We start from the raw sequence: 115,343 nt of genomic DNA on the forward strand, positions 1-115,343 counted from the left end.
TACACGGATAATCTTCATTTCTTTTCCAAATTGACGTTCTACCTGTGACATAGAAATACCCGCTGCAATGGAAACAATCAACTGTTTTTTTGATACTTCTTTTCGAATTTCTTTAATAACATCTTCGTACATCTGCGGTTTTATAGAAAGTACAACGATATCCGCTTTTGCTGCTTCACAGTTATTTCCTGTTGTTACAATTCCAAATTTTTCTCTAACTGCATTCATTTTTTCCGGAGTTGGACCGGAAGCAATGATCTCTTCCTTTTCAAATACTTTCTGATTTAAAATCCCAGTGATCATAGCCTGCGCCATATTTCCACATCCGATAAAACCTAACTTCATACTGCAATCCTCCTGTCTGTCAATCATCCAGTTTCTTTAGTAATTCTTCAAAATATTTCGGAAGCGGTACTTCAAATTCCATATATTCTTTCGTTCGTGGATGTACAAATCCAAGAACTTTAGCATGAAGGCACTGTCCTTCCAAATGATACTTTGATTTCTTCGGTCCATATACCCCGTCCCCCAAAAGAGGATGACGAATGGATGCCATATGCACACGAATCTGATGAGTTCGTCCGGTCTCCAGACGACACTCGATATAAGTAAAGCCTTTTTTAAGACGTTTCAATACTTTATAATGAGTGACTGCATGTTTTCCTCCGGGCACAACTGCCATTTTCTTACGATCCTTTAAGCTCCTTGCAATTGGAGCATTAATGGTTCCTTCGTCTTCTTTTAAGTTATCATAAACAATCGCATGATAACGTCTTGTAATGGAATGTTCTGCAAGCTGGGCCGCAATACTCTGGTGCGCCATATCATTTTTGCATACAATTAAAATGCCTGTTGTATCTTTATCAATTCGATGTACAATTCCAGGACGCAAAACCCCATTAATACCAGAAAGATCATCTTTACAATGATACATCAATCCATTTACAAGTGTTCCGCTAAAATGTCCAGCCGCCGGATGTACTACCATCCCCTTCGGTTTATTAATCAAAATAACATCTGAATCTTCATAAACAATATCTAGATCCATTTTTTCCGGTACAATAGAAAGGACTTCTGGTGCTGGAATCTCCAGCACAATCTCATCCCCTTCTTTGCATTTATAATTACTTTTTTCCTGTTTTCCATTGACCTTTGCCAATCCTTGCTTACATAATTTCTGCAGATAGCTTCTTGTATGGTCCAAAAATACCTGTGAAAGAAGTACATCCATTCTCTTTCCACTTTGCTCTCGTGAAACGATGATTTTCTCGTCACTCATTTACTTCTTCTCCTTTTTCCACTGCAAAAAGCTAAGCTCATCTTCTTTATAATAGAAAAGAATTAAGATAAGCAGTAAAACGACAGTTACTGTAACATAAATATCAGCTATATTAAAAACCGGAAAATTAATTGCTTTAAAATAGCAGAAATCTATAACATATCCTCGTGTAATACGGTCGATAAAATTTCCAATAGCTCCCGCCATTAAAAACATATAACAGATCCTAAGTGGTACATACCGCCTGGTATCCGGTAATTGCAAATAGAACCATGTAACAGCCACTAACACCAAAATCGTAAGAATGAAAAAAATAATTTGACGATTTTGTAAGATTCCAAATGCAGCGCCCCTGTTTTCTAAATAATAAAATTCAAAAATATTTTTTACAATTATAATAGGATCCTGATTTTTCAATTGAGAAAGTGCCCATACTTTTGATAATTGATCAAGAATAATAAATAAAATAATACCACTAAAAATTTTCCAATGTTTTTTCCACATGATTTTAGTCCCATTTTCTTAATACATCCAGCATTTCCTCATCAGTTACACTACGATCAATATAGGCTTCTCCAATTTTACGAAGAAGAATAAATTTAATTTGATTTCCTTCCATCTTCTTATCGGATTTACTTGCCTTTATAATGTCTTGTGGACCAATTTCATCTAATGGCTTCCATAAATGAAATTCACCAAAAATTTGTTTGATTTCTTCCACTTCTTTTTCAGAAAGATTTCCCTTTTTCTGAGAAAGCATCGCTGCCAGCTGACATCCAATACCAACACATTCTCCGTGAAGCCACTGAAAATCTTTTAATTTTTCAATCGCATGGCCCAGTGTATGTCCAAAATTAAGCTGTGCACGCTCACCTTGTTCTTTAGGATCTCTTTCTACGACACCACCTTTAATCTGACAACTTTGGTAAATCATTTCTCTTAAAGTTTCATGATCTCTATCTTTAATTTTTTCTACATGAGCTCGGATCCATTCATAATAGTCTTTATCTTTGATTAAACCATGTTTAATCACCTCACCCATACCAGAAAAATAATCTCTTTCTGTCAGAGTCTTCAAAGTCGATGTATTGATATAAACTAATTTTGGCTGATGGAAAGCACCAACCATATTTTTATACTGCATAAAATCTACACCAGTTTTTCCACCAATACTACTGTCTACCTGAGATAAAAGTGTTGTTGGAACTTGTACAAACTCAATTCCTCTTAAATAAGTTGCTGCAGCAAATCCTGTCATATCACCGACAACGCCGCCTCCAAGAGCAATCAAAAGATCCTTTCTATCAAAATGATTTTCAATTAAATGCTCATAAAGTCCCTCGATCGTTTTTAACTGTTTATGTTCTTCACCAGCTTCAAAACTAAAAGAAATCGTTTTTACTGCCTTTTCTGAAATTCTCTCATAGACTTCTCTTAGATAGATTGGTGCCACATGACTTTCTGTGACAATGCATACTTTTCGTTTTTCAAGATTTAAAAATTCCATCTCACGGATTAAATTTTCAAAAGAGTCCGTTAAATAAATATCATATGCCTTTTTTCCGTCTGTCTTAATTTCCATTCTGTTTTTTATTTTTATCTGGTCCATACAGTTCTTCCTGTCCTTTTTTTTCTACTGCTTTTTTATGGTTTTCTTCGGATGGAATCTGAAATTCCAATTCATAAACCGGATTTCTAAGTACATCTAATTGACTGTTAATAAATTCAAGCATTCTTGTCTTATAACTGCAATAATCGGATTCCAATTTACGGATCAATTGCTTATAACCATCAATTTCTGCTTTATGTTTGGCTTTTGTTGTAGCAAATTCTTTTTGCTCTTTCACCCACATTTTTTCTACTTCTTCTTTTGCATCATTGACTAATTTTTCTGCTTTTCTTGTGGCATTTGTTTCCATATTTCTTGCTTCTTTATTTGCCACTCTTAAAGTCTCTTCAGAAGTTTTTTCTGCAAGAACTAAGGCTCTCTTTAAAGACCCTTCCATTTCTTTATAATGTGCTAAACTCTCCGTCATAGATGCAACTTGTTCTCTTAACTCATCGTTGGACTTATATAATGTCTCATAGTTTTTTGCCAAATCCTCCAGAAGCTCATCTACATCAACACTCTTATAACCAAAACCTTTTCTTAACTCTTTTCCCAATATTTCTACAGGTGTAATCATATTTCCCCTCCTAACACAAAATTTCTAATACAACGAACTGTCTTCCTTTTTTGGATTGTTTCCCCAAGGTTCCAACAAGAAATTTCCCATATCCACGTACTGATACTGCATCTCCTGTCTCAACTTTATGATCGCCCCCAATCAGCAGTTTCCCATTCACAAAAACCTTCTGTCCTTTTAATAAAAGAACACTGTTTTTTCTCGATAATCCAAAAGCCAGAGAAATCACAGAATCCAGACGCATAGAAGACACAAATCCTTCTTTTTTCTGAAATTTTTGTGTAAACTTGACTTCTTCTGATAAGATTTTTGTTACCTGTACCTGCGTATGACGAACTTTTACAAGCTCTTTTTCTAAAACCTCTGCAATGTGTTCAAAGCAGAAAACATATGCTGTTTTTTTATCAACAAGAATATCACCGATCTGATGGCGCTCTATTCCAAGATGCATCAAAGCTCCCAGATAATCTCTGTGGGTCAGCAATTCTGCAAACTTATCAAAAACAGGTGAGATTCTTACACAAACCAGTGGAATCTCACCCTTATAACCAAACATCTCTTCAGAACCAAAAATAACAATAGCTCTTGTAAAATATTCATGTCCACCTTCTAGATGTGAGTCCACAAATGTCAGATCTTTCTGCACTTCTTTATAAATACTTTGTTCATATTCATTCAGAAAATGAGTATATGTATAAATATTTTGTGTATATGCCTTCTGTGACAGCTCAAGCAGTCGTTTTTTTAATAATTCCTCCTCTTTCATATTAAATTACTTTAACTGTGGAGAAATCGTATTACCATTCATAATTTCATTTTTCAAATCTCCACTTACCTCAATACTATCTGGTGCCGCAATAAAAATATTACTTGATACTGCCTGTAAAGATCCATTGATCGCATAAGTGGCACCACCAATAAAATCAATACTTCTTTGTGCAATGGTAAGTTCTGCACCTTCTAAATTTATAACAACCGTTCTTCCTTCTTTTAGAAGGTCTGCAGCAGTCTGAGCCTCTGCAAAGTCCTGAGGTTTGATAACATAGACTTCCACACCTCTTCCATTCATTGAAACCACCTTACTGCTTCCTGTACTTGTAAATTTACGTTTCTTCGCCTCCCGGCTGGATTCAAAAGGCTGACTTAATACTGGTGCTGCTTCTTCATCTTCATCCTGTTCATCAGATTCTTTCTTCTTAAAACGAGAAAACAGACCATTTGCGTCTTTTCCTTCTTCTGCATCCTCATTATACTCTTCATCATACTCTTCATCTTCTGTAAGTTTCATGAAGTTCAATAATTTGTCAACAGTACCTTTCATTTCTTTTCCTCCACTAAATACTATAATTCCTCTCACCGAAGATTCCCGTACCGACACGAACCATCGTAGCACCTTCTTCTACTGCTACTTCATAGTCGTTCGTCATTCCCATTGAGAGTATACTCATATCTACATTATCAAAGTTTTTGTTATTAATGTCAACAGATAATTGTTTCATCGCTTTAAAATACTTTCTGTTATCTTCTGGATTATCTACAAAAGGTGCAATCTGCATCAGCCCTTTAATTTTTACATGCTCAAGCTTTGATACTTCTAAGATCATTTCTTCTACATCTTTCGGATCCATACCAAATTTACTATCTTCATGCGCAAAATTTACTTGTAATAAAATTGGCACTTCTCTAATATTGCGTTTTGCTGCCTCCTTATCAATCTGTTTTGCCAAATGAACAGAATCGACTGAATGAATCAGAGCTACCTTATCCACAATATATTTTACTTTATTCGTCTGTAAATGTCCGATCAAATGCCAACGTACTGGCCAACTAATTCTTTCATATTTATCTTTCAGTTCTTGAACCTTGTTTTCTCCAAAATCCATAACTTTATTTTTTCGCAATTCTTCAATCATTTCTAGAGGCTTTGTTTTACTAACTGCAATAATCGTAACCTCTCTTGGATCACGACCTACCTTTTTACATGCATTTTCTACATTTTTCTTTACATTCAAATATTGATCGATTAACATATGTCCCACTTTCCTTTCCTATCTGCAGATTAATAAATAACCTGATTTTCTTTGATCGCACTGCTATCCAATACAATAAAATCATACAGATTGATTCCATCCTTTGTATCATCTCTAATAATTGTATAATCATCTTTTTTAGCAATCGGTTCAATCAGACGAAATTGTGTATATCCATGATTGGTATAAAATACACCTTCCAGAGATTCCGTTTTCTCCATTAAATAGGTAGCACCTGACTTCATAGATTGCAAAACAACTTTTTGTCCAACTTCTTCCGGATCCAGATAACAATATTCTTTTGTTTGTTTACAAATTTTATAATTTTTCTTTTCAATGGTTACATTTCCATCACTATCGATTTTTCTCACCCGGAATTCATTTTCTCCATTTTCTTGCTTACATAGATACTCAACCGGAACACGGTAAAATTTCTTCTTTGTAATTGCAGAATTTGGAATTTTTAATCCCCGATAAGAGGTCAGGCTAACATCAAGATCCAAATATCGTTCATCGATATAACGGATCATATAATCATTTAGTGAAAGATAACCAAGATAATCATCTCCTTTTTTCTCTACATTCAAAGATGCCTGTGTTTTTTGCTGATCGGACATAAATTTTATATAAACCTTTTCATTTCCACGAAGCAGATCATACTGTTCTTTCTTAAGCGGAATAACAATTGTCCACTTCTCACCTTTTGCAATTCGACAGACAACTGCATTTTTCTTTACTTTATCGGAAGAATTATATTTTACCATATGATACTGCTCCTGATCAAAATCGGCAGAAGTAATATCTTTCTTTCCTTTTTTATCAAAATTGTCGGAATAAAAAGTAATTACACCGCTTTGCGGACTTTTTTCAATATAAAAAGAATCCTGTCCAAGTTTTTTACGCATCTGATCAATGACATTTTTTTTGGCATTTTCATTTAAACTTAACACCACATTTTTCAAGTCATATTTCAAATCGTATACTTTAGAAAATTTTGTATCACTGTAATCAGCTTGATAGTCTTTTATTTTTTGTTGAATTCCAGCGTCATCCGCCGCTCTTTTCTCGCTTTTCTTCTTTTGAGCTTGTTTCACAAGCGCTTCTTGTACTTTCCCATTTTTATCTAAAACAAAAAGAGTTCCTGATTTCTTTATTCTTTTGCCTTCTTCTACATAATATGTGATATAGCCACTTTCTTTTGCCTTTAATAACTTTTCATCTCTCAATGCAATTCCGGTAAATGAAAATGTATTATTAATCCTATCTTCTGTCACTTTGTAAACACTTAATTTCTTTTTTCCAAGAAATGTAATAACATTGATGATTACATAAATCAAGAGCACCAGAAAGATGATCATTCCGATGTTCCACCGGATTTTTTCCTTCTTTTTTCTCCGCATCTATCTAATCCTCCATCGATGTAATGCTGCTCCATTAAGATAATCACATTTACATCCCTGCTGATAACCATTTCCCTCCATTTTTTCTTCAAACAAATCTCTAAGCTTCCACCAGCTAACTCCCCAATTTGAAAAACTTGCATCTTCTTTTGGTACACGGCTAAATAATCTTTCAATGACCATATCTTTTCTTACATAACAAACAAATGTTACCAGACGTTTTATATATTCTTCTTTTGAACATAGCGTTATTTTACCATGTTCATATTCTTCATACAACCTGGATCCTTTTGGAATATATAGAGAATGTAGCTTCACAATCTGAACTGGAAGCGCCGACAAAATTTTTGCTGTTTCTATACAATCCTCCAGATCATCACCTGGAAGGTTCAAAATAATATGCGTGCAGATTTCAAAACCATATGGTGCTGTCATAAGAACTGCATTTATGTACTCTGCTAGTGTATGCCCTCTCCCAATGTTCTTTAACGTATGATAATTCACTGTTTGAAGCCCATATTCTAAAGTGATTTTGAGATGATAAGCATCTGCAATCTTTTTTATAGCCTCCAAATAATCCTCTGTAATACAATCTGGTCTTGTTGAAATGGAAATTCCTACGATATCTTCCGTTTGTGCAGCTTCCAAAAGATACGAATGAAATTGCTCCAGTGGAAGAAATGTATTCGTATAATTCTGAAAATATGCGATAAATTTTTTTGCATGGTACTTCTTTTTAATTTTTTCTTTTGTCTTTTCCAGTTGTTCTCTTACAGGTATCTGCGCATCCATTGCCTCAAATCCAGTACCTGCACCACCACAAAAACTACATCCATCACCATCCATACGATTTGGACATGTCACTGGAAGATTTACCGGAAGTTTATAGACTTTTTCTCCATAAATCTCCTTTAAATGACTGCTGTATGTACGATATCGTTCCATCTTTCTCTCCCCGTTGTACTATTTTTTGTTTTCGTTTGTCAACATATCTGTCATCGAATTATATAAAGCAGGTTTTCCCTGAGCTTTTAACATAACAGAGATAAATTCTTCTCCATTTTTATTTTTTGTAAGAATAATAAGGCAAGACCCTGCCTGTGTTGTTGTTCCTGTTTTTCCACCAATCATAAAAACCTGATGTGGCAAATTGAAATCTCCTGTAAGATATTCATTTGTTGCTGCCATATCATAGGTCTTCATTTTTCCTTTTGCATCTTTATATTCAATATAACTATTAGCTTTTCCTGCAATATTGAAATATTCATTATGTTTTGTAAGCTCTTTAAAAATTAAATAAAGATCATAAGCTGTTGTGTAATGATTGTTCAAATGGAGTCCATTTGGATTCGCAAAATGCGTATGTGTAGCTCCAAGTTCTTTTGCTCTTTCATTCATCATGGAAACAAAATTTTTCACAGAACCACCAACGGCCTCTGCTAATGCTACCGCTGCATCATTGGCAGACATAATAATTAATCCATTTAAAAGAGATTCTACTGTAATCTTATCTCCTTTTTTCAAATGCAGTGCTACCGCTGCTGAGTCTTTAAAAGTAATATCATGTTTAATTGTTACAACATCATTTAATTTCAAGTGTTCCAATGTAAGAAGTGCTGTCATTGTTTTTGTTGTACTTGCAGGATAAGCTTTATCAAAAACATGCTGACTTACCAATACTTTATTTGTCGTATTATTTACAAGAAGCGCCTCTTTTACATTATTATATATTATATGATCTGCTTCCTTTTTAGAAACGACACCAACCTGAGAAGCCTTGGACTTCCATCGATCAGATATTGTCTTTTCTTTTATTTGATATTCCGCTTTTTTATAATGTGCTTCATAAGTTGTATCAAGATTTAAAAGCTGGCATCCTGGAAGTACTGCCAGCATCATTGACATACAAATACAGATGATTTTTTTCTTCATTTTATATTCTTTCTGTAAAAAAAGACCGTCATCTGACAGTCTATTTATACATATTCCTCCAATCTAAATCGCCTCTGTCAAGTGCAAGAATCAATACCTCTGCTGTCGGCAGGTTTGTTGCGCATGGAATATTATATTTATCACAAAGGCTTAAAATGTTATAAAAATCAGGAGTGCGTTTCTGATTTGACGGATCCTGAAGAAAGATGAGCATATCAATCTCATTGTTTGAGATCTTTGATCCCATCTGTTGCATCCCACCAAAATGTCCAATCAAAAGTTTATGAATTTTCAGATTGGTCACTTCTTCAATCACTCTGCCAGTTGTGTTGGTAGCATAAATATCATGTTTTCTCAAAATATCCTGATACGCAATGCAAAGGTTTTGCATCAGATTTTTTTTGCCATCGTGGGCAACTAATCCTATATTCATAGAAACACCTCCTAATATCTTTTTCCTTGCAGATTAATATTTAATAACAATCCTATTCCTATCGATGCCGATAGCACCGAACTTAATCCATAACTAATGAATGGAAGAGGAAGTCCTGTATTTGGTGTAGTTCCTGTCGCAACACCAATATTGATAAAAGACTGGAATCCCATATAAGCAGCAATTCCTGTCGCAACATAAGTTCCAAGCAAGCTATCTGCTTTTCTCGCTACTTGAATACACTGAACTACTAAAAGCATTAATACCGCCATTACAACAACACATCCAACAAATCCAAATTCTTCCCCAACAACCGAGAAAATAAAGTCTGTCTGTCTCTCTGACACCAGGTTTACATCACTGGCTGATACATTCGAAATAGTATTGCTTCCAAATCCTTTTCCAAACAATCCTCCAGATCCAATTGCCATTACAGAATTATTTGTCTGCAACGCAGTAGAATCTGCATAATTTTCTGGGTGCAGAAATGTCATAATTCTAGCAACCTGATGTGGTTTTAAGAGAATCTGTCCTGGGGTTTGTACATACCATAAAAAGATAACCATCAACGGAATTCCAATGATTAATACACGAACAATCAATTTGGAATCAAGTCCCGCTACAAACATCATCGCAATGACAATAAAGCAAATGTCAAGTGTTGTAGAAAGATTAGGCTGTTGCAGGATCATATAAAGTGGCGGCGCACAGCAAATAGCCAATTTCCCAAGTGTTTTTGGCTCATTTAAATCATTTTCATGTTTTACAAGGAACACAGCTATTACAATAATCATAATAATTTTTGTAAGTTCTGATGGCTGAAATGTTCCAAGCGGTCCAAGAGAAAACCATCTTTTTGCATTATTTACATCTTTTCCAAATAATTTTACACCAATCAATAAAATCATATTTAAGATGTATAATGGAACCGCATTTTGTGTAAAAATACGAAAATCAATAACAGAGACAATGGCCATGACACAAAAGCCCATAACCAAGCCCATTCCCTGTTTTACAACAAACGATGGATTTGCACTGTGAATAAATACAAGTCCCATCATACTAAGCACCAGTACATTTAATATTAACTTGAAATTATAATTTTTCAGTCGGTAATTTCGTAACATTTTTTACTCCATGTTATTTCTTCAGTTCACGAATCGGAATATTGGCATATAATGCTGGACCTTCCGATTCATCATGATTTTGTGTAATCTGAATATCTAATCCATCAGAGTCAATTTCCATATATTTGGAAATTACTTTGATAATATCATTTTTAATCAGTTCCATTGTCTCTGGCGAACAATTCGATCGATCTGAAACTAATAAAAGCTTTAAACGATCCTTAGCTACCTCTCCAGAACTTTTCTTTTTAAAAAAGCCGTCAAAAACTCCCATAAACTTCTGCCTCCCTATTTCTTAAATACATTGGCAAGCTTTTGGAAAAATGTTGGTCCTGTAATCTCCATAAATGGTACATTTTCTCCCATAATACGACGACAAATGTTGCTATAAGCTTTTCCTGCCGGTGTATCACTTCCAACCAAAGGTTCTCCCTGGTTCGTTGAAATGACAATATTTTCGTCATCCGGTACCACTCCAATCAGATCAATGGCCAGAATATCCAAAACGTCCTCTTTTGAAAGCATATCTCCACGATTCACCATGTCCATACGAATCCGGTTGATCACAAGATCAATTTTATGTATTTCACTTGCTTCCAATAACCCAATAATACGATCTGCATCACGAATTGCTGAAACTTCTGGTGTTGTGACAATCAACGCATGATCTGCTCCAGAAATAGCATTCTGAAATCCTTGTTCAATTCCTGCCGGACAATCCAAAATTACATAATCAAAATCTTGTCTCAAATCATCTACCAATTTTTTCATCTGTTCTGGATTAACAGATGTTTTATCTCTTGTCTGCGCGGATGGAAGAAGAAATAGATTGGGATATTTTTTATCTTTAATCAACGCCTGTTTTAATCTGCAATTTCCTTCTACCACATCAACAAGATTATATACAATTCTGTTTTCCAGGCCCATAACTACATCTAGATTACGTAATCCGATATCTGTATCAATCAGTACTACTTTTTTCCCTTCTTTTGCTAGTCCTGTTCCTACATTAGCTGTTGTCGTTGTTTTTCCAACACCACCTTTTCCAGATGTAATTACAATTACTTCACTCATTTTATTTCCTCCATTTCCTATCCTATATGGTAATTTCATTCAAAAGTGCTCTTGAAATCGGTTCGATATAAACATTTCCATTTTCTACAAAAGCGATCTGTGCTTCCATCTGCTGTATATCACTTCTCCCTTTCGTATTTTTTTTCTTTTTCTTGTCTTTTTCATCATCAGAACATCTTGCAATATGATCACCAATTCTTATTTGCATCGGCTGCATATCCAATGCTGCAATAAAAGATCGATCATCACCACAAGCTCCCGCAAACACAAAACCTTTGGCACACCCAAGAACAACAATATTGCCTTTGGCCTTCACTGTAGCACCCGGATTTACATCTCCAACAACAACAACACTGCCATCAGATTCAAGGCTTTGTCCTGATCGCAGAGTTCCTCTATAAAAATGTCCAGAACCCGCTTTCATTTCCAAATATCGCCCATTTAGAAAATCTTCTTTTGGATGGAGCCGTTGTTCTACTGCTCTGCGAAAAGACGTATCGACCAAATCTTCGCCTTCCATAACATAGGCAATGGTTAAGGAACTGTTTTCTGAAATAATCTTCAGCAATTCTTCCACCTGTTCACTGGTTAGTTTTCTTCCTTCAATCTTTAATGCAATCTGTTTTTGAGTATTAAAGAAGGCTTTTGCCTGACGAAACTTTTCTCCTATGATCTCTTTCAAATCCGAAAAGTCTATTTCCGGATCCATAACAATCGTTAAGCCAAAATCATTCCCCTTTAATAAAACCGGATTTCTCATATGATTCCTCACTCTCTGTTAATCTCCAGCTGCCTGTGATCCTGCTTCTTTTGCAGTCTTATCTTTCTCAAGTTTTGTTTTTTCTTTTTCATTTGCAAAATAATATTTGTATACATCTTTTGCAGTTGCAGCTGCATTAGATGAAGTATAACCATATGGTATGACCGTAGTTACGGAAATTTCCGGTTTCGTATACGGTCCATAGGAAATAAATAATGCATGGTTCGGACGACTCTTATCTTCCTGTGCCGTTCCTGTTTTTCCAGCAATCTGATAACTTACTCCCTGGAAAAGACTGCTGACAGAACTATTGCTTCCAGTAATAACTCTACGCATTCCAGACTGAACAGCATCCCAATACTGTTTTTTATAATTTAACTGTCTTCTCTTCTTAACTTTATATTCTTTGACTGTTTTTCCATTTGTATCCGTAACTTTATTTAAAATACTAAGGTCAAAGACAGTTCCTCGATTGGATAATGTCGTTACATAATTTGAAATCTGAACAGGTGTAAAACTATTACGTCCCTGTCCAATTGCTGAACGTACGGATGTCTCATCGGATACCTGTGGGGCTGATTCCCCAAGTTCCACTCCAGACTTTTTATTTAATCCAAGCTGTGTTGCGTATTTTTTCAGGTATTTTAACCCTTCCTCACTATTATAAGTTCCAGATTTATTTCCTAAACGATATCCTACCTCATAAAAGAAATAATTACAAGATGCCTCAATCGCACCAGACACATTTAAACTTCCATGACTACTTGGATATTTCCAACATTTCGCCGGTGGTGTAATCTTATCATACAGTCCAGTACAATCAATGCTTGTACTCGTTGTAATCACCCCTTCATTCAAACCTGCAAGTGCAGACAATGGTTTAAAAGTAGAACCTGGCGCTGTCTTATGATACAGTGCTTGATTATAAAGCGGTGTAGAAGAAGACGTTGCAAGCTGTCTATAATATCCGCTATCTGTTCCACTTGATAAACGATTGGTATCATATCCAGGATAACTAACCAGTGCTTTTATTTTCCCTGTCTTTGAATCCGTAATTACAATCGATCCGGAACAAGGATCCAAACCAAGCTGGGCAGGAGTAATTTCCAGTTTTTTCAGCTTATTATAAATAAAATTATAACTGTTTAAAGCTCCTGATTTTAGACTATTATAATCGCTATCTCCTTTTTTCTTTAAAACACCCTGTTCATAAAGGAGAAGGCACACTTCTCTTCCAGTTAACTTTCCAGTATTGATCTTTTGTTCACATACGGTTGTATCGAAATCATCCGCTTCAAGCATTGCATTTTCAAGATAAGAAACAAGTGCCTTCATAACTTCCTCTGTATTATTATACTTATTATTCACATTCAGATTCGAAATATCAATCCATTCTTTATTAATTGCATAACGTAAGAACTGTCCAAGGCCAATTTTCTCACTCTTCCACTGCTGATAAGTTTTATCTTCTGTATCAATAGAACTTGAAAGCAATACCTTATTTTTTACAAGTAACTTATAAACATAATCTGCATAAGCTTGTTTTTCATCACTTTCTTTTTTATAAGGCTTTTTGCTGTTCAATAACATATCTTTGATCATAGAAATAGCTGAATCATCCAACTTCTGAATCTTTTTATACATCTTCTTTTCATAAGCTGTAGCATCATTTCCATTTAAATTTTCCAAATCAATGACACCGTTTCCAATCAGAGCATAATAAGCACTTTTGATTGGTATCATAATATGCTCTCTATCACTTCCTTTGGAATCAGATGTCGTTAACTTTGAAAGAACAATACCTGCAATCTTTTTTTCTAAAAGTTTGTAAACATATTCTTGAAGACGACTATCAATCGAAAGCGTTACATTATTTCCTGTTCCTGCTTTTACTGTCTTCGTCGTTTTCACAATCTTTCCAATATTATTTACAATCAAAGTCTGACTTCCGCTATCTCCATGTAAATAGCTTTCCAACTGTTTTTCCACACCAGCTTTTCCAACCGTCTCATCACTAGAATAATAATCTTTGTCTGATTCCTTCTTTCCTTTATTATAAGTCTCTAATTCGTCACTATTAATTGTTCCTGTATATCCAACAACATGAGACAATGCCTCACTTTTATTGTAAACACGAATAGACTTTGTACTAATATCAATTCCAGGAAGTTCACTGCTTCGCTCTTCTAATTCCGCAATACTCTTACTACTGATTCCATTTGCAATCGTAACTTTCATATACTGTGAATAACGACTTAGGAAAGCACTATAGCGTACTGACATAATTTTAAGTGCATCTTCCTTTGAGTATTTCTTATCAATATCAAACATTTTTCCAGTTCCAGCAGAACCCATTGTTCCATCTCTTAAATACTCAAAAACCTGTTCTGCCGTGGCATTCAACTGCTGGTTTCTTAATTTTTTCTCTGCACTTGTAAGATCCGATGTATCACTTCCAATTCCGAAAACATCCCTTTTAAATTTCTTCAATCGTGATCCAGTTTCTGTAAAACGGAATTTACCACTTCCTGTAATTTCAATTGGAATATCATTAATAAAAGTATCTCCGTTTCTCTCAAGGATTTGTACAACTTCATGAATTACCTTATTCTTTTCGTAGCTTTCGGACGTTTTATTTTTTGTTGCTAATGTTTTAAATTCATTATCATTCTGAAAGGTCACTGTATAAACAAGCTTATTATAAGCCAACAGTTTTCCATTACAATCATAAATGTTTCCTCTTGTCCCTGATGTTTTTACTGTCTTTTGTACCTTATATGTAAAATCTTTCTTATGTGATTCTCCCTGAACAATTTCCAAAATAAACACACGACAGATTAATACGCAAAAAAGAATGCCAAACAACACGGTTAAAGCAAGCAATCTGTTTTCCAGTAATTTTTCTACTCTCTGATAAAATTTCCGTAACACTAGAACATACTCCTTTTTTCACCATCGCTGATCCTTAGATCGATCGCCAACAGTATTTTATATAAAATCAATGCCACAATTCCTGTATAAACAGCTTCTGGTATCATGATATGGATCAGATAACTGATAAAATGAAATCTTCCTCTTAATACAAAGAAGAAAAAGAACATAACAAAGCTGTAAATAAGAGAATTTCCTGCTAATAATCCAATTGGAAGCAAAATATCATCTTCATAAAAGCGCGCATGAAACCATCCATTAGCATATCCAAAAAATAGATATAATAATGCATACTGTCCCATTACACTTCCTGAAAAAATGTCAATCAGCAAGCCACAAAAAAATCCAATAACAATTCCTGTTTTTTTCCCGCGAATAAATCCCATCGTTACTGTAAGAATGAGAAGAATGTTTGGAACAACATCCGCAAGGCTCAGGAACTCAAATACACTTGTCTGCAAAAGAAAACAAACGATTACAGCCAGAATATAAAATATGATTCTCTTTATACTCATGCAACCACCTTCTATTCTTTCGTATTCGTATCAAGATTTTCTGTTTTTTTGATATCAGTAATAACCAAAACTTCTTTTAAATGTTTGAAATCTACAACTGGAGTTACCCTTGCTGTTTTTGTAAGCTTTGTAGAATCCATCTTGATATTAGAAACCTTCCCAATAGTAATTCCTTCATTGAATTTAGAACTTACATTAGATGTAACAATTTCATCTCCATTTTTTACCTTGGCATCTTTATCAATATAAACAACATCCAAATAACCATCTTCGATGGTATCAAGGCTTCCTTTTACAATACAGTAAGAATCTGAAGTTTTTAAGAACATGGCACTCACCATACTTGTGTCATTGATAATTGTACGCACCTTTGCTGAATTGGCCGTTACATCATAAACAATTCCCACCAATCCATCATCCGCAATGACGTTCATATCCTTTTTAATGCCATCTTTGCTTCCTTTATCAATGGAAAAAATTTCAAACCAATTACTGGAACCTTTACTTATAACTCTGGCTCCCACTGTATGATATTTCTCATATTTCTTTTTCAGTTTCAACAAACCTTGAAGACGATCTAATTCCACCTGATCTTGCTTTAACAGACGGTTCTGCATTCTCATTGCATTTAACTTTTCATTCAGAAGTTTGTTCTCTGTTCTTAGTTCTTTTTTTGTCTTTGTTTCCTCATTCCAGGAAAAGGCCGCATTTCCAACCGTATTAATTCCTTTTTGCATTGGCGAAAGAACGAAGGTAAATGCACTTTTTACCGGTGTCAGAACGCTGCCTGCAAACACACTGACTCCAATCAAGATCGCACAAATCACAATAAAGATTGCAAGATAATGATTAGAATTTATTTTTTTCCTCTGCAACTTCATAAATCATCCTCGTTTCATTGTTTCATTTTTACAATATCCATTATTTTCATATGATTTTTATTCTCTCTGTCATTTTTTGTCTTCTGTCTTTTTTTATATAATCTGTTCTTCCCGAAAACTGACGTATGCATGATCACCGATAATAATATGATCTGATAACGGAATCCCAACCAACTCTCCAGCTTCCTTCATTCTCCTAGTCGTTAAAATATCCTGCCGGCTTGGCGTTGGATCTCCCGATGGATGGTTATGTATCATAATGACAGATACAGCCTCACAGCGCAAAGCTTCCACAAACAATTCCCTCGGAGATGCCACTGTTTGATTAACAGTTCCAACAGAAACTTTTAATTCCTTAATGACTTTATTTTTCCCATTAAAAAAAATTAATATCATCTCTTCCCTGTTTAAATGACGCATTCCTTCCATATAATAGTCTGCAATCGATTTTGGTGAATGAAAACTTAATTTTTTTTCTGCCTTTGTTGCTGCCAATCTTTTAGAAAGTTCCACAATACATAAAATTTGAATTGCTTTCACATTTCCAATTCCAGAAATTTTTCTAAGTTCCTCTATTGACAAATGACAAATACCAAGTAAACCCTGATAATATGGATGCAATGCGAAAATTTCTCTGGAAAGTTCCACTGCCGTCTTATCTTTTGTCCCATTTCTTAAGACCACAGCCAAAAGTTCTGCATCAGATAAATGTCCGGGCCCATATATCTCACACTTTTCATAAGGTCGTTCTAAAGCTGGAATTTCTTTGATCGTCTGATGTTTTTTTGTCATAATGATTCCTTTCCGGACCAGAATAATTTTCCAGACAGGAAACAAAAATATTTCTCTCAAAGTTATCTTACCATAACTTCTTTATGATGTATAGAAAACAACCCTTTGTTTTCCTTAAATTTTTCTTATATTCCTTCCTGCTTTTTTTATTATTTAAATTTCAAGAAGTCCTTTTTCAACCATTCTCTGAAGAGACATGACAATCCCATATTTTGCATGTGGATAGGTTAACCCTCCCTGAAAATATACAGCATATGGTTCTTTCATCGGTCCGTCAGCACTTAATTCAATCGAAGCTCCAGAGACAAACGTACCAGCCGCCATAATTACATCACTGTCATATCCTGGCATATCCCAAGGTTCCGGTGTTACATAACTATCTACTGGTGATGCTTTTTGAATTCCTTCACAAAAAGCAATCAGTTTCTTTGGATCCTTCAGCTCAACTGCTTGTATAATATCGTGACGTTCTTCTCTCCCATCAGGGACAACTTTAAATCCGAGATTTTCATATAAATTTGCAGCAAAAACAGCTCCTTTTAAAGCCGCATTTACAACCGTTGGTGCCATAAAAAGTCCTTGAATAAATTGTCGATTTACCCCAAGCGTTGCTCCAACTTCTTTTCCAAGTCCTGGTGTTGTGAGACGATAAGCACATTGTTCAATCAAATCATGTTTTCCACAAATATATCCTCCAATTGGTGCCAATCCTCCGCCAGGATTCTTAATCAACGATCCAACGACCATATCGGCTCCAACATCTGATGGTTCTTTTGTTTCCACAAACTCTCCATAGCAATTATCTACCATAACAATCCAGTTTGGATTTAATTTTTTTACAAATGCAATTGCCTGTCCAATCTGATCAACAGATAATGTCGGCCTTGTCGCATAACCTTTGGAACGTTGAATATGAATGAGTTTTGTATGTTCATTTGCTGCTTTTTTAATTCCTTCGTAATCAAAACTTCCATCAGAAAGTAAATCAACTTGTGCATAAGTAATTCCATACTCGGCAAGTGATCCTTTTGATGGACGAATTCCGATCACCTCTTCCAGAGTATCATAAGGTTTTCCAGAAATTGCAAGAATTTCATCCCCTGGTCTTAAATTAGCACTTAAAGCTAAACCAAGTGCGTGCGTTCCACAAGTGATCTGTGGACGTACCAGAGCATCTTCCGTATGAAAAACATCAGCATACACTGCTTCGATTGCCTCACGCCCAATATCATTATAGCCATATCCCGTTGTTCCACTAAGATGTGCCTCTGCAATCTTATGTGTCTGCATCGCTTTTAAAACTTTCAGCTGATTAAATTCTGCTATCTGATCAAATTTCTGAAATCGATCAGATAATCCTTCCTCGATTTTTTTTGAAAAATTATATACTTTTTCATCGACTCCTAGCGATTTATAATATTCTTTTAAACTATCCATTCCATATGCCTTTCTGTTTTAGTATTTCCAACATGTATGTCAAAATTTCTGTTTCTGTTTTAAATTCAGACTTATCAATAAAAATGGTATCTTTTTCCCTTCGAAACCATGTGAGCTGTCTTTTTGCAAAATGTCTGGTATCTTTCTTTATCTGTTCTGTCATTTCTTCCATCGAACACCCTCCATTCAGATAATCAAACACTTCTTTATAGCCAATTCCCTGCATGGATACCATAGATTTTTCATATCCTTCTTTTTTTAATTGCCGCACTTCATCAACCAAACCTTGCTCTATCATAAGATCCACTCTCTTATTGATTCGGTCATAAAGAACTTCTCTTTGATTCGTTAAAACAAAATATGCCGACTGATATGGAGATTCTCTCTGACTTTCTTTTTCATTATGTTCAGAAATTGGATATCCATTCTGATGATAAAACTCTAAAGCACGAATTACTCGTTTCACATTATTACAATGAATTTTCTGCGCAGAAACTGGATCAATTTCCTTCAACATTTCATGAAGTTTCTCTTTCCCATCTTTTTTTCCTATTTCCTGAAGGAATGTGCGATATTGCTTATCTCCTTCTTCTTTTGTAAAATCAATATCATAAAGCAATCCCTGAATATAAAAACCAGTACCTCCAACAATTAAAGGAATTTTTCCTCTGTCATAAATTTCTTTCAAGGCTTTTTTTGCCATCTCCTGAAATTTTGCAATATGAAATTCTTCCGATGGATCGAGTTCATCTACCAGATAATGTCGGATTCCCTGCATCTCTTGTGATGTAATCTTAGCAGTTCCAATATCCATTTTTTTATAAACCTGCATGGAATCTGCAGATATGATTTCTCCATCTATCGCTTTGGCAAGTCCAATCGATAATTCTGTCTTCCCAACCGCAGTTGGTCCTGTTAATATGATCATTGGTTTCATCTTAAAATCCTTTCGGCATCAACTCTGATAATCGATAACTTTCATATCCATTGGCACTTTGACAAATCACTTTCATATCCGGGCCGAATTCATGAAGTACCTGTCGGCAAATTCCACACGGATATACGGTATCTTCCCCGCTAGATGCAATCGCAATTACCTCAAATTCTCTTTCTCCACTACTGATGGCTTTTACAGCGGCACATCGTTCCGCACAAATTGCAGCTCCATAAGAGGAATTTTCCACATTACATCCTGTAAATACTTTCCCGTTTTTTGTCTGCAGTGCTGCCCCTACCTTAAAATTTGAATACGGAGCATATGCTGCTTCTTTTGCTTTGTCTGCAAGTTCTAATAATTTTTGATCTTCCATAACAAACAAGCCTCCTAAACAATTCTCTTAAATTTCTTCTCTATTTCATATTTACTCATTTTAATAATCGTTGGTCTCCCATGCGGACATTGATATGGATTCTCAAGCTCCATTAACTGATCTAGTAAATGCTCCACTTCCGGCAAAGAAATTTTTTGATTGCCCTTAATCGACATTTTACATGCCATTGTTGCAATTTTGTCCGTAATAATGTCAACATTTGCCTTTGGACTTTCTCTGCTTACACAATCCAGCAGTTCAATAAATAAATCTTCTTCTCCAATTCCATAAAGATTTGCCGGGACCTGACGAATACAAAATTCATTTCCTCCAAAAGCTTCAATTGTAAAACCAAGCCCTGCAAAAATGTCCGCATAATTTCTTAAAACTTCTGCTTCTGACATAGATACCGTAATAACAAGCGGCGGTTCCAATCCCTGACTATAAATTTCCTTCTTTTTAAAATCCCGCATCAGCTTTTCATAATTTACTTTTTCATGCGCTGCATGTTGATCCATAATAAACAATTCGTCTTCATATTCAATCAGCCAATACGTGCGAAATAGCTGTCCAATCACTTTTCTTCCTGGTTTTGCTTTTTCCTCTAAAACAGAAGTTTCATTTAATGTCATTTGATGCGGCTTTTCTTCTTCCTTTTCAATAGAAGGAAACGATTTCTTTTTTATATCATAATTAAGACCTGCATAAACTGAGCTGCTTTTTTGTTCTTCTCGTCTTCGATTTCTTTCAAACGGCTCCGGCATTTTCTTTTTCTCAAGTTTTACATCTGATACCAAACCTGATTTTGTCAACATTTCTTTTGGTACTTCTTTTCGATTTTGTCCTTCCCGTTTCTTCTCTTTATCTGACTGTACCTGCGGGATTAAATCCCTGGTAAGCAAAACCTCCCGAATTTTTGTAGCAAGAAGTTCATACAATTCATTTCCATTTTCAAAACGAATTTCCATTTTGGTTGGATGCACATTAATATCAAGAAGGTCCGGACGAATTTCCATATTCAAACAAATGAATGGATATTTATGAGTCATTGTAAAAGTTTTATAAGCCTCTTCAATCGCACGATAAATTAATGGGCTCTTAATATATCTTCCATTAATAAAATAACTTTCATAGTTACGATTTCCTCTGGAAATATGAGGTTTTCCGACAAACCCATAAACTTTTATATTATCTGTTTCTGCCTCAAGCTCAATTAGCGCAGATGCTACATCTCTTCCATAAATATGATAAATAATATCTTTTAGATTTCCATTTCCCGAGGTATAAATTCTATTCCGATTATTGTGAATAAATTTAAATGATATTTCTGGATGACTTAATGCCATATGAACCATAACCTGTTCTACATAACTAGCCTCTGTAGTTGCACTTTTTAAAAACTTTCTCCTGGCTGGTGTATTATAGAAAATATTTTTTACAAGAAAAGTAGTTCCATCCGGTGCACCGATTTCTGAAAACTCCTCTTCTTCTCCACCACTAATTTTATAGGAAGTTCCACTAAATCCACCTGCCGTTTTTGTCACCAATTCCACCTGAGCTACGGCTCCAATACTGGAAAGTGCCTCTCCACGAAATCCAAGAGAAGATACCGACATTAGATCCTCAACTGTTCGTATTTTACTTGTTGCATGTCTTAAAAATGCTGTTTTAACCTGATCTTTCGGTATTCCAGATCCATTATCTGTTACGCGAATCAAAGTCATTCCACCATCTTTGATTTCTACTGTAACAGCATTCGCATTCGCATCAATAGCATTTTCTACCAGTTCCTTGACAACAGAAGCTGGTCGTTCTATCACTTCTCCCGCTGCAATATTATCAATGGTTTTCTGATCTAATAACTTTATCTGTGCCATAAATTATTCCTCTTTTTTTAAGCGATCCTGCAAAACATAAAGATAATTTAGCGCCTCAAGCGGTGTCATTTGTGAAAGATCTTTTTCCCTTAATTCCGCCATAAATGGATGTTCCATTGTTGGCTCATCACTTTGTTGAAATAGAGAAAGCTGTTCTACTTCGCCATATGGAACAATCTGTTTTGCTTTGGAAGCAATATCATGATCACTTAACTCTCTTGCAATTTCTTTTGCTCTTTGAATCACGCTTTCCGGTACTCCTGCAAGCTTCGCAACCTGCACTCCATAACTTTTATCTGCTCCACCTTTAATGATTTTCCGCAAAAAGACAATATCATCTCCCTGCTCTTTAACTGCAATACAGTAATTGTTTACACTATCAATTTTTCCTTCCAATTCTGTCAACTCATGATAATGTGTCGCAAACAATGTCTTAGCGCCCAGCAATTTTGGATTGCTAATATATTCAACAACTGCCCATGCAATCGAAAGGCCATCATAAGTACTGGTTCCTCTTCCAATCTCATCTAAGATCAAGAGGCTATTCTTTGTGGCATTACGTAAAATATTCGCAACCTCACTCATTTCTACCATAAAAGTACTTTGTCCAGATGCTAGATCATCTGATGCTCCAACTCTTGTAAAAATCCTATCTACAATTCCAATATTCGCTTTTGTCGCCGGAACAAAGGAACCTACCTGTGCCATCAAAACAATCAATGCAGCTTGTCTCATATATGTTGATTTTCCTGCCATATTGGGGCCAGTGATAATCGCAAGCCGATTTTTTTTCTGATCAAGATATGTATCATTTGCAATAAACATATCATTTGGTATCATCTGCTCTACAACTGGATGCCTTCCATCTTTAATATCAATTGTTCCTCTGATATTTAATTTAGGACGAACATAATGATTTCGTTCTGCTACGTAAGCCAAAGATGCTAACGCATCAGTCTGAGCAATAACATGTGCAGTTTTAGCAATTCGTTCCATCTGTGTTGCAAGAGTTTCTCGAATTGTGACAAATGTTTCATATTCTAACGCATACAGTCGATCTTCTGAACCAAGAATTGTATCCGCTAATTGATTTAATTCTTCTGTCGTATATCGTTCAGAATTAGCAAGTGTTTGCTTACGAATATAATGTTCTGGTACCAAATCTTTATAGGAATTCGTTACATCCAGATAATAACCAAATACTTTATTAAACTTTACTTTCAAATTTTTGATTCCAGTTGCCTGTCGTTCTCTTTCCTCAAGCTCCATCAGCCACTGTTTACCTTCTGTTTTGGCACGTTTCAGATGATCAATATCTTCCTTGAAACCTTCTTTAATGATACCACCTTCTTTAATCGCAAGAGGAGGCTCCTCAACAATTGCATCTTCTAAAAGCTGATAAAGATCGCAAAGAGGATCTAAATCTTCCTGAAGTCTCATAAGAAGTGGATCTTTGCATTCTTTCAAAATGGTTTTAATCGGCGGCAGCCACTGCAAAGATATTTTAAACGCAATCAAATCCCTTGGATTTGCTGTTTTATAGCTTACTTTTGTCATTAAACGTTCCAAATCATAGATTGGATTTAAATATTCTCTTAATTCTTCACGAACAATTGCCTGTTTTGTTAAAGAATCAAGTGCATCATAACGTTCTTCAATCTTTTTTTTATCTACTAGCGGCTGCTCCAGCATATTTCGAAGCATCCTGGCACCCATTGCTGTTTTTGTCTTATCAAGTACCCATAAAAGAGAACCTTTTTTTTGTTTGTCACGCAAGGTTTCACAAAGTTCCAGGTTTCTTCGACTGGAACTGTCAATGATCATAAATTCACTTGTTTCATAAGCTGTAATATGCATCAGATGATCCAGAGAACTCTTTTGTGTCTCATGAAGATATCCAAGAAGAGCACCCGTCGCAATGACTCCCAGTGGATAGTCTGCAAGTCCAAGACCTTCTATATTTCCAACTTTAAACTGTTGTTTAATGCGCTCTATCGCTTGTTCTTCATCAAAATAATAATGATCAATGCCTGAAATCACAACTGACATTTTATCTCTTAGATAATCAATATCGATGCCACTAATAAAAAATGCATCATTACAAATAATTTCTGCTGGTGTAAATTTAAAAATCTCATCCTGTACTTTTGATAGACGATCCATAGAAGTTGTACGGAAATCTCCTGTTGTAATATCAACAAGAGATATTCCATAACTCCCATCATTGCAAAAAATACACATCAGATAGTTATTTTTTTCATCGTCAAGACTCTGTTGCGAAATATTAGTTCCAGGCGTTACAATTCTTACAATCTCACGTTTTACAATACCTTTTGCCTGACTTGGATCTTCGACCTGTTCACAAATTCCAACTTTATAGCCCTTTTCTACAAGCTTATTTAAATAAGAATCTGCCGCATGGTAAGGAATCCCGCACATTGGGGCCCTCTCTTCCAATCCGCAATTTTTCCCTGTTAATGTTATTTCCAGTTCTTTGGATGCAAGCAATGCATCATCAAAAAACATCTCGTAAAAATCTCCAAGACGATAAAATAAAATACAATCTTTATTTTCTTCTTTGATTTTCATATATTGCTGCATCATTGGTGTTAGTTTACCCATTGACTTGCTCTCCCATATAATAAAAACCTTTTTCTTCTACAAGTTTTACATCTGCCATTGTTCCAATTTGTTCTTTACATCCTTTAAAATGAACCAGAAGATTGTTTTCCAGTCTTCCTGTTACCATACCTTCTTCATGTGTATTTACTTCTTCAATTAAAACTCGTTCTATCTGTCCAACTTTTTTCTTACAATTTTGTTCAGATGTTTCCTTTAAAACTGCAAGAAGACGATCAAAACGATCCTTGATCACATCTTTGTCAACTTGATTTTCCATAGAAGCTGCAGGTGTTCCTGTACGTTTTGAATAAATATAAGTATACGCACTATCAAATCCAACTTTTCTTACAACATCCAATGTTTCTTCAAAATCTTCTTCTGTCTCTCCAGGAAAACCAACAATAATATCTGTTGTAAAAGAAACTCCTGGAATTCGTTCTTTGATTTTCTTTGCAAGTTCCAAATACTGTTCTTTTGTATAATGACGATTCATCGCTTTTAACAGTCTTGTACTTCCAGACTGCATTGGCAAATGCATATGACTACATACTTTTTTCGAATGTGCCATCACATCAATCAAATCATCGGAAAGATCTTTTGGATGTGGAGTCATAAAACGAATCCTTTCAAGTCCAGGTACTTTTTCTACTTCTCTTAAAAGATCTGCAAAACTCATTGGCTCTTCCAATGTCTTTCCATAAGAATTAACATTTTGTCCAAGCAGCATAACCTCTTTCACACCCTCTGATACAACCTGTGTTACTTCCTTTATAATATCTTCCGGTTTTCTGCTTCTTTCTCTTCCCCTTACATAAGGTACAATACAATAACTGCAGAAATTATTGCATCCATACATAATATTGACTCCACATTTAAATGAAAATTTGCGGTCACTTGGAAGATCTTCTACAATTTCATTTGTATCCTTCCATATATCAACAATCATGCTTCCAGAATCTACTCTTGCTTTTAGAAGTTGAGCTAGTTTAAAAATATTATAAGTTCCAAATACAATATCTACAAAGCGATAACTTTTCTGTATTTTTTCAATTACATGCGGTTCCTGCATCATACATCCACATAATCCAATCATCATATGCGGGTTGCGTTCCTTCATCTTTTTTACTTGTCCAAGATGTCCATATAGTTTTGTATTTGCATTTTCACGAACGGTACAAGTATTAAATAAAAGAAGGTCTGCTTCTTCTGTATCCACTTCCTGATACCCGATGGTTTCTAAGATTCCGAGAAGTTTTTCTGAATCTTTTTCATTCATCTGACACCCAAAGGTTGTGCAATGACAAGTCAGAGGCCTTCCAAGCTCCTGTGACTTTTTTGCAACCCATGATTTCATCTGTTCCATATAATCATATTGTCTTTGTGACTCTGTTTTTAACTGTTCCATATCTATTAATCTCCTAATAAATCTCAAAATTGCATTAAGTTTAATTATAACGTGAGTTTTGCCTAACATCAAGGAGAAGGATAAACTTTTCCATAAAGTTTCATAAAAATATAGAACAAAAATCGCCAGCCTTTTCAATGACTGACGATTTCTCTTCTTCCCTATAAATATTGCTTTACAAAATTCAGTGCTGACTCTATAACCTTATCCATATCATAATACTTATATTCTCCAAGACGTCCACCGAATAATACTTTTTCTTCTTTTTCTCCAAGTTCTTTATATCTTTCATAAAGAGTACTGTTTTTCTCATCATTGACTGGATAGTATGGTTCCATTCCGTCTTCCCACTCCGCAGGATATTCTCTTGTAACAACTGTTTTTTCCTGTGTTCCAAACGCGAAATGCTTATGTTCAATCTTTCTTGTAAACGGAGTTTCACTATCCGTGTAGTTCATAACTGCTACACCCTGATGATTATATTCATTCAATAACTCATGTTCAAAATGAAGGCTTCGATATTCCAGTTTTCCATAGCAGTAATCAAAATAAGCATCGATTGTTCCTGTATATACAACATGATCTGCCATACTAGTATATTTTTCCTTATCAGATAAGAAATCTGTTTCAAGAATAACATCACATCCATCATACAGTTTTTCAATCAGTTCATTATATCCACCTTTTGGAATTCCCTGATGCGGATCATTAAAATAGTTATTATCATAAATATAACGAACTGGAATTCGTTTAATAATAGAAGCTGGAAGGTCTTTGCATTCTCTTCCCCACTGTTTCATTGTATAACCCTTGATCAGTTTTTCATATACATCTGTTCCTACAAGACTGATTGCCTGTTCTTCTAAGTTTTCAGGATCTTTCTTTATCACACTTTTTTGTTCTTCAATAATCTTTCTTGCTTCTTCCGGAGTTGAAATATTCCACATTTTACTAAATGTATTCATATTAAACGGAAGATTATAAATTTCTCCATGATAATTTGCTACCGGCGAATTAATATAATGATTAAATTCAACCAAATCTGTTACATAATCCCAAACTTCTTCATTGCTTGTATGAAAAATATGGGCTCCATATTCATGTACCATGATTCCTTCTACTTCTTTGCAGTAAATATTCCCACCAAGAACATCTCTTTTTTCAATAACCAGGCACTTCTTTCCCCTTTTTGCCGCTTCATGTGCTACAACACCATTAAATAATCCTGCTCCTACCAACAGATAATCATAATGTTTTTCCATTCTTTTCTCCATTCTATACTCTACATGTTTTTCATTTATTATACAAAATATAAAAAAAAATAACAATCTTTTCTACGATTATTTCAATTTCACAATTTGATAGTCAAATGCTTCGATCTGCGCTTCTATTTCCGTTGCAGATAAATAATCCATCAGTTTTTGGTGCACCTCATGCGGAATTCCCTCTTCTCTTGTTTTAAGGTCAAATTTTATTGTTTCCTTTTGATTCGTTGGATTTATTAGCATGAGAAATGCTTTATTTTCTGCTTTTTCTCCAAAAACATCTTTTTTTCCAACAATAAAGCGTACCATGGCTAATATATTCTCATTTACTGCAAAATAAAGCGCATACCCCGTTTGCAATGCTCTTTCTCGCTTCCTGATGCCCGTTAAAAATAATAATTCTTCATAAATTTCTTTGTTATTTTCATAAAAAGTTCCCCGATTAAACGGATCCATAAATCCATGCATCCCATATTCATCTCCATAATAAATGGATGGGATTCCAGGGACAAAAAACTGCATTGCCATAGCCAGTCTGGATAAACGTCCACCTCTTTTATCCATCTCACTTGTTATAACATATTCTATCTGTTTTTCTCTCGATGGCAGTGTCTCATTCATTCCAGATGCAAATGTCGTACGAATTCTTGGAATATCATGAGAAGATAATAAATTCATGACTGCATAATAAAAAGGTTTTGGATAATTACATTGCTGTCCTAAAAGAAATTCCTGCATTGCATAAGCATTTTGACTTCCAAGAAGATAATTTACTACATGAACTTTAAATGGATAATTCATCGTACTATCCATGCCATTTCCAAGAGCATATTTTCTTTTCACTCCATAACTTTCTTTTGTCGTAACATCTTCCCACACTTCCCCAATTAAAGCATAATCTTTTTCTTGGGCTTTTAATTCTTTTCGCATCTCAAAAATAAATTCATCTGGCAATTCATCTGCAACATCCAGGCGGAAACCAAATGCTCCAAGAGAAATCCAATGCTTGATTACAGAATCCCTTCCATTAATAATAAAATTTATAAACTTAAGATTCATCTCATTGACTTCTGGCAATGATTGAAATCCCCACCAACTATCATAATTTCCATCTTGATCAAACGTATACCAATCATAATAAGGAGATTGCGGTCCTTGCCAAGCCCCTTTTTCTGGATAATTTCCTTTTTTATTAAAATACACACTGTCATCCCCCGTATGAGAATAAACCCCATCAAGAATGACCCTCATTCCTCTTTCCTTGGCTAATTTACAAAGACGCTCAAAATCTTCATTGGTTCCGAGAAATGGATCCACTTTTTTATAATCTGATGTATTATAACGATGATTAGATGCAGCTTCTCCAATTGGATTCAAATAAATACATGTAACCCCAAGCTTTTTTAAATCATCAAGCTTTGAAATAATTCCTTCAAGATCGCCTCCAAAATAATCACATGGATCATAAAATTCATGTCCAGGCAACGGCCCAAACAATGGACGTTCTTCCCAATCTTCATGAATATATACGGTTCTTCCCATATTTTTATGATATTCTTCTCCACGTTTTAAATTTTTTTGATTTCCCTGACAGAAACGGTCTGGAAAAATTTGATACATAATTCCTTTTGGCATCCATCTTGGAGTATCAAATCCATTTTCATATACAGTAATCTGAAAACTGAAAGGATTTTCACTAACTACTATTCCTTCCCCCTGGCTCTGTCCAGGCCTGGCTCCATAATAATAATTATGATCTCCCTCCCAGATTCGAAAATAATACCATACAACACAACATTTTTCAGGCATACAAATGGTTTGCTCAAACAAATCTTTTTTCTGTTTCATTTTATATTCCCTGTGAAAATCTTCTGCGTAAAACACAATTTCCACATGGGATGTTTTTTCCGGCAGACCAAAAAGGCGAAGTATTACCTCTTCGCCTTTTTCTACTGCACCGACCGGAGTTCTATATTTTTCAATTGACGCATTATGAATCATAGTCTCATCTCTAACTTTTTCTTATTTTATAGTTGAAAGTTTCCAAATTTTATCGTTATACTCTGCGACCGTACGATCTGAAGAGAAAAATCCAGATTTTGCGGTATTAACAATTGCCTTTTGTATCCATTCATCATAGTGATTGACATAAGTATTATAAACTTTATCATAAGTTTCGATATACGAAGGCAAATCATACAATACAAAATACTGATCTGGCTGTCCATATTCCCCAAACAACAAAGATTGATAGATATCTGAATATTTTTGTTTTCCAATTTTTGGAAGTTCTCCATCAATCAGGCAATTGCAAATATCTCTTATCTTCGGATTTTTTTCAAATACCGTTCCTGGATTATATGTATGATAACGTTTCATATTGCCAACTTCTTCCACAGATGCACCAAAAATAAAAATATTTTCTGCTCCTACCTGTTCAAATATTTCTACATTTGCCCCATCCATCGTACCAATCGTTAAGGCTCCATTCATCATAAATTTCATATTTCCAGTTCCGGATGCCTCCATGCCTGCAGTCGATATCTGTTCACTAATATCTGCAGCCGGAATCAAATTCTCTGCTACAGAAACCGAATAGTTTTCTACAAATACGACTTGAATTTTTTCCCGAATCACAGGATCGGCATCTATCATATCTTTCACCGAATGAATCAACCGAATGATATCTTTTGCTCTGGCATATCCAGGAGCTGCTTTTGCTGCAAAAATAAAAGTAATTGGTGTTGATAAATAATCCGGCTGTTTTTTTAACTGCTGATACAAATAGATGATATGCAGACATTTCATTAGCTGGCGTTTATATTCATGCATACGCTTACACTGCACATCAAAAATAGAATCTGTATTTATTACAATCCCCTGTTTTTTCTTAATATATTTTGCAAATCTTTTTTTATTTTGTTGCTTGATTTGCTGATATTTATGTTGGAAAGATACATCATTTTTAAATAAAAGAATTTGCTCAAAAATTCTATAATCTTTTAAAACATCTCCTGTTGTATGATCCTTAATTAACTGGCATAGTTGTGGATTTGCCAAAGCCATCCACCTTCTATGAGTAATTCCATTTGTGATTGCTATATATTTTTGTGGGTATAAATTGTAAGAATCATGAAATAATTGCTGTTTTAAAATATCACCATGCAATTGAGAAACTCCATTCACTCGATGACACACAGCAATACATAGATTTGCCATACGAACCTGATTATTTCCTATCATCGACATTTTTGATATTTTTTCATGATGCTCCCCATAATAAATTCGAAGCTTATCGCAATATTTTTCATTCATAACACAGATAATTTGATAAATGCGTGGAAGTAATAACTTAAACATATTTTCATCCCAACATTCCAACGCTTCTGTCATAATGGTATGATTCGTATAATTAAAAATTTTTCTTACAATTGCATAAGCTTCTTCCCAGCCAAATCCTTCTTCATCCATAAGAATTCTCATTAATTCTGGAACTGCAAGTGTTGGATGTGTGTCATTGATCTGTACGGTAACATAATCTGATAAAGTATGAAGGTCTCCCTTCTTTTCTTTGTGATGTTTTACCATCAACTGCATCGTTGCAGACGCTAAGAAATAAAATTGTTTTAATCTAAGCATTTTCCCTTGCATATGATCATCTGCCGGATAAAGAACTTTCGATATTACTTCGGCAAAAGCTTGATCAGCCATTGCTTTATCATAGATTCCTTCGTTAAAAGAATGAAGATCAAATCGCTGTTTGCTTCTAGCTGACCATAATCGCAAAGTTGCCGGTGTATCGCTTTTATATCCGATCACCGGCATATCATATGGTACTGCAACTACCGTATTATAATCTTTATGAATAATTTTTAAACCTTTTTCTGTCCAGTGTTCTTCAATGTACCCATTAAAATGTACTTCTACACTTAATTCTGGACGCTCTACTTCCCATATATTTCCCTCACGCAACCAGTCATCTTCCATTTCCACCTGCATGCCATCCATAATTTTTTGCTTAAACAATCCAAATTCATAACGAATACCACATCCAATGACAGGGAAATTCAACGTAGCCATGGAATCAAGGAAACAGGCGGCAAGCCGCCCAAGTCCCCCATTTCCAAGTCCTGCATCTGTTTCCTCTTCAACGATTTCATCAAAATCAATTCCAAGTTTCCACAGAGCCTGCCTGTAATCTTTATACATTTCCATATTGATCAGATTGTTGGAAAGGGCCCTACCCATCAGGAACTCTGCTGACATATAATACAGCTTTTTTACTCCTTGTGCACCTGATTTTTTACGGCTTTCTGCCCACTTCGTCATAATATCATCACGAATGCATCCTGCTGTTGCTTTATAAATTTCATCATTTGCAGCTTCTTCTAAAGTCGTTCCTAATGTGTTAATCAGCTTATGCTCAATTTTGGCAGCAATTTGTTTTACCCGATCGCCGCTAATGATTGTTCCCATTCCCTCTCCTTTCCGGTCATACTATAAAATACTTCGATACAGTTCCATATAAGTATGTGCTGATTTTGCAAAGCTGTTATCTGATTCCATTGCACGCATAATCAGTCCATGTTTCCTCTTTGGACTATGTAATGTTGTTAATGCATAACGGATCGCATGAAGCATTTCATGCGCATTATAATTGGCAAATGAGAATCCATTTCCTGTGTCCTCATATTCATTGTAGCTTTGTACAGTATCTTTTAATCCACCTGTTTCACGTACAATCGGTAATGTACCATAACGCAATGCAATCATCTGTGAAATACCGCATGGTTCAAATTTTGACGGCATTAAGAACAAATCACTTCCTGCATAGATCTGATGTGCCACTTCATTATCATAAGCAATATAAGAACATACTCTTCCTTTATATTTCTGTTCCATATAACGGAAAAATTCTTCATATTCATGATCACCAGTTCCAAGGACAACAAAAGCAACATCTTCTGTACACATGATTTCATCCAGCATATATTTTACAAGATCAAGACCCTTTTGTTCTGTCAATCTTGTTACCATACCAATAATTGGAACGCCTGGAGTAATAGAAAGTCCAAGTCGTTTGATTAATTCCATTTTATCTTTCTTTTTGCCAGAAAGATCTTCTTTACTGAAATGATATGGAATCAATGGATCTGTCTGTGGATCAAATTCTTCCATATTCATTCCATTTAAAATTCCCCATGTATCATTTGCTCTTGCATTTAAAATTCCTTCCTGACGATATGCAAAAGCCGGATTACGGATTTCTCCTGCATAAGTAGGGCTTACTGTACTCAAACGGTCCGCAAATACAAGGGCTGCTTTCATAAAGCTTGCACATTCATAATTATGCATAAATTCTGGTGTATCATAACGTGCATCAATTCCAAGCCACTGCTGGAACTGATCAAATCCATACTCACCCTGATACATCATATTATGAATCGTAAAGATTGTTTTTGCACGTCCAACTTCCCAATGTCCATACTGTGTTCTTAATAAAAGAGGAATTAATCCCGTTTGCCAATCGTTGCAATGAATAATATCTGGAATAAATCCAATTCTTCCAAGAGATTCAATGACCGCGCGGCAGAAGAAGGCATACTGCTCTCCTTCTGCAACACCACCGCGGTAAACGGCATCTCCAAAGAAACTTTCATTATCAATCAGATAATATGTAACTTCATTGTAGACAAGTTCCTCTACACCTACATAGGCCTCACCGCCATTAAATGCAATATAAAAATCTGCAAGATGTCTTGTCTGTGATGCATATTTCCACTTCATCTGACTATGAAATGGCATCATAACTCTCGTATCTGCCCCAATTTTATTTAATTCTTTTGGTAGTGTTCCGATAACATCGGCTAGTCCTCCTAATTTTACAAAGGGTGCACATTCAGCTGCTGTCATCAGGATTCTGATATCATTACTCATTAATACTAGCTCCTTTCGGAATGAAAACCGGATGGTTTGATGATCCTGACAAACGAGCATTTGAATAAACTTTTACATGACGATCCATAATCGTATGATCAATATCTGCACCTTTTGCAATGAATCCTTCTGCCATAACGATAGAATTTTTCACGGTAGCGCCTTCTGCAATCTGAGATCCACGGAAGATAATCGAATTTTCTACCTTTCCGTCAATTTCACATCCACTACAAATTAAGCTGTTACTTACCTCTGCATTTGGTCCATATTTTGCAGGTGCTCCATCTGCAGTTCTTGTATAAATCTTTCTCTTTCCTAAGAATAATTCTTTATACACATCATGCTTGATCATATCCATATTGATATTGTAGTAAGCTTCAATTGATGTAATACATCCTACATATCCTTTAAATTCATATCCTTGAATATGAAGGCGATTGAAGTTTGGAACAATAACATCAAAGAAAAAGTGTTTCTTATTATGAGAGATTGCTTCCTGAATAAAGTCAATCAGAAGAGTTTTTTTCATAATATAAACATCCATACTCTTCTTATTTGAGCGATGTCTGGATTCTGCATAACACATATCAGTTACACGTCCAGTCTCATCTGTTTTCATGTAAACTCCATCCTGGTCAATATTTGTTTCATCATTACTGTTATCAAAATACATCAAAGAAATATCTGCCCCTGATTTGATATGTTTCTTAAGCATATCATTGAAATCTGCGTTGAATACAACATAAGAACGTCCCAAAAGAACATATTCTTCTTTTGCACTCTTTAAGAAATCAACCGTTCCGCGAAGCCCATCCATAACACTTGCGTATTCTCCAGATGGAGAAGAACCTGTGATATATGGAGGGAAAATATATAATCCTCCACGTTTTCTATTCAATCCCCAATCTTTTCCGGAACCAACATGTCCAAGCAAGGAATTATAATTTCTTCTTGTCAAAATTCCAATATTTTTAATTCCAGCATTCACCATATTACTTAACAGGAAATCTACAGTACGGTAACGTCCGCCTACTGGAACTGCCGATAAACTTCTTTTGCGTACCAAATCCTGTAATCTTCTATTTTCTTCTCCTGCATTGATAATGCCTAACATCCGATTATCCATATTTCAATCCTCCTAATGTAAGATGGTGTCTGGGTAGATCATTGCACCGTCTTCAACAACTGCATTTTCAAGAGCAACACTATGATATCCAATAACGGTTACCGATTTTCCTTCTCCAATCGTACATCCCTGTTCAATTACAACTTCTTCGTCAATTAAAGCCTTATCAATTGTACAGTCTTTTCGGATCACCGTATCTTTCATAATCACACTGTTTCTTACCACGCTTCCTTTTCCGATTTTAACACCAGAATGGATGACGCAATTTTCCACATCACCTTCAATATAGCATCCATCAGCAAGAATACAATTCTTTACAGATGCACCTTCTGCAACAAAATGTGGTGGAAGTGAGAATGTTCTTGTATAGATTTTCATTTTTTCATCATTCAGATTCAGCTGAGGATTCTCATCAAGCAATTCCATATTTGCTTCCCATAAGCTGTCGATGGTTCCTACATCTCTCCAATATCCGTCGAAAGAATATGCATACATTTTCTTTCCTTCTTCCAGCATACGAGGAATGATATTCTTTCCAAAATCATGTTCAGATTCTGGATCATTTGCATCATCAATCAAATATTGGCGAATCAATTTCCAATTGAAAATATAAATTCCCATAGATGCTTTTGTACTCTTTGGATGTGCTGGTTTTTCCTCAAATTCATAAATTCTTCCATCATCATCTGTATTCATAATTCCAAAACGCTTTGCTTCTTCCAGCGTAACATTTAATACAGAAATTGTACAATCTGCTTGTTTTTCTTTGTGATAAGCCAGCATTTTCTGATAATCCATACAGCAGATTTGGTCTCCAGACAAAACAATGATGTAGTCTGGATCAAAATTATCAACGAAATTAATATTCTGATAGATTGCATCTGCTGTTCCTTTAAACCAGTTTCCTGTTTCCCCACGTACATAAGGAGGCAGTACATAAGCTCCACCGGTCATACTGTCCAGATCCCATGATCCACCAGTTCCTATGTAAGAATTCAATTCCAATGGTTCGTACTGTGTAAGAACACCTACCGTATCAATACCAGAATTGGCACAGTTTGATAATGGAAAGTCAATAATTTTATATTTACCACCATATGAAACTGCCGGTTTTGCTTTTTTCTGAGTTAATGCGAATAATCTGCTTCCCTGCCCTCCAGCAAGCAGCATCGCAACAATTTCCTTTTTGTTAATCATAACTCTTTTTCCTCCTTGATTCAGATCTAACTCACTTTCTTTTATTTTTTAGCGTTTCTGTTTCTATTTTTTCTCCTTTTCTTCTGTTTTTTTATTTGCTTTTATTACAGTTGTTTCAGCTTTTGTTTGCGTAGTTTTTTCTTCCTTCTTTTCAGTTTTTACTGTTGATTTCTTCTCAGTTTTTACTGCTTTATCTGCTACTGTTTTTTTTGCTGAATTTTCTACTGCTTTTTTCTGAGTTTTTGCTGCTGATTTCTTTTCTGTCTTTGCCGGCTGTTTTGTCTCTTTTTTTGTAGTCGTGGCTTTCTTCTCAGTTTTTTCTGTAACGTTTTTTGCTTCGAGTTTTTCCGACTCTACTGCTTTTTCAATTTTTTCTGGAGCTGGTTTTACCCCGATTTTCTTTGCCTCTGGTTTTGCTGTAATTTTCTTTGCTTCCGGTTTTACCCCGATTTTTTCCGGTTCGGCCTTCTTTGTAATTTTAGCCGGTTCTGCTTTTTTCTCAATCTTTTCCGGTGCTTTCTTCTTTTCTACAGTTTCTTTTTTTGTCGTCTTTGCTGATGTTTTTGTCGCAGCAGCTTTTTTTGTTGTTTTCTTTTCTGCTGCTTTCTTCTCTGCTGTTTTACGTGTTGTTCTCTTCTTTGGCGCCTCTTCTTCCAACTTGTAATATACAACACTTAATGGCTTCAATGAGATATTTGCAATATTTTTATAAGTGCCTTTTCCATCTTCATTGACAACTTTTACTCTCTTTGTCTTTGCTTTTTCTTCGCTGACATCTCCATCTCCGCCAAAATCAAGTTCACTACTATCTAAAATTTTTGTAAGTTTTGCTTTTCCTGGAAGCGGAATTTCATATTGATCCCATTCCATTGGCGTGAAATTACAAATACACAATAGTTCCTCTTGTTTTTTACCACGTTTTTTCTTTCCTTTTCTTATGAAAGCAACTACGCTGTGGTCTGCATCTCTTTGCAAGCACCACTCAAATCCTGCGGGATCTGTATCCAATTCATAAAGTGCTGGCTGCTCTTTATAAATTGCATTTAATTTTGCAACATATTCATGGAAAGAATGATGCATCTCAAAATCATCAATCAAGAACCAATCTAATTGCTGTGTATCTCTCCACTCAACAAACTGTGCAAACTCTCCACCCATAAAAAGAAGTTTCTTTCCAGGATGTGCATAAGTAAATCCATACAAAGCACGAAGAGCTGCAAATTTTTCTTCATAGGCTCCATACATTTTATTAATCATAGAACCTTTTCCATGTACCACTTCATCATGAGAATACGGAAGTATATAGTTTTCACTATATGCATAATCCATAGAAAATACAATTGCACCATGATTATCTTTGCGGTAAAGCGGATCAAGTTCCATATAATATAAAGAATCATGCATGTATCCCATATTCCATTTATAGACAAATCCGAGTCCATCTGGATCGTCAATATCACTTGTAACTTTCGGGAATGCAGTTGACTCTTCTGCAATTGTCAGGAATCCTTCATGTTCAGAACGAAGTGCTTTATTTAAGTTTTTCAAGAAATCAATGGACTCATAATTAATGTTCGTTCCATCTTCATTCGGAACGTATTCTCCTTCTTTCTTTCCAAAATCAAGATACAGCATAGCACTAACTGCATCGATGCGAATACCATCAATATGATAAATATCAGCAAAGAACATAGCACTTGATACGAGGAAGCTCTGAACTTCCGGCTTTCCATAGTTAAATAATAATGTTCCCCAGTCTGGCTGACTTCCCTTTCTAGGATCTTCATGATCATAAATATGTGTTCCATCAAACATTGCCAGACCATGTTCATCTCTTGGAAAATGAGCTGGTACCCAGTCAAGAATTACACCAATTCCTGCTTTATGTAACTCATTAACCATATAGTTAAAATCTTCCGGTGTTCCATATCGCGCGGTTACTCCGTAATATCCGGTTACCTGATATCCCCAAGATAAATCATACGGATATTCCGTAATCGGCATCAATTCTACATGGGTATATCCCATTTTCTGAAGATAAGGAATCAGCATATCTGCGATTTCACGATATGTATAAAATTCCCTGTCTTCTCCTTCCGGCATTCTCCATGTCCCAAGATGGATCTCATAAATAGACATTGGCTGATCCAGCGCCTGTTTTTTCTTTCTCTGATTAATAAATCTTTTATCTGCCCATTTAAAATCATCGAAATCCCATATTTTTGAGGCTGTCGCTGGTCTGCATTCTGAATAAAATGCAAATGGATCACTTTTATAACGGCATTTTCCATCATATCCTTCGACATAATATTTATATAAGTCACCCTTCTTAAGCCCTGCTATCTCGATTGTATATATTCCATCTTTATTACCCTCCATAGGATGAGCTAATGGATTCCAGAAGTTGAAATCTCCTACTACACTTACTGATTTTGCATTAGGAGCCCAAACCGTAAAACGGTATGTTTTTGTTTCTTTCTGGTAATGACACCCAAAGGTTAAATATGCTTTTTGCGCTTTTCCTGTTTGAAACAAATACAAATCTTCACGATTGATAGCTTCTTTCATAATTATAAGTTCCTCCTTCTCGTTGTTGTTGTCATCATTTTTCTTTTCTGATGTCAATTTTGAAAAACAATATCTGCCTTCTGAGAGAATGTGCTTCCATCTGTTTTTATTTATCCAGAACTTTTCCCTTCAAATAAAAAAAGCGCAGATGAAACCATCCCAATATTCTTGTAAAATGGCTCATTTACGCTTCTTAGTTATATCAAATGTAACGCGATGTATAGCAAAGAACGTGACATGTTGTCCGCTTACAAGACACTCATATTTTTTCTATCGTTTTCATATCTTTACTATACCAAATTTCAGAAGAAAATTCAACAAATTGCACAAATTTAAATACATTTAACATAATCTATTTTGCACAAATTCTTCTCTTTAAAAAACTGATTTTGAATTTCTGATCTGAGGGTCATAGCCCGCATCTTTTAGTGCTTTAATAATCTTATCTTTATGTTCTGTTCCAAAGGCTTCCATTGTAATTGTAAGTTCTACAGCACTATTTCTATTAATACTTACAAACTGATTATGTTCCAGTTTTACAATATTACCCTGAGCATCTGCAATCACCTGAGAAACTCTTGTTAATTCTCCTGGTTTATCTGGAAGGAATACTGACAGTGTGAAAATACGATCTCTCATGATCAGTCCATGCTGTACAAGAGATGCAATCGTAATAACATCCATATTTCCTCCGCTGATAATAGAAACAACTTTTTTGTTTTTTACATTCAGATGTTTTAATGCTGCGATTGTCAGAAGTCCTGAATTTTCTGCAAGCATTTTATGATTTTCCAAAAGATCAAGGAAGCAAGGAATTAATTCTTCATCCTCAACGGTAATGACATCATCCAGATTTTTCTGAACATAAGGAAAAATAATTTTTCCAGGTGTCTGTACAGCTGTACCATCTGCGATCGTGTTCACATGATCACAAGAAACAACCTTTCCAGCTTTTAAAGATGCCTTCATACAAGCAGCCCCTGCTGGTTCCACGCCAATGACCTTCACTTTTGGATTTAAAAGTTTTGCAAGTGTAGAAACTCCTGTTGCCAGTCCGCCTCCTCCGATTGGTACAAGAATGTAATCAACCGTCGGAAGTTCTTTGAAAATATCCATAGCAATGGTTCCCTGTCCAGTTGCAACTGTCGGATCATCAAATGGATGTACAAAAGTATACCCGTGTTTTGCAGCTAAGTCAAGTGCGTGGTCACACGCTTCATCATAAACATCTCCATGAAGAATCACCTTAGCTCCAAGTGCTTTTGTACGATTTACTTTTAATAATGGAGTAGTTGTTGGCATAACGATGGTCGCCTTTACTCCCTGTCTTGCTGCTGCCAGCGCTACACCCTGTGCATGGTTTCCTGCAGATGCTGTAATCAGCCCTTTTTTCTTTTCTTCTTCTGTTAAAGTACTAATCTTAAAATATGCCCCACGAATTTTATAAGCTCCTGTAAGCTGCATATTTTCTGGTTTTAAGTAAACCTGATTTCCTGTCTGATCAGAAAAATAATCACTTTTGATCAGTTTTGTTGGCAGAACAACTTCCTGCACTTTGTCGTACGCTTTTTCAAAGTCTTTTAATGTTAACATTTACTCTTCTCCTCTTTCGAATAACGCATTCACGAACACATCAGAATCAAATCTTTGAAGATCATTTACCTGTTCGCCAATCCCTATATATTTTACTGGAATTCCCAGTTCAGATTGAATTGCGATTGCAATTCCTCCCTTTGCAGTTCCATCCAGTTTTGTAAGAATAATTCCAGAAATATCTGTCGCTTCTTTAAACTGTTTCGCCTGCGCAAGCGCGTTCTGTCCAGTTGTACCATCCAGAACAATCAGCGTCTCAAGATAAGCTTCGCTGTATTCTTTTTGAATGATGCGGTTGATTTTACTCAATTCATTCATCAAATTCTTTTTATTATGAAGACGTCCTGCCGTATCACAAAGCAGGATATCAACATCTCTCGCTTTTGCAGCAGCAACGGCATCATACACAACTGCTGCAGGATCTGCTCCTTCTTCCTGGCAGATAATATCAACACCGGCACGGTTTGCCCATTCTTTTAACTGTTCGATTGCCCCTGCACGGAAAGTATCTGCAGCAGCAAGCAAAACCTTCTTTCCTTGTCCTTTTAAAATAGCTGCAAGCTTTCCAACAGATGTTGTTTTTCCTACACCATTGACACCTATGACTAGAACTACGCTCTTCTTATTTTGATACTCATAAGCGTTTTCGTCAAGCTTCATTTGCTCTTTTATGGAATCAATAAGAAGTTGTCTGCATTCTTCTGGTTCTTTGATTCTTTGTTCTTTTACTTTTCCCTTTAATTTTTCAATGATATTCATGGTTGTATCAATTCCCATATCACTCATAATCATGATTTCTTCTAATTCCTCATAAAAATCATCATCAATTCCAGAAAAACCGCTAAAAATCGAATCAAATCCTGCCGCAATATTATTTCTTGTTTTTGTTAAGCCTTGAGCAAGTCGTCCAAAAAATCCTTTTTTCTCACCCATACTTTTTTCCTCCTTATTCATCTAAATCATTTTCTATTAAATTTACAGAAACTTGTGTGGATACTCCTTTTTCCTGCATTGTAATACCATAAAGGATATCAGCTGCCATCATGGTTCCTCTTCGATGGGTAATGACAATAAACTGTGTATCCTTTGTAAGCTTATGAAGGTAATTTGCAAACCTTGCAACATTAGAATCATCAAGTGCCGCTTCAATCTCATCCAGAAGACAAAATGGTGATGGCTTAAGATTTTGAATTGCAAATAAAAGTGCAATCGCCGTTAATGCTTTTTCTCCTCCAGAAAGCTGCATCATGTTTTGTAGTTTTTTTCCTGGTGGTTGTGCAATAATTCGAATTCCACTCTCCAAAATATCATCTTGAGTCAGTTCAAGCTTTGCCACTCCACCGCCAAATAACTCCACAAAAACATTTTGAAACATTTTTTGAATCTCACAAAACTTCTCACGAAATTGCTTTCTCATTGCTTCTTCCATCTCACGCATCAAACTACTTAAATGTTTTTCTGCTTTTACAATATCTTGCTGCTGTTCCGAAAGAAATTCATAACGTTTTGCAATTTCACGATATTCTTCCACTGCATGAACATTGACCGGACCAAGTTCTCGAATCTTTCCTTTCAATTCTGTAATCGTTTCTTTTACCAAAGAAAGACTTTCCTCCCTCTGCCCTTTCCATTGTTCTTTTACCTGATGATAAGTAAGCTCATAAGTTTCCCACATATAATCAAGAAGTTCTTTTTGTCGTTCTTGTTTCTTTTCAAGAATGCTATTAAGACGGTAAATTTCTTTATCAAATCCATTCGCACATTCCATACTCTCTTCCCGTTTTAAGACCGCTTTTTTATATTGTTCAGAAACTTTTTGTGATTTTTCTTTTAAAGAAATAAGCTTTTCAGCCCGCTTTTTATTTTCTAAATCAATCTGTTGTATTGTCTTTGTCAAATCAAAAATTTTCTCTTTGATCTCTTGAACCGTCTGATCGATATTTCCTGCACTTTTTTGATTATGCTTTAAATCATTTGACAATTTTTTGTACTCTTGATAGATTCTTTCATAATTATCCCTTGTAAATGCAAGTTTTTGTTTGAATTGTTCGGACTTTATATTTTCTTCACTAATCTGTCTTGTTTGAACTTCCACATTTCTTTTTGCAGTTTCAAGATCCAGTCCTACCTGTGAAATCTGTTCCTTATCTTTTTGATTTATAATCTCAAGATCTAATTTTTGATCCCGCAAATTTAAAACATCTTCTTTAACTGTTTTCTTTTCTTCCGCTAAATGCTGTGCCTGTTTAATAAGAGAATTTCTTCGAATTTTTAAATTTTCTTTCTGCTCTTTTAAAGATTCCAACGACATCTGTGACCTATTGAGATTTAATAGGACCTCCTGATACATCCCGTTTAATCTTACCACAGAATCTTGGTATTCTTTGACTTTTTTTGTATTTTCTTCTTTTTGTTGCTGTATTTTTCGAACGTTTTTTTGAAATTTAGCTGTTTTCTCTTCCAGTTCTTTCATTTCTCGGCTTCTTCCAAGTAAATTGCTCTTATTTTTAAAAGCTCCTCCGGACATAGACCCTCCACGATTAAGAGAATCTCCATCCATTGTAACAATACGAATCGTATGATGATATTTGTTTGCAATCATAATTCCATTTTCCATATGATCTACAACAAGGATTTGTCCAAGAAGAGACGCAAACAATCCTTCATACATAGGATCATAAGAAATAAGTTCATTGGCAATTCCCACAACACCAGCTTCTTTCAACGCTTCCGGTTTTGAAAAAGGTCGTCCTTTCACAGCATCCAATGGCAGAAATGTAACTCTTCCATATCGATTCTGCCTTAAATACTCTATCATTTGTTTTGCTGTATATTGCGTATCCGTTACAATGTTTTGAATACTTCCACCAAGTGCTGTTTCAATTGCAGATTCATATATCTGATCTACTTTCATAATGTCTGCAACTGCTCCAATAATTCCAGAAACACGACTTTTTTGTTCCATTACTTTTTTTATTCCAAAACCGTAGCCATCATAACGTTCTGCCATATTACGCAAAGTTTCATAATTAGACTGCATTCTATGGTATTTTTCCATAGACATAGACATCTGACGTTCTATTTCCTGGCCTTCCAATAAAAGTTTTGCCGAAATTGCACGAGCATTTTGAATTTGTCCCTCTAAATACTGTTTTTCTTTTTTATATTGTTGTGTTTGTTTATGAAATTCTAGTTCTTTTTGCTGCTTTTCATCTTCTTCTTTTTTTAGTACATCTTCTTGACTTTCAAGATTTTTCATTTGCATATCCAGCTGTTCTTCTACTGTTTGAAAACGCTCTAATCTTCCTGCAACTTTAAGCTGGCTGTTATTATAGTCCTGTATTTTTTGCCTTAACAAAGAAAGTTTCTGTTCAAGTTTTTCTACTTCTTGCTGATACGAATGTATTGTTTTTTCCTGTTTTAAAATTCTTTGCTTTGCATTCTTATATTTTTCTTCAACTTTTGATGCTTCGTCTTCCAGAGCTTTCATCTGAATATCTTTTTCAGACATTTCTTGTTCCAAACGTTCTTTATTGGACTGATAATGCTCTTCTCTTGTTTTTTCTGTATGGATCTGCTCTTTCAGAACTTCAATTTCACCCTTTTGTTTTTGTATAGAAATTTTTCCTTCTGAAATTTTTCCAGTAACCTCCGTAATCTCGCATTCCAACATATTAAGATGTTTTTCTTCTTCCTCATGTTCTGCAGAAGCTTTTTGCATCTGTTCTTTTGCTTCTCTCATTTCACGCTCAGCAATTGCTATCTTTTGCTCCATCTGTTGAATCTCTTGAATCATCCGACGGTTTTCCAAAAGAAATAATGCAATATCTTTTTCTTTTAATTGTTCTTTATAACTCAAATATTTTTTTGCCTTTTCCGCCTGAAATTTTAAAGGTGTTACCTGACGTTCAAGCTCTGCTAAAATATCATTCACACGAACAAGATTTTCACGTTCTGCTTCCAGAGATTTTTGTGTTTGTTCTTTATTTTTCTTATATTTTACGATTCCTGCTGCTTCATCAAATAATTCTCTTCGATCTTCCGGTCTCCCATTTAAGATCTGATCGATCTGTCCTTGCCCAATGATGGAATATCCTTCCTTCCCAACACCAGTATCAAGGAACAAATCTACAATATCCTTTCTTCTGCACGGACTTCCATTGATCAAATATTCACTTTCCCCGGAGCGATAGACCCTTCTTGCAACGGTTACTTCCTCAAATTGTATTGGAAGACTCTGATCACTATTATCCATCGTAATCGCAACGTAAGCTGATCCCATAGGTTTTCGAAGCTGTGTCCCGGAGAAAATAACATCTTCCATCCTGGATCCTCTCAGCTGCCTGGCACTTTGCTCTCCAAGCACCCACCTCACTGCATCTGCTACATTACTTTTTCCACTTCCATTCGGGCCAACAATTCCCGTAATTCCATGATGAAACTCAAAAACCATTTTATGAGCGAAAGATTTAAAACCATTGATCTCAATATTTTTTAAATACATGTCGTTCCCCTGTTTTATAAAAGCAAATATTATCTGCCTTTATTCACTGTCTATTTTTTTGTCTTTTTCTGTGTCATTTTCTTAATTGCCTGGTAAGCAGCATGCTGCTGTGCAGTTTTTTTACTTCTTCCTTTTCCCATTCCGATGACTTTATCTCCAAGGCGTGCTTCCACCGTAAATTCTTTCTGATGATCCGGTCCTTCCTCCTTAATCAAAACATAACTTAATGTCTCACTGCCTTCTCCCTGGACAATTTCCTGCAAATGCGTTTTCGCGTCAAAAAATAAAACTTTGTTTTCCACATCTTTGAGCAAATGAATTTTAATAAATTCTCTTGCTGCATCCAGCCCTTGATCTAAATAAATTGCTCCAATAACTGCTTCAAATGCATCCGAAAGAATGGAATCCCTTTCTCTTCCTCCTGTCATGTCCTCTCCTTTGCTCAAAAGAACATAATTTCCAAGAGAAATATCTCTAGCACAAATTGCAAGCGTTGGTTCACACACGAGACTAGCTCGAAGTTTTGTAAGTTTTCCTTCTGGCTCTCTGTTATATGTTTTATATAAATAATCACTTGTTACCAATTCAAGTACTGCATCTCCAAGAAACTCCAGTCTTTCGTTATTCTGTTCTTTTGTCATCTTTCTTTCGTTAGCATAAGAACTATGAATCAGCGCATGTTCCAGAAGTTTCGTATCTTGAAAAGTAATTCCTATGATTTTCTGAAATTCTTCTATTTTTTCTTTTCTCATTTTTTACGCTTCCTCTTTTTTCAAAATTTCTTCCTTAATTCTCTCATTAATTTTCTGTTTTGTGAACGTAATACACTGAATCAGTGCATTTTTTGTTTCCTTTGCCGTTGCAGAACCATGAATTTTCACAACAAGACCATTTAATCCAAGAAGTGGTGCTCCGCCATATTCTGAAGCATCGAATTTTTTTAATGTCTTTTTCAATGCCGGCTTTACAAGAAGTGCCCCAATTTTGCTTCTTAACGTGCTCATCATTCCTTCTTTGATCTGACTGACAAGAACTCCGCTCAATCCTTCTTCCAATTTCAAAATTACATTTCCGGCGAATGCATCACAGACAACAACATCTGCATCACCATACGGAATATTTCTTGCTTCAATGCTTCCTGTATAGTTAATGGTCTTACATTCCTTTAAAAGAGGTGCTGTATTTTTTACAAGTTGGTTTCCCTTTGCTTCTTCCAAGCCAACATTAACAAGTGCAACCTTTGGCGATTTGATCCCAATGACATCTTCCATATAAATTGATCCCATCTGTGCAAATTGCAACAGATATTCTGGTTTGGCATCCATATTCGCTCCGGCATCGATTAATAACATAACCCCTTTTGCTGTTGGCATCACTGTACCAAGAGGTGCTCGTTTGATTCCTTTGATGCGTCCGACAATAAACTGACCGCCTACAAGAACCGCTCCCGAGCTTCCAGCAGAAACAAATGCATCTGCAGTCTGATCTTTTACCATTTTCATTGCAACTACCATGGAAGAATCTTTCTTCTTACGAATCGCTTCAACAGGTGATTCGTCACAAGAAATCTCTTCTTCTGCATTTACTACCTCGATCTGCTGATCACTGTACTGATATTTTTTTAATTCTTCATGGATTCTCGATGCTTTCCCTACAAGAAAAACTTTCATATCTTTTCGTTCATTCACTGCATCGACAGCACCTTTTACAATTTCACCAGGTGCATGATCTCCTCCCATAGCATCCAGTGCAACTTTTATCATTTCTTTCATGAAAAAACTCCTTTCGTTTTCTCCCCATAATAAGCTAAAAGCGCCACACGCCTAAACCTTTTGTAAAAGTCTAAACGCATGGCGCCTATAAAACCGACATGTGCGTCAGGCACTTGTCCTATTCAGCGTGTGCTGAAACGATTTCTTTTTTATTATAAGATCCGCAGGCTTTGCACACTCTGTGAGGCATCATAAGAGCACCACATTTGCTGCATTTTACAAGTGTTGGAGCAGTCATCTTCCAGTTTGCTCTACGTCTGTTTCTTCTTCCTTTGGATGATTTATTCTTTGGACAAATTGACATTTGTTTACACCTCCTTAAAATTCTTAAAAATATCCTGAATGGCTGCCATACGAGGGTCTGCCACCGTACGATCGCAGCCACACTCTTTCTCATTCAGATTCGCCCCGCATACCGGACAAAGTCCTTTGCAGTCTTCTCTGCATAAAACTTTTGATGGAAGCTGCGGAACAACTTCATCGAAGATTAATGCATCAAGGTCCAATACCTTATCTTCGATACAGGAAAGTATATCTTCCTCTTCTGACGGATTAGAGAAATCTACTTCCTGACAAAAATCAATGTCGACAGAATACAATACTTCCGATAAACACCGATCACACGGAATTGCAAGAATTACTTCTGTATCGAATGCAATAGATATCACATTCTTTCCTTCATTCTTTAAAATAACCGGAAATTTGTCTTTTTTACGGATAGGATATGACACACCTTTTAGTTTTATCTCATCCATATCAATCCATGCTTCCACGGTTTCCGTATAGTTTTTTGTTGAAATTATTTTTGATAATTGGATCTTCATACTATCTCCTAAAAAATCATACTGTACCATTATACGAATGCGACCACGGTTTGTCAAGGAGTTTCCCTTACTTTTTTATTTTACAAGTGCAACGGTATCTCTTGCGATCATTAATTCTTCATTTGTTGGTACACAAAGTAATGTTACTTTAGAATCATCTGTTGAAATAACTGCATTTTCTCCATGTACATCATTTTTCTGATCATCAAGTTTCGTTCCAAGATATCCAAGATATTCACAGATAGCTTTACGTGTAATATCATCATTTTCACCAAGACCTGCTGTAAATGCGATTGCATCGACACCATTCATGGCTGCTGTATAAGCTCCGATATATTTTGCAACACGATATGCATATGCATCCAGAGCTGCTGCTGCAACTCTATTTCCTTCTGCTCTTGCTGCTTTTACATCACGGAAATCAGAAGATACACCAGATAATCCAAGAACTCCAGACTCTTTATTTAAAATATTTAATACTTCAGATGCTGTCTTATTTTCTTTGTTTGCAATGAATTCAATAATGGCAGGATCAAGATCTCCGGAACGTGTTCCCATGATCAATCCTTCCAGCGGAGTTAATCCCATAGATGTATCTACAGATTTTCCTCCCTGAACAGCTGTTACGCTGGCACCATTTCCAAGATGACATACGATGATTTTAAGATCTTTAATATCTTTTCCTAACATTTTTGCAGCTTCCATGGAAACAAACTGATGAGATGTTCCGTGGAATCCATAACGGCGAATACCGTCTTCATCATAATATTTTCTTGGAATTCCGTATAAATAAGCTTTTTCAGGCATTGTCTGATGGAAGGCAGTATCAAAAACAGCTACCATTGGAAGACCTGGCATTAATTCCTGACATGCACGAACACCAATCAATCCTGCAGGGTTATGAAGAGGTGCGAATACGCTGCATTCTTCTACTTCTTTAATCACATCATCTGTGATCAGACATGATTTTGTGAATTTTTCTCCACCATGCACGATACGATGTCCAACTGCACCGATTTCATCAAGGCTTTCTACCACACCATTTTCTTTATCTGTCAACTGATCTAAAACAATTCCGATTGCTGTTTTATGATCTGGCATTGCAGGATTTGATTTAATTTTATCTTTTCCTGCTGGCTGATGTGTTAAAGCACCGTCGATTCCGATTCTTTCACATAATCCTTTTGCCAGAACTCCTTCTGTTTCTGAATCAATTAACTGATATTTTAATGATGAGCTTCCACAGTTGATAACTAAAACTTTCATTTGGTTCTCCTTTTCCTTCCTTCTTTTTTTACTTTTCTGCTTCTAAAGCTGCTGCCTGTACACATGTAATTGCTACTGCACCAACGATATCTGATGCTACACATCCTCTAGATAAGTCATTGACTGGTTTTGCAATTCCCTGTGTGATTGGTCCGTAAGCCTGTGCTCCACCAAGTCTCTGTACAAGTTTGTATCCGATATTACCAGCATCAAGGTCTGGGAATACTAAAACATTTGCCTGTCCAGCGACTTCACTTCTTGGTGCTTTTGTAGCTGCTACTTCTGGCACAATTGCTGCATCTAGCTGTAATTCTCCGCAGATCAGATACTGTGGGTATTTTTCTTTTGCGATTGTTGTTGCTTCTACAACTTTTGTTACATCTGCATGTTTTGCACTTCCACATGTAGAATGAGATAACATGGCAACTCTAGGAGTTGCTCCGATCAACTGCTCAAATGTTTTTGCAGAACTTGCTGCGATTGCTGCCAGCTGTTCTGGATTTGGATTCTGGTTCAATCCACAGTCAGCAAATACGAAACATCCATTTTCTCCCATGTCTCTTGCCTTTGTATCCATCAGCATAAATGCAGAAACGATTTCTGTATTTGGTGCTGTTTTTACAACCTGAAGTGCTGCACGAAGTACGTTAGCAGAAGAATTGATTGCTCCGGCTACCATTCCGTCTGCATCTCCTACACGTACCATAGTTGCTCCAAAGAATAATGGATTTGACAGAAGAATCTCTTTTGCATCTTCTGGAAGTAATCCTTTGCTCTTTCTTGCTTCACATAAAGATTCGATGTATGTATTTAGATGTTCACATTCTGCCGGGTTAACAAAAGAAGCGCTTGAAATATCAAGTCCTTTGGCTCTTTCAAGAATTTCTTCTTTTTTACCTACCAGGATTACATCGGCAAGTTCTTCTTTTAAAACTTCCTCTGCTGCTGTTAATGTTCTCATGTCTGTTGTCTCTGGCAGTACGACGGTTTTCTTATTCGCTTTTGCCTTTTTCTTAATCTCATCAATAACACTCATTTGCGTTGCTCCTTTCAACTTTCCACAAAGATGAATTTAATCCTGTTAAATTATACATCATCAGTAGTTTGTATACAACATATGGATTTGTATTTTTCGCTGTACACAAGGCTTTTTTAAGAACCTATATCCATGGTTCTCTCTTTTGCCAAACTATATTCATTCTACATTTTTTTGTATCCCATGACAAGATGTTGAGGCTCTATTTTTCATTTTTTGTGCAGTTTTACTTTTTTCTTATTCTCGTTTATAATACTTTTACTATAAACAGATTGGAGATTTCTATGAAAACAGCAGCAATTATTTGTGAATACAATCCTTTTCATAACGGCCATGCCTATCAAATTGAGAAAACACGAGAAAAAACAGGTGCTAATATTATTCTTGCATTAATGAGTGGAAATTATGTCCAAAGGGGAACCCCTGCCTTAATGGAAAAACAATTGCGTACGAAAGCTGCCCTTTCTTGTGGTGCTGATATTGTTATAGAACTACCTTTATGGTTTGCATGTAATTCTGCACCTTATTTTGCAAGCGGTGCTATCTCTCTCTTAAATTCCCTTGGAATTGTTGACTTTCTCTCCTTTGGAAGTGAATGTGAAAATCTTTCTGACTTAAAGAATCTGACAGATTTTCTTGTAACCAACGAAAAGGATCTTTCCGATCTTACCGCACATTATGTAAAAGATGGTCATTCTTATCCAAAAGCAAGAGAACTAGCCCTTTTTGATCTTTGCGGTCATAATCACTGGCTAAATTTAATCCGCGAACCAAACAATCTTCTTGGAATCGAATATTTAAAGGCTTTGAGAAAAACCAATAGTCATATAGTTCCTGTTTCTATCCCAAGAAAATCCTCCAGCCACCACCAGCAAAAATTACAACATAATTCCTCTTTTTCATCGGCAAGCGCTATACGAAATGTTATTGAACAATCAAAGGATCTTTCTGATATCACGCCTTCCATTCCAGAACCATGTATCTCTTTGATGTATCAACATTTCCAGAAAGACTTTCCTGTAACACTCAATGATTTCTCTGGTTTTTTAAAATTTCAGGCACTTCACCTCGATCAGATCACTGATTTTTGGGAAATTTCTTCAGATTTCCAGGATATCTTTCAGAAACATTTATGTCCTGAAAAAAACATTACGCAGCTAATCCATACGATGAAAAGTAAAAATCTTACATGGAGTCGAATCAGTCGAAACCTTATGCATATTCTTCTTGGCATGAAAAATATGCATCGTGATTTCATCTTGAGTCACAATGAAAAACTTTATTATCAGATTCTTGGTTTTCGGAAAGAATCTTCTCATGTGATCGCGCAATTAAAACGACATGCAACGATCCCTATGGTACGTCACTGCCGTGCATTCAAAGACCCTTTATCTCCTTATCAAGAAGAACTTCTTTGCATAGAACAAAGGGCAAATCAGATTTATCATATTGTTCTAGGGGAAAAATTTCATATTTCATGGAAAGATCAACAGATTATCGTCTAGTTTTTTCTAATAATTCATAAACTAAAAAAAGAACGATCTGGAGAATTTTTATGAAAAAACTACCTTTCAAACTTTCCCTATTTTTTTGTGGAATTTTTTTGTTATTTTTCCCGCATCTTTGTATTCAGGGCGCACGTGACGGACTTCTTCTGTGGTCCGGCACAATCGTCCCAACACTACTTCCATTTTTTCTACTAACCGGATTAATGAATAAATATGATGCTCTTTCCCTCGTTTCCATATTTTTTTATCCGGTTTATAAAAAATTTTCTAAATTAAATCCGGACCTTGCATCTACATTAGTTCTTGGATTTGTCTGTGGATGTCCTCTTGGCGCAAAGATCGTCAGTGATCTTGTTTTATGTGGCTCTTACACAAAAAAAGAAGGTCAATGCCTTCTTGTTGTTTGTAATAATATCAGTCCAATGTTTACGGTTGGTTATACATTATATCTCATCCTTCATGACCAGACCAATCCTTTTTCTTTCTTTTTCTGTCTTTACCTTCCTAATATTATTTATTTTTTATATTATATTTTTCGATTTTATAAAAAAGATTTTTTTTGCTGTCATCACAAAGAAAAAAATTCCTTTTTCTCAGCAAAATCTTTAGATCATATTATTTTTGACAGCCTCCATTCCATCTTTATGATTGGAATTTATATTATGATCTTTTCTATCGGATCACAACTTCTTGCCTCTTTGCCGTCAATCCCAATCATTACCAATGGGTTAAAATCATGTATGGAAATTACAACCGGACTTTCTTTCCTTAGTTCCATGGAAATAAAACTTTCCATAAAAGCAGCATTTGCTTGTATGATCAGCTCCATAGGGGGGCTATGCGGCATAGCACAGACCGCTGATATTATAAAAGAAAGCCGGCTATCCATTCATTCTTATATTATTTGGAAATTTATTTTTTCTATTTGCAGCTTTTTTCTTGGATTACTCATCCTTTGAAAGAAAATCTTCTACAGTTCTTGTCTTTGGCTGATGAAGAGATACCCCTGATAACTGATCTTCAATTTCCTGAGTATTGGTCTGAATCGATTCCAGATCTGATTCCAACGTATCTATCAGCTGTCCAAAGACACTTTGTTGTGCTTCTTTAACGCTGGATACATAACCTTGAATATCCTCCATGATCTCCCTTGTATATTGCAGTGCCCCAATGCGAACTTGATCGGCCTCTTGATTAGCACTCCTTATAATTTCATCTGCCTGTTTTCTTGCTCCATTTTCAATCTCATCTGCACGCATTTTCGCCATCTCAACAATTTCATTTTGGTCAATCAAAGCGCCCGCCTCTGAAGCAGCCTGATTCACAATATTTTGTGCTTTCATTCTAGCATCTTCCAGCATAGCTTCTTTGTTTAAAATAATCTTATGACTACGCTCAATTTCTCCAGGAAGCTGATTCCTCAGCTCCTCAATCACTGTTATAAGTGTATCTTTATCAATCACAATCTTGCCAGGACTAAATCGTGTTTGCTTTGCTTCATCAATTAGTTCCTCAATATCATCGATCATCTCATGCAAATATTTTTCGCTCATTTTAAGCCTCCTGTCTTGCAAACTTCTTTCTCAGGCAGTCTTCCACATAGGATGGTACCATACTGGAGACATCTCCTCCATAAGATGCGATTTCCTTTACGATTGTTGAGCTGACATAGGCATATTCAATGCTTGTCGTAAAAAACATCGTATCAAGCTCCTTATTTAACTGACGATTAATCTGAGCAATCTGAAGCTCATATTCAAAATCGGTAACTGCTCTTAACCCACGAACAGAAACATCTGCATTCTGTTCCTTCGCAAAATCTACCAAAAGTCCTGAAAAAAATGTTACTTCCACATTTTTTAAATGTTTTGTTTCTTCTCTGATCATATCCAATTTTTCTTCTACCGTAAACAATGGAACTTTTTCACTGTTTACCAAAACTGCAATGATCAGCTTATCAAATACTTTTGCCGACCTTTCTATAATATCTAAATGCCCATAAGTGACCGGGTCAAAACTTCCCGGATATACGGCAATACTCATTTTCCTATCCTCCTAAGATTTTCTCAAAAATGTATGCTTATTTGTTTTATATTCTTTTATGCGAAAAATTTTAAGCTCCTTATAATCTTCATCTACGATTTTTGTTTCTAATGATGATTCTACAATTACAACGGTATCCAGCGTACAAATAGACGATTGATCCAGGCAAGAAAGAACCTGATCTTCAAATCCTTTTTTATATGGCGGATCCATAAATATGTAATCAAACGTCTTTTTTTCCTGTTCCAGCTGACGAATCGCAGCAAAAACATCCATTCCCATAACGCTTGCATATTCCTTCAATTTTGTGAAAGAAAGATTTTCACGAATGCATCGAAGTGCTTTCGGTGATTTTTCCACGAATACAGCTTCCTTGGCACCTCTGCTCAATGCCTCTATCCCAATTCCTCCACTTCCGCCAAAAAGATCCAGAAATTTGCATCCCGGAATATCATATTGAATCATATTAAATAATGTTTCCTTAATTCTATCCTGAGTTGGTCTTGTATCCATACCCTCAATTGTTTTTAATTTTAAGCTCTTTGCGCTCCCAGATATAACTCTCATAAATAAACATCCTTCATTTTTACTTCTCTTTATTTTATTATATATAAAAATTTTGTCAACAGACAATCGAAAAGAAGCCCTGAAACTTTCTGGCTTCACGGCTTCTTTTTTCATCTTTTTTGTTCCTTATCGGGACATTTCCTCTTCCTGTCTGCGGATCATTTTACGAACCATTTCTCCTCCAACAGAACCTGCCTGTGCAGTTGTCAGATGTCCGTTGTATCCTTCCTTTAAGTCAACCCCGATTTCATTTGCTACTTCAAACTTGAATCTGTCCAATGCTTCTCTCGCTTCTGGTACCTCAACTCTGTTTGTTCCTTTGCTTCTTGCTGAAGTTCGTTCTTCCATTTTGAATTTCCTCCATTTCTTCTGTGGTTTTTTGTTACACTGATAGTATGCTCTAACACACAAAAGATACTCTAGGAGTTTTTACATAAACTAACATTTTTTTCAAATTAATATACAACTTTAAATTTCTTTTCTCCATCTTTTAATGAACGCTCTTCAGATTGTACTTCATCAATTCTTATAAAACGATGCCCGTCATTCTTTGTCTGTTCTAAAAATTGTTGAATTGACACTTTTGTTCCCTGTACTTCTGCTTCTACAGATCCATCTGGAAGATTTCTAACCCATCCAGTCAAGTGGCATCTTTCTGCATTCATACATACAAAAAACCGAAAACCAACTCCTTGTACTCTTCCAATAAATCGAAAATAATAACGAACCATAAGTTTTCCTCCTATAAATTATGTGCAAGTTGAATTTGCTTTTCCAGCCGACTGTTTTTTAAATCTGAAAAATCAAATCCTTTTTCTTCCAGCGCATGGACGGCATCCGAAGCTTGTTTCATAATATCTGCATTCGTATAAATATCTGCAAGAACAAAATCCATCATTCCACTTTGCCTGACCCCAAAGAAATCTCCGGGACCACGAAGTTTTAGATCTTCATTTGCAATATAAAATCCATCATTTGATCTATTCAATACTTCCAGACGCTGCATTGTTTCTTTCTTCTTAGAAGCTGTCATAAAAATACAATAAGACTGATGAACACCACGTCCTACACGTCCTCTTAGCTGGTGCAATTGTGCCAGTCCAAAACGTTCTGCATTTTCTACCATCATAACCGTTGCATTCGGTACATTGACTCCAACTTCCACAACCGTCGTAGAAACAAGAACGTCAATTTTTCCTTCCGAAAATTCATCCATTATTTTTTGTTTTTCCAAAGATTTCATCTTTCCATGAAGGTATTCGATACGAATTGACGGTGAAAGACTGCCTCGAAGCATTTGTGCATACTGAATAACATTTTCTCCTTCCATCGTCTCACTTTCTTCTACCATTGGACAAATGACATATACTTGTCTTCCTTCCCTTACTTGCCTTTCCATAAAACGATAGGCATTCGGGCGATAACTTGTATTTACCACACAATTTTTGATTGGCAGCCGGCTTTTTGGCACTTCGTCCACTAATGATACATCGAGATCTCCATATAAAATAATTGCAAGTGTTCTTGGAATTGGTGTTGCGCTCATCACAAGTACATGTGGAGAATTTCCTTTTAGTGAAAGCTTTTGTCTCTGACGCACTCCAAAGCGATGCTGTTCGTCTGTAATAACAAGTGCCAGATCATCATACTCTACTTTATCCTGAATGAGTGCGTGAGTTCCAAGAACAATGTCTATCTGATGTTCTTTGATTTTTTTATAAATTTCTCTTTTTTCTTTTGCTTTCGTAGAACCTGTCAACAAAGCAATTCTCACTTCAAATGGCCTAAGGAGCTCACAAAACGTCTCATAATGCTGCTTGGCAAGAACTTCTGTTGGTGCCATTAAAACCCCCTGATAACCACTTTTCGCACACATTAAAAGCAAAAGAACTGCAAGAATTGTCTTTCCAGACCCAACATCTCCCTGCACTAAACGATTCATCACTTTTCCAGAAGCCAAATCCCTTTGCATTTCTTTGAACGTTCTCATCTGTGCCCCTGTCAATTGATATGGAAGACTTTTCAATAACTTTTCTACTTCTGGCCCAGCTTCTATTTTGTAAGAACTTTCTTCCACAGCCTCTTCTTTTGAAATCATATGCATTGCTGAAATAAAAATAAAGAATTCATCAAAGATTAAACGTTTTTTTGCTTCCACCAATTGTTCCTTTGATTTTGGAAAATGAATATCCCAGATTGCCTGACTATAATCCATCAAATGATACCGTTTCAAGGTCTCATATGGAAGATATTCTGAAATTGCCATTATATATTCCTTTGTCTGATGGATGGCCTTTGATATTATCTTATTCGTCAATCCACTGGTCAACGGATAAACTGGCTGAAGCGTTTTCTGCTGTTTCTGATAATCATCTAGCTGAAAAATTTCTGGATGTTCCATGACTATCGCTCCATTTTTAAAAACTGGTGTCCCAACAAAAATATAATCTTCTCCCCGGTGTAATTGTTTTTTTAAATATGGCATATTAAACCATGTAAGCCGAATCGTACCAGTTCCATCTTTTGCAAGACAAGAAACAACTTTCAAACGTCTTATGTACTGAATATGAACCTCTGAACAAATTTTGACAAGAATGGATGCCCTCTGTCCAACTTCCAACTCACAAAGATCCATTGGATCCTCATAAGTCAAATAATATTTGGGGTACATTGTGATCAAACTGTCTACATCCCTGATCCCCATTTTTCCAAAAGCCGCTGCTGTCTTTTCTCCAATTCCCTTTAATTCTAAAATATTTGTTGTACCATCCATAAATGCACTCCCCGATATTCTTTTTAGAAGAAAAAAGAGAGAGTATAACCTCCCCCTTTTTCGCTCTTATTCAACAGATAACAGGAAATAGTAAATTGGTTGTCCTCCATACTCAAACTGCACATCACATTCATCATATTTTTTTTGTACTTTTTCAAAAAGTTTTTGTGCATCTTCTTCCTTCATATCTTGTCCATAATAGATACAGATTAACTCACTATCTTCATCGACCATATCTTCCAGCAATTTCATCGTGACTGTCTCGATGCTCTTGCCTACTTCCTGGATTCCATCATCATCAATTCCCATAATATCATCGACATGAATTTCTTTTCCATTAACCGAAGTATCACGGACTGCATAGGTAACTTCTCCAGTCTTTACATTTTCAAGCATTTCCTTCATATTTGCTTCATTTGTTTCAATATCTTTATCAGATTCAAATCCAATAAATGCAGAAATTCCCTGCGGAACCGTCGTTGTCGGAATAATAATCACATTCTTGTCTTCCACAAGAGACTGTGCCTGTGTTGCTGCAAGAATGATATTTTTATTATTTGGAAGAATAAATACGGTATCTGCATTGACCTGTTCAATAGCTTCTAGCATATCCTCTGTGCTTGGATTCATTGTTTGACCACCTTCAATTAGGTAGTCAACACCAAGACCGCGGAAAATTTCGTTCAATCCATCACCAATGGAAACCGCAACAAAGCCATATGGTTTCCTTTCTTCTTTCGCTTTTGCCTCTGCCTCTTCGGCCTCTTTGATTTCTTCTGAAAGCTGTAAGCGTTCTTGATGTTCCTCACGCATATTGTCAATCTTCATGCTGGTAAGATCCCCATAGGAAAGTCCTTTCTCAATGGCTTTTCCTGGATGGTTTGTATGCACATGAACTTTTACAATATCGTCATCTCCAACGACGACAACACAATCTCCAATTCCAGAAAGGAATTTTTTAAATTCTACTTCCTTATCATCATTCCATGGCTCTTTTGTCATAACGATAAATTCGGTACAATATCCAAATTTAATATCTTCTTCCTTTGTAATTCCGATTTCTGCTGTCTTTGCTTTCTTTACTATTGGTTTTTCTATATCAGAAAGATCGATTTCTTTTCCAAGCAATACATCCACAGCACCTTGAAGAAATTCTACAAGTCCCTGCCCTCCAGAGTCAACCACACCTGCCTCTTTTAAAACAGGAAGCATCTCTGGTGTTCTTTGTAAAATTGCATTTGCTTCTTCCATTACTGTCTGCGCAAATTTTTCAAAGTTTTCTTCTTTTCTAGCTACTTTCACTGCTGTATCCGCCGTTACTTTCGCAACAGTAAGGATCGTTCCTTCTTTTGGCTTCATAACTGCTTTATATGCAGTATCCGCTGCATGTTTAAATCCTTCTGCTACCGCTTTGGTATCCAGTACGTCTTTATCTTTGACCCCTTTATAAAATCCGCGGAACAGCTGAGAAAGAATCACACCAGAGTTACCTCTGGCCCCGCGCAGAGAACCACTGGAAAGCCCTCTTGTAATTTCCTTGATTGTAACCTCAGCTCCTGTTACTTCTTTTGCCGCTGCAATTGCTGTCATTGTCATATTGGTACCGGTATCTCCATCTGGTACCGGGAATACGTTTAATTCGTTAATATATTCTTTTTGTGCCTCCAGACGTTTTGCACCACCGATTAACATCTTTTGTAATAAAGACGCATCTATCTGTTTCATATCTTTTGCCTCCATCATTATCCTATATCCTTTACGCCCTCAACATAAATATTGATTCGCTCTACTTCCAGACTGGTAAATTCTTCCACTCTGTACTTTACAGATTCCATAAGATTGTTGGCAACTGCAGAAATGGAAACACCATAAGACACGATGATATGAAAGTCAATTGTAATCTTATTATTATTTACAGAAACAAAAACACCTTTTCTGATGTTATCTCTTGTCAACAATTTGACAATTCCATCTTTCATATTCACCATTGCCATGCCGACAATACCAAAACAACCGAGGGCACAAATCCCTGCATATTTCGCAATTACCTGATTTTCAATGGAAATTTCTCCATTTTTTGTACTCATATGTCCTTTCATAGTATTACCTCCAACCGAGCATTATAAGATGATTATACTATTTATCGTTCAAAAAGAAAAGCAAATTTATTCTTGATTTTTATAAATCAATCTGTTAGAATGAAATAGTTGTCGAGCCCGGAATATAAAATATTGGGAAAAGGAAAAGATTTGAAGAAGGAGGTGCTAACATGGCAAAATGTGCTATTTGTGGAAAAGGCGCTCATTTTGGAAATGCAGTCAGTCACTCACATAGAAGATCAAACAAAATGTGGAAATCAAATATTAAATCCGTAAAAGTGAAAGTTAACGGCGGAGCTAAGAAAATGTACGTTTGTACTTCTTGCTTAAGATCCGGTAAGGTTGAACGTGCATAGTTCACAGGATTTTGAATAAAACCACTAAGAGTTGGATGATTTATCCGACTCTTTTTTATTTTACAAAACTATTCGTTCATCGAAAAAACAGACAATATCCAAGAAGCCAGCATGCCATGCAAAGAAGTACTTTCACAAACTCATCCTGAAGAAACAGACCCGTAATCAATCCAAGTCCAAAAAAGAAAATTGCGATTCCGCATACCCGTTTCATAAATCTCCCCGCATACTTCTGTAATACAGAATATGAAAAAAAGAGTCATTTTATGACTCTTTTTCCAGATCATCTACGATATCTTCCAGTGTTTCTTCTTTGTTTGTAAACTTATCAATCACATCTGGAACCATATCAAGAAGCTTTACAATTGTTTCCTGATTTTTGACATTTACAAGCTTTGTCTGCCCATTGCGAATGACAAGAACCGCACTTGGTGTCAATTTTCCTCCAATTCCTCCGCCGCTTCTACTTTTTTTATCGCCACTCATATCTCCGGCACCCATACCAAAAGATACATCAACCAGCGGAAGAATAATGGTATCTTTAATATAAATTGGCTCTCCTACCACTGTTTTTGATGTCATGAAACCTTCCATTCCATTAAAAAGAGAATGGACTGTATCACTAAAATTTTCTTTCCCCATAATCAACCTCCTATTATACTGATCACACGGTCTTTTTGCTTGATCAAATCTTTGTCTTTATATATTTTCCATAACAGACGCAAAATCTTATAACGCCTGATTCTTCCCGCTATAAGGATATGCCCTTCGAAAGCCTTTCCTGTAAAATCAGGATTAATATCAAGATGATCCCCGTAAAGAGGAATTCCCATAGCAAGCCATCCAAGAATTTTCCCTGTTTGGGCAGGATCCTCCAGTCCAAAAGTAATTTCTCCTTCTAATTTCTGAGGTATCAAATACCGCAATACATTAAAAGCATAACTTTTTACTCTAAAAAAAGCCGCACATATTTTTTCATCTTCTGGCAAGCCTTTGATTGTTCCAATCTTGACGACTATTTTTTTCAATTTTTCAAATAAATTTTTTGCTTTTTTATAAAGATTTTGAAAGAAAACACGAATTTTTTCTATTGGATTCTCTTTTTGCTCTTCCTTTTTTTCAGAAACCTCTCTTTGATCCTCCTGTTCCAAAGGCTCATCCCATGTAAGTTCTAAAACATCCTGTGTATTTTTTTCTTCTTCTGAAGAAACGGCCACCATCGGTTCTTTTTCTTTTTTCTTTTCCATAGGTGGTTCTTTCTTCTCTGAAATCGTTGTCTTTTTTTTCTTTTTTACTACAACATCTTTTTTTTGTCTTCCAAAAACAGACCATTTTTCTGGATTGTTGTGATAAATTGGAATACCGAGTATTCGAATCCAAAAAGAGAGATCTTCTTCGTAAGAAATTCTTGCCCAAATAAAAAACCATCGAACTCTTCCTTGAAATGTTGGCTTTTTTTCATAATAAGAGCCTTCTGCCCGATAAGAAATTGGCAGAATCAAAAACAAAAGAAGAAGAAGGATCGGAATTAAAATGACAATTCCAATGATTTTCAATATGAAACATAAGACACTTAATACGATACTCATAAATCTTCTCCACAAAAATAAGTTGCTACTTTATTTATCATATCACATTCTGACAAATCATCCAATATCCGTCTTAATAAAACAAAAGCATCTTCTTGACTGGCAGCAATCCCAACAATCGTAAAATCTTCTGACTCATAAAAATCAGAAAGCAACTGTGCATACTCATAGATCTCCAAAAACGCTGACTTCCATAAAGGAAGTGTGATGCAATAGATTTTAGGAATGCTTTTTTTATTCTTTATCTTTTGTAATATTCGTTCCTGTATCGGTTTTAAAATTTCTGTTATGTATACATTTTTCGCTATTTTCATTGATTTTCACCTGTTAAAAAAAATGGGGATGTATTTGCTACATCCCCATTTTATCATATAATCTTGTCGATTATTCACCAATTTTAACAACTTTCAGCATGTTTGTAACGCCTTTTCCACGGTGATCTGCAGGACCTCCTCCTGTCAGTACCAATACGTCATCTTTCTCTGCAAGTTTTGCATCCATTACGATCTCTGTTGCTTCATCCAGAAGTTCCTGTGTTGATTTTGCTTTATGAGACAGGAATGGACGAACACCCCAGTATAACTGCATTTTACGAACAATTGCTTCATCTGGTGATAAACCAATGATCTGTGCATCTGGTTTGAATTTTGATACGATTCTTGCTGTAAATCCGGACATGCTGGATGCAAGAATACATTTTGCATTAATGTTATGTGCAGTCTGTACTGCTGAGTAAGCAACTGCTGCAGAAATTCCACGGTGTACATAGATAGAACGGAAGTCTCTTACTTTAGAATCCAGATGGATTTCTGTAGAAATAGCGATCTGGTTCATCATACGAACAGCTTCTACTGGATATTTTCCTTTTGCTGTTTCACCAGATAACATAATTGCATCTGTTCCGTCATAAATTGCGTTTGCAACGTCTGTTACTTCAGCTCTTGTAGGACGTGGGTTACGGATCATAGAATCTAACATCTGTGTTGCTGTAACAACTGGTTTGAAAGCATTGTTACATTTCTTAATGATTGCTTTCTGCATAAATGGTACTTCTTCTGCAGGAATTTCAACACCAAGGTCACCACGTGCAACCATGATACCATCAGAAGCATCGATGATCGCATCAATGTTTTCTACACCTTCTACGTTTTCAATCTTAGAAATAACACCAACATGCATATTATGTGCTCCGATGATTTCTTTGATTTCTTTTACAGCGTCTGCATTACGGATGAAAGATGCTGCGATATAATCAATTCCATTTTCCAGACCAAATTCAATATCATTTTTATCTTTTTCTGTAATTGATGGAAGATTTACTCTTACGTTCGGTACGTTAACACCTTTACGGCTTCCAAGCATTCCTCCATTAACAATGTTACATACGATATCTGTTCCGTCTTTAATTTCTTTTACTTCAAGACCAATCAGACCATCATCGATTAAGATTGTGTTTCCTGCTTCAACGTCCTGAGGAAGTTCATCGTATGTAATGCTTACGATTTTATCTGTTCCTTTTACGTCTCTTGTTGTCAGAGTAAATTCTTCTCCTGTTTTTAATTCAACGTCATCATCTGTTTCCAGTAATCCTGTACGAATTTCTGGTCCTTTTGTATCCAGAAGAATAGCAATTGGTAATCCAAGCTCTTCTCTGAATTTTTTGATTCTTTTGATTCTTCCTAACTGTTCCTCGTGGTCACCATGAGAGAAGTTCAGACGTGCAATGTCCATACCTTCTATCATCAGCTGTTTTAATACAGCATCATCATCCGTTGCCGGACCCATAGTACAAATAATTTTTGTCTTCTTCGTTAGCATAATAATCTCCTTTTACCTCATATATATATCAATGTTAATGACTCACTTTTTCACATGCTTATGGGTAAACAAATGATCTTGACAATATTCATAATCCCCATTGCATTTTGAACAATATCGAAATTCAAGTGTTGGATCGTCTAATTCTGTACGATGACAAACTGCACATTCATGCATAGCCCCGTCTTTCTTTTTTGCAAAAGAAGACGATCCCTTCACCATTTTTTTCTTTGCCGCAGCTTTTCTTGCAAAAGAAGCACCTCTGTTGCGAATCCGCCTCATAGAAAAGAAAAATAGAAGAAAATTCAACATTGCCGCTATAACTGATACTTTTACCGAAATACCATATGCTGTAATTCCTGACGATAAGAAAATATACAAAAGATAAATCCCATCTAGATAAGCAAGCCATTTCACACGGATCGGAACAATCATGTAAAGATATACTTGCATGTCTGGAAACATCATGGCATACGCTAAAAACATCGTCATATTTAGATAAAATGTGTCCATATATACTGCAGAAGCCGCAATATCCCCTTGAGAAAAATGCAGCACTGCATATGTAAGGAACGCTCCAAGGATTGTTCCTAACACTCCAATGAAATAATACATATTAAACCGGAAGCTTCCCCACACTTGTTCCAGCGAAGAACCGATTGAATAATAAAATAATAACACAAAAATAATAAAAATTAAATTACTGCTTGGTGCAATCAAAAGAAAGGTAATAATTCTCCATACCTGTCCATGAAGAACCCAATAAGGGTTCAGTGCCAGCATTTCGTACATATTCGGATTGAGTCTTTCAAGAACAAATCCGATTGCATATAGCAATACGATAATCTTCGGCAAATTCGGTATGGCATATTTTCCAAACTTTTCTTCCAGTTTATTTAACCACATATCAAACCTTTCCTAAAACATTTTCTTTTTTCCTAATACAATACCACCAATCACAGTTAAGATTGCAGAAGCAACAATCAAAACCGCAAAACCATAAGGCTTGTCTGCCATAGGTACCGGGACATTCATGCCCCAGAAACTTGCGATCATTGTTGGAATTGACATAACAATTGTAATCACTGCCAAAACTTTCATGACAATATTCAGATTATTAGAAATAACCGATGCATAGGCATCCATTGTTCCGCTTAAAATATTGCTATAAATATCTGACATCTCAATTGCCTGTTTGTTCTCGATAATAACATCATCCAACAATTCCTCATCTTCTGGATATTGTTTAATTTTTTCAATTTTTAAAAGCTTTTCCAAAACCAGCTCATTTCCACGAAGGGATGTGGAAAAATAAACCAAACTCTTTTCTAACTCTAAAAGTTCAATCAATTCTTGATTTTTTGTAGAAATATGAAGTTTTTTCTCTACTTCATCACTTTTTTTATCAATCGAACGCAGATATTGAAGATAAAGGGATGCATTCCGATAAAGAATCTGAAGAATAAATCTTGTCCGTTTAAATGTCCAGAAATTTCTCACTTTTCCATCTCGGAAATCCATCAGAACCGGTGTTTCTACAAGACATACCGTAATAATCACCTGATTTGTTAAAATAATACCACATGGGATTGTTACAAAATATTCTTTTTCTTTTCGCTCTTCCGTCACAGGAATATCCACGATGATCAATGTATAATCATCTTCCACCTCAATACGGGAACGTTCTTCCTCATCCAGAGGAGCCTTAAGATGATCAAGGTCAATCTTATGTTCTCTGGAAATCTGCACCAGTTCAGAAGCTGTCGGATGAATTAACGATATCCAAGAACCTTCTATTGTTTCACTGACTTCGTTAATTTGATTATCCATGGTGCGGTAATACTTAATCATCCCGGTTCTCCCTTCCTTAAAATTTTTTCTGCGCGCTTTCTTCCATTATAAATAACTCAATTTGCTTTGTCAATTAACAGTACTGTACCAACTGGTAGGGTCAATTTCCTAATTTTTTTGTTAGTTTTTGCTAAATTTTCTACTGTTGTTTTGTTAGTTTTTGCTATCTCAACAATGGTATCCCCTTCTTTTACCACATATGGAACAACTGCTCCTGAGATAACGGGTGTATATCCTGGAATACATAATTCATCACCAACTTGAAGATCATATACATTTACAAATGGATTATGTCTCATAATATCTTTGACACGGATCCCATAATTTACTGCAATCTGATACAATGTATCCCTCTCTTTTACCACATAGACACTGCCTCTGCAACTATTTTGATCTGTCATTTTTCTTTCCTTTGCTTTTTTTATAGACTATGCCATCACATCATTTTGTTTCCATTATTTTCACCAAAAAAAATAATAATATTCCCTATTTACAAAACCCAACGATTTTATATATAATAAGTAGTAATGCAAAAATGCAAATTTAGAAAGTAGGTATACGAAAAGATGAAACGATTAGGAATTGATATCGGTTCAACAACCGTTAAAGTTGCTGTGATCGATGAACAACATAATATACTTTTCTCCGACTACCAGCGACATTTTGCAAAAATTCAGGAAACTTTAGCTTCCTTATTACGAAAAGCAAAAGACCAGATAGGAGAAACAACCTTTGCTCCGACCGTAACAGGTTCCGGTGGTCTTTCTATATCATCATATTTAGAAATACCTTTCTGTCAGGAAGTTGTGTGTGTATCCACAGCATTGCAGGATTACGCTCCACATACTGACGTTGCCATCGAACTTGGCGGGGAAGATGCAAAAATCATTTACTTTACACATGGTATTGATCAAAGAATGAACGGTGTATGTGCAGGTGGAACCGGTTCCTTTATTGATCAAATGGCTTCTCTGCTGCAAACAGATGCCGCAGGACTGAATGAATATGCAAAAGATTATGACACAATCTATCCGATTGCTGCCAGATGTGGTGTATTCGCAAAATCAGATATTCAACCATTGATTAATGAAGGGGCAACAAAACCAAATCTTGCCGCTTCTATTTTTCAGGCTGTTGTTAACCAGACCATCAGCGGTCTTGCCTGCGGAAAACCAATCCGTGGAAATGTAGCCTTCCTTGGAGGTCCTCTTCATTTCCTTACAGAGCTAAAAAATGCCTTTATCCGTACATTAAATTTAAAAGATGATGAAATTATCGCACCAACACATTCTCATCTGTTTGCAGCCGTTGGTGCTGCTTTAAACGCAAAAGAAGATGTCACTACTGATTTTTCTCATCTTTTAAAACAATTTGAACGAAAAATCCAGCTCAAGCAGGAAGTAGAACGTCTGGAACCACTGTTTTCAAGCCAGCAGGAATATGAACGTTTTGTTAAAGATCATAACCGCCATATCGTAAAACGTGGTGATTTATCTACATACAAAGGAAACTGTTATCTTGGTATCGATGCCGGTTCAACAACAACAAAAGTTGCTCTTGCAGGAGAAAACGGTGAACTTTTATACAGTTATTATAATAACAACAATGGAAGCCCTCTTCATGCAGTTGTAGAAGCACTTCACCAAATTGATGAACAAATGCCTGAAACTGCAACCATTGTTTCTTCTTGCTCAACCGGCTATGGAGAACATTTGATCAAAGCTGCCTTAAACCTTGATTTTGGAGAAGTGGAAACGATTGCTCATTATTATGCGGCTGCTTTCTTTGATCCTGAAGTTGATTGTATCCTTGATATTGGCGGACAGGATATGAAATGCATCCGTATTAAAAACGGAGTTGTTGATGACGTGCAGTTAAATGAAGCTTGTTCTTCTGGATGTGGTTCCTTTATTGAAACCTTTGCAAAATCCTTAAATCACTCCGTACAAGATTTTGCCAAAGTTGCTTTAACTGCAGAACATCCAATTGATCTTGGGTCCCGTTGTACGGTATTTATGAACTCTAAAGTAAAACAGGCACAAAAAGAAGGCGCAAGCGTTGGTGATATTTCCGCCGGACTTGCTTACTCCGTTATTAAAAATGCTCTTTACAAAGTAATTAAACTTACCGATCCTTCCGATCTTGGAAAACATATCGTTGTACAAGGCGGTACTTTTTATAATGATGCCGTTTTACGAAGCTTTGAACGTATTTCTGGCTGTCATGCAGTCCGTCCAGATATTGCCGGTATCATGGGCGCATTCGGATCTGCACTAATTGCTAGAGAGCGCTATGAAAAAGGTATGAAAACTTCTATGCTTCCAATGGAAGAAATCTTTGCTATGAGCGTCGATACTTCCATGACAAGATGTAAAGGTTGTACAAATCACTGCCTCTTAACAATCAATAAATTTTCTAACGGACGCCGTTATATTACCGGTAACCGCTGCGAACGAGGAGTTGGAAAAGAGCCAAATGCTGATCATGTGCCAAACCTTTATGATTTTAAACTTCATCGTACCTTTGACTACGAACCGCTTTCCGAAGAAAAAGCAACTCGTGGTGTGATTGGTATTCCAAGAGTTTTAAATATTTATGAAAATTATCCATTTTGGTATACATTCTTCACAGACCTTGGATTCCGTGTCGTAATCTCTCCGGAATCTTCCCGCAAGATTTATGAACTTGGTATTGAATCCATCCCAAGTGAATCCGAATGTTACCCAGCAAAATTAGCCCATGGACATGTTATGTGGTTAATTAAGCGTGGAATCAAAGATATTTTCTATCCTTGCATTCCTTATGAACGTGATGAAACAGAAGGGGCAAATAATCACTATAATTGTCCGATTGTTACTTCCTATGCAGAAAATATTAAAAACAACATGGAAGAATTAGAAACCGAACACATTAACTTTATGAATCCATTCCTTGCACTGGATAATGAGGAAGCTTTAAAATCACGTCTTCTGGAAGAATTAAATGTTCATTATGACTTAAATGCTGAAGAAGTCAATCGTGCCGTTACAAAAGCTTATAAAGAACTTGCACAGGTTCGTGATGACATTCGCAAAAAAGGAGAAGACGTACTTGCTTACCTCGCAGAAACTGGCCGCACCGGAATTGTTTTATGCGGACGTCCATATCATATTGATCCTGAAATCAATCATGGTATTCCAGAACTGATTAACTCTTACGGAATTGCCGTTTTGACTGAAGACTCCATTTCACATCTGTCTAAGGTCGAACGTCCATTAAATGTACAAGACCAGTGGATGTATCACTCCAGATTGTATGCTGCTGCAAACTATGCAAAAGCAAACAAACAGTTAGAAGTGATCCAGCTAAATTCCTTCGGATGCGGACTGGACGCCGTAACAACCGATACCGTTAAGGATATCCTAACAAAATCCGGACGCATCTATACGGTATTAAAAATTGATGAGGTTAATAACCTAGGTGCTGCAAGAATTCGTATTCGTTCCTTAATTAGTGCCGTCCGTGTTCGTAAAAAACATAAGATTGAACCAAAACCAGTATCACCGGCAATTAAGCGTGTAGAATTCACAAAAGAAATGCGTAAAGACTATACACTTCTGGTACCACAGATGTCTCCAATTCATTTTGAATTTCTGGAGCCTGCCTTAAAAGCCTGTGGATATAATGTAAAAGTTTTACAACAAGGCGGCATGGATGATGTCAATACAGGATTAAAATTTGTAAACAATGATGCATGTTATCCTTCTTTGATTGTCATTGGACAGCTGATGAATGCATTGCTTTCTGGAAAATATGATACGCGCAAAATCGCACTTGTTATTTCTCAGACCGGTGGTGGATGCCGTGCAACCAACTATATTAGTTTTATCCGCCGTGCTCTTGAAAAAGCAGGTTATGGATATATTCCTGTTGTCGGATTAAGCGCCCAGGGAATTGAAAAAAATAGTGGATTTACATTTACACCAGGTTTGTTAAATCGTGCCGTACAGGCGATTATCTACGGTGATGTCTTTATGAGAACGGTTTACCATACAAGACCTTATGAGGCAAAACCAGGATCTGTAAATAAATTACATAGACGCTGGGCTGCCAAGTGTAAACGCGATATTGTAAAAGGTAATTTCTTTACTTTCCAAAAAAATATTCGCGGAATTATTCATGATTTTGACCGGATTCCACTAAAGAATATCAAAAAACCTCGCGTTGGAATTGTTGGGGAAATCCTTGTAAAATTCCTTCCGGATGCTAATAACCATTTAGTAGAACTTCTGGAACGCGAAGGTGCTGAAGCTGTTGTCCCTGATTTACTTGATTTCTTTATGTACAGCTTCTATAATAGCAACTTTAAATACCGCTATCTCGGAAAATCAAAGAAATCAGCAATGGTCAGCAACTCTGCAATTTGGCTTGTTGAACGCTACCGCCAGACTTTACGAAAAGAATTAGCCAAAAGTCATCGTTTTGAACCACCTGCCTATATCAAAGATTTGGCTTCCTACGCAAAGCCTTTTGTATCGATCGGAAATCAAACAGGAGAAGGATGGTTCCTGACTGGTGAAATGGTAGAATTGATCCACAGCGGTGCTCCAAATATCGTATGTACACAGCCATTTGCCTGTCTTCCAAACCATGTTGTTGGAAAAGGTGTTATTAAAGAAATCCGTCAGGCATTCCCTGAAGCAAATATCGTAGCCATCGATTATGATCCTGGAGCCAGCGAAGTCAATCAGATCAATCGAATCAAACTCATGCTTTCTGCAGCAGAGAAAAATATGGAATAACTGCAAATTGCAATTCATTTTCTTTCAACATGAAATAAAAAAATTCAGCCATCTGGTTTTGAGTCTTTCTCATACCATTGGCTGAATTTTTCTTTTTTAATTTTCTTTTAAAATTTCTTCCAGAATTGCTGCTGCATCTTCGATACATCCTGGACAGGCTCTTAAGACTTTCCCTGTCTCAACACCTTTTAGATCTTTACAAATCGTTGCTTTATTTTTTTCCTGAAATCTTTCCACCAATTCTGCGGCTAACTTGTAAGTCGCTCCTTTGGATGTTGGTTTTTCAAGATTCGCTGCACTCTTTAATGCTCCGATCACAGCAACCGCTCCGGTAATAGCTCCACAAGTTCCTTCCATACATCCCATGCCAAGCCCATGTCCCTCCATCATTCGAAACATGATTTCTTCACTGATTCCACATTCTTCGCAAAATGCACATGCCACTGCCTGTGCACAGTTATAGCCTTTTTGATGGTTTTCTTCTGCTTTTTGTGTTTTGATACTCATTTTATTTTCCCTTCCACTTTCGTATCATCCATTCTCTTATCGTCTAACACTAATCCCTCTCTGATCCAGATATTCCTTCAGATCAGAAATCTTCAACTCATTAAAGTGAAACAGTGATGCTGCTAGTGCGGCATCTGCTTTTCCTTCGGTTAGAGTATCATAAAAGTGTTCTTTTGTTCCTGCTCCTCCGGATGCGATCACTGGAATGTCCACATTTTCTGCGATGGTTCTTGTCAGTTCATTGTCATATCCAGCTTTTGTTCCGTCGCAGTCCATACTTGTTAGGAGAATTTCTCCGGCGCCACGACGATTGGCTTCCATTGCCCATTCCACAGCATCTAGCCCAACATCGATTCTTCCACCATTTTTATATACATTCCATCCAGAACCATCGGCTCTTTTTTTTGCATCGATTGCGACAACGACACATTGACTTCCAAATTTGTCGGCTGCATCATTGATGAGATTTGGGGTATTGATTGCTGAGGAGTTAATAGAGATTTTATCGGCTCCTTCTCGTAGGATGGCTTTGAAATCATCAACGGTACGGATTCCTCCACCAACAGTAAATGGGATAAAAACCGTTTCTGCTACTTTTCTTACCATATCGATCATAATATTTCTTGCGTCAGAAGATGCAGTAATATCTAAAAAAACAAGTTCATCGGCTCCTGCCTTATCATAGGCTGCTGCGATTGCAACAGGATCTCCTGCATCAATTAAGTTTACGAAATTTACTCCTTTTACGACACGTCCAGCTTTTACATCTAGACATGGAATGATTCTTTTTGTGTGCATGCCAGTCCTCCTATAACGAAACAAAATTTTTCAATATGTGTAATCCTACCGTGCTGCTTTTTTCCGGATGGAATTGACAGGCAAAGATATTTCCTTTTTCTACGGAAGCGTGTATGGTTACTCCGTATTGTGTGGTTGCTGCTACAATGTCTTCGTCATCCGCTTTCAAATAATAAGAATGTACGAAATATACATATGGATCTTGCTCAAGTCCTTGAAATAATTTCGCTCCTTCTTTTATTTTAATATTGTTCCAGCCCATATGTGGAATTTTTAAATCACCTTGTTTTGGAATTCTTAAAATTTTTCCTGGCAGCAGGCCAAGTCCCTTGACCCCAGGTGCCTCATCGCTGCTTTCAAACATTAACTGAAGTCCCAGACAAATTCCAAGGAATGGAATTTCTCTTTTCACAACTTCCTGTATTGTTTCCACAAGTCCATACTGGTGAAGCTTTTCCATTGCATCTCCAAAGGCCCCAACTCCTGGCAAAATAACTTTATCACTTTTTAAAATTTCATCTCTGTCTCTTGTGATAATAGCTTCTTCTCCAAGAAAATTCAGCGCTTTTTCTACACTTTTGATATTTCCTGCATCGTAATCGATAATTGCAATCACTTTTTCTATCCTCCTGTCCTATCTTTCGTTGCCAAGAAACTCTTTGCTGTCCATGGCGATGGCTTCTCCTTTTCCTTTCAGCTCTTTTCCCATTTGATAAAGAGATTTATGTACCCTTACAAATGTTGCCTTTTCATTATAAAATGCCATTTTTTCAAACGGCCAACGGAACAGACTTGGAGTTTCAAATCCTTCTCCTAATTCTAATATAAAAAGCTTCTTATTTAAAGTCTTTTGTAACCATTTTGTATAATTTGCCCATGAATTTAAATAGGCGCCTTCAACATAAACACTCTTTGTCTCTTCGGTTCGAACATTAAAAATTAAAGGTTGTCCACATTTTGGACATTCCAAGGAATCAATGATTCCTGTTTCTTCATAATATTTGATTAGATCGGCAAGTCCCAAATTTGCTGGATAGAGCTGTTCATCGCATGGCTTACTGCATTGAAAGAAATCTCCATTTCCACACGGTGCTGTGATTTTTGCTTTATCCAACTTTGAATGATAAATAAGACCATCATCATTGCTTGTGATTACAAAGTAATTTTTACCTTCCAAGACTTCTTCTAATGGCTGAAAATAATCAACTCCTCCGAGTTTTAAAAGGTAATCTCTCTCATATACTGTTCTCATCCATTGGGATTTTTCATCATCTTTTCCAAGCAATTTTTGATAATTTGGATTCGTAATTTCCTTTTCAAACTGGATCAGTTTTTTCGCATGGAGTTCCTTTCCGATACCAACAAGTACTAGGTCCGCATCTTTGATCTGTTTTTCATAATCTTTTAACATACTTCTACCTTATCCTTTACTTCACATTTTTTATCTAATTCTACCTCAAAATAGAATTCCACGCCACCCTCAACATTCGAAACTCCATAATCTTTTCCATGAGCTTTCATTGTGGCTTCTACGATCGACAAACCAACTCCACTTCCACCATATTCTCTCGTCCTTGCTTTATCTACCTTATAAAATTTGACCCAAAGTTTATCCAGATCTTCTTCTGGTATATGTTTTCCTGTATTGTAAACATTAACTCTTAAGTTATCTCCATGACGGTTGTAATGAACACGAATCACACCATTTTTACTAACATGATTTCTAGCATTGCTTAAGTAATTGCTGACAACTTCCTCTATCATAAATTCATCTGCCCATACATGAACATCATCCTCAGAAAATTCTACGCGAACCCCTTCCTTTTCCATTAAAATGCGGTTCGAATTGATCATGTTTTGGATGAGTTCTGTAATATTAAATCGTTCCATTTCCACCTGATTATTTCCAAATTCGATTTGATTTAGCGTTAGAAGCTTTTGAACCATACGATTCATTTTTCTTGCCTCGTCCGTAATAACCTCACAGTAAAAATTTTTACTTTCTTCATCATCAAAAATATTATCTTTCAATCCTTCCGCATATCCCTGAATAAGAGCAATCGGAGTTTTTAATTCATGAGATACATGGGATAAAAATTCTTTTCGCATTTCATCGATCTGAACTTTTTGTTGGATATCCTGCTGCAATTCGTTGTTTGCCGTTTTTAACTCTGAAATTGTCAATTCCAATTTTCTAGATAACTCATTCAGACTTCGCCCAAGCCTTCCGAGTTCATCGTCTTCAATATTTTCAATTTTCACATCAAAATCAAGATTTGACATTCGATTCGCTGCATTTGCCATCTCTTCGATTGGTCTGGTAAAACGTCTGCTGAAAATATACATAGCAACGCCACCGCCAAGTACAAGAAAAATACCAACATAAGCCGTAAATCTTCCTGACAATCTTGCACTCGTCTGGATACTTTCCATCGGTGTACTGATCAAAACAACATATTGTTGATCCAGTGTTCCAAGAAGGTTAATACTTGTTCCCATCTCTTTGCTACTGTTTGTAATGACACCGTATCCTTTCTCTTTGATCTGACTCTCTATTTGATCGGCTTTTTTTAAAATGTTTTCCATTCCTTTATACAGACTGCTTTTTTCTCCTTCTGAGAAATAAACAATATTACTGGATGGATTCATAATCAAAATGCGATAATTATATCGATTTCGCACTTTATCGATATCCTTTGTATCAATCGTGTCTGCCTTAAAAATTACTTTCAGCTTCTGGTAAGCTTCTTTAATATTTTTTTTCTCTTTCATTGTATAATATGGCTTTAACATTACAAGATTGATCCCAACAGAACAAAGAATCGTTGCCCCTAAGATGATGATTAACATCATCGTCATCTTCATTTGTATTGTTTGTTTTTTAAACACTCGACTTTTCAATGTTATTCAACCTCAAATTTATATCCCATACCCCAGATCGTATGAATATATTTTCCTTTTTTCCCAAGTTTACTTCTTAATTTCTTTACATGTGTATCAATGGTACGAGCATCTCCAAAATAATCATAATTCCATACCTGGTTTAAAATGTTTTCTCTTGTCAAAGCTCTTCCCTCATTTTGCATAAAAAACTGAAGCAATTCAAATTCTTTATAGCTTAATTCAATACTCTTTCCATCTACGGACACATGATGAGCTCCAAGATCCATCTCAATTCCTCCAGCTTCAATATTTTCATCTTCTAGCTGATTGGTTCTTCGTAAAATTGCCTCGATCCTTGCAACAAGAATTTTAGGACTAAACGGTTTGGAAATATATTCATCCACACCAAGTTCAAATCCTTGTAATTCGTCCTGTTCCTGATCTTTGGCTGTTAGCATGATAATAGGCACCTTTGATACTTTACGAATCTCTTTTACCACTTCCCAGCCATCCATTTTCGGCATCATAACATCTAACACGAGCAGATCAATTCCCTTTGTTCCAAAAAAGACATCCACTGCCTCTTCACCATCTCCAGCTTCTAAAACCTGATATCCAGCTCTTGTAAGAAAGTCCTTGACAAGCTTACGCATTCTGCTCTCGTCATCAACGACTAATATTTTTAAATCATTCATTGTAAGATTCCTCCTGCAAAAAGTCCATTTTTTATTTTTTTATTATAGCATAGGAATATGATGAAACTGTGAATCTCCATTATATAGAAAAAAAGAAGCACATTTTCACCATAAAAATGTACTTCTTTCTTGATTTTTTCTAATTTTCTGAAATAGATTTAATTTTCTCTAATACAAAAATGATTACAATTCCAATAATAAAAAATACTGGATGGAATGTGTGAATCGTCATAGCAGCTTTCGTATGCTCCAATGTCGTTGGCCCCATAACGATCGCATATAAAGAGCCGATCATCATTCCAATGATAAAATAGATCATTTGTGAACGATGTTTATCCAATGCATTTTTGATTATCTTAATAATCAGTGCGATTCCCGTTAAAACACCACATCCAAAGATAATCATAACTGGCAGATAAGAAAAATTCAAATGAATGACTTCTTTTACTGCAGAAATAACCGGAACATAAAGTCCAAAAATCAAAAGCATTGTAGAACCGGAAATTCCAGGAAGGACCATTGCTGAAATTGCAATCATCGCAACTACAAAAATATAGATAGCCAACGAAATACTTAAGTGTTCTACGCTGACGCTGATTCCTTTTCCAGAAACCGGATTAAAATATGTAATTGCCCCAACAAGCACAATTCCAAGAATCGCCCATGGAATGTTTTGATACTTTCCTTTCAAAGAATCTTTTTCTTCTTTCCATATCGATGGAATTGCAAAAATAATTAATCCAAGAAACACTGAACTGATCTCATAAATTCTGTCATCAAAAATACTTGCCAATACAGATACGGCTGCTCCCATTCCAATGACCCAGCCAATTCCAATTCGCACAAGGAATTTCAGTGCTTCGATTCTTTCTTCTTTTGACCCGGAAATCAAATGATCCAGGGATGTAATAAACTTGTCATAAAATCCTAATAAGAATGCGACAGTTCCACCAGATACTCCAGGAACACTGTCTGCAAGGGCCATACAGAACCCCCTTACAAAATTAAGCATTTTCCTACTCCTATCTTTACATACATATCTTGTTTCAACTCACCGTCGGTAATTTCACGGAGCCTGACATGTCGGCCTCATATCAACATGCTTGATCTCGTGTCAACGAAGAATACTGATCTCTCTCCGCCCACCGCCGCCGTGTTGAAAATTTAACTCTACCATTGTAACATACCTTGTTTTCATAGAAAAGTAAAAAATTATATTTTAACAAAAAAGAAACGGCAAAATGCCGCTTCTTTTTAGATTTTCCTTTGGTTGATACGATCTTTTAATCGATTTAATACCTCCCTATGGATAGATGAATCCAATTTTGGGAATGCCTTTAATAATCTCTTATGTTTCTTTTGCACAATTGCAGAAAGATCCTGATATCTTTGTTTCAATTCTTCTGCATGCAATTGCATTTCTTCCGTCATCTCTTTTGATTTCAGTTTTAATACTTCCTGTTTTTCTAATGCTTCCATCACACTGGAGTAAATATTTTCACCGATCTCATCAGACATACGACGTAATTCTTCCGCAATATCATCCATTTTAGCAAGACGACGATTCATTCGGAAGATTGATGCTGCTGTTACATAAACATCGATCAAAATTACAAGAATAAAAACTGCAAGAAATACACTTCCTGCAATATGCGGCATAAACATTAGGATTTTTAGAATGATTGGATGAATAAAATCCACAATGATCACACATGCCACACCCCAGATGAGTGAAAATAAAAGGCAAACATATCCTCCAATATTTAATGGCTGTTTTGTATAATCCCACCATCTGGCATGAAAAATTTTTTCCATGAGCCATCCGGTTAATCCTTCTAATACCGTAACCAAAACTACAGAAGCTACATATAGCAAAAGCAAATTTCCTCTATATTGATTCAAGCACAAAACGACGGTCGTAACCCCTAGCCCATAAATTGGACAAATCGGTCCATTTAAAAAACCGCGGTTGACAAACTGGCGTTGTTTCACCGCGGCATAAGCTACTTCCGTACACCATCCGAAAAATCCATATACAAAAAACGACAGTAATACATAATAAACTGACATGAATTTTCTCCTTTTGATTGTCTACAGTTTCACTGCTTTTTCAATCGTTGCACCTCCAACAACCAGATCACCATCATAAAATACAACAGCTTGTCCTGGTGTTACAGCGCGTTGTGGTTCATCGAAGACAACTTTGATTCGGTCTTCACCATCCATAGAAATGGTACATGGTACTTCCGGACTATTATAACGAATTTTTGCCTTTACGCGAACCTCTCCTTCGATGCCAGCAACTGGCATAAAGTTTACATTTGTTGCATAAAGAACATCTGTAAAGAGTTTATCTTTCGTTCCAATAACAACTTCATTTGTATCTTTATCTACACGAATTACATAGCCTGGCTGTTTTAATGAAAGCCCAAGACCTCTTCTCTGTCCGATCGTGTAATTGATAATTCCTTTATGCTTTCCTAAAATATTTCCTTCCGTATCAACAAAATTTCCTTTCGGAATCGAAATACCTGTTGTTTCTTCAATGAAACTTCCATAATCATGATCAACAAAACAAATATCTTGACTATCTGGTTTATGCGCTACCGGAAGACCAATCTGTTCTGCGATCTGACGGATTTCATCTTTTGAGTATTGTCCGACTGGCATCAGTGTTTTCGAAAGCTGGTTTTGTGTCAGATTATAAAGGGCATAGGTCTGATCTTTCTTTAATGTCTTGGATCTTTTAAGTGCATATCGTCCATTTTCACATTGAACAATCTGTGCATAGTGACCGGTTGCAATATAATCTGCACCAATATCCAGGCATCGTTTCAGAAGAGATTCCCATTTGACATACCGATTGCAAGCGATACAAGGATTTGGTGTTCTCGCATTCAGATATTCCTCACAAAAATAGTCAATGACTTTTTCCTTAAAATCTTTTCGGAAATTCATGACATAATAAGGGATTCCAATGGTATTTGCAACTCTTCTGGCATCATCTACCGCAGAAAGTCCACAACAACCGCCATTTTCCTGCTGTACAATCTCTTCTTCTTCCTGCCAGATCTGCATCGTAACTCCGATTACATCGTAACCTTGTTCTTTCAGCAAATAGGCTGCCACGGAGGAGTCAACTCCTCCTGACATTCCAACAACTACCTTTTCTTTCACAATATCACTCCTAGTATTCTTCCTCTTCTTCTCCTTCGCTGATATCTGTCTTTGGTTTTTCCAGACCTTCAATCTTAATTCCGTTCTTTTCTGCATAATCCCACAATGCTGCATGAATTGCTTCTTCTGCTAACAGAGAACAATGGATTTTTACTGGTGGAAGACCATCTAATGCTTCCATAACAGCTTTATTTGTTACTTCCAGCGCCTGCTGAATATTCTTTCCTTTTACAAGCTCTGTTGCCATACTGCTTGTTGCAACTGCTGCTCCACATCCAAATGTTTTAAATTTTACATCCTGAATGATTCCATTATCATCGATATCAAGATAAATTCTCATGATATCTCCACATTTTGCATTTCCAACAGTTCCAACACCACTGGCGTTTTCAATTTCTCCTACATTTCTTGGATGCTGAAAATGATCCATAACTTTTTCGCTGTACATCGTTTTATTTCCTCCTATATTTCCGATCAATCTCCTTTGTAAATGAGATTTTATTTTCTATGATATATTCCTATTTTTCTTATTTATTCTTTTTTACAAAATCTTCGTAAAGCGGAGACATGGTTCTTAATCGATCTACGATTTCTTTTAATTTGTCAACAACGTAATCCATATCTTCTTTTGTTGTTTCTTCTCCAAGTGTCATACGAAGAGATCCATGAGCAATTTCATGAGGCAGTCCAATTGCAAGCAGTACATGAGATGGATCTAAGGATCCTGAAGTACATGCAGATCCGCTGGAAGCACATACACCTGCCATATCAAGCATGATCAGCAGAGATTCTCCTTCTACAAACTGGAAACTAATGTTGATATTATTTGGAAGACGTCTCTTTCTATCTCCATTTAAACGGCAATAAGGAATTTCTGAAAGAATACGATCAATTGCGTAATCTCTGAGCTCTGTTTCTTTTTTAATTCTTTCATCCATTGTAGAAAATGCAATTTCAACGGCTTTTCCAAGTCCTACAATTCCAGTTACATTTTCTGTACCTGCACGACGTTTTCTTTCTTGTGCTCCACCATGAACAAAGGAACGAAGTTTTAATCCCTTACGAATATAGAGGAAACCAATTCCTTTTGGTCCATTTAATTTATGACCACTGGCACTTAACATATCAATGTGATATTCATCTACATTAATTGGCAGCTGTCCATATGCCTGAACTGCATCTGTATGGAAAATAACATCGTGTTTCTTTGCAATTTCACCAATTTCCTTGATTGGCTGAATGGTTCCAATTTCGTTATTCGCAAACATCACAGAAATTAAAATTGTATCTGGGCGGATGGCTGCTTCTAACTGATCCAATTTCAAAATACCATTTTCATCTACATCAATATATGTGATTTCAAATCCTCTGGATTCAAGATATTCACATGTATGAAGAATTGCATGATGTTCAATTTTACTTGTGATAATATGTTTTCCTTTTTTCTGATATGCTTCAGCAGTTGCCTTTAAAGCCCAGTTATCAGACTCGGATCCACCGGCTGTAAAATAAATATTTTCTGCATCTGTTCCAAGACTTTTCGCAATAATATCTCTGCTTTTATCTACAACTTTACGGTTATTTAAAGCTGGTGTGTATACACTTGATGGATTCCAGAAGTTTTCTGTGAAATATGGAAGCATTGCTTCTACGACTTCTGGTCTGGCTGCTGTTGTTGCTGCATGATCTAAATAAATTAATTTACCCATAATTACAGGTTCCTACCTTTCTGTTTCATCATCTTTCTTATGTAACTGTATTTTATTAAAATCATCCATCAGTTCTCTCAAACTGATAGAATCTACTGTCTCCTGAATGCTGTCATTGATTCTTTTCCATACGGTCTTGGTCACACAGTATTTGGAACCTTTACATTCTTCTCCCTGTCCGATCAGTCCCGCGCAATCCACTAGATTCATATCACCTTCCAGGATTCTTAAAACATCTCCTACGGAAACGCTCTCAGGATCGGCTGAAAGCAGGTAACCTCCTTGCGCTCCGCGAATACTCTTAATAATTCCCGCTTTTTTTAATTTTGGGAGCAGCTGCTCCAAATAGCGCACGGTCACATTCTGTCTTACGGAAATCACACTGATTGCTACAGGTCCTTCTTCACTGTGCACTGCGATGTCTACCAAAGCCCGTAATCCATACTGTCCTCTTGTCGATAATTTCATTGACTCACCTCAATCCCGACTGTTTAACTAGGATTTTCCTTGTTATCTTATCATCCCAGAACGGCACTGTCAACCAAAATACCGCATATCTTATTTTTTATTTTCATACAATAAAAAAAAGAAGAAAAGGCAAGTTTATGAAAAAGGCAGGACCGTTTATTCATGGCACTTTAATCTTAATTACAGCAAACCTTTTTGCCCGCCTAATGGGTTTCTATAATAGAATATTTCTGGCGGGTCTAATTGGTGCTCACCAAATGGGAGTTTATCAGCTTATTTTTCCTATTTATCTTGTTGGTTTCTCTCTTTGTTTTCAAGGATTCCAGACTGCTCTTTCCAAAATCGTTGCTTCCAAAAAAGCTGCCGGACAGGAAGCCAGTGCTAGAAAAATTTTAAAAATCACCGTCTATTTTACTATGATGTTGTCTGTTTTTTTCTCTGTTTTTATTTTTTTCACTGCAGATGAAATTGGACGAACATTTTTAAAGGAAACGGACTGCATCCCGTGTCTTAAACTTGCAGTAATTGCTCTCCCAATGGTTGGCATAAAAGCATGTATCCACAGCTGGTCTCTCGGCATGGGACACTCAGAGCTTCCTGCGCTCTCCCTTTGTATTGAGCAAATTGCACGAGTGGCCTCTATTTTTCTAATTTCTATCACTTTCTTTGCCCGTTTACCCGTTGCCGCACTCATTGCTGTTGCTGGTATGGTAATTGGAGAATTTATTTCTCTTTGTTTTACACTCTTCTTTTACTTTTTTTCAAAAAAAACATCCTTACCTTCAAGGGATTCCTCTGAGTCTCTTTTTCGTGAACTCTTTGATCTTGGATTTCCTCTCACCTGCAATGCTCTTTCTGTCACCCTCCTTCAAAGTGTACAAAGCATTCTAATACCAATGATGCTAACCAGATTTTATGGAAACCAGCATGAAGCTGTGGAAATTTATGGAGTTCTTACTGGAATGACCCTTCCATTCCTGCTTTTTCCATCCACCATCACAGGTTCTCTATCTGTTATGCTTCTTCCAAAAGTATCTGCAGCCAAAACAGAAGGGAATCACAAACTCTTATATCGTGCTGTACGCTACCCGGTTTTCTTTTGTCTCTTTCTTGGTTTTTGTGGCTTTTTTGGCTTCTTTACTTTTGGTCCATGGATCGGACAGCTTGTCTTTGGCAGTACTATCTGTGGTGATTATTTGCGTTCTCTTTCTTTTTTATGCCCATTTCTTTATCTTTCTGGAACTCTTGCCAGTATTTTAAATGGTATGGGAAAAACAAAAGCAACTTTATTTCATAATAGCATTTCCCTAACTGTTCAAATTTTATTTATTGTTTTTGTAATACCTATTTATGGAATTCGTGGATATTTATGGGGAATGATGACTAGCTCCCTTTTGCTCGTCACCTTAAATTCTCTCCACCTAAAAAAAGAATTATACCGACTGTAATACAGACAAACAAAGAAAAGAGGTTACAATATTGATGCAACCTCTCTTCTTTCTTACCTTATTTTTAAAAATGTTTCATATAAGTCTACCGCTCCAAATCCCCATTCCTGATTTGGATAAGTTTTTGTAGCGTCTCTTTTTGCTCCCCGGATGAGATAATTTTTAATTCTGGTTGTATTAATTTCAATGTCATTTCCTTTAACATATCCCCATTCCAGCATCAATGCCGCCATTCCAGCAACAATGGCACCCGATACACTCGTTCCAGTTTTTCTTCCAAAACGATTTCTTGGAAGTGCCCCTAGAATTTCAACTCCAGGAGCTGCAAAATCTGGATGAATGGCATTTCTTGGAAACCCTCTGCTGCTATCAATGTAAATACTACCATTATTAGAATTATAATTTGATACACAAATCAATGCACTTGCGTTGCCTGGTGCTACTAAGTTATTAAATGGATTTGATTCGAGAAAAAAAGTATCTTCCGAAAGGAAATTAGAAATTGGAAGCCAAAGATCAAATTCTCGACTTCCCATATGATCATCTGTAACATAAATATTCCATATTCCCTGTGCTGGATGTTGAAACCGCATGACGATTCCAGGCGCTCCTGCAACCGCATCAACCGTAAAATAATCAACGATCAGTCTCGTTTTTTCCAAAAGGAAACTAACTTCTCTCTGTCCTCTTAGTCCACCTGCAATCCTTCCAGTTCTCTGACCAGATGGAGATTCAATGTCAACATAAAAAGCATTTGGCGGCATTCCCCACAATTCTACTGTAAATCCATATTCCGATGGTCCAACTTTTAATTCCACTCTACTTGCATTTTCTGTTACAATTCCACTGTAATGATGCCTTGATTGTCCCTCATTTCCGCCACTAACGACAATGGCAGTTCCTTTTAACGGTGCAAGCGTTGACAAATATTGATCCAAAGGACCTGTTCCTAAATGAGAAGCTAAGCTCGTTCCCATTCCAATAAACAATACAATCGGTTTTTTTAACTTTTGCGCTACAAGAGTAATATAGCGAATGGCAAGCATCATATCCGTCTCTGCATATGCTTCATAAGATGGATCCAAGCAGTAAAATTCTTTCAAATAATCTTTTGCCTGGCGAAGCTTGACTATAATCAATTGTACATCGGGTGCAACTCCTGTAAATCCATTTTCTTCGGAAAGATTTCCACCGATCAAGCTCGCAAGAAAAGTTCCATGTCCTGATGTATCTGTAGAAGGCACCACTTTGAATGGTTCTTTGCTTTGAATTGCCTGCTCAATTTCTTCCTTTGTATATTCTGTCCCATAATCAAAAATTGCTTTTCCTTCTTCATTTTCAATGGTTTGGTCCCAGATAGAATAAATTTTTGATGACTGATCTTCATATTGAAATACACGATTCTGATAATCAATTCCAGTATCAATCATGCCGACTAATACACCACTTCCCGAAAGATCCAGTCCAGCTCTTTTTACCTGAGCAACTCCTATTTCCTCCATAACAGCAGTGTCCATCAAACCAAAACACCTTGGAATCGAATTATACTCATAATCGCTACTCCGAAATACCGTTTGTCCTTTTTTTGGTACATACGCCACAGAAAAACGATTACTGATTGGAATTACACAATCAGTAGCAAATCTTTTTTTCACATCCTCAATAATCGTGCTATATTCTACAATAAATTCAAAATAATCTTCACTCGATGGTACGCCTTTGCAATCCATGCAAACCTCTTTTTTACTTAATATATGCCCTGCATATTTCCTTTATGTACTAAAAAATTAATACTGTTCTGTTAAAACACCTTTCTGATAAGCCCATAAAAGTTGTTCAAGATCTGCTATTTTTTCTTTTAATTCTTTTCCAATATCCGTATCTTCTACACATTTTCTTCTTGTTACTTTTTTAATAACGATTGTGTCTGAATGAATATCCGTTTCTTCTCTGATTGCTTCATCTCTTGATTTAAACGGTTCATGGGCGACTAACTTTAATCCATAAGAGTTTGATACAAGAGTATACCCTGCAATACCTGTTGTTTTTTGGTAAGCTTTTGAAAATCCTCCATCAATGATAAACAATTTTCCATTACATTTGATAGGGCTTTCTCCTTTTTTAACCGCAACCGGCATATGACCATTGACGATTTTTCCAGTTTCTGGATTCAATCCAAATTCTTTTAGAATCTGATTGATTACTTTTTCATCTTCAATTAAGCGATAATAGAAATCTTTCTTTTCTACTTTTACAGCCGCATCGTCAAGGAAATAGCGTTCAAACGTTGCCATTTTATCTTTTCCATAAACTGGCGAATTCTCATTAGACCAAATAAACCACATAATATCCTGTCCATAAGCACGAGCTTCCATATCTTTTTCTTCATAATATCCCTGCCTTGCAAGATGTTCCAACACATCATATAAATTTTTTCCAGAGTAAGCAACTCCCTGAATTTCAACTTGACGAAAACTTCCATCTTCATTCAACGGCACGCATCCATGATATAGAAGCATATCATTACATACTTTATAAAGAGCTCCTTTTGAAAAAAGATAACGAACATGTTCATTTAAGTGAGCGCAATATTTAAATGCTGTCACAAGATGATCTACGACATATTCTTCTTCTTTTGTCAGCTTATATGGATCTTTTGGATCAATTGTTGGAAAATTGGTATCCTTTAGCGGATAGTCTTTTCCTTTGATCTTAACGGTTCCTTTTTTCAAATCAATTTTATCAAGCAATAAACGGTCATCCATTAAAAAGTCTGGGCGGCGCTTGATCAATTGTCCTTCTAGCTTAAACTGAATAATTGCAATTGCCTTATGCATTTTTTTATTCAATTCTTCTTCGCGAATATCTTCCTTACATACTTCCCCAGACACATGGAAAAGTTCACATGGATCATCTTTATAACACTCCAAAGCAAATCTGGCCAGAGGAATCAAGTTAATTCCATAACCATTTTCAAGCACATCAAGATTATTATATCGCGCACAAATACGCACAACATTTGCAATACATGCCGGATGTCCAGATGCTGCTCCCATCCATAAAATATCATGGTTTCCCCACTGAATATCTACCGTGTGACAATTCATAATACAATCCATAATTCTATGAGGTCCTGGTCCTCGATCATAAATATCACCAATCACATGCAAATGATCAATCGTCAGCCTCTGAATCAGATGTGCCATCGCTGCAATAAACTGACGCACCCTTCCTGTTGTGATAATCGTTTCAAGAATTTGTTCCACATATCCCTTTTTGTCTAATGTTCTATGCTCTGTCATCAACTCTTCCATAATATAAGAGAATTCTTTTGGCATTGCTTTACGCACTTTGGATCTTGTATACTTACTTGCCGTCAATCTTGCCATATGTACCAAACGAATCATCGTAACATGATACCATTCCATCATTTCGTTTTTTGTCATTTGTTCTTCCATCAAATCCATTTTCTGCTCTGGATAATAGATGACCGACGCTAGATTTTTCTTTTCCTTTGTTGTCAGCGTGTTTCCAAACTGATCTTCAATTTTACTTCTTACTGCCCCCGAACCATTTCGGACAATATGACTGAACTTTTCATATTCCCCATGAAGATCTGATACATAATGTTCTGTTCCTTTTGGAAGATGTAAAATTGCCTGAAGATTAATGATTTCCGTTGAAGCAGCTGCGATATTTGGATAACGAACTGCCAGTTCCTTTAAATACTTTACCTGATTCATCGCGAACCTCCTTTTCCTTATCTTTTATTTTATCAATCCTTTTTGGAAATGACCAGCCCTGAACCATTCATTGATCAAACGATAACTTTTTTTCATAGCAAACGCCTATACATAAAAATGACAGTCAGACTCTCCTACCCTAAAAAGCCTGCTGTCATTTTTTCCGTTCTATTTTATTTTCAAATTCCTACCCATTTTCCTTATTGTTTTTTCGTTTTCAAAAAATAAAAAACCTCCCTTCGGTTTTATATACATAAAAAATGAAAAATCATTTCTTTCTGTTATATATACAACCGAAAAGAAGGTTATGTCTCAACTTTTTTTATTTTATAAAAATTTTTTTGATTTTACTGATCTCTTAATTCAATCACTGGACTTCCATGGTTTTCAATGTAATCTTTCGTAATTACAACACGGCCAATAGAATCATCTTTTGGAATTTCATACATAATATCCAACATAAATTTCTCGATGATTGCGCGAAGGGCTCTAGCTCCTGTTTTTTTCTCCAAAGCTTTCTGGGCAATGGCTTCCAAAGCTCCATCATCAAATTCTAGTTTTACTTCATCCAGTTCTAGAAGTTTTTGATATTGTTTTAAAATTGCATTCTTTGGCTCTTTCAAGATTTTGACAAGCATTTCCTTTGTAAGTCCATCCAAAGTAAATACCATTGGAAGTCTTCCAATAAATTCTGGAATCATTCCATACTCTCTTAAATCATCATTTGTTACATTGGCGATGATGTTTTCTTCCTGATCAAAACGATCTTTTAAATCTGCTCCAAATCCGATCGAAGTCTTTTTCATCATACGTTTTTTAATGATGCCCTCAAGATTTGGGAAAGCTCCTCCGCAAATAAATAAAATATTTTTTGTATTGATCGTTGTCATTGGAACCATTGCATTTTTATTTGTTGCTCCAACTGGAACTTCTACTTCTGCACCTTCTAGAAGTTTTAATAATCCCTGCTGTACAGCTTCTCCACTGACATCACGACTATTTGTGTTCTGTTTTTTGGCAATTTTATCGATCTCATCAATAAAAATAATTCCATGTTCTGCCTCTTCAACATCGTTATCTGCAGCCTGCAGTAACTTTGAAAGTACGCTTTCCACATCATCACCAATATAACCTGCTTCGGTTAAAGATGTCGCATCTGTAATCGCAAGCGGCACTTTTAATAATCTTGCCAATGTCTTTACAAGATAAGTCTTTCCACATCCTGTTGGCCCGATCATTAACATATTCGATTTATCAATTTCAATTTCATCCATCGTGTTTGTAACCACTCTCTTATAATGATTATAAACAGCAACAGACATTACTTTTTTTGCATAATCCTGTCCAATCACATATTCATCCAGCATCGCTTTGATCTTATGTGGTGCAGGAAGATCTTTAAGATTTAATTCTTGTTTTTCTTTTTTATCTTTCTTCTTTTTCTTTAACGCAGGCTGTGGCTGCATTCCCTGCATATCTCCCATGATTTTTGTAAAATCCAGGTTATCAAGATCCAAATTTCTTGCATCAATAAAACCAAATTGTCCATTTCCCATAGAATCTAATGTTCTCTGCATACAATCTGGACAAATATAAATATCATTTGGAAGTGTTAACATCTTTCCCGTCATGGATTCCGGACGATGACAAAGGTAACAATAATGTTCTATTTCTTTTTTTTCATCTTCCTGTTTTACTTCTTCAATCTCATGATCATCATGATTATTTTTTTCTTCTGACATACCGTCTCCCTCATTTCTCTATTATCTTAGAAAGTATTTCTTTTATTTTTCCTGTTCCTTCTATAATATCGTTTTTCTTCATTCTAGTAAAGCCTAAAATATATTGTTCTTTGAAAGGTTTTCCTTCTATATAATAATGGGAAAGTGGATAGATTCTAACTCCCTGCTTCTTCAACTCTTCTTCAAAACGATCTGTTTCTTCTATTTTAAAGTCTGTGATCACATGAAGCCCGGCTCCCTGTCCAGAGACCGAAACAATATTTCCCATCTCTTTCATACATTCCAGTAAAATATCATGCTTTTCTTTATAAATATTACGCATTCGGTTTAAATGTCTTTCAAAATGCCCTTCTCTTAAAAAAAGAGTCAGCACTTTCTGATCAATTCTTGATACTGCACAAGAAAAAATACCAAGAGTCTTTTTGTAAGCCGGTATTAATCTTTTCGGCAATACCATATAACTGATACGAATCGCTGGTGCAATTGCTTTGGAAAAAGTCCCCATATAAATAACTTTGTCACTCTGATCCAATCCTTGTAAAGCTGGGATAGGTTTTCCATGATAGCGGAATTCACTATCATAGTCATCTTCTATAATATAGCGGTCTTCCTTTTCCTTTGCCCAATGAATTAACTGTCCCCTACGACCAATTGGCATTACAACGCCTGTTGGATATTGGTGTGCCGGTGTCACATAAGCAAGATTCGCCTTTGTTTCTTCTAATTTTTTAACATTTAATCCTTCTTTATCCATGGAAACTGGACAAATTTGAAATTCCAGTTCTTTTAAAATTCCATGTGCATTTGTATATACCGGATTTTCAATTCCTATGATTTGATTCTTTCCCAATACCTGACGCAGTAAAAATAAAAGATTTTCCATTCCAGCACCAATCACAATCTGACCAGTACTCGCATGCACTCCTCTTGACTGGCTCAAATAATACATAATTGCCTGCCGCAGTTCAAAATCTCCCTGTGGATCTCCTTTTTGAAATAATTCACTATTATCATCGATCATAATTTCCTTTAACAGTTTTCTCCATATGTGATAAGGAAATTGTGTCATATCTACACCGACTGGCGAAAAATCAAATGGAATCTTTTCCTGTACTGGCACTGGTTCTTCTTTAATCTTTACCGGAATATTAAGTGAAGCTAATTCTTCTATTTTACAAACATAAAAACCACTTCTTGGCCTTGATTCAATATAACCTTCTGCAACTAGCTGTTCATAGGCTAAATCAACGGTATTTCTGCTGACATCCAAATGTTTCGCCAATCGCCTAGATGATGGGAGCTTCGCTTCAAAAGGAATGGCACCCGTCTTAATTTCTTCCCGGATGCCATAATAAATTTGTTGATATAAAGGTTCTTTTTTCTTTGGATCAAGTCCTACTATCAACATAAAATCACCTGCTTATTTTGCATTTTCAATTGTAATTTTCTCAATAATTACATCTTTGGCTGGTGTACTCTGCTCACCACTTCCATTATCTTTTGTCTTAACTACTGCAATCTTATCAAGCACATCATATCCATCGATCATTTGTCCGAAAACAGTATAACCTCCAGTCAACGTAGGATAACCTCCCTGTTCCTCAAACAACTTCTTCTGTGCATCTGTCAAGTCAATGCTTCCTGTCTCAATCGCTTCTTTTGCAGTATCTGCTTTTGCCTGAACAATGAAGAATTGACTTCCATTTGTATCTTGCCCAGCATTTGCCATGCATAAAGATCCTCGAAGCGGCAGTAGTTTATCACTTGTTTCGTTTTTAAATTCTTTTCCCCAAATGCTTTCTCCACCACTTCCTGTTCCTGTCGGATCTCCGCTCTGAATCATAAAATCATTCATAACACGATGAAATTTCTGTCCATTATAATATCCATTATCCGCTAAAGTCACAAAATTTTTCACTGCAAGCGGTGCCTCTTTTAGGAAAAATTTAAAACGCATTTGCCCATATCCTTTTACCTTCATTGTTGCGATCGTTTCTCCCTTTTGTGCATCCGCAAGCTGCTTTGTCTTTTTGGCCCCTGTAATTTTAGGAACTTTATATTTTGATAAAACCTTATCTTCTTTTTTTGCTTCTGTTGTCGTTTTTTTTGCAGTATCACCGCTCTTCTTGGCTCCACATCCTACACATAAAGCCATGGAAAGAATCATGCAGCCTGTCATTATCGCTCTTCTCATTCTCATTTCCTTTCTTTACTGTTCTCTGATCTTATCTGCTGGAAATACGATATGATTTTGTCTTCTGACTTCATCAAGAATCTCCATTTCCATTTCAGACCATGGTAAAAATTCGTGATCTATATTTCCTTCTTTTATTAAACGAATAAAGTCTTTTGTTTCATAAATCATTGGATTATCTCGGAAATCAAAAGACAACTCTTCCATACTTCCATCTCTTCCATAAATCGTAATTTTCTTTAAAATCGGACATTCCTCAATCACCATACATCCATCTTCTCCCTGAATTTGTGTAGGAAGTTCTGAATTTGTAATTTTAGAATAAATAACTTCTGCTTGTTTATCCCCATAGGAAGCCAGAATACTTCCAGCACCATCTACACCATTTTCCAAGAAAATACTGTCCGAAAGAATTTTTTTTGGTCTGCCGAATAAAGCAGCCAAAAAATGGACCGCATAAGATCCGATATCCATCAGGGCTCCATTCGAAAGTTTAGGATTAAATGCATTTTCCACAATCCCATTTTTAAATTTATCATATCTAGATGAATACTGACAATACTGGATTGTTGCTCTTCGGATTGTTCCAAGTTTATGAAGATGATCTTTCATTGCTTGAAATCCAGGCGAATGTACATTTTTCATTGCCTCCATAAAAACAACATTGTTTTCTTTTGCCGCATGAATCAAAAGATCAAGCTCTTCTTTATTAGAACAAACCGGTTTTTCACATAACACATGTTTTCCATAATTGATCATTGTAATAGAATGTGCATAATGCATATACGTCGGACTTGCTATATAAACTGCATCGATCTCTGAATCCTGAGCCATCTCTTCATAATTATCATATACTTTATCTACATGATATTTTGCCGCAAAAGCCTTTCCTTTTTGAAGACTTCTTGAATAAACCGCAACCAATTTGATTTCCTCTAGCTCCTGAACACCTTCCATGAACCAATCGGTGATAAAATTAGTACCAATTGTCGCTAAACGAATCATAAACACATTCCTCCTGTTATTAAAAATCTCAGGACAAATTTCCTAGACATCTCCAAAGTCGCAGGCCTCCTAGCCTTGCTCAACGAGGATACTCATGGAATGCCTACATGGCAAAAAATAAATTCCTCGCCACTTCTTTTGCATTCCATCTTGGAAATTTCATTTCTCTACAGACTCGTAAAACATTTCGTGTTTTTCTCGTTGAAAATGCCCATCTGTGTGCATGCGTGGCTACTGAATAAATCCCTCGCCACTTCTTTTGCATTCCACCTTAGAAATTTCATTTCTCTACAGACTCGTAAAACACTTCGTGTTTTTCTCGTTGAAAATGCCCATCTGTGTGCATGCATGGCTACTGAATAAATTCCTCGCCACTTCTTTTGCATTCCGCCTTAGAAATTTCATTTCTCTACAGACTCGTAAAACACTTTGTGTTTTTCTCGTTGAAAATGCCCATCTGTGTGCATGCGTGGCTACTGAATAAATTCCTCGCCACTTTCCTGCACACATCTTATTGAAAGATTTCATCTTTCAATAAGGGATTGCAAAGCAATCCCTAGGCATTTTCAAATTGGCTGTTGTATAGATCGGCATAGAAGCCGCCTTTGGCTAAGAGTTCTTCATGGTTTCCTTGTTCTACGATGTCTCCATGATTCATAACAAGAATGACATCTGCGTCTTTTATCGTTGAGAGTCTATGTGCAATGACAAAACTTGTTCTTCCCTGCATGAGGTTATCCATAGCCATTTGAATTCTTTCTTCCGTTCTTGTGTCTACGGAGCTTGTTGCTTCGTCCAAAATCAATATTTTTGGATCAGCTAGAATTGCTCTTGCTATAGTTAAAAGCTGTTTCTGTCCCTGAGATACATTATTACTTTCTTCATTTATTACCATATCATATCCGCCCGGTTGTGTCACGATAAAATGATGAGCAAATGCTGCTCTTGCTGCTCCCTGAATTTCTTCTTCGGTTGCATCTAGTTTTCCATATCGAATATTATCGCGGATAGTTCCATTATAAAGCCAAGTATCCTGTAATACCATTCCAAAAAGCTGACGAATATCACTTCGAATAAATTCACGAATATCATGCCCATCAATTTTGATTGCTCCTGCATTGACGTCATAAAAACGCATCAAAAGTTTAATCAACGTTGTTTTTCCTGCTCCAGTCGGTCCAACAATGGCTACTTTTTGTCCTTCTTTTACATTGACAGAAAAATCATTAATAATCGTCTGTTCTGGATTATATCCAAAATTGACATGTTCAAAGGATACATTTCCACTTAATGACTCAATTGGAACTGGATTCTTTGCTACTTCTGTTTCTTCCTCTTCTTCTAAGAATTCAAAAACACGTTCTGCAGATGCCGCTGTCGTCTGCATCATATTTCCTACCTGAGCAAGCTGTGTAATTGGCTGGCTGAAGTTTCTAACATATTGAATAAAGGACTGAATCTGTCCAACTTTAATGGAATTTTTAATAACCAAATATCCGCCAAGAATTGCTACAGCTACATATCCAAGATTTCCAACAAACTGCATCAACGGCATCATAGCTCCAGAGAAAAACTGTGATTTCCATGCGGAATTATAAAGTTTTTCATTAACATCTTTAAACTCTTTGATTACACTTTCTTCTTTATTAAAAGCTTTTACAATGTTATGTCCACTGTAAATTTCTTCTACCTGTCCATTGAGCTCTCCCAAATGTTTTTGCTGAGCTTTAAAGTATGGCTGTGATTTTGACATAATCAATGCAATCAACCCCATAGATAATGGCAGTGTTAATAGAACTGCTCCTGTCATTGGAAGGCTGATACGAAGCATCATAACAAGCACTCCGACAATCTGTGTTGCCGATGTGATAATCTGCGTCATACTCTGATTCAAACTCTGTCCAAGCGTATCCACATCATTGGTTACACGAGATAAAACTTCTCCATATGTCCTACTTTCAAAATATTTCATTGGCATACGGTGAATCTTTTCCGAAATGTCTTTTCTCATCTGGTAACTAACATTGTTTGATACATGTGTCATAATCAATCCCTGAATAAAGGAAAAGACCGCACTAATCACATATAATCCAAGTAACAATAATAAAATATGTGTTACCTTATCAAAATCAATTCCACCAGTTCCACTGATTTTTCGGATCAATCCGTTAAAAATTTCTGTTGTAGCATCTCCTAAAATTGTTGGTCCTACAATATTAAAGACTGTACTTGCAATTGCAAAAATAATAACTAAAATAATTGGAAGATAAAAACGTCTCATATAGCGAATCAGTTTTTTCATCGTTCCCTTCAAATCTTTTGCTTTTTCACCTGGTGCCATTCCTGCACCTGGTCCTCTCATTGGGCCTCTTCCCCGAGTTGCACGATTACTCATGTGCAGACACCTCCTTTGCTTTTTTAAGATCCTCTTCTGACAGCTGTGACTTCGCAATCTGCTGATAAACCGGACAGCTTTCTAAGAGTTCCTGATGTGTTCCTTTTCCAACAACATTTCCTTCATCAAGAACAATAATCTGATCGGCATGAAGGATTGTACTAATTCTCTGTGCCACGATCAAAGTGGTACTTCCATGTGTCTCTTTCTGTAATGCACTTCGAAGTTTTACATCTGTCTTATAATCAAGCGCTGAAAAACTATCATCAAAAATATAAATTTCTGGATCTTTTGCTATAGCTCTGGCAATAGAGAGACGCTGTTTTTGTCCTCCTGATACATTAGAACCACCCTGCGCAATTGGTGACTGATACTGTTCTTCCTTTTCCTCAATAAAGTCTGTTGCCTGTGCAATCCTTGCCGCACGTTTTACTTCTTCTTCACTTGCATCTTCTTTTCCATATTTTAAGTTGGATTCAATTGTTCCAGAGAATAAAACTCCTTTTTGAGGAACATATCCAATCTTATCACAAAGATCCGACTGACGTACCTCACGAATATCCTGTCCATCAACGAGAATACTTCCACGAGTAACATCAAAAAATCTTGGAATCAAATTAATTAATGTAGATTTTCCACTTCCAGTACTTCCAATAAATGCGGTCGTTTTACCTGCTGGTGCTACAAAACTGATATTATGAAGCACAGCCTCATCTGCATCTGGATAACAAAAATAAACATTTTTAAATTCCACTTCCCCTTTTTTCTCTGGAAGGAATGGTTTTGGTTCTTTTGGATCTTTGATCATAATTTCCATATCAAGAATTTCATTGACACGTTCTGCCGCAACCTGAGCTCTTGGCATCATAATTGATACCATGGAAATAAATAAGAATGCCATAATAATCTGCATTGCATACTGAATAAATGCCATCAAATCTCCAACCTGCATTTTACCAAGATCAATATTATGGGCACCAACATATACAATTAAAACGGTAAGACCATTCATAATCAACATCATGATTGGCATCATAAATGTCATTGCGCGGTTAACAAATAAGTTTGTCTTCATCAAATCCATATTGGCCTTATCAAAACGCTCTTCTTCGTGCTTTTCCGTACTAAATGCACGAATAACAGAAAGTCCTGTAAGAATTTCTCTTGTTACAAGGTTTAAGCGGTCAATTAATTTTTGTAATACTTTAAATTTAGGCATTGCCACTTTAAATAAAACAAAAATAACAAGCATAATTGCAATGACACCAACCGCAATGGTCCACGTCATTTTTGCATTCGTCGTCAAAACCTTAAAAATTCCTCCAATTCCAAGCAACGGTGCATAAACAACAATACGGAACATCATCGTCATAAACTGTTGAATCTGCTGAATATCATTCGTACTTCTTGTAATCAAAGATGCTGTAGAAAATTTATCAAACTCGGAGTTTGTAAAATCCATAACCTTCTGGAAAATATGATCTCTTAATACACGGCTTAATCTTGCAGCTAATCTTGCTGACAGTAAAGTTACAAGTACTGCTGCTGCCATAATCAGAAATGCAAGACCTACCATCTTGGCTCCAGTTGTCAAAAGATAATGAATCTGAACCTGATCCATATCAATTCCAATCGCTTTATATTCTGACTTTACAAAAGAAACTGCAGCCTGACTAATAATACTATCTGGCATATCCTTAAGATTCATATGTTCCATCTGTTTCATCATTTTTTTCTGACTGTTACTTAAAGATGCTGCAGCTTTTGGATTTGCTGCAATCTGTTGTGCCATTTGAGCAGACAGATTGATCATTCCCTTTGACATCGCTGTATCAAGCTTTTCTCTTTCATCTTTTGTAATTTTTTTTCTTACATAAAGACGTCCTTTTTTATAATCTTTATATTTAGAATCATGAACCTGCTTCTTACTATAAAGTTTATATGCATCCTTCATCCTGTCTACATCTTTTTGCTTCATGACCTTCTCAAGACCAAGAAACGTCTCTTCTCTCATAACATCCGGTACTGCATCTTCAATTCCTCCCTGTTGAATTCCAACATTGACGATCTTTGATGTGTACGTCGGCAATGAAAGATCACATGTTGCCTGTATGACAAGCAAAATAACAATGCATATCACCGGCACATATGCTTTTTTCAAATATCGAAATAATTTAAGCATTTCCTTTTTCCTTTCCTTCATTTAATAATCCAATCTGTTCATCCAGACAATCACAAAATTTATTTAAGAGATCATACAACTGCTTTTGCTCCTCCTCTGTAAAATAATTCATAATACTTTCCTGAACGTCCGCAAATCGCTCTCTTGCTTTTTCGCAAATAACTCTTCCTTCTTCCGTAAAATAAATTCTGCTTCTCCTGGAATCTTTTGGATCCTGTTTTTTTAAAATTAACCCATTCTTCTCCATCCGCCCAATCATTACATTTAATGTCGGAGGTTTAATTCCAAGGCGGTCTGCCAGTTCTCTTTGGCTTAATCCTTCCTCTCTCCAAAGTGTCACCAAAAGAGGCATCTGCCCAGGATAAAGATTTTTTTCTTTTAACAGAGCATATCCATAAGCTGCACTTTTATGATTGACTCGCCCAAGCAAATGATAAATACCTTCTCTACCGTACATAGAAACTCCTTTCTTTTTCTATTTTTCCAATTCATTAGACACCTAATCATTAGATAGCTAACTGATATATTAACACTTTGATCTTCAAATATCAATGCTATTTTGCTAAAATATAGTTAAAATTTACAAAATAGAAAGGAGTTTTTTCATGGCACTTGAACCATATAGCCAAGCACGGAAACTGGCAGTAAAAAATTTCCGTTCTGATTCCTCCAGAGGAATTTATCCTTATCTTCAGGTACTAGATGAAATTTTATCTTATACGGATATTGTAGCGGAAACAGAATTAGGACTTGTTGACATTCCACTGGAGTCTATCGTTGGAACGAAAAGTGCCGGACGCACCAACGCTTTTGCCAGCAATTTTATGCCTCTTTTATCAGAATCATCCGAATTTTCTTCCAAATGGTCAAATTTATATGAATCCCATATGAAAGAAGGTATTCGTGATCCGATTTGAGCCTATGAATTTATGAACCATTTTTATGTTTCTGAAGGAAATAAAAGAGTTAGTATTTTAAAATTTTGTGACGCTGTCACAATTCCAGGATATGTAACAAGAATCATTCCAAAGCCAAATCATACAAAAGAAAATCGAATTTATTATGAATTTCTTAATTTTTACAAAGAATGTGGCATCAATTATTTAAACTTTAGCCAAATTGGAAACTATAAAAAGATTTTAGAACTTCTTGGAAAAAATTTTCACTCCACCTGGACAGATGATGAAAAAAAGACGTTTCATGCCTCTTATTATCGTTTTTTAAAAATTTTTGAAAAAAAGAAGGAAAAAACCTTTCTCTGACACCAGGAGATGCTTTTCTTATTTTCTTTGAGATCTACGGATATGAAGATCTTTTAAAAAAAGACCTTTCAGAAATTTCAAAAGAAGTAACGGCAATCTGGAAAGATTTCCAAATGTATCCATCCAAACCTTCCGTAAAACTTTTGATGGATTCTAAAGATCCAGGTCCTGAAAAAAAACGATTTAACTTAAATCTTCTTTTTCCAGCCGGAAAATTAAAAATTGCTTTTATTCATAATAAATCACCTGAAACTTCCAGCTGGACTTATGGACATGAATTAGGCCGAGCTTATCTTGAAGATAGCCTTAAAGAGAAAGTTGAAACAAAAGCATGGTTTCATGTAGATTCTCCAAAAGCCGAACAAAAGGCTTTTGAAGAAGCAATCTCTTGGGGATGCTCCGTTATTTTTTCAACTTCACCACTTTTATTATCTTCAAGTATAAAATATGCCACGAAGTACCCAAAACTTTGTGTTTTAAACTGCTCTTTAAATACTGGTGATGATCACATAAAAACATACTATGGCAGGCTCTATGAAGCCAAATTTTTAATGGGTGCTGTGGCTGGTATTATGTCCAAAAGTGATAAAATCGGCTATATTGCAGATTACCCAGTTTTTGGAATGATTGCCAATATCAATGCCTTTGCACTTGGTGTACGCATGATCCGACCAGAAGCTAAAATTTATTTAGAATGGTCCACATTAAAACATAATAATGTAGAAAAAATACGAAAAGACTTTGCAATTTCTTTCATTTCCGACCGTGATTTTATGATTCCAAACAAAGACTCTAACCGATTTGGTCTTTATCAGACAGATGGAAAACAACCCGTCAACCTGATTATGCCAACATGGAATTGGGGTGTATTTTATGAAACAATTGCCAAAAGTATTTTAGATGGAACATGGAAACGGCGATGGAAAAACTTCGCTCAATTATTGGTGGGGTATGTCTTCGGATATGATTGATGTCATTTATTCCTCTAAACTGCCCTCTGGAACAAGACAACTGATCAATTTACTTCGAAAGTCTATACAAATTGGAGATTTCAACCCATTCTCCGGAACCATTTACTCTCAGGACGGTCTTGTACATAACAACCCAGATGCGATCACACCAAAAGAAATCGTAACCATGGACTGGCTTTGCGATAATATTATCGGCTCTATTCCAACCATGGACGAAATAAGCGATGAGGCAAAATCCATCGTGGAACTCCAGGGTGTATCCAAAGCAAAACAGACAACAAAGGAGTCACTATGAAAACATTAAATATCCTTGTCCTGGCAGATGAAGAATCTGCCTCGCTATGGGATTTTTTTGAACCATCCAAACTGGAAGGAATTGACTTAATTATCTCATGTGGAGATTTAAATCCTCAGTACCTTTCCTTCCTTGCAATTTTTTTTCACGGTCCAGTCCTCTATGTTCATGGAAACCATGATGAATGTTACAAAGATACTCCTCCTGAAGGATGTATCTGTATTGAAGATCAGATTTATGAATACAAAGGTCTTCGGATTCTTGGTCTTGGAGGATCTATGAAATACAGAGAAGGAGCTCACCAATATACACAAAAGCAAATGCAAAAACGCATTCGCCGCCTTCGATTTCAATTATTCCGTAAAAAAGGATTTGATCTTTTGGTTACGCATTCTCCTGCTTACCAATTAAACGATGGAGAAGACCTCCCACATCAGGGATTTTCATGTTTTTTGAATCTTCTTGATAAATACCATCCTAAATTTTTTATTCATGGACACATGCATTTGTCCTATGACCATACTTTAAGAAGAATTTCTCAATATAAGGAAACCATTGTTATCAATGCTTTCGAAAAATATGTCATCGAATGTCCCATAGACGAAATGTAAAAATGCGGCAGACTTTTTTCGTCTGCCGCATTTTTTTATCTTATGCGTTTCTTCCGCAACATTTTTTATATTTCTTACCACTTCCACATGGGCAAGGATCATTTCTTCCGATTTTCTTTCCTTTTACAACCGTTGTTGAATTTCTTGATTCCTTATACAGTTCTTTTCTGCGTTCTTCTGTCAGGATATCATCCCATGCTTCTAATGTATATAACCATTCTGCACGGCATCCAACCATGTTATAATATAATTTTTCAAAATCAATATCCAGGCTTACCTGTGTATCTTCTTCCATTTCTTCAATCGGATTTGGCTCTTTTAAGCTGTCATTGATTCCATCCAGAAAACCAACAAAGATCTGAAGATCTGTATCAAACTTTTCAGCTAACTCTTTCACAGTACCAGTCACAACAGTATCTTTGTCAGCTAAAAGCTTTTCATAGATTCCTTTTTCAATATTGAAATATGTAAGCCAAAACTGCTGACCTTCTTTTGTATTGTCATCAAATTTATATGCGTAATCACGCCATTCCTGTAATAATCCCATTATCTTCCATCCTTTTCTATCAAAATGTTATTTACCTTAGCTACTATACCAAATTTCGCTATGATTTTCAACATAATTCATCGGATAAAAATTTACTTCTGGTTTTTCTTCGCGATTGCTGCATCCACAACATGGCTTACCAATACGGATGTTGTAACTCCTCCAATTCCTCTTGGTACTGGTGTGATCGCTTCTACAATTTTTTCTGCTTCTTCAAAGTTTACATCTCCGCAAAGTTTTCCTTCTTCATTTACATTGATTCCGACATCCAGTACAACTTGTCCTTCTCTTAGATAACTTCCATCAACGACACCTGCTTTTCCTGCGGCTACAACAACAATGTCTGCTTCTTTTACAACCGATGACATATCAACAGTTCTTGTATGACAGATTGTTACAGTCGCATTTTTCTTTACAAGCATCATAGCTACTGGTTTTCCTACAACAAGACTTCTTCCTACGACAACGACCTTCTTTCCAGTACAGTCAATTCCATAATGATCCAGGACTTCGATGCAAGCACTTGGAGTACATGGTGCATATCCCATCTCTTTTCCCATAAAAACTCCTGCCATGGATAAATCTGTAATTCCATCTACATCTTTTTCTACAGCAAGTGTATTAATAATTTTATCTTCATTTAAATGTTTTGGAAGTGGTCTAAAAAGCAGAACCCCATGAATTTCTTCGTCTTTATTGACTTTTTCAATTGTTTCCAATACCTGTGCTTCTTCGACATCGGCTGGTAATACAAATTTTTCACATGCTACCCCTAATGTTTCACAACGTTTCGTTGCTCCTCTTTCGTAAGAGAGATCATCTTCACGTTCTCCAATTCGAATGATTCCAAGCTTTGGTGTGACACCTTCTTGTTTTAATTTTGCTACTTTTTCTTTTATTTCTTCATTTAAAGATGCATTGACTTCTTTTCCTAATAATAATTTTGCCATCGGCTTTCCTCCTGCTGCTTTTCTTATCTGATGTTTTTGCTTACTTCTTCGAAAATACGATCCGCTTTTGCTTCGTACTCTTTACGAATGCTATCTGCCGTTTGATTTAATTGTTTGGCAACCGCTCTATCTTTCATCGACTTTGTATTAATGTAAATATTGAGGGATGCTCCCTGAAGTGCTGATTTTAAAAGAGTTGCCCCTACACCTGCATCACTTAATGCAATCTTACTTCCTTTTTGTGCAAAGACTTCTACCAAATCAATTCCTCTCGCACACGTTTTCATGATCTCTACGGGTACACTACATGCCTCTTTTAATGCTTCTTCCATAACTTTTTCTTTCGTCGCAATTTCTTCTGGTGTTGATTTTGGCAGTCCATAGGCCTTACTCAACGGTTCAAAAGCCTGTGCATCTTTATCCATCAGTTCCAGAAATTCTTTTGCAATTTCATCGGCTTCTTTTTTACATTTTATAATTTCTTCTTCTACATCTTTATATTTTTTCTTTCCAACCGTAAGGCTTCCTACCATATTTCCAAGTGCAATCCCGATAGAACCAACCAATGCCGATGCTCCACCTCCGCCTGGGACAGCTGCTTTACTTGCAAGAACATCAATAAATTCTTCACATGAATACTCTTTAAAATAATTTTTTTCTTCCTTTGTACTATTGTTCATGTCACACCCTCGCTTTCGTAAAAAAATTATGGACTTATTATACACTTCTCATTCCTAAAAAACAAGAAAATCCATTTCTTTTCAATGATCTCCATTTATTCTATGTTAACAAGGCACACAAAAATCCCCCATTCCACGCCTTTGTGGAACAGGGGAATACTTAAGGGGAGGATAAGTATTTCTTTATCCAGTTACTATCAACTGGATACTACTATTATGTCCCTCCCAAAAATATTTATACATCGTTTTCAATTTATTTTAAAAAAGTCGTTTGCATGCTTTGACAATCTCATTTAAAATAATCACAGTCAGTGAAGTGAGAATCATCTTCACCCACATCATGCCAGAAAGTGGTACAGTTTCAAAGACAGCAGTTCCAAACTGTGTGATTGCAGCCTGCAAAATCAATACCAATAAAAATACACCAAGCATCAGCTTATTATTTAAAATGTTCTTAAACATTGGTGTATCATCTAGTTCTCTGCAATTAAATGCATTGAATAACTGGAAGAGTACAAAAAGTGTAAATAATACCGTTGCCTCTTCTTCCTTTGCTGCTCCAAGAAAATTTGTAAAATGTTGGAGCATAAAAATGACAGAAATATAAATTCCATTCAGGAAGATCCGAACTAACATTTTCTTTGAGATGATACTTTCATTTCTTTTGGTTGGCGCATGTTTTAATAAATCCTCGCGAATTGGTTCTAGTCCAAGGGTTAATGCTGGCGGCCCATCCATGATGATATTGATCCATAGAAGTTCCAAGGCAGTAAATGGTGCCGGGAATCCTGCAAGAATAGATGCAATAACAACAACCACAGAAGAAACATTGACCGTTAACTGGAACTGAATAAATCGTTTAAAGTTTTCGTAAATTCCTCTTCCCCATTGTACTGCCTTTATAATAGTAGAAAAAGAATCATCCAGAAGGACCATGTCACTGGCTTCTTTTGTTACTTCTGTTCCGGCAATTCCCATAGCAATTCCGACATCTGCATGTTTAATCGCTGGGGCATCATTAATTCCATCTCCAGTTACTGCAACAACATTTCCGTCTTCTTTTAATAATTTCACTACTCGCATTTTAACAAGAGGTGTACTTCTAGCAATAACTTGTATTTTCTTCAACGCTTCTTTCAGCTCTTCATCACTCATTGTTTCAATTTCAGAGGCTTCCACAGCAATATGGTTTTCATCAAGCATATGAAGTTCATTTGCAATCGCACGTGCTGTACGGATATTATCTCCTGTCAGCATTTTTACTTCAATACCAGCACTCTGGCATTTTTTAATAGATTCATAGACATCTTCACTCAACGGATCTGAGATCACAACAAATCCATCATAACAAAGATTTTGCTCTAGTTCTTCTTGTGTTTCTTTGTCAAAATTCTCTAATTCCTTATGAGCAAATGCGAGAAGACGACCAGCCTTGCTTTGAAATTCTTCCATCATATGACTGATCTTTTCACGTTCTTCTTCTGATACATTTTGACATAAAGAAAGAATTTTTTCTGGATTCCCTTTTGTATACAATATAAGTTTTCCATCTTCCATGACAATGGTACTCATATCCTTATTCTGAGAAGAAAATGGAAAGACACGAACAATGTTCGCTTCTTTTCGTAACGTACGATAATCTACGCCTGCTTTTTTTGCTGCAACAAGAAGAGAACATTCCGTTGGATTTCCGATGAAAGACCAAGTTCCATCTTCCTCTTTGATATTTGCATTGCTGTTAATACAATAATTATGAAGCAATAAAGGGTCCTTTAGTTTTTCCGGTTCTATCAATTTTTTATTCGTATAAATCTGTTGCACCGTCATTCTATTTTCTGTCAATGTTCCTGTCTTATCGGAGCAGATAATATTAACACACCCAATTGTCTCACAGGCAATCATTTTTTTCACAAGAGCATTTTCTCTTGACATTTTAATGATATTTAATGCAAGGGAAACGGCAACAATGGTTGGAAGCCCTTCTGGAACTGCAGCAACAATCAACACAATACTGGTGATAAATGCATCTGAAACGGTATTTAAATTCATCTGATGATTCATAACAAACTGAACAACCTGAATCAAAAACACAATAGCTGCTGCTGAAGCTCCAAGAACTGTAATTCCTTTTCCAAGCTTATCTAGTTTTTCCTGAAGAGGGGTTGTTGTTTTTTCAATCGAAGACAGTTCCTGTGCGATCTGCCCAAATTCTGTTGCATTTCCAACACCTGTAACAATCATTTTTCCACTTCCAGCAGAAACAAAACATCCAGAATAAAGCATATTTTTTCTTTCGGCTACTGGTGTAGCCTCTGGACAGACAACATCTGCCTGTTTTTTCACTGGAAGGCTCTCTCCCGTCAATGCTGACTCATCTACACTTAAGTCATTACTGGAAAGAAGTCGTCCATCTGCAACAATTTTGTCTCCTGTTTCAATCAACAAAAGATCTCCAACAACAATTTCTTTTTGTGTAACCAACTGCGGCTGTCCATCTCTAATAACTTTAATCAATGTGTCTTCATTAAGTTTGTTAAGTGCTTCAAATGCTTTCGCACTCTTTCCTTCCGTAACAATCGTGATCACTACCGACAAAATAATTGCCGCAAAAATACCAGCACATTCCAGGAAGTTATACTCACCACCCGTAAAATATCTTGTAATATTCACGGCTAAAGTAATGATTGCTGCAAAAATGAGCATAACAAGCATTGGTTCTGTGGATGCATCCCAGATTTTTTTTGCCATCGATTCCCTGGCGTGACGTACAAAAGAATTTGCACCATAAGTTTTCCTAGAACTTTGTACCTGTTCTTTTGTCAGACCACGTTCTTCGTTGGTACCTGCTTTTTTTAATATCTTCTCCTGAGACATCATAAATGCATGTTTCATAGTTTTTCCTTTCTCCTTCGTTTTTTCTTTATAAAATGAAAAAATGCCTCGTGCAATCCATAAACTGCATGAGACAAAAAAAGAGACTTCTCGTACAGCAGATTACTATACATGAGTCTCGTTGATTAAGGCAAACCAGACCTTACGGTCAGTATGTTGACTTGCCGCGCACTGCGCCACTACTCCCTCACGGGCTTTTCAATTCTTGCTCACTTTATCATAAAAAACGATAGTTAGTCAACGCAAACTTGTCAGTTTCAATAAATTATGCTACGATGGCATTAAACACATATCGAAAGGAAATTTTTATGCAAAATTTTATGAAAAAAGCCGGTGCCATTTTTCTTATTTTATCATTACTTCTTATCATTGGTCTCACGTTCTATTTTGGTATTACAGGAAGCGATGCTTTTCTTGGAATGGTCGCCCTTATGATTTTCTATCCTGTTTTTTTATGGGCTATGAGTTATGTATTGAAATGGGGCAGGGATAAAAATAAGAAAGAATCCCATTAATTTTGGGGTTCTTTCCTATTTTGTCTACTCTATTTCTTTAATATGTCTTAAATAATCTCTTATTTGTTTTTCATATCCATTTTCTGTTGGTTTGTAAAAGGTTGTACCTACCAATTCATCTGGAAGATACTGCTGTTTCACATAATGCTCTGGATAATTATGTGCATATTGATATCCGATTCCATGACCAAGTTTTGCCGCACTCTTATAATGAGCATCTTTTAAATGATTTGGAACTTCTCCAATCTTTTGATTCCGTACGGCAGAAAGTGCCTGATCAATCGCCATATAAGCAGCATTGCTTTTTGGTGCACTTGCTACATAGGTCACTGCCTGTGCAAGAATAATCCTTGCTTCTGGGAGACCGATTCTTTCAACAGCCTGCGATGCTGCAACTGCAACTTGCAGTGCCTTTGGATCTGCGTTTCCAACATCTTCTGACGCACAAATCATAATTCTTCTTGCAATAAACGTGACACTTTCTCCTGCATCAATCATTCTAGCCAAATAATAAATGGCTGCATCCGGATCTGATCCACGCATACTTTTAATAAAAGCCGAAATTACATCGTAATGGTTATCTCCATTTTTATCATATCTCGTTGCTCTGCGCTGGATACACTCTTGCGCAACTTCCATATTGATAACAATATTTCCATTTTCCTCTGGCTTTGTCGTAAGAATACCAAGTTCTATCGCATTTAATGCACTTCTGGCATCTCCCTGTGCCATATCTGCAAGAAAATCCATTGCATCTTCTTCAATTCTTGCATGATAAATTCCCATGCCTTTTTCTTCATCATAAACAGCCCTTTGGATCAGTTTCTTAATATCATCTTTTCCCAATGGATATAACTGAAAAATATTAGATCTGGAAATCAACGCCTGATTCACTTCAAAATACGGATTTTCTGTTGTTGCCCCAATCAAAATGACCGTTCCGTCTTCCACAAAAGGTAAAAGATAATCTTGCTGCGCTTTATTAAAACGATGAATTTCATCAATAAAAAGAATTGTTTTTTTCTGAAACATTCCAAGAGCTTCTTTCGCATTTTGGATTGCCTCCTGCATTTCTTTTTTTCCAGATGTCGTTGCATTCATCTGTACAAAATTTGCCTTTGTTGTATTAGCAATCACCTTGGCCAATGTCGTTTTCCCGGTTCCCGGAGGTCCATAGAAAATGATTGATCCAAGTTTATCTGCTTTAATTGCGCGGTACAAAAGCTTATCTTTTCCAATAATATGTGACTGACCCACTACCTCATCTAATGTCGTCGGGCGCATTCTACCCGCCAAAGGAGACTCTTTCTCTTTGTTTAATTCTCTTGCATAGTCAAATAAATCCATGATATTTCCTCCAGAAATTATCTTAGCATAGCCCACTGACAAAATCTATCAATTCTTAAGAGTTTTTTTATAAATAAGACATGATTTTATCATATTCCTCTGCTATAATAAAGGAAGTAAAAAAGTAAAGCACACAAGTGGAGTTATCATGGAAAAAGCATTAGTTGAAAAGATTTCCTATACGGAAGTAACAAAGAATATTACTCAGGCTGAATATGAACGGACCCAGGAGGAATATCTTTTATCAAAGTCACCTGAAAAATATATGATCAGTCTTCCCATTCGCGTGTTAATGTTTGAGAGTGTGGAAGATCATCCGCAATTTACCTATTATTTCTTCGAAAAGAATCATGAAGAATTATTCTTGATTCAAAGAAGCCGTAAAAACAATGTTGTTGACAAAACAAGATTTCGTCTTACAAAAGAACAAGGACAGATGATTCTTGCACATGATTATCAATTTTTGTTAGATAGTGATGAACCTGCCTTTAACTCTTTGTATTTTCAGTTTACAGTCAATCGTCTGAAACCGACATACAAAAAAGAATGCATTCGCAAGATTTTTCATCCAAATCGTTTTCTTGATGAAATTATTGATATTTCCATCGTAAGAACTCCTTATGGAGCTGATGATCATTTCTTTGATTCCAGTTCTAAAGGAAAACTTCGATCTGTTAATTCCAATAATCTTCGAAAGAATACAAGACATTATCTAACTCTGTCTGATCCGATGAAAAATTTACTGGAATTTCAGAATTCTTTATTACACTCGTAAAAATCAGGCTGATGACTTCTTGTCATTGGCCTTTTCTCTTTATGCTCTTTGATGTTTATGAAGGTATTTTTCTCTTGTCGCAAAACCACCACGAATATGACGTTCTTGCTTGTTAATATTTAAAATTTCTCTTGTCTGTTTTGCCAATGAAGGATTAATTTTTGATAATCGCTCGGTCACGTCCTTATGTACGGTTGATTTTGAAATCCCATACACCTTTGCTGTCTGTCGGACAGTTGCCTTGTGTTCAACAATATAATGCGCAATCTCTACTGCTCTCTCCTCAATGTAATCTTTCATAAAATACCCCTGCATGATTTGTTTTTTACAATCTATGCAAAAACTCATGACGGTATGTCTTATTTGGGAGGATCCTATGAACTTAAAACACCTTGAATATTTTATTGCTGTTGTACAGGAGGGAACTATTTCTGCAGCGGCCAAAAGACTTCATATTTCACAACCACCACTAAGCACTGCTATTCATCAGCTGGAACAAGAACTTAAGACAACTTTATTCTATCGTGGAAGCCGCCAAATTACTTTAACAGAATCTGGACGTTTTCTTTATCAAAGAGCGTGTACCATCCTTGATTTTTGTAATCAGACTTGTCAAACGATTGAAGATTTATCACGAGGTCTTTCTGGTACATTAAAAATTGGTCTCGCCTCTTCCGTTCACGATTTTTTTCTGGATGAATATGCGCTTTCATTTCACGAAAAATATCCTGATATTTATTTTGAGTTAACAGAAGCCACTACTTATGAACTCCTAGAAATGTTAGATTCCAACACAATCGAAGCTGCTTTTGTCCGAACACCTTTTCCATCTACAGAATTCGATTTCATCCGTCTTTGCAGCGAACCAATCGTTGCCTTTGGATACGAACACTTTTTTCCAGAGCAGGCAAAGGATACTCTAAAACTGTCTATGCTTTCGAATGCTCCCCTAATTTTATACCGCCGATGGCTAACTGTTTTAAAAAAAGAGTTTCAAAGACTTTCCATGACTCCCAACATTCTCTGCATTAACGATGATGCCAGGACCACTGTACAATGGGCAATGAAAGGCATGGGCATCGGTATTATTCCAAAATCTGCTGCTGATTCCGTAAAATCTACAAAAATGAAATCTCTTGCACTTTTTACAAAAAAACAACTTTCTTCGGATATTATTTGCATTTTTTCTACAGCTCAATATCGTTCAAATGCACTGCAGCAATTTTATGATTTTATGCATACAAAATCAAGATAAAGAAAAGCGCAACATTTCTGCTGCGCTTTTTGTTTTTTAGAAGTAAATTAACTGCTGTTTTGGTGGTTCTGCTTTTTCAATTCGAATAGCATTCAAAACCGGCATCGTTTTTTGATATGCCTCATTATATTCTACATGAATCTGTGCAGTTAATGTAACCCATTCTTTATTTAAAATACGTTTTAATGTTTTAGATTTTGTCTGATTTAATCTACATAAGTATCCGATAAATGTAATATCATCTTCACAGCATGTCATTGCCTTTCTTCCAGGGATAATCATTCCCGGTGGCATTTTAGGACTTCTGCGAACCTCTGCTTTGAATTCTACAACTTTTCCGTCATATACATCTGAGCGTTCCATAGCATCAATGTACCATACTCCATAATCATCATCTTCGATTTTAATAACATCCGCATTGATATCATATGGAAGCATTTCTTCTGTTTTCATTTCGCGTCCGTCTGCTCTCTCGAATCCAACCTGAGCCCTTGGATTCACTGCCTTGATACTTCTTCTGTAGCTTCCGACATTCGTATTATCATCACACCGATTGAAAATCACAAGGTCTGCCATTTTAAACATTTCCACAAATAAAGACTTCATATTTTTCATGTACATATCTGCAGTAGATGCATCCACTGTTACAATAGCCTGATAGAGTTCAATATCTGTCTCATCAATCACATCCATCAATCCTTCAATCTGATACATACCATTATATTCGATCATAATTCGATCTGGATAATAATTTTTCTGGCACGAAATAACAAATTCTTTTGTAAAATCTTCTATCTTGTCCAAATGAATGACAAATGAATTCGTTTTTTCCAACATCTCTTTATCAAATTCTTCCTCACCTTCTTCAAACGTAAGGATCATTGTTTTCTCGCCGTCATTAAAATAATCCTGGCTTAAAGTCTCCTTAATCAACGTTGTCTTTCCGCTTTCAAGGAATCCCCAGAATAAATATGCCGGTAATTCATACATGTTTCTTTTCCTCCTAATCTTCTTTGAAGAATAGCTGTCCTAATTTTTCTTCATCTAATTTGGATCCAATTACACAAATTCTTCCTGTATAATCTGCACTTCCTTCACGAATTTCATACTCTCCCGGTACAAGATCAAACTGAATCCAACTTCCATCTTCTGTTTGTAAAATTCCTTTGGAACGAAGAATGATTCCATAAGCTTCGTCCTCTGATAATTTCTTTAAGATACTCTCTAGATTCTCTTTGTTATATTTCTTTGGTGTTTCTTTTCCCCAACTTGTGAAAACTTCATCCGCATGATGGTGATGATGCTCATGGTCATGGTCGTGTCCACATCCGCATTCGTGATCGTGTTCATGATGATGGTCGTGTTCATGATCATGATCGTGATGATGCTCATGATGATGATCGTGTCCATGGTCATGATCGTGTTCATGATGACCTCCACATACCGGACAAATGTCCTCTTCTTCCATCATCTCTTTTACAAGATCATTTCCATCTTCCATAACTTTTAAGATCTGCTCTCCACTTAACTGATCCCATGGAGTTGTAATGATCGCTGCTTTTTCATTATGTTCACGAAGCAAAGAAACACAAGTATTCAATTTTTCTTCACTCAAGTCTCCTGTTCTGCTTAGGATAATAGATCCTGCATATTCTACCTGATTATTATAAAATTCACCAAAGTTTTTCATGTACATTTTGCATTTTTTTGCATCTGCAACCGTAACAAAACTATTTAATACAATTCCATCGGTATCTTCTGCAACCCCTTGGACGGCCTTAATTACGTCCGAAAGTTTTCCTACACCAGATGGTTCGATAATAATACGATCCGGAGCGTATTGTGTAATAACATCTTTTAATGCTGTTCCAAAATCTCCAACAAGGGAACAACAAATACATCCAGAATTCATTTCTGTTACTTCAATTCCTGCATCTTTTAAAAATCCACCATCGATTCCGATCTCTCCAAATTCATTTTCGATCAGTACCACTTTTTCATCGTTTAATGCTTCTTTTAACAACTTCTGAATCAATGTTGTTTTACCTGCACCTAAAAATCCAGAAATAATATCTATCTTTGCCATTTTTATACCTTCCTTCATTATTTTTAACCATATAAAACTATTTTACTACTTCCATAAGATTTGTCAAAACATTCTTTTCGTTCTATAATGAAAAAAAACATCATATTGCAAGGAGGAACTTATGAATCTTTCAAGACACTATTACCCAAATTACTCCGTTGGCACCGATGCTTACGCGGATATTCCACAAGTTTGCAAACGATATGGAACAAAAGCCGTGATTATTGGCGGCACCAGAGCATTAAAAGCTGCTGTACATCTTATCCAAGATGCTGTAAAAGGCAGCACCATTGAAATTACTGGCGTTTTTGAATATGGAGAAGAAGCAAGCCGCGAAAATATAGACGCATTAAATCAACACAAAGAAGTACAAGAAGCAGATATGATCTTTGCTTGTGGCGGCGGAAAAGCGATTGATACATGTAAAGTCCTCTCCCAAGAAAGTAACCGTCCGTTTTTTACCTTTCCTACAATTGCTTCTACCTGCGCATCTTGCACCTCACTTGGGATTATCTATCATCCAGATGGTTCCCTAAGAGAGTATTCTTTCCAAGAAAAACCGGCAGAATGGATTTTTATTAACACACAGGTGATTGCAGATGCCCCTAAAAAATATTTGTGGGCTGGAATTGGAGATACCATGGCAAAATTTTATGAATGTACTACAAGTGCTAGAGGACTAAAACTTGATCATGCAACTTCCATGGGTGCACAAATCAGCCACCTATGTGCCAAACCACTTGTTACTTATGGTGTTCAAGCTTTAAAAGAGTGTGAAGCGCATACCCCAGGTGAAGCATTAGAAGAAATTGTGCTTGGAATCATCGTTTCTACTGGTTTCGTTTCTAATCTGGTTGGTATCGATTTAAACACGGGTCTTGCGCATGCCTGTTATAATGGATTTACTGTTTGCAAATCTACAGAAGAACACGGACATCTTCATGGCGAAATTGTCGCTTACTGTATTTTAATCCTTTTGACTGTGGATCATCAAAAAGAAGAGTTTGAAAAAATTTATCAATTTTCAAAGAGTATGCATTTTCCAACAACACTTGCAGATATTCATGCTTCTCTTGATGATATGGATGCTGTCATTGCAAAAGCATTATCCGGTATTGATGTTAGAACTTGGCCTTACGAAGTAACTCCATCGATGATTCTTGATGCAGTGAAAAAAATCGAAGATTATAACAAACATCATTAATTCAAAGGACCTTTGAAAACAATATGTACCTAAAATCCTGGATACATATCAAAATCAAAGGTCCTTTTGATACCTTATTCTATCTCTGACATCTTATGTCCATATAAAGTATATAGTCTTAATTCCATCCAAAAATCCAATAATTGCTGCACAAATTCTTCCATTTGTTTTCGGTTTAAAAACATTATTTTTTGTCTTTGTAGTAGTTGAAAAACTTCTTTTGGAGAAACCCCAATTTTTAACATCTTTGATACAAATTCCGTTATTCCCATAGATTCTTGTACAGAGAATCGTAAATCATCCATCAAATATCCAGCAAAAATCATCGTGACTTCCTCAAGTCCATGTGCCAAATCATAAATCTCACTTTTTGCTGGAATATAAGGTTCATACGCCTCCCTTTCTTTTAAAATTCTTTCTACAATATCATCTTGTTCCAAAAGATAGCGTTCTGTAAGTCTTCCATCGTGATAAACCATCCAGTCTTTTCTTTTTAATGATGGAAGATAAATCTGAAACAACATTTCTTGCGGCTGCATTTTTTTATTTTGCTGGTAATTGTAAATTGCTGTAATTTCTTCCAAAGAAGCCGTTCCATATAAGCTTGTAATTCCACAGCAATAATTATAAGCAATGTTATATTGTTCATGTTTTTCCTGAAATTCATCGGTGTTGATTTTTTCATATACCCGTCGCACTTCTTCTGGAATAACCAACTGCTGTTTTTTATCCTTTAGAAGATATCCGCCAGAAAAGAAATATTGAAGCACATATTCCAGTTCTTCATCATCTTCTTCCATATCTTCTGGCTCGTAAAGAAACTGATCAAACAAATCGAGTTCTTCTTCTGTTGAGTATATAAAAAATTCTTGCATTACCTCAGGATCTAACACATAGGACGCTAAAACAGAAATTAACTGTTTTTTATTATATTTATAAGTTCCTGCCATATCATGAATTTTTGCAATTTTCTTCAACTGCTCCATCGTCATTTTTTCATAAAGCTCTTCTATACTATCCTGCCATACGTCTGGAAAATAGATTAAATTATTTTTCATCTTTTTTGTCCTTTACATATTTCTTAAATGGCCTTGGTGTCATGAAAGTACCAGTTGCACTTCCGACTAGTTCTTCCCCAACATAAGCTTTCCCCATAAAATTCATAATTGTTTTTCCTGCAGATACTGCCTCCGCACAAATTTTAATCGTTGACCCAGTTGGAATTCCTTTTAAAAATGTTGTAGAAATTTGCACTGTCGGAGCTACACTGTAATCTCCAAGCCCAGCCGTTAATGTTCCAAATGTAATGTCAAACATTCCCGCCAGAGAACCTCCAAATACAATTCCAAATACATTTTCATGAAATGGCGTTGCCTCATAAGTCATTGTAATACTTTTCTTATCATAATCATAATCTATAATTTTCCCTTTCAACTCATGAAAAATACTATTTTCTCTGATCTGATCGAGTGCTTCCATCCTACGTTCTATATTTCTTTTAAAACTTTCTCTGCTCATGATTTCCTCCAGATTTTTTATCCGTATGGTTTCCAATGTTACTCATTGTAGCACATTTCTATTTTTCTGTATAGAATGAGAATTTTTCGGAGAACCTAAAGAAAAAGGAGTAATTCAGATGATGGACAATGAAAATTTATTAAATGATCTTTACCAAAATGTTCAAATGGTACTGGAAACTTTACCACAAATTCGTAAAAGCACAAAAGACTGTGACTTTCAGGCCCTTTTAGATCAACAGGAAGCCGCTTATCATGAGCAGGAAGAAGCTATCCAGCAAGAAATCCGTGAACAAGGCTTTCACGCAGAAGACGCTGGAGAAATTTTGAAAACCTATTCTGAATGGATGACAAAACTAAAAGCTATTCGCGACTCTTCCACCTCACATCTTGCTGAAATGTGTATTCAAGGTTATACAATGGGCATGATTCAGTCCATTCAATCTTGGCATAAATACTGTAATGCTTCCAAACAGACACTTTCTATGGCAAAACATCTTTCTTGTTTTCACCAGGGCAGTATTGAGAGCTTGAAAAAATATTTGTAATACCTGTCTGGTTGTGTTATCATTAGTATTGTAATTGATAGATGTAATGTTCACGACCGACAAATTGGCTGCATTCAATTCTATGAATGTACCGCTAAAGATGCCGATCGTATTTTTTTGCGAAAAATTGTAATTTTTTGTAAAATCAATACATCTTTCTTATAATATCATATTAATTTTTTTTACAAAATGGAGGTACCCAAATGAACACTGGTACAGTAAAATGGTTTAATTCAGAAAAAGGTTATGGATTTATTTCTCAGGAAGAAGGAGATGACGTATTTGTACATTTCTCTGCAATCCAGGGAGAAGGATTCAAAACTCTGGAAGAAGGACAGAAAGTAAGCTTTGATATTGCAGAAGGACCTCGTGGAAAACAGGCAGAAAATGTTGCAAAATTAGCTTAATATAACTAAAAGAAGACAACCGAAACTTTCCGGTTGTCTTCTTTTTTTCTAATAATTACTCATCATCAAGTTCTATTACTTTTCGTGCAGCATCCTCATCTAGCATTCTGGATATCTTTGAACGAGAGGAAAAAACATTCGACAATCTCAATCTGATTCTATGTCATTTCACTGTTATAATAGAGGTTTGCAACACTGGCAAGCATATTGCGCTTTTCATAATCATTTAAATAACACTCCTCGCATACTGGATGTCCCAACATCCAACACAAGAATTCCCATAAATCCTCTCTTTCCAGAGATTTTTAAATCCAAGCCGAAGGACTCGCATCACTCGGCATTCTCAAATCTCCTCTTGGTGACACCGCTACACTTCCAACTTTTGGTCCATCTGGAAGACAAGAACGTTTAAACTGCTGGCTGAAAAATCTCCAATAGAATTTATCCAGCCATTTTTTAATTGTTTCTTTGTCATAAACATCTTTAAATGTCAGCTTTGCCATGCGATAAAGCTTTGCTTTTGGAAATCCAAAACGCATCATATAATACAGGAAGAAATCATGTAATTCATATGGTCCTACAAGATCTTCCGTCTTTTGTGAAATTACACCATCTACTGGCGGAAGCAGCTCCGGACTAACCGGAGTATCCAGCACGTCCATCAATACCTCAGATAATTTTTTATTTTCTGTTGTTTCTGCATAATAAAGAACCAGATAACGTACCAATGTCTTTGGTACAGAACAATTGACAGCATACATCGACATATGATCTCCATTATAAGTTGCCCACCCAAGCGCAAGTTCTGACATATCTCCAGTTCCAATTACCATTCCATTATACTGATTGGCCATATCCATTAAAATTTGTGTTCTTTCTCTTGCCTGTGAATTTTCGTATGTTACATCATGAACGCTTTCATCATGTCCAATATCTGCAAAATGCTGTCTAACTGCTTTTTCAATTCGTACTTCCTTTAAAGTTGCTCCAAGTTCTTTAATCAAAGATACTGCATTTTGGTAAGTACGATCTGTTGTGCCAAAACATGGCATGGTTACACAAACTAAATTTTTTCTTGGAATATCAAGCATGTCAAAAGCACGTGCTGTTACAAGAACCGCAAGGGTAGAATCAAGTCCTCCAGAAATTCCAACAACTGCATGCTGACAATGTGTATGTTCCAAACGTTTCTTTAGTCCCATCGACTGAAGAGATAAAATTTCATCACATCGTTTATCACGTTCGTCTCGATTATCCGGTACAAACGGCGTTTTTGGAAATGTTCTTGAAATTTTATTCTTTTTTACTTTCAAAGAAAATGGAATTTCTTCATAATCGTCCGTCTTTCCGCCAGGGAAAGAAGTCATTTTTCTTCGTTCTGCTGCAAGACGCTGCACATCAATATCTGCATAAATCGTTTCATTCGTAAAACGTTTTGCCTGTGCAAGGACAGAACCATTTTCACAAATCAAATGATGACCGCTGTAAACAACATCTTGTGTAGATTCTCCCTCTCCCGCATCTGCATAAAGATAAGCTGCCAAAAGTCTTGCAGACTGATTGGATACAAGATTTCTTCGGTATGTTTCTTTTGTTGTTGTTTCCACACTTGCAGATGGATTACAAATTACAGTTGCTCCTGCCATCGCATGGTAAGTACTAGGCGGAAGTGGTACCCATAAGTCTTCACACACTTCACAAGCAACAACAAGCTCTGGAATCTCTTCACATACAAATAGTTGATTCGTACAAACACTCACTGGCTCTTCATCAAACCACAAAATTTCATCCAAATCTTTTCCTGTTGTAAAATGACGAAGTTCATAAAACTCAGAATAATTTGGAAGATGTGTTTTGGGTACAATTCCAAGGATTTTTCCATCTGATATTACAACTGCACAATTATAAAGTTTTTGTTTTACAACAAGTGGGCATCCTACGACGACCAACATGTTTTCGCCCTTTGTTTCTTTTGCGATTTTTCCAAGCTGTCTCTTACATTCTGTAAGAAGCGGCTGCTGCAAAAACAGATCTCCACAAGTATATCCGCTGATTGTTAGCTCAGAAAACACCAAAAGACTGGCACCATTTGCTCCAGTCTCTTTGATGATTTCTATAATTTTTTCAGCATTATATACAGGATCTGCAACTTTAATTTTTGGTGTTGCACAGGCAACTTTAATAAATCCGTCTTTCATTTCTTTACCTCGTTTTTATTATCCCTGTATTTTTTCTTTTTTATTCCTGTTCCATATTACTTAATTTGGCTGCCTGGTCCGCTGCTGTCAGGCTGTCAATTAATTCATCTAAATCTCCATTCATAATGGAATCCAGCTTATGAAGTGTTAATTTGATTCTATGATCTGTAACACGTCCTTGCGGATAGTTATAGGTTCTGATCTTTTCTGAACGATCTCCAGTTCCGATCTGACTCTTTCTTTTGGCAGCCTCCTCATCATGTGCTTTCTGCTGTTCTAACTCATATAAACGAGAACGCAGAACTTTTAATGCCTTATCTTTATTCTTTAACTGTGATTTTTCATCCTGACACGAAACAACGATTCCTGTTGGAATATGTGTTAAACGTACCGCAGAATCTGTTGTATTGACACACTGTCCACCATTACCCGAAGCACGGAACACATCGAATTTACAATCATTCATATCAATTTCTACTTCTACATCTTCTACTTCCGGCATAATTGCTACCGTAATTGTTGACGTATGAATTCTTCCACCAGATTCTGTAGCTGGAATTCTCTGTACACGATGAACACCACTTTCATATTTAAATCTTGAATAAGCGCCTTGTCCAGATACCATAAATACCAGTTCCTTAAATCCACCGATTCCACTTTCATTAAAACTTAATGTATTTACTTTCCATCGTTTACTTTCTGCATAGTTTCTATACATACGCGCAACATCGGCAACAAATAAACCAGCTTCATCTCCACCTGCACCGGCACGCATTTCAACGATAATATTTTTATCATCCATCGGATCTTTTGGAATTAACAGAACTTTCAGTTCTCCTTCTAATCGTTCTACATTAGCTTTGGATTCGTTTAACTCTTCCTTTGCCAGTTCCTTCATATCTTCATCTGATTCTTCTTCCAAAAGTTCCAGACTTTCTTCTACATTTTGTTTTTCGGCTTTATATTCTTTATATTTTTCAACAATCGGTGTCAGTTCATTTTGTTCTTTCATCAAATCACGAAATCGATTCTGGTTAGATGCTACATCTGGATCATTCAATTCCTGCAACACCGTATCCAGACGGTCTACTAAACTTTCTAACTTATCAAACATTTTTTTCTCCTTCTTTTGCAAATCCAAAGACCAGACGGTCTAGTCCTGCTAAATCTTTTTTTATCTCAACAGAAACAAATCCCTGTGTTTCCATTAATTCCTTTACATCATTTCCCTGGTCATATCCGATCTCAAAAGCAAGCATTCCTCCTGCTTCCAGATAATGGCCGGCTTTTTTTATGATTTTCCGATAAAAATATAATCCGTCTTCTTTCCCATCAAGCGCAAGCATTGGTTCATGATTTCTCACTTCCGGCATAAGTTGTTTGCACTCTTTTGTTCTAATATATGGAGGATTAGAAATAATTAAATCATAAGTACCTTCTACATTTTCAAATAAGTCACTTTTTATAAATTTTACCATAGGCGAAAGATTTTCACCATTGGCTTTTGCAACTTTTAATGCCTTTTCACTAATATCTGTTCCTATACAAAGATCCGGTTTTAAGATCAAAGAGAGACTGATTGCAATACACCCAGAACCTGTACAAAGATCAAGAATCTTTTTGGGATGCTTTCCCTGTCTAATAACTTCTTCAAGAACAATTTCCGTATCTTGCCTTGGAATGAGAACATCCGGTGTTACCATAAAAGGATAGCCCATAAATTCCTGTGTACCAATTAAATATTGCAGCGGAATTCTTTCCTTCGTACGTTTTTTCAGCATTTCTTCATATTCCTGAATTCCTTTTTGATCGACAACTTCCTCTGTCATTCCAAAAAGATAATCTTCTCTACTTATATGAAAACAATGAGAAA

At 36.1% G+C, this 115,343-nt stretch carries 108 protein-coding genes (2 of these 108 only partly in view); 16 read left to right on the plus strand and 92 right to left on the minus strand.

Translation table 11 applies throughout. The annotated features are described in order from the left end of the window. The 42 genes from proC to pta all read right to left on the minus strand — a co-directional run. Window positions 1–345, minus strand: partial view of a pyrroline-5-carboxylate reductase gene (gene proC / locus KQI71_RS00895; protein ID WP_216433150.1) — the 5' end (the start) only. The gene continues 453 nt to the left of window position 1, outside the view; only the first 345 of its 798 coding nucleotides appear in the window; it begins with the start codon at window positions 343–345; the stop codon falls past the left edge of the window. Between the two features lie 19 nt (window positions 346–364). Beyond that, entirely contained in the window at window positions 365–1,279 is a 915-nt protein-coding gene (locus KQI71_RS00900; RefSeq protein ID WP_216433152.1) for an RluA family pseudouridine synthase, read from the minus strand. Continuing rightward, window positions 1,280–1,783, minus strand: a complete 504-nt coding sequence (lspA, locus tag KQI71_RS00905) for a signal peptidase II (RefSeq protein ID WP_216433154.1) — start codon at window positions 1,781–1,783, stop codon at window positions 1,280–1,282. It abuts the gene before it with no gap. Between the two features lie 4 nt (window positions 1,784–1,787). Beyond that, entirely contained in the window at window positions 1,788–2,888 is a 1,101-nt protein-coding gene (gene aroB / locus KQI71_RS00910) for a 3-dehydroquinate synthase (protein ID WP_216433156.1), read from the minus strand. Next, the gene (locus KQI71_RS00915; protein ID WP_216433157.1) at window positions 2,851–3,465 is read right to left on the minus strand and encodes a DivIVA domain-containing protein; all 615 of its coding nucleotides are present in this window, start codon (window positions 3,463–3,465) and stop codon (window positions 2,851–2,853) included. Before KQI71_RS00915 ends, aroB begins: the two co-directional genes overlap by 38 nt. Window positions 3,466–3,475: 10 nt before the next feature. Beyond that, window positions 3,476–4,231 (minus strand): YlmH/Sll1252 family protein, encoded by a 756-nt coding sequence (locus KQI71_RS00920; RefSeq protein WP_216433159.1) that lies wholly within the window; start codon window positions 4,229–4,231, stop codon window positions 3,476–3,478. A 6-nt stretch (window positions 4,232–4,237) separates the two neighbouring features. Beyond that, on the minus strand, window positions 4,238–4,786 hold the full coding sequence (locus KQI71_RS00925) for a cell division protein SepF (RefSeq protein WP_216433160.1): 549 nt from the start codon (window positions 4,784–4,786) through the stop codon (window positions 4,238–4,240). 13 nt (window positions 4,787–4,799) lie between these two features. After that, window positions 4,800–5,495 (minus strand): YggS family pyridoxal phosphate-dependent enzyme, encoded by a 696-nt coding sequence (locus KQI71_RS00930; RefSeq protein ID WP_216433162.1) that lies wholly within the window; start codon window positions 5,493–5,495, stop codon window positions 4,800–4,802. A 29-nt stretch (window positions 5,496–5,524) separates the two neighbouring features. Next, entirely contained in the window at window positions 5,525–6,895 is a 1,371-nt protein-coding gene (locus KQI71_RS00935; protein WP_216433164.1) for an HlyD family efflux transporter periplasmic adaptor subunit, read from the minus strand. Beyond that, the gene (locus KQI71_RS00940; RefSeq protein WP_216433166.1) at window positions 6,896–7,840 is read right to left on the minus strand and encodes a TIGR01212 family radical SAM protein; all 945 of its coding nucleotides are present in this window, start codon (window positions 7,838–7,840) and stop codon (window positions 6,896–6,898) included. It lies immediately after the preceding gene. Window positions 7,841–7,858: 18 nt separating this feature from the next. Continuing rightward, window positions 7,859–8,827: a D-alanyl-D-alanine carboxypeptidase family protein gene (locus KQI71_RS00945; RefSeq protein WP_253287865.1), complete on the minus strand. Its 969-nt coding sequence runs from the start codon at window positions 8,825–8,827 to the stop codon at window positions 7,859–7,861. Between the two features lie 40 nt (window positions 8,828–8,867). Continuing rightward, complete coding sequence (locus KQI71_RS00950; protein WP_216433168.1) at window positions 8,868–9,260, minus strand: methylglyoxal synthase; 393 nt, start codon at window positions 9,258–9,260, stop codon at window positions 8,868–8,870. An 11-nt stretch (window positions 9,261–9,271) separates the two neighbouring features. Beyond that, on the minus strand, window positions 9,272–10,387 hold the full coding sequence (locus KQI71_RS00955) for an FtsW/RodA/SpoVE family cell cycle protein (protein WP_216433169.1): 1,116 nt from the start codon (window positions 10,385–10,387) through the stop codon (window positions 9,272–9,274). Between the two features lie 13 nt (window positions 10,388–10,400). Next, window positions 10,401–10,661, minus strand: a complete 261-nt coding sequence (minE, locus tag KQI71_RS00960; protein WP_216433171.1) for a cell division topological specificity factor MinE — start codon at window positions 10,659–10,661, stop codon at window positions 10,401–10,403. Window positions 10,662–10,675: 14 nt separating this feature from the next. Further along, the gene (gene minD / locus KQI71_RS00965) at window positions 10,676–11,461 is read right to left on the minus strand and encodes a septum site-determining protein MinD (protein ID WP_216433173.1); all 786 of its coding nucleotides are present in this window, start codon (window positions 11,459–11,461) and stop codon (window positions 10,676–10,678) included. A gap of 22 nt (window positions 11,462–11,483) precedes the next feature. After that, entirely contained in the window at window positions 11,484–12,221 is a 738-nt protein-coding gene (minC, locus tag KQI71_RS00970; RefSeq protein ID WP_216433175.1) for a septum site-determining protein MinC, read from the minus strand. 18 nt (window positions 12,222–12,239) lie between these two features. Continuing rightward, complete coding sequence (locus KQI71_RS00975) at window positions 12,240–15,152, minus strand: penicillin-binding transpeptidase domain-containing protein (RefSeq protein ID WP_216433177.1); 2,913 nt, start codon at window positions 15,150–15,152, stop codon at window positions 12,240–12,242. After that, complete coding sequence (mreD, locus tag KQI71_RS00980) at window positions 15,152–15,667, minus strand: rod shape-determining protein MreD (protein ID WP_216433179.1); 516 nt, start codon at window positions 15,665–15,667, stop codon at window positions 15,152–15,154. The genes KQI71_RS00975 and mreD overlap by 1 nt, the downstream gene beginning before the upstream one ends. A gap of 11 nt (window positions 15,668–15,678) precedes the next feature. Beyond that, window positions 15,679–16,548 (minus strand): rod shape-determining protein MreC, encoded by an 870-nt coding sequence (mreC, locus tag KQI71_RS00985; protein WP_216433182.1) that lies wholly within the window; start codon window positions 16,546–16,548, stop codon window positions 15,679–15,681. A gap of 93 nt (window positions 16,549–16,641) precedes the next feature. Continuing rightward, the gene (gene radC / locus KQI71_RS00990; RefSeq protein ID WP_216433184.1) at window positions 16,642–17,340 is read right to left on the minus strand and encodes a RadC family protein; all 699 of its coding nucleotides are present in this window, start codon (window positions 17,338–17,340) and stop codon (window positions 16,642–16,644) included. 153 nt (window positions 17,341–17,493) lie between these two features. Next, window positions 17,494–18,777, minus strand: coding sequence for a methionine gamma-lyase family protein (locus tag KQI71_RS00995; protein ID WP_216433186.1), 1,284 nt, complete (start codon window positions 18,775–18,777; stop codon window positions 17,494–17,496). Then, complete coding sequence (gene miaA, locus KQI71_RS01000) at window positions 18,770–19,714, minus strand: tRNA (adenosine(37)-N6)-dimethylallyltransferase MiaA (RefSeq protein WP_216433188.1); 945 nt, start codon at window positions 19,712–19,714, stop codon at window positions 18,770–18,772. Before miaA ends, KQI71_RS00995 begins: the two co-directional genes overlap by 8 nt. 1 nt (window position 19,715) lies before the next feature. Then, window positions 19,716–20,087, minus strand: a complete 372-nt coding sequence (gene cdd, locus KQI71_RS01005; RefSeq protein WP_216433190.1) for a cytidine deaminase — start codon at window positions 20,085–20,087, stop codon at window positions 19,716–19,718. 14 nt (window positions 20,088–20,101) lie between these two features. After that, window positions 20,102–21,964 (minus strand): DNA mismatch repair endonuclease MutL, encoded by a 1,863-nt coding sequence (gene mutL / locus KQI71_RS01010; RefSeq protein ID WP_216433193.1) that lies wholly within the window; start codon window positions 21,962–21,964, stop codon window positions 20,102–20,104. 3 nt (window positions 21,965–21,967) lie between these two features. Continuing rightward, window positions 21,968–24,586, minus strand: a complete 2,619-nt coding sequence (gene mutS / locus KQI71_RS01015) for a DNA mismatch repair protein MutS (RefSeq protein ID WP_216433195.1) — start codon at window positions 24,584–24,586, stop codon at window positions 21,968–21,970. Next, entirely contained in the window at window positions 24,579–25,991 is a 1,413-nt protein-coding gene (miaB, locus tag KQI71_RS01020; protein WP_216433197.1) for a tRNA (N6-isopentenyl adenosine(37)-C2)-methylthiotransferase MiaB, read from the minus strand. Before miaB ends, mutS begins: the two co-directional genes overlap by 8 nt. A 161-nt stretch (window positions 25,992–26,152) precedes the next feature. Then, on the minus strand, window positions 26,153–27,253 hold the full coding sequence (gene glf, locus KQI71_RS01025; protein WP_216433199.1) for a UDP-galactopyranose mutase: 1,101 nt from the start codon (window positions 27,251–27,253) through the stop codon (window positions 26,153–26,155). A 78-nt stretch (window positions 27,254–27,331) separates the two neighbouring features. Then, complete coding sequence (locus KQI71_RS01030) at window positions 27,332–29,257, minus strand: glycoside hydrolase family 13 protein (protein ID WP_216433201.1); 1,926 nt, start codon at window positions 29,255–29,257, stop codon at window positions 27,332–27,334. 21 nt (window positions 29,258–29,278) lie between these two features. Next, window positions 29,279–31,732: a glycogen/starch/alpha-glucan phosphorylase gene (locus KQI71_RS01035; protein WP_216433203.1), complete on the minus strand. Its 2,454-nt coding sequence runs from the start codon at window positions 31,730–31,732 to the stop codon at window positions 29,279–29,281. A gap of 21 nt (window positions 31,733–31,753) precedes the next feature. Then, entirely contained in the window at window positions 31,754–33,193 is a 1,440-nt protein-coding gene (locus KQI71_RS01040) for a glycogen synthase (RefSeq protein WP_216433205.1), read from the minus strand. Continuing rightward, the gene (gene glgD, locus KQI71_RS01045; RefSeq protein WP_216433208.1) at window positions 33,186–34,319 is read right to left on the minus strand and encodes a glucose-1-phosphate adenylyltransferase subunit GlgD; all 1,134 of its coding nucleotides are present in this window, start codon (window positions 34,317–34,319) and stop codon (window positions 33,186–33,188) included. The genes KQI71_RS01040 and glgD overlap by 8 nt, the downstream gene beginning before the upstream one ends. 12 nt (window positions 34,320–34,331) lie before the next feature. After that, on the minus strand, window positions 34,332–35,516 hold the full coding sequence (locus KQI71_RS01050) for a glucose-1-phosphate adenylyltransferase (protein ID WP_216433210.1): 1,185 nt from the start codon (window positions 35,514–35,516) through the stop codon (window positions 34,332–34,334). 63 nt (window positions 35,517–35,579) lie between these two features. Then, on the minus strand, window positions 35,580–38,084 hold the full coding sequence (gene glgB / locus KQI71_RS01055; protein ID WP_253287866.1) for a 1,4-alpha-glucan branching protein GlgB: 2,505 nt from the start codon (window positions 38,082–38,084) through the stop codon (window positions 35,580–35,582). Between the two features lie 375 nt (window positions 38,085–38,459). After that, complete coding sequence (gene ilvA / locus KQI71_RS01060; RefSeq protein ID WP_216433212.1) at window positions 38,460–39,677, minus strand: threonine ammonia-lyase; 1,218 nt, start codon at window positions 39,675–39,677, stop codon at window positions 38,460–38,462. Next, on the minus strand, window positions 39,678–40,610 hold the full coding sequence (ftsY, locus tag KQI71_RS01065; protein ID WP_216433214.1) for a signal recognition particle-docking protein FtsY: 933 nt from the start codon (window positions 40,608–40,610) through the stop codon (window positions 39,678–39,680). 13 nt (window positions 40,611–40,623) lie between these two features. After that, a complete protein-coding gene (gene smc / locus KQI71_RS01070; RefSeq protein WP_216433216.1) occupies window positions 40,624–44,181 on the minus strand; it encodes a chromosome segregation protein SMC in 3,558 nt (1,185 codons plus the stop codon). Window positions 44,182–44,231: 50 nt separating this feature from the next. Then, window positions 44,232–44,933, minus strand: a complete 702-nt coding sequence (gene rnc / locus KQI71_RS01075; protein WP_216433218.1) for a ribonuclease III — start codon at window positions 44,931–44,933, stop codon at window positions 44,232–44,234. 3 nt (window positions 44,934–44,936) lie between these two features. After that, entirely contained in the window at window positions 44,937–45,953 is a 1,017-nt protein-coding gene (gene plsX, locus KQI71_RS01080; protein ID WP_216433219.1) for a phosphate acyltransferase PlsX, read from the minus strand. Window positions 45,954–46,071: 118 nt separating this feature from the next. Then, window positions 46,072–46,257, minus strand: coding sequence for a 50S ribosomal protein L32 (rpmF, locus tag KQI71_RS01085; protein WP_008391606.1), 186 nt, complete (start codon window positions 46,255–46,257; stop codon window positions 46,072–46,074). Window positions 46,258–46,261: 4 nt separating this feature from the next. Next, window positions 46,262–46,777 carry a YceD family protein gene (locus KQI71_RS01090; protein ID WP_216433221.1) on the minus strand — a complete coding sequence of 172 codons (516 nt, stop codon included), beginning with the start codon at window positions 46,775–46,777 and terminating at the stop codon, window positions 46,262–46,264. Window positions 46,778–46,852: 75 nt separating this feature from the next. After that, window positions 46,853–48,043 carry an acetate/propionate family kinase gene (locus KQI71_RS01095; protein ID WP_216433223.1) on the minus strand — a complete coding sequence of 397 codons (1,191 nt, stop codon included), beginning with the start codon at window positions 48,041–48,043 and terminating at the stop codon, window positions 46,853–46,855. Between the two features lie 28 nt (window positions 48,044–48,071). After that, window positions 48,072–49,079, minus strand: coding sequence for a phosphate acetyltransferase (gene pta, locus KQI71_RS01100; RefSeq protein WP_216433225.1), 1,008 nt, complete (start codon window positions 49,077–49,079; stop codon window positions 48,072–48,074). 284 nt (window positions 49,080–49,363) lie between these two features. Between pta and KQI71_RS01105 the strand changes: the two genes are divergently transcribed. Then, on the plus strand, window positions 49,364–50,584 hold the full coding sequence (locus tag KQI71_RS01105; protein WP_216433227.1) for a tRNA(Met) cytidine acetate ligase: 1,221 nt from the start codon (window positions 49,364–49,366) through the stop codon (window positions 50,582–50,584). A 50-nt stretch (window positions 50,585–50,634) separates the two neighbouring features. Then, window positions 50,635–51,546 carry a hypothetical protein gene (locus tag KQI71_RS01110; protein ID WP_216433229.1) on the plus strand — a complete coding sequence of 304 codons (912 nt, stop codon included), beginning with the start codon at window positions 50,635–50,637 and terminating at the stop codon, window positions 51,544–51,546. On the opposite strand, the gene KQI71_RS01115 is transcribed toward KQI71_RS01110, so the two are convergent. The 8 genes from KQI71_RS01115 to KQI71_RS01150 form a co-directional block, all read right to left on the minus strand. After that, window positions 51,532–52,140 (minus strand): hypothetical protein, encoded by a 609-nt coding sequence (locus KQI71_RS01115; RefSeq protein ID WP_216433231.1) that lies wholly within the window; start codon window positions 52,138–52,140, stop codon window positions 51,532–51,534. The two genes, KQI71_RS01110 and KQI71_RS01115, sit on opposite strands and share 15 nt — an antisense overlap. Before the next feature lies 1 nt (window position 52,141). Next, window positions 52,142–52,630 carry a pantetheine-phosphate adenylyltransferase gene (gene coaD, locus KQI71_RS01120; protein WP_216433232.1) on the minus strand — a complete coding sequence of 163 codons (489 nt, stop codon included), beginning with the start codon at window positions 52,628–52,630 and terminating at the stop codon, window positions 52,142–52,144. A gap of 12 nt (window positions 52,631–52,642) precedes the next feature. After that, the gene (gene rsmD, locus KQI71_RS01125; protein WP_216433234.1) at window positions 52,643–53,197 is read right to left on the minus strand and encodes a 16S rRNA (guanine(966)-N(2))-methyltransferase RsmD; all 555 of its coding nucleotides are present in this window, start codon (window positions 53,195–53,197) and stop codon (window positions 52,643–52,645) included. A gap of 126 nt (window positions 53,198–53,323) precedes the next feature. Then, the gene (locus KQI71_RS01130; RefSeq protein WP_216433236.1) at window positions 53,324–53,545 is read right to left on the minus strand and encodes an alpha/beta-type small acid-soluble spore protein; all 222 of its coding nucleotides are present in this window, start codon (window positions 53,543–53,545) and stop codon (window positions 53,324–53,326) included. A gap of 107 nt (window positions 53,546–53,652) precedes the next feature. After that, on the minus strand, window positions 53,653–53,928 hold the full coding sequence (locus tag KQI71_RS01135; RefSeq protein WP_216433238.1) for an acylphosphatase: 276 nt from the start codon (window positions 53,926–53,928) through the stop codon (window positions 53,653–53,655). A gap of 11 nt (window positions 53,929–53,939) precedes the next feature. Beyond that, window positions 53,940–55,970: an ATP-dependent DNA helicase RecG gene (gene recG / locus KQI71_RS01140; RefSeq protein ID WP_216433240.1), complete on the minus strand. Its 2,031-nt coding sequence runs from the start codon at window positions 55,968–55,970 to the stop codon at window positions 53,940–53,942. Between the two features lie 66 nt (window positions 55,971–56,036). Beyond that, entirely contained in the window at window positions 56,037–57,695 is a 1,659-nt protein-coding gene (locus KQI71_RS01145) for a DAK2 domain-containing protein (RefSeq protein ID WP_253287867.1), read from the minus strand. Window positions 57,696–57,712: 17 nt separating this feature from the next. Then, a complete protein-coding gene (locus KQI71_RS01150; RefSeq protein ID WP_216433242.1) occupies window positions 57,713–58,069 on the minus strand; it encodes an Asp23/Gls24 family envelope stress response protein in 357 nt (118 codons plus the stop codon). A gap of 170 nt (window positions 58,070–58,239) precedes the next feature. Here KQI71_RS01150 and rpmB point away from each other — a divergent pair, with 170 nt between their 5' ends. After that, a complete protein-coding gene (gene rpmB, locus KQI71_RS01155) occupies window positions 58,240–58,425 on the plus strand; it encodes a 50S ribosomal protein L28 (RefSeq protein ID WP_201311292.1) in 186 nt (61 codons plus the stop codon). Between the two features lie 76 nt (window positions 58,426–58,501). Here rpmB and KQI71_RS01160 read toward each other — a convergent pair whose 3' ends face one another. From KQI71_RS01160 to KQI71_RS01195, 8 genes are all read right to left on the minus strand, one after another. After that, window positions 58,502–58,639, minus strand: a complete 138-nt coding sequence (locus KQI71_RS01160; protein WP_216433244.1) for a hypothetical protein — start codon at window positions 58,637–58,639, stop codon at window positions 58,502–58,504. Between the two features lie 50 nt (window positions 58,640–58,689). Continuing rightward, the gene (locus KQI71_RS01165; protein ID WP_216433245.1) at window positions 58,690–59,067 is read right to left on the minus strand and encodes a GerW family sporulation protein; all 378 of its coding nucleotides are present in this window, start codon (window positions 59,065–59,067) and stop codon (window positions 58,690–58,692) included. 2 nt (window positions 59,068–59,069) lie between these two features. Next, window positions 59,070–60,014: a DUF2953 domain-containing protein gene (locus KQI71_RS01170; RefSeq protein WP_216433248.1), complete on the minus strand. Its 945-nt coding sequence runs from the start codon at window positions 60,012–60,014 to the stop codon at window positions 59,070–59,072. Further along, complete coding sequence (locus KQI71_RS01175; protein ID WP_216433251.1) at window positions 60,011–60,328, minus strand: hypothetical protein; 318 nt, start codon at window positions 60,326–60,328, stop codon at window positions 60,011–60,013. The genes KQI71_RS01170 and KQI71_RS01175 overlap by 4 nt, the downstream gene beginning before the upstream one ends. A gap of 70 nt (window positions 60,329–60,398) precedes the next feature. Then, the gene (gene pyk, locus KQI71_RS01180) at window positions 60,399–61,832 is read right to left on the minus strand and encodes a pyruvate kinase (protein ID WP_216433253.1); all 1,434 of its coding nucleotides are present in this window, start codon (window positions 61,830–61,832) and stop codon (window positions 60,399–60,401) included. 42 nt (window positions 61,833–61,874) lie between these two features. After that, window positions 61,875–62,738: a rhomboid family intramembrane serine protease gene (locus KQI71_RS01185; RefSeq protein WP_216433255.1), complete on the minus strand. Its 864-nt coding sequence runs from the start codon at window positions 62,736–62,738 to the stop codon at window positions 61,875–61,877. A gap of 12 nt (window positions 62,739–62,750) precedes the next feature. After that, the gene (locus KQI71_RS01190) at window positions 62,751–63,683 is read right to left on the minus strand and encodes a magnesium transporter CorA family protein (protein ID WP_216433256.1); all 933 of its coding nucleotides are present in this window, start codon (window positions 63,681–63,683) and stop codon (window positions 62,751–62,753) included. A 56-nt stretch (window positions 63,684–63,739) separates the two neighbouring features. Next, entirely contained in the window at window positions 63,740–64,084 is a 345-nt protein-coding gene (locus KQI71_RS01195) for a LysM peptidoglycan-binding domain-containing protein (protein WP_216433259.1), read from the minus strand. A 165-nt stretch (window positions 64,085–64,249) separates the two neighbouring features. Here KQI71_RS01195 and KQI71_RS01200 point away from each other — a divergent pair, with 165 nt between their 5' ends. Continuing rightward, window positions 64,250–68,464 (plus strand): 2-hydroxyacyl-CoA dehydratase, encoded by a 4,215-nt coding sequence (locus KQI71_RS01200; protein ID WP_216433261.1) that lies wholly within the window; start codon window positions 64,250–64,252, stop codon window positions 68,462–68,464. Window positions 68,465–68,560: 96 nt separating this feature from the next. On the opposite strand, the gene KQI71_RS01205 is transcribed toward KQI71_RS01200, so the two are convergent. The 12 genes from KQI71_RS01205 to KQI71_RS01260 form a co-directional block, all read right to left on the minus strand. Further along, entirely contained in the window at window positions 68,561–68,971 is a 411-nt protein-coding gene (locus tag KQI71_RS01205) for a C-GCAxxG-C-C family protein (protein WP_216433263.1), read from the minus strand. A gap of 36 nt (window positions 68,972–69,007) precedes the next feature. Then, complete coding sequence (gene hisF, locus KQI71_RS01210; protein ID WP_216433265.1) at window positions 69,008–69,769, minus strand: imidazole glycerol phosphate synthase subunit HisF; 762 nt, start codon at window positions 69,767–69,769, stop codon at window positions 69,008–69,010. Window positions 69,770–69,779: 10 nt separating this feature from the next. Next, window positions 69,780–70,385 carry an imidazole glycerol phosphate synthase subunit HisH gene (gene hisH, locus KQI71_RS01215; RefSeq protein ID WP_216433268.1) on the minus strand — a complete coding sequence of 202 codons (606 nt, stop codon included), beginning with the start codon at window positions 70,383–70,385 and terminating at the stop codon, window positions 69,780–69,782. A gap of 18 nt (window positions 70,386–70,403) precedes the next feature. After that, a complete protein-coding gene (locus KQI71_RS01220) occupies window positions 70,404–71,180 on the minus strand; it encodes a hypothetical protein (RefSeq protein WP_216433270.1) in 777 nt (258 codons plus the stop codon). Next, window positions 71,174–72,622 (minus strand): sensor histidine kinase, encoded by a 1,449-nt coding sequence (locus KQI71_RS01225; RefSeq protein ID WP_253287868.1) that lies wholly within the window; start codon window positions 72,620–72,622, stop codon window positions 71,174–71,176. The genes KQI71_RS01220 and KQI71_RS01225 overlap by 7 nt, the downstream gene beginning before the upstream one ends. Window positions 72,623–72,672: 50 nt before the next feature. Then, entirely contained in the window at window positions 72,673–73,347 is a 675-nt protein-coding gene (locus KQI71_RS01230) for a response regulator transcription factor (RefSeq protein ID WP_216433271.1), read from the minus strand. Between the two features lie 139 nt (window positions 73,348–73,486). Continuing rightward, window positions 73,487–74,359: a DUF368 domain-containing protein gene (locus KQI71_RS01235; protein ID WP_216433273.1), complete on the minus strand. Its 873-nt coding sequence runs from the start codon at window positions 74,357–74,359 to the stop codon at window positions 73,487–73,489. Between the two features lie 242 nt (window positions 74,360–74,601). Continuing rightward, complete coding sequence (locus KQI71_RS01240; protein WP_216433275.1) at window positions 74,602–75,417, minus strand: putative ABC transporter permease; 816 nt, start codon at window positions 75,415–75,417, stop codon at window positions 74,602–74,604. A 21-nt stretch (window positions 75,418–75,438) separates the two neighbouring features. Next, the gene (gene mnmA / locus KQI71_RS01245) at window positions 75,439–76,524 is read right to left on the minus strand and encodes a tRNA 2-thiouridine(34) synthase MnmA (RefSeq protein WP_216433277.1); all 1,086 of its coding nucleotides are present in this window, start codon (window positions 76,522–76,524) and stop codon (window positions 75,439–75,441) included. A 10-nt stretch (window positions 76,525–76,534) separates the two neighbouring features. Beyond that, the gene (nifU, locus tag KQI71_RS01250; RefSeq protein WP_216433279.1) at window positions 76,535–76,972 is read right to left on the minus strand and encodes a Fe-S cluster assembly scaffold protein NifU; all 438 of its coding nucleotides are present in this window, start codon (window positions 76,970–76,972) and stop codon (window positions 76,535–76,537) included. Window positions 76,973–77,051: 79 nt separating this feature from the next. Then, window positions 77,052–78,233 (minus strand): cysteine desulfurase NifS, encoded by a 1,182-nt coding sequence (gene nifS, locus KQI71_RS01255; protein WP_216433281.1) that lies wholly within the window; start codon window positions 78,231–78,233, stop codon window positions 77,052–77,054. Window positions 78,234–78,245: 12 nt separating this feature from the next. After that, complete coding sequence (locus KQI71_RS01260) at window positions 78,246–78,701, minus strand: RrF2 family transcriptional regulator (protein WP_216433283.1); 456 nt, start codon at window positions 78,699–78,701, stop codon at window positions 78,246–78,248. Window positions 78,702–78,838: 137 nt separating this feature from the next. On the opposite strand from KQI71_RS01260, the gene KQI71_RS01265 reads away from it, so the two are divergent. Continuing rightward, complete coding sequence (locus KQI71_RS01265) at window positions 78,839–80,149, plus strand: oligosaccharide flippase family protein (RefSeq protein WP_216433285.1); 1,311 nt, start codon at window positions 78,839–78,841, stop codon at window positions 80,147–80,149. A 53-nt stretch (window positions 80,150–80,202) separates the two neighbouring features. Here KQI71_RS01265 and KQI71_RS01270 read toward each other — a convergent pair whose 3' ends face one another. The 9 genes from KQI71_RS01270 to KQI71_RS01310 all read right to left on the minus strand — a co-directional run bounded on the left by KQI71_RS01270 (window position 80,203) and on the right by KQI71_RS01310 (window position 93,867). Beyond that, window positions 80,203–81,879 carry a S8 family peptidase gene (locus KQI71_RS01270; RefSeq protein ID WP_216433286.1) on the minus strand — a complete coding sequence of 559 codons (1,677 nt, stop codon included), beginning with the start codon at window positions 81,877–81,879 and terminating at the stop codon, window positions 80,203–80,205. A 57-nt stretch (window positions 81,880–81,936) separates the two neighbouring features. Continuing rightward, window positions 81,937–83,892 carry a fructose-1,6-bisphosphatase gene (locus KQI71_RS01275; RefSeq protein WP_216433288.1) on the minus strand — a complete coding sequence of 652 codons (1,956 nt, stop codon included), beginning with the start codon at window positions 83,890–83,892 and terminating at the stop codon, window positions 81,937–81,939. A gap of 347 nt (window positions 83,893–84,239) precedes the next feature. Next, window positions 84,240–85,634: an ATP-dependent Clp protease ATP-binding subunit ClpX gene (gene clpX / locus KQI71_RS01280; RefSeq protein WP_216433290.1), complete on the minus strand. Its 1,395-nt coding sequence runs from the start codon at window positions 85,632–85,634 to the stop codon at window positions 84,240–84,242. 10 nt (window positions 85,635–85,644) lie between these two features. Further along, a complete protein-coding gene (gene pdxR, locus KQI71_RS01285; protein WP_216433292.1) occupies window positions 85,645–87,042 on the minus strand; it encodes a MocR-like pyridoxine biosynthesis transcription factor PdxR in 1,398 nt (465 codons plus the stop codon). Window positions 87,043–87,054: 12 nt separating this feature from the next. After that, window positions 87,055–87,828: a peptidylprolyl isomerase gene (locus KQI71_RS01290; protein WP_216433294.1), complete on the minus strand. Its 774-nt coding sequence runs from the start codon at window positions 87,826–87,828 to the stop codon at window positions 87,055–87,057. 15 nt (window positions 87,829–87,843) lie between these two features. Then, on the minus strand, window positions 87,844–88,833 hold the full coding sequence (locus KQI71_RS01295) for a Gfo/Idh/MocA family protein (RefSeq protein ID WP_216433296.1): 990 nt from the start codon (window positions 88,831–88,833) through the stop codon (window positions 87,844–87,846). Between the two features lie 556 nt (window positions 88,834–89,389). Continuing rightward, a complete protein-coding gene (locus tag KQI71_RS01300; protein WP_216433298.1) occupies window positions 89,390–91,228 on the minus strand; it encodes an ABC transporter ATP-binding protein in 1,839 nt (612 codons plus the stop codon). Further along, on the minus strand, window positions 91,221–93,410 hold the full coding sequence (locus KQI71_RS01305) for an ABC transporter ATP-binding protein (protein ID WP_216433300.1): 2,190 nt from the start codon (window positions 93,408–93,410) through the stop codon (window positions 91,221–91,223). Before KQI71_RS01305 ends, KQI71_RS01300 begins: the two co-directional genes overlap by 8 nt. Continuing rightward, a complete protein-coding gene (locus KQI71_RS01310; protein WP_216433302.1) occupies window positions 93,403–93,867 on the minus strand; it encodes a MarR family winged helix-turn-helix transcriptional regulator in 465 nt (154 codons plus the stop codon). Before KQI71_RS01310 ends, KQI71_RS01305 begins: the two co-directional genes overlap by 8 nt. Window positions 93,868–94,015: 148 nt before the next feature. On the opposite strand from KQI71_RS01310, the gene KQI71_RS12320 reads away from it, so the two are divergent. From KQI71_RS12320 to KQI71_RS01320, 5 genes are all read left to right on the plus strand, one after another. Further along, window positions 94,016–94,327 carry a hypothetical protein gene (locus tag KQI71_RS12320; protein ID WP_253287869.1) on the plus strand — a complete coding sequence of 104 codons (312 nt, stop codon included), beginning with the start codon at window positions 94,016–94,018 and terminating at the stop codon, window positions 94,325–94,327. Between the two features lie 12 nt (window positions 94,328–94,339). Further along, window positions 94,340–94,672 carry a hypothetical protein gene (locus KQI71_RS12325; RefSeq protein ID WP_253287870.1) on the plus strand — a complete coding sequence of 111 codons (333 nt, stop codon included), beginning with the start codon at window positions 94,340–94,342 and terminating at the stop codon, window positions 94,670–94,672. 113 nt (window positions 94,673–94,785) lie between these two features. Next, on the plus strand, window positions 94,786–95,643 hold the full coding sequence (locus tag KQI71_RS12330) for a BMP family ABC transporter substrate-binding protein (protein WP_253287871.1): 858 nt from the start codon (window positions 94,786–94,788) through the stop codon (window positions 95,641–95,643). Continuing rightward, window positions 95,636–95,938, plus strand: a complete 303-nt coding sequence (locus KQI71_RS12335) for a hypothetical protein (RefSeq protein ID WP_253287872.1) — start codon at window positions 95,636–95,638, stop codon at window positions 95,936–95,938. The genes KQI71_RS12330 and KQI71_RS12335 overlap by 8 nt, the downstream gene beginning before the upstream one ends. Further along, a complete protein-coding gene (locus KQI71_RS01320; RefSeq protein ID WP_216433304.1) occupies window positions 95,935–96,549 on the plus strand; it encodes a metallophosphoesterase family protein in 615 nt (204 codons plus the stop codon). Before KQI71_RS12335 ends, KQI71_RS01320 begins: the two co-directional genes overlap by 4 nt. Before the next feature lie 40 nt (window positions 96,550–96,589). Here the strand turns inward: KQI71_RS01320 and KQI71_RS01325 are convergent, their stop codons facing one another. From KQI71_RS01325 to KQI71_RS01340, 4 genes are all read right to left on the minus strand, one after another. Continuing rightward, the gene (locus KQI71_RS01325; RefSeq protein WP_216433307.1) at window positions 96,590–97,096 is read right to left on the minus strand and encodes an SEC-C metal-binding domain-containing protein; all 507 of its coding nucleotides are present in this window, start codon (window positions 97,094–97,096) and stop codon (window positions 96,590–96,592) included. A gap of 92 nt (window positions 97,097–97,188) precedes the next feature. Further along, complete coding sequence (locus tag KQI71_RS01330; protein ID WP_216433309.1) at window positions 97,189–98,046, minus strand: bifunctional 5,10-methylenetetrahydrofolate dehydrogenase/5,10-methenyltetrahydrofolate cyclohydrolase; 858 nt, start codon at window positions 98,044–98,046, stop codon at window positions 97,189–97,191. A 23-nt stretch (window positions 98,047–98,069) separates the two neighbouring features. Then, window positions 98,070–98,726 (minus strand): cyclodeaminase/cyclohydrolase family protein, encoded by a 657-nt coding sequence (locus KQI71_RS01335; protein ID WP_216433311.1) that lies wholly within the window; start codon window positions 98,724–98,726, stop codon window positions 98,070–98,072. Window positions 98,727–98,984: 258 nt separating this feature from the next. Then, on the minus strand, window positions 98,985–101,618 hold the full coding sequence (locus tag KQI71_RS01340) for a calcium-translocating P-type ATPase, PMCA-type (protein WP_216433313.1): 2,634 nt from the start codon (window positions 101,616–101,618) through the stop codon (window positions 98,985–98,987). Window positions 101,619–101,926: 308 nt separating this feature from the next. On the opposite strand from KQI71_RS01340, the gene KQI71_RS01345 reads away from it, so the two are divergent. After that, a complete protein-coding gene (locus KQI71_RS01345; protein ID WP_216433315.1) occupies window positions 101,927–102,133 on the plus strand; it encodes a hypothetical protein in 207 nt (68 codons plus the stop codon). A 24-nt stretch (window positions 102,134–102,157) separates the two neighbouring features. Here the strand turns inward: KQI71_RS01345 and KQI71_RS01350 are convergent, their stop codons facing one another. Further along, window positions 102,158–103,480 carry a replication-associated recombination protein A gene (locus KQI71_RS01350; protein WP_216433317.1) on the minus strand — a complete coding sequence of 441 codons (1,323 nt, stop codon included), beginning with the start codon at window positions 103,478–103,480 and terminating at the stop codon, window positions 102,158–102,160. A 148-nt stretch (window positions 103,481–103,628) separates the two neighbouring features. On the opposite strand from KQI71_RS01350, the gene KQI71_RS01355 reads away from it, so the two are divergent. Further along, on the plus strand, window positions 103,629–104,255 hold the full coding sequence (locus tag KQI71_RS01355) for a hypothetical protein (protein ID WP_216433319.1): 627 nt from the start codon (window positions 103,629–103,631) through the stop codon (window positions 104,253–104,255). A 39-nt stretch (window positions 104,256–104,294) separates the two neighbouring features. Here KQI71_RS01355 and spoIIID read toward each other — a convergent pair whose 3' ends face one another. Continuing rightward, window positions 104,295–104,555 carry a sporulation transcriptional regulator SpoIIID gene (spoIIID, locus tag KQI71_RS01360; RefSeq protein WP_216433321.1) on the minus strand — a complete coding sequence of 87 codons (261 nt, stop codon included), beginning with the start codon at window positions 104,553–104,555 and terminating at the stop codon, window positions 104,295–104,297. A gap of 76 nt (window positions 104,556–104,631) precedes the next feature. Between spoIIID and KQI71_RS01365 the strand changes: the two genes are divergently transcribed. Next, the gene (locus tag KQI71_RS01365) at window positions 104,632–105,510 is read left to right on the plus strand and encodes a LysR family transcriptional regulator (RefSeq protein WP_216433323.1); all 879 of its coding nucleotides are present in this window, start codon (window positions 104,632–104,634) and stop codon (window positions 105,508–105,510) included. 36 nt (window positions 105,511–105,546) lie between these two features. On the opposite strand, the gene KQI71_RS01370 is transcribed toward KQI71_RS01365, so the two are convergent. Together KQI71_RS01370 and KQI71_RS01375 are read right to left on the minus strand one after the other, a co-directional pair. Beyond that, window positions 105,547–106,500: a TIGR03943 family putative permease subunit gene (locus KQI71_RS01370; protein ID WP_216433325.1), complete on the minus strand. Its 954-nt coding sequence runs from the start codon at window positions 106,498–106,500 to the stop codon at window positions 105,547–105,549. Between the two features lie 13 nt (window positions 106,501–106,513). Further along, the gene (locus KQI71_RS01375; RefSeq protein ID WP_216433327.1) at window positions 106,514–107,596 is read right to left on the minus strand and encodes a GTP-binding protein; all 1,083 of its coding nucleotides are present in this window, start codon (window positions 107,594–107,596) and stop codon (window positions 106,514–106,516) included. Window positions 107,597–107,717: 121 nt separating this feature from the next. Between KQI71_RS01375 and KQI71_RS01380 the strand changes: the two genes are divergently transcribed. Beyond that, window positions 107,718–108,800, plus strand: coding sequence for an iron-containing alcohol dehydrogenase family protein (locus tag KQI71_RS01380; protein WP_216433334.1), 1,083 nt, complete (start codon window positions 107,718–107,720; stop codon window positions 108,798–108,800). Window positions 108,801–108,874: 74 nt separating this feature from the next. On the opposite strand, the gene KQI71_RS01385 is transcribed toward KQI71_RS01380, so the two are convergent. Continuing rightward, window positions 108,875–109,858, minus strand: coding sequence for a hypothetical protein (locus tag KQI71_RS01385; RefSeq protein ID WP_216433336.1), 984 nt, complete (start codon window positions 109,856–109,858; stop codon window positions 108,875–108,877). Further along, window positions 109,848–110,318, minus strand: coding sequence for a PaaI family thioesterase (locus KQI71_RS01390; protein WP_216433338.1), 471 nt, complete (start codon window positions 110,316–110,318; stop codon window positions 109,848–109,850). Before KQI71_RS01390 ends, KQI71_RS01385 begins: the two co-directional genes overlap by 11 nt. Before the next feature lie 118 nt (window positions 110,319–110,436). On the opposite strand from KQI71_RS01390, the gene KQI71_RS01395 reads away from it, so the two are divergent. Together KQI71_RS01395 and KQI71_RS01400 are read left to right on the plus strand one after the other, a co-directional pair. Next, window positions 110,437–110,865 (plus strand): RNA helicase, encoded by a 429-nt coding sequence (locus KQI71_RS01395; protein ID WP_253287873.1) that lies wholly within the window; start codon window positions 110,437–110,439, stop codon window positions 110,863–110,865. 203 nt (window positions 110,866–111,068) lie between these two features. After that, window positions 111,069–111,272, plus strand: coding sequence for a cold-shock protein (locus KQI71_RS01400; protein WP_216433340.1), 204 nt, complete (start codon window positions 111,069–111,071; stop codon window positions 111,270–111,272). A 305-nt stretch (window positions 111,273–111,577) separates the two neighbouring features. Here the strand turns inward: KQI71_RS01400 and KQI71_RS01405 are convergent, their stop codons facing one another. The 3 genes in view from KQI71_RS01405 to prmC are tightly spaced (at most 40 nt apart) and all read right to left on the minus strand, a layout consistent with a single transcriptional unit that may run on beyond the window. Continuing rightward, window positions 111,578–113,470, minus strand: a complete 1,893-nt coding sequence (locus KQI71_RS01405; protein ID WP_216433342.1) for an NAD(+) synthase — start codon at window positions 113,468–113,470, stop codon at window positions 111,578–111,580. 40 nt (window positions 113,471–113,510) lie between these two features. Beyond that, window positions 113,511–114,584 carry a peptide chain release factor 1 gene (prfA, locus tag KQI71_RS01410; RefSeq protein ID WP_216433344.1) on the minus strand — a complete coding sequence of 358 codons (1,074 nt, stop codon included), beginning with the start codon at window positions 114,582–114,584 and terminating at the stop codon, window positions 113,511–113,513. Beyond that, a protein-coding gene (prmC, locus tag KQI71_RS01415; RefSeq protein WP_216433346.1) for a peptide chain release factor N(5)-glutamine methyltransferase crosses the window boundary here: on the minus strand, window positions 114,577–115,343 show its 3' portion. The gene runs 88 nt beyond the window's last position; only the last 767 of its 855 coding nucleotides appear in the window; its start codon lies off the right edge, out of view; its stop codon occupies window positions 114,577–114,579. The genes prfA and prmC overlap by 8 nt, the downstream gene beginning before the upstream one ends.

Origin of the sequence: Anaerostipes sp. MSJ-23 (assembly GCF_018918155.1) — a bacterium.
GTDB lineage: Bacteria > Bacillota > Clostridia > Lachnospirales > Lachnospiraceae > Anaerostipes.

Bases quoted from the DNA above. Each gene is read 5' to 3' on its own strand.
- KQI71_RS01135 (WP_216433238.1), bottom strand. From the start codon at position 53,928: ATGGTTCGTTATTATTTTCGATTTATTGGAAGAGTACAAGGAGTTGGT.
- minD (WP_216433173.1), bottom strand. From the start codon at position 11,461: ATGAGTGAAGTAATTGTAATTACATCTGGAAAAGGTGGTGTTGGAAAA.
- KQI71_RS00920 (WP_216433159.1), bottom strand. From the start codon at position 4,231: ATGAAAGAGGAGGAATTATTAAAAAAACGACTGCTTGAGCTGTCACAG.
- KQI71_RS01230 (WP_216433271.1), bottom strand. From the start codon at position 73,347: ATGAATGATTTAAAAATATTAGTCGTTGATGACGAGAGCAGAATGCGT.
- KQI71_RS01370 (WP_216433325.1), bottom strand. From the start codon at position 106,500: ATGTATGAATTACCGGCATATTTATTCTGGGGATTCCTTGAAAGCGGA.
- rpmB (WP_201311292.1), top strand. From the start codon at position 58,240: ATGGCAAAATGTGCTATTTGTGGAAAAGGCGCTCATTTTGGAAATGCA.
- mutL (WP_216433193.1), bottom strand. From the start codon at position 21,964: ATGGCACAGATAAAGTTATTAGATCAGAAAACCATTGATAATATTGCA.
- ftsY (WP_216433214.1), bottom strand. From the start codon at position 40,610: ATGGGTGAGAAAAAAGGATTTTTTGGACGACTTGCTCAAGGCTTAACA.
- minC (WP_216433175.1), bottom strand. From the start codon at position 12,221: ATGAGAAATCCGGTTTTATTAAAGGGGAATGATTTTGGCTTAACGATT.
- KQI71_RS01365 (WP_216433323.1), top strand. From the start codon at position 104,632: ATGAACTTAAAACACCTTGAATATTTTATTGCTGTTGTACAGGAGGGA.
- radC (WP_216433184.1), bottom strand. From the start codon at position 17,340: ATGACAAAAAAACATCAGACGATCAAAGAAATTCCAGCTTTAGAACGA.
- KQI71_RS01050 (WP_216433210.1), bottom strand. From the start codon at position 35,516: ATGATTAACAAAAAGGAAATTGTTGCGATGCTGCTTGCTGGAGGGCAG.
- rnc (WP_216433218.1), bottom strand. From the start codon at position 44,933: ATGAGAAAAGAAAAAATAGAAGAATTTCAGAAAATCATAGGAATTACT.
- KQI71_RS01305 (WP_216433300.1), bottom strand. From the start codon at position 93,410: ATGCTTAAATTATTTCGATATTTGAAAAAAGCATATGTGCCGGTGATA.
- KQI71_RS01325 (WP_216433307.1), bottom strand. From the start codon at position 97,096: ATGGGATTATTACAGGAATGGCGTGATTACGCATATAAATTTGATGAC.
- clpX (WP_216433290.1), bottom strand. From the start codon at position 85,634: ATGTCAGAAGAAAAAAATAATCATGATGATCATGAGATTGAAGAAGTA.
- KQI71_RS01265 (WP_216433285.1), top strand. From the start codon at position 78,839: ATGAAAAAGGCAGGACCGTTTATTCATGGCACTTTAATCTTAATTACA.
- pyk (WP_216433253.1), bottom strand. From the start codon at position 61,832: ATGCTAACGAAGAAGACAAAAATTATTTGTACTATGGGTCCGGCAACG.
- KQI71_RS00995 (WP_216433186.1), bottom strand. From the start codon at position 18,777: ATGGATAGTTTAAAAGAATATTATAAATCGCTAGGAGTCGATGAAAAA.
- ilvA (WP_216433212.1), bottom strand. From the start codon at position 39,677: ATGTTAACATTAAAAGACTTTGAAAAAGCGTACGACAAAGTGCAGGAA.
- KQI71_RS00935 (WP_216433164.1), bottom strand. From the start codon at position 6,895: ATGCGGAGAAAAAAGAAGGAAAAAATCCGGTGGAACATCGGAATGATC.
- KQI71_RS01335 (WP_216433311.1), bottom strand. From the start codon at position 98,726: ATGAACAATAGTACAAAGGAAGAAAAAAATTATTTTAAAGAGTATTCA.
- hisF (WP_216433265.1), bottom strand. From the start codon at position 69,769: ATGCACACAAAAAGAATCATTCCATGTCTAGATGTAAAAGCTGGACGT.
- KQI71_RS01195 (WP_216433259.1), bottom strand. From the start codon at position 64,084: ATGACAGATCAAAATAGTTGCAGAGGCAGTGTCTATGTGGTAAAAGAG.
- KQI71_RS01175 (WP_216433251.1), bottom strand. From the start codon at position 60,328: ATGAAAATAGCGAAAAATGTATACATAACAGAAATTTTAAAACCGATA.
- KQI71_RS01220 (WP_216433270.1), bottom strand. From the start codon at position 71,180: ATGTTAAAAGATTATGAAAAACAGATCAAAGATGCGGACCTAGTACTT.
- KQI71_RS01110 (WP_216433229.1), top strand. From the start codon at position 50,635: ATGAAAAAACTACCTTTCAAACTTTCCCTATTTTTTTGTGGAATTTTT.
- KQI71_RS00930 (WP_216433162.1), bottom strand. From the start codon at position 5,495: ATGTTAATCGATCAATATTTGAATGTAAAGAAAAATGTAGAAAATGCA.
- KQI71_RS01300 (WP_216433298.1), bottom strand. From the start codon at position 91,228: ATGAGTAATCGTGCAACTCGGGGAAGAGGCCCAATGAGAGGACCAGGT.
- KQI71_RS01400 (WP_216433340.1), top strand. From the start codon at position 111,069: ATGAACACTGGTACAGTAAAATGGTTTAATTCAGAAAAAGGTTATGGA.
- recG (WP_216433240.1), bottom strand. From the start codon at position 55,970: ATGGATGGTACAACAAATATTTTAGAATTAAAGGGAATTGGAGAAAAG.
- lspA (WP_216433154.1), bottom strand. From the start codon at position 1,783: ATGTGGAAAAAACATTGGAAAATTTTTAGTGGTATTATTTTATTTATT.
- KQI71_RS12320 (WP_253287869.1), top strand. From the start codon at position 94,016: ATGGCACTTGAACCATATAGCCAAGCACGGAAACTGGCAGTAAAAAAT.
- KQI71_RS01105 (WP_216433227.1), top strand. From the start codon at position 49,364: ATGAAAACAGCAGCAATTATTTGTGAATACAATCCTTTTCATAACGGC.
- KQI71_RS01310 (WP_216433302.1), bottom strand. From the start codon at position 93,867: ATGTACGGTAGAGAAGGTATTTATCATTTGCTTGGGCGAGTCAATCAT.
- glgD (WP_216433208.1), bottom strand. From the start codon at position 34,319: ATGGATAATCGGATGTTAGGCATTATCAATGCAGGAGAAGAAAATAGA.
- KQI71_RS01380 (WP_216433334.1), top strand. From the start codon at position 107,718: ATGAATCTTTCAAGACACTATTACCCAAATTACTCCGTTGGCACCGAT.
- cdd (WP_216433190.1), bottom strand. From the start codon at position 20,087: ATGGAAGATCAAAAATTATTAGAACTTGCAGACAAAGCAAAAGAAGCA.
- KQI71_RS01235 (WP_216433273.1), bottom strand. From the start codon at position 74,359: ATGCTTAATTTTGTAAGGGGGTTCTGTATGGCCCTTGCAGACAGTGTT.
- rpmF (WP_008391606.1), bottom strand. From the start codon at position 46,257: ATGTCAATTTGTCCAAAGAATAAATCATCCAAAGGAAGAAGAAACAGA.
- coaD (WP_216433232.1), bottom strand. From the start codon at position 52,630: ATGAGTATTGCCGTATATCCGGGAAGTTTTGACCCGGTCACTTATGGG.
- KQI71_RS01395 (WP_253287873.1), top strand. From the start codon at position 110,437: ATGATGGACAATGAAAATTTATTAAATGATCTTTACCAAAATGTTCAA.
- KQI71_RS01375 (WP_216433327.1), bottom strand. From the start codon at position 107,596: ATGGCAAAGATAGATATTATTTCTGGATTTTTAGGTGCAGGTAAAACA.
- KQI71_RS01130 (WP_216433236.1), bottom strand. From the start codon at position 53,545: ATGGAAGAACGAACTTCAGCAAGAAGCAAAGGAACAAACAGAGTTGAG.
- nifU (WP_216433279.1), bottom strand. From the start codon at position 76,972: ATGTACAGCGAAAAAGTTATGGATCATTTTCAGCATCCAAGAAATGTA.
- miaA (WP_216433188.1), bottom strand. From the start codon at position 19,714: ATGAAACCAATGATCATATTAACAGGACCAACTGCGGTTGGGAAGACA.
- glf (WP_216433199.1), bottom strand. From the start codon at position 27,253: ATGGAAAAACATTATGATTATCTGTTGGTAGGAGCAGGATTATTTAAT.
- KQI71_RS01355 (WP_216433319.1), top strand. From the start codon at position 103,629: ATGGAAAAAGCATTAGTTGAAAAGATTTCCTATACGGAAGTAACAAAG.
- KQI71_RS00945 (WP_253287865.1), bottom strand. From the start codon at position 8,827: ATGAAGAAAAAAATCATCTGTATTTGTATGTCAATGATGCTGGCAGTA.
- smc (WP_216433216.1), bottom strand. From the start codon at position 44,181: ATGTATTTAAAAAATATTGAGATCAATGGTTTTAAATCTTTCGCTCAT.
- KQI71_RS00955 (WP_216433169.1), bottom strand. From the start codon at position 10,387: ATGTTACGAAATTACCGACTGAAAAATTATAATTTCAAGTTAATATTA.
- mreC (WP_216433182.1), bottom strand. From the start codon at position 16,548: ATGAAGTTGCAGAGGAAAAAAATAAATTCTAATCATTATCTTGCAATC.
- minE (WP_216433171.1), bottom strand. From the start codon at position 10,661: ATGGGAGTTTTTGACGGCTTTTTTAAAAAGAAAAGTTCTGGAGAGGTA.
- KQI71_RS01390 (WP_216433338.1), bottom strand. From the start codon at position 110,318: ATGAGCAGAGAAAGTTTTAAAAGAAATATAGAACGTAGGATGGAAGCA.
- pdxR (WP_216433292.1), bottom strand. From the start codon at position 87,042: ATGTTGATAGTAGGACTTGATCCAAAGAAAAAAGAACCTTTATATCAA.
- KQI71_RS01260 (WP_216433283.1), bottom strand. From the start codon at position 78,701: ATGAAATTATCGACAAGAGGACAGTATGGATTACGGGCTTTGGTAGAC.
- KQI71_RS01185 (WP_216433255.1), bottom strand. From the start codon at position 62,738: ATGTGGTTAAATAAACTGGAAGAAAAGTTTGGAAAATATGCCATACCG.
- KQI71_RS01340 (WP_216433313.1), bottom strand. From the start codon at position 101,618: ATGAAACATGCATTTATGATGTCTCAGGAGAAGATATTAAAAAAAGCA.
- KQI71_RS00940 (WP_216433166.1), bottom strand. From the start codon at position 7,840: ATGGAACGATATCGTACATACAGCAGTCATTTAAAGGAGATTTATGGA.
- KQI71_RS01345 (WP_216433315.1), top strand. From the start codon at position 101,927: ATGCAAAATTTTATGAAAAAAGCCGGTGCCATTTTTCTTATTTTATCA.
- KQI71_RS12335 (WP_253287872.1), top strand. From the start codon at position 95,636: ATGATTGATGTCATTTATTCCTCTAAACTGCCCTCTGGAACAAGACAA.
- KQI71_RS01275 (WP_216433288.1), bottom strand. From the start codon at position 83,892: ATGAATCAGGTAAAGTATTTAAAGGAACTGGCAGTTCGTTATCCAAAT.
- KQI71_RS01160 (WP_216433244.1), bottom strand. From the start codon at position 58,639: ATGAAACGGGTATGCGGAATCGCAATTTTCTTTTTTGGACTTGGATTG.
- miaB (WP_216433197.1), bottom strand. From the start codon at position 25,991: ATGGAACAGTTAAAAACAGAGTCACAAAGACAATATGATTATATGGAA.
- KQI71_RS00925 (WP_216433160.1), bottom strand. From the start codon at position 4,786: ATGAAAGGTACTGTTGACAAATTATTGAACTTCATGAAACTTACAGAA.
- KQI71_RS01035 (WP_216433203.1), bottom strand. From the start codon at position 31,732: ATGGGAACAATCATTAGCGGCGATCGGGTAAAACAAATTGCTGCCAAA.
- KQI71_RS01405 (WP_216433342.1), bottom strand. From the start codon at position 113,470: ATGAAAGACGGATTTATTAAAGTTGCCTGTGCAACACCAAAAATTAAA.
- KQI71_RS01170 (WP_216433248.1), bottom strand. From the start codon at position 60,014: ATGAGTATCGTATTAAGTGTCTTATGTTTCATATTGAAAATCATTGGA.
- KQI71_RS00900 (WP_216433152.1), bottom strand. From the start codon at position 1,279: ATGAGTGACGAGAAAATCATCGTTTCACGAGAGCAAAGTGGAAAGAGA.
- KQI71_RS01385 (WP_216433336.1), bottom strand. From the start codon at position 109,858: ATGAAAAATAATTTAATCTATTTTCCAGACGTATGGCAGGATAGTATA.
- pta (WP_216433225.1), bottom strand. From the start codon at position 49,079: ATGAGTGTTATTGATGAGATTAAGAAAAAGGCAAAAGCGAATAAGAAA.
- mreD (WP_216433179.1), bottom strand. From the start codon at position 15,667: ATGAGTATAAAGAGAATCATATTTTATATTCTGGCTGTAATCGTTTGT.
- KQI71_RS01030 (WP_216433201.1), bottom strand. From the start codon at position 29,257: ATGATTCATAATGCGTCAATTGAAAAATATAGAACTCCGGTCGGTGCA.
- KQI71_RS01270 (WP_216433286.1), bottom strand. From the start codon at position 81,879: ATGGATTGCAAAGGCGTACCATCGAGTGAAGATTATTTTGAATTTATT.
- KQI71_RS12325 (WP_253287870.1), top strand. From the start codon at position 94,340: ATGAACCATTTTTATGTTTCTGAAGGAAATAAAAGAGTTAGTATTTTA.
- KQI71_RS00950 (WP_216433168.1), bottom strand. From the start codon at position 9,260: ATGAATATAGGATTAGTTGCCCACGATGGCAAAAAAAATCTGATGCAA.
- KQI71_RS01150 (WP_216433242.1), bottom strand. From the start codon at position 58,069: ATGAAAGGACATATGAGTACAAAAAATGGAGAAATTTCCATTGAAAAT.
- KQI71_RS00915 (WP_216433157.1), bottom strand. From the start codon at position 3,465: ATGATTACACCTGTAGAAATATTGGGAAAAGAGTTAAGAAAAGGTTTT.
- KQI71_RS01205 (WP_216433263.1), bottom strand. From the start codon at position 68,971: ATGAGTATCAAAACACAAAAAGCAGAAGAAAACCATCAAAAAGGCTAT.
- KQI71_RS01295 (WP_216433296.1), bottom strand. From the start codon at position 88,833: ATGATTCGTTTAGCGACAATTGGTACTAATTTTATCACCGATTGGTTC.
- mutS (WP_216433195.1), bottom strand. From the start codon at position 24,586: ATGGGTAAACTAACACCAATGATGCAGCAATATATGAAAATCAAAGAA.
- KQI71_RS01240 (WP_216433275.1), bottom strand. From the start codon at position 75,417: ATGTCAGTTTATTATGTATTACTGTCGTTTTTTGTATATGGATTTTTC.
- KQI71_RS01095 (WP_216433223.1), bottom strand. From the start codon at position 48,043: ATGAAAGTTTTAGTTATCAACTGTGGAAGCTCATCATTAAAATATCAG.
- KQI71_RS01145 (WP_253287867.1), bottom strand. From the start codon at position 57,695: ATGAAACAGATAGATGCGTCTTTATTACAAAAGATGTTAATCGGTGGT.
- spoIIID (WP_216433321.1), bottom strand. From the start codon at position 104,555: ATGAAAGATTACATTGAGGAGAGAGCAGTAGAGATTGCGCATTATATT.
- KQI71_RS01040 (WP_216433205.1), bottom strand. From the start codon at position 33,193: ATGAGTAATGATATCAGAATCCTGATGACAGCAGCTGAATGTGCACCC.
- KQI71_RS01320 (WP_216433304.1), top strand. From the start codon at position 95,935: ATGAAAACATTAAATATCCTTGTCCTGGCAGATGAAGAATCTGCCTCG.
- KQI71_RS01190 (WP_216433256.1), bottom strand. From the start codon at position 63,683: ATGATTAAGTATTACCGCACCATGGATAATCAAATTAACGAAGTCAGT.
- nifS (WP_216433281.1), bottom strand. From the start codon at position 78,233: ATGGGTAAATTAATTTATTTAGATCATGCAGCAACAACAGCAGCCAGA.
- KQI71_RS01115 (WP_216433231.1), bottom strand. From the start codon at position 52,140: ATGAGCGAAAAATATTTGCATGAGATGATCGATGATATTGAGGAACTA.
- aroB (WP_216433156.1), bottom strand. From the start codon at position 2,888: ATGGACCAGATAAAAATAAAAAACAGAATGGAAATTAAGACAGACGGA.
- KQI71_RS01225 (WP_253287868.1), bottom strand. From the start codon at position 72,622: ATGATGTTAATCATCATCTTAGGGGCAACGATTCTTTGTTCTGTTGGG.
- plsX (WP_216433219.1), bottom strand. From the start codon at position 45,953: ATGAAAGAAATGATAAAAGTTGCACTGGATGCTATGGGAGGAGATCAT.
- KQI71_RS01330 (WP_216433309.1), bottom strand. From the start codon at position 98,046: ATGGCAAAATTATTATTAGGAAAAGAAGTCAATGCATCTTTAAATGAA.
- prfA (WP_216433344.1), bottom strand. From the start codon at position 114,584: ATGTTTGATAAGTTAGAAAGTTTAGTAGACCGTCTGGATACGGTGTTG.
- KQI71_RS01350 (WP_216433317.1), bottom strand. From the start codon at position 103,480: ATGGATTTATTTGACTATGCAAGAGAATTAAACAAAGAGAAAGAGTCT.
- KQI71_RS01090 (WP_216433221.1), bottom strand. From the start codon at position 46,777: ATGAAGATCCAATTATCAAAAATAATTTCAACAAAAAACTATACGGAA.
- KQI71_RS12330 (WP_253287871.1), top strand. From the start codon at position 94,786: ATGTATCCATCCAAACCTTCCGTAAAACTTTTGATGGATTCTAAAGAT.
- glgB (WP_253287866.1), bottom strand. From the start codon at position 38,084: ATGAAAGAAGCTATCAATCGTGAAGATTTGTATTTGTTTCAAACAGGA.
- rsmD (WP_216433234.1), bottom strand. From the start codon at position 53,197: ATGAGAGTTATATCTGGGAGCGCAAAGAGCTTAAAATTAAAAACAATT.
- KQI71_RS01200 (WP_216433261.1), top strand. From the start codon at position 64,250: ATGAAACGATTAGGAATTGATATCGGTTCAACAACCGTTAAAGTTGCT.
- KQI71_RS01290 (WP_216433294.1), bottom strand. From the start codon at position 87,828: ATGAGAAGAGCGATAATGACAGGCTGCATGATTCTTTCCATGGCTTTA.
- KQI71_RS01165 (WP_216433245.1), bottom strand. From the start codon at position 59,067: ATGGGGAAAGAAAATTTTAGTGATACAGTCCATTCTCTTTTTAATGGA.